The following is a 112,956-nucleotide window of genomic DNA, read 5'->3' as shown; positions in this document are numbered from 1 at the left end:
GCTGGAGGGCAAGATGCTGGCCGGCGCCTTCTTCTCCGCCGCCGTCGCCTCGGCGACGTTGAACCCCTGGCTCGGGCTGCTGGCCGGCATCGCCGCCGGGGTGGCGCTGGCCATGGTCCATGGCTTCGCCTGCGTCACCCACAACGGCAATCAGGTGGTGTCGGGCATGGCGATCAACATCCTGGTCGCCGGGCTGGCGCCGACGCTGGCCTACGCCTGGTTCCACCAGGGCGGCCAGACCCCGCTCCTGCCCAACCAGGCGCGCATTCCGGCGGTCCAGCTGCCGGGCGTCGAGGCGCTGGCCGGCGTGCCGGTGCTGGGGCCGGTCTATCGTGAACTGTTCGACGCCAACAACATCCTGATCTGGGTGACGCTGGTCCTGGTGATCGCCACCCATTGGGTGCTCTACCGCTCGCGCTTCGGCCTGCGGCTGCGGGCGGTGGGCGAGAATCCGGCGGCGGTCGATACCGCCGGCCTGTCGGTGGCGAAACTGCGCTATCAGGCGCTGCTGGTCACCGGCGTGCTGACCGGCATGGCGGGGTCCTACCTGTCCACCGGCCACGGCGCCGGCTTCGTCCGCGACATGACCGCCGGCAAGGGCTATCTGGCGCTGGCGGCGCTGATCTTCGGCAAATGGCGGCCGGGGCCGACCCTATTCGCCTGCCTGCTGTTCGCCTTCACCGACGCGGTGCAGGTGCGGCTCCAGGGCGTGGTCCTGCCGGGCATCGGCGTCATCCCGGTGCAGTTCATCCAGATGCTGCCCTATGTGCTGACCGTCCTGCTGCTGGCCGGCTTCGTCGGCAAGGCCGTCGCCCCCAAGGCGAGCGGCATCCCCTATGTCAAGGAACGCTGACGCCATGCCCGACACGGCAGAGCTGCCCCAATTGATCGAAGCGGCCCGCGCCGCCCGCGAGAACGCCCACGCCCCCTATTCCAGATTCAAGGTGGGTGCGGCCATCCTCGGCGACTCCGGCCGGATCTTCGCCGGCTGCAATGTGGAGAACGCCGCCTATCCGCAGGGTCAGTGCGCGGAATCGAGCGCCATCGGCGCCATGGTGACCGCCGGCGACCGCCGCATCCGCGCCATCGTCGTGATGGGCGGCGAAGCGGGGACGGAGGAGATCTGCACCCCCTGCGGCGGCTGCCGCCAGCGCATCCGCGAATTCGCCACGCCGGAAACCCCGATCCACATCTGCGACCCGGCCGGACTGCGGCGGACCTTCGCGCTTGAAACCCTGTTGCCCGAATCCTTCGGCCCCACCAATTTAGCCTTCTGAGCGGAGTTTCCCGACATGACCGCTGCCCGCGCCGCCGCGGACATCCTTCACCGCGCCCCCGGCCACCGGCCGCGGGTCGGCATCGTGCTGGGCTCCGGCCTGGGCGGCATCGCCGACCGCATCGCCGATGCGGTCTCGATCCCCTACATCGACATCGCCGGCTTCCCGATCCCCAGCGTGTCCGGCCATGCCGGTCGGCTGGTGGTCGGCAGGCTCGGCGGGGTCGAGGTCGCCTGCATGCAGGGCCGCGTCCATGCCTATGAGGGCAACGGCTTCGACGCGCTGAAGACCGCGGTGCGGGCGCTGAAACTGGCCGGCTGCGACACGCTGGTCCTGACCGCCGCCGTCGGCTCCCTGCGGCTGGAGGTCGGCCCCGGCCGGCTGATGGCGATCAGCGACCATCTGAACCTGCTGGGCGCCAACCCGCTGACCGGCCCGAACGACGAGGCCTTCGGCGAGCGCTTCCCCAGCATGACCGACGCCTGGGATCCGGAGCTGCGCGCCCTGCTGAAACAGGTGGCCGCCGGGTTGTCCATCGATCTGGCGGAAGGCGTCTACGCCGCCTATCCCGGCCCGTCCTTCGAGACGCCGGCCGAGGTGCGGATGATGAGGCTGCTCGGCGCCGATGCCGTCGGCATGTCCACCGTGCCGGAATGCATCATCGCGCGCCATTGCGGCCTGCGGGTCGCCGGCTGCGCCGTCGTCACCAATCTGGGCGTCGGGCTCGGCGACGGGCCGGTCGACCATCACCAGACCCTGACCGCCGCATCGGCGGCAGCCGCCGACCTGGAAAGATTGCTGGTCGGCTTCCTGGAACGCCTGCACGAGAAGGACGGGTCCCGGTCATGAAACTGTCTGCCGACCTGCAAAGCGCGCTCGATGCCAGCGCCAACGCCCCGTCCGACGCCGATCTGGCGCGCCGGGCCATCGCCATGCTCGACCTCACCAGCCTGAACGGCGACGACAGCGAGCGGGTGGTCGAGGACCTCTGCGCCCGCGCCGTCACGCCAGCCGGGCCGGTCGCCGCCGTCTGCGTCTGGGCGCGCTTCGTTCCCACCGCGCGCAAGGCGCTGGACGGCACGCCGGTGAAGGTCGCCACCGTGGTGAACTTCCCCACCGGCGAGGCCGACGCCTCGGCGGTGGCGGCGGAAACCCGGCGCGCCATCGCCGACGGGGCCGACGAGATCGACGTGGTCCTGCCCTACAAGGCCTTCATCGATGGCGCCCGCACCCAGCCGATCAATGTGCTGAAGGCCTGCCGCGAAGCCTGCGGCGACAAGGCCCTGATGAAGGTGATCCTGGAATCCGGCGCCTTCCCCGATGCCGAGCTGCTGGCCTGGGCGGCGCGCGACGCCATCGCCGCCGGCGCCGATTTCCTCAAGACCTCCACCGGCAAGACCCAGCCCGCCGCGACCCTGCCGGCGGCGGCGGTGATGCTGGACAGCATCTATGAATCGGGCAAGACCGTCGGCTTCAAGGCGTCCGGCGGCATCCGCGACACGGCGGAGGCGGCGCGCTATCTGGCGCTGGCCGACCATATCCTGGGGGAGGGCTGGGCGACGCCGCAAAGCTTCCGTTTCGGCGCCTCCAGCCTGCTCGACGCGCTGCTGGCCACCGCCGGCCACGGCGCGCCGGACGCCGCCGCCCCGGCCGGAGGGTACTGAACGATGCTTCCGCAGGAGATCGTCCGCGCCAAGCGCGACGGGCAGCCGCTCGACGCCGCCACCATCCAGGATTTCGTCCGCGGCCTCACCGATGGGAGCGTCTCGGAATCCCAGGCGTCGGCCTTCGCCATGGCCGTCTTCTTCCGGGGCATGAGTCTGGATGAGCGGGTGGCGCTGACCCGCGCCATGCGCGATTCGGGCACGGTGATGGAGTGGCGGTCGCTGGGACTGCCGGGCCCGGTGATCGACAAGCATTCCACCGGCGGCGTCGGCGACAAGGTCAGCCTGATCCTGGCGCCGATGCTGGCCGCCTGCGGCGGTTTCGTGCCGATGGTGTCGGGACGCGGGCTGGGCCACACCGGCGGCACGCTCGACAAGTTCGAGAGCATTCCGGGCTATCGGGCCAAGCCCGACAACGATCTGCTGCGCCGGGTGGTGAAGGAGGTCGGTTGCGCGGTGATCGGCGCCACCGACGACATCGCCCCCGCCGACAAGCGGCTCTACGCCATCCGCGACGTGACGGCGACGGTGGAGTCGCTCGACCTCATCACCGCCTCGATCCTGTCGAAGAAGCTGGCCGCCGGGCTCGACGCGCTGGTGATGGACGTGAAGTTCGGCAGCGGCGCCTTCATGCAGCGCTTCGAGGATGCCGAGGCGCTGGCTTCGAGCATCGTCACCGTGTCGAAGGGTGCAGGCCTGCCGGCGGTGGCGCTGCTGACCGACATGAACGAGGTGCTGGGCCGCAGCGCCGGCAACGCGCTGGAGATGCGCGAATGCCTCGCCATCCTGCGCGGCGAGCCGGCCGAACCGCGGCTCTACGAAGTGACGGCGGCGCTGGCGGCGGAACTGCTGGCGCTCGCCGGGCTGGCGCCGGACGCCGCGGCGGGCCGCGCCCTGGCCGACCGCTCCATCGCCGACGGCGGCGCGGCGGAACGCTTCGCCCGCATGGTGACGGCGCTCGGCGGTCCGGCCGACCTGCTGGAGCGGCCCGACCGCCATCTCGACAGCGCACCCATCGTCCGCCCGGTGTTCGCCGGGCGCGCCGGCTTCGTCGGCGCCATCGACACCCGCGGGGTCGGCATGGCGGTGGTGGCGCTGGGCGGCGGCCGGACCAGGACCACCGACGCCATCGACTTCGCCGTCGGTTTCGACGAGGTCGCCGGGCTGGGCGACGCGGTGGGCGGGCCGGGCGAACGCCCGCTCGCCATCCTGCACGCCCGCAGCGAAGCCCAGGCCGAGGAGGCGGAGCGCCGCCTGCGCGCCTCGGTCACGGTGACGGACGAAGCACCGCAACGCGGGCCGTTGATCGCGAAGCGTCTGGGATGAAAGGATGGCGCCCTCTCCCGGAGAGGAAGAGGGCGCATCATTCGCGGCCTACCGCCGGAACAGGAACTCGCGGCCGACCTTCACCCGGCGTTCGCCGTCATACTCGATGATGTCGGCGGTCGCGTAGGTCTCGGTCCAGCGCTCCGGGATGTAGCTGCCGGTGCCGATCACGTCCACCGGGGCATTGGCTTCCGCCATCAGGCGGCATTTGGCCGGACCGAAGCCGCTGCTGGCGACGATCTTCACCGCCGGAAAACCGGCCTCGTCCAGCCTTTCGCGCACATAATGGATCGCCGCCGCCGAGACGCCGGTGCCGATCAGATAACGCAGTTGGGTCTCGTCGCGGTAGCCGCGGATGGCATGGGGCGCATGACGCTCCAGCACGGCGTAGGAACCGGGCGGGTCCAGCCCCTCGACGAAACGGCCGCCGGGGGTGTCGAGCCGCAATGCCAGCTTGCCTTGGGCGGCGAGCTGCGGGAAGCGGCGGCAGACCTCCAGCCCGTCGGTGATCTCGCGGCCGAAATAATCGACCAGAACGGTCAGGGCCAGATTGGGGAAGGTCTCGTGGAACATCTCCGCCGCGCGCACGGTCGATCCGGCATAGCCGATCAGGGCGTGCGGCATGGTGCCCATCCCCTTCTCCTGCCCGAAATAGGGGGCGGTGGCGTCGGTGGCGTTGCCGATGAAGCCCTTGGCGCCGACCTTGCGCTTGGCCCGGTCGGAGCCGACGGAGGCGGCATAGGCCATCATCTCCGCCATCTCGGTCCCGGCGCAGTGGCGGGCGTCCATGGCGAGGAAGGCGACCTTCGGCAGGTCGGCGCACATGGTGAAGGCGTTGTAGGCGGCGACGCAGGCGGGGCCCAGCTTCTGCAGCAGGATCGTCTCGCAATCGACCAGATGGTAGAAGGAGCCGGTCACATACAGGATCGGCTCGCCGGCGCCGACCCATTTGCCCTCGGGATAGTTCAACTCGATCTGGAAGGCCGTGTTGCGCTCGCGCGCGACAGCCTCCAGCCAGTCGACCGCCAGGCGCGGGGCGCAGACCACCGGGCGGCGCATGAAGATGGCGTAGGTGACGGTCTTGTCGCCGAACTTGCCGACGGCTTCCCTGGTGCGACGGAAATAGGTGTCCGTCCAGTCGGGAAGCTCGGACGAGGGCGGGTGGAGGGCGGTCGGCCCCCTGCCAGCCGCTCCGGAGCCGGCCGCTCCGGCGTCTTTGGGCCGGTTGCCAACTGATCGGTTATCGGTGTCGCTCATACCCGTCGCCCCCACCTTCCGTCCCTGTCCCCGCCCGTATCCGCGCCTGTGTCTGCGCATGGCCTTGCGGTGCCTGAGTGTCGATGGCCCGGCCGCCGGACAGGGCAGCCGGCCGGTTGTGTTGGAATCCCAGCAATATACGGCCCGGGCGGGCGGGGGAAGAGGCTTCCCGCCCCGCCACCCCCCGGCGGATGGCTGCGTTGCGTTTTCCGGCGGAGCATCAGCATCCCGGCACCGGTGAACACATCGAATACTCGCGATCGCACCGTCATAATTCCGCAGTGAATCGCGGAGCCTCTGACCGCAATCAGAGAAAAAACCAGATAAAATACCTTTATTTGACCTGCCTCCCCGGGGCTTTTAAAGTTTTTGAACCGGATCGGCGGCAACAACTCGGCAGGGCGGAATGGGCAAGGCATCGATATCCGCCGAACCGGATCACGGCGGTCGCATGTCCTTCGACAGGACCGGAAACCAGATCATTCTCGCCTTGCTGGGGCTGACCCTCGCCTTCGCCGGGGCCAGCGCCGGCAGCCTGCTTCTGTTGCGCCCCGCCCCCGCCCATGGCGCCTATGCGCCGCCCCGGATCGAAGCGCAACAGGCGGCGCCCGCCGTCTACGCCGCCCTGCCCACCCTGACCGTCACGCTGAACGACGGCGGCCGGTTGCAGGAATTGCGGGTCCGCGTGGTGCTGGAATTCGATCCGGCGACGCCGCTGGAGACCGTCACGCCCCATCTGCCGCGCATCGCCGACGCCATCAGCCGCCGCCTGCTGGAGGCCGATCCGGCCGAACTGCGCGGGGCCGAGGGGCCGCTTTACGTCAAGGACGCGCTGCGCTACGTCGCCAACAAGACCATGCGCCCGCTGAAGCTGCGACAAGTGCTGATCCAGGACATGCTGCTGCGCTGACGGTGCGCTTCCCTTCGCCCACCCCGACCCCATATCCTGCCGGACGATATCCACCAGACCCGCCGTCATCCGCGGGTTGAAGGTCCAGTTGCGGAAGGAGACGGCCGTGGCCGAGTTCGATTTCGACCTCTTCACCATCGGGGCGGGGTCCGGGGGGGTCGCCGCCAGCCGGCGCGCCGCATCCTATGGCGCCAAGGTTGCGATCTGCGAAGGCAGCCGCGTCGGCGGCACCTGCGTGATCCGCGGCTGCGTTCCGAAGAAGCTGCTGGTCTACGCCGCCCAGTTCCGTGACGGCTTCGACGATTCGGCCGGCTATGGCTGGACGTCGCATCCGCCGGCCTTCGACTGGGAGACCCTGATCGCGAACAAGGATCGCGAGATCGACCGGCTGAACGGCCTCTACATCTCCATGCTGAAGAACTCCGGCGTCACCCTGTATGAGGGGTTCGGCCGGATCATCGACCGCCACACGGTGGAGGTCGACGGCAAGCGTCACACCGCGCGCAATATCCTGATCGCCACCGGCGGCTGGCCGTCGCTGCCGCCGGTCGAGGGGATCGAGCATGCCGTGACCTCCAACGAGGCGCTGCATCTGGAAAAGCTGCCCCATTCGGTGCTGATCATCGGCGGCGGCTACATCGCCGTGGAGTTCGCCAGCATCTTCCGCGGCCTCGGTGCCGAGGTGACGCTGATGATCCGTGGCGACGACCTGCTGAACGGCTTCGACGACGACATCCGCGTCGCCCTGGCGCAGGAGATGCGCAAGCGCGGCATCACCATCATTTCCCGCTGCAAGCCGACGAAGCTGGAAAAGGGGGCCGGCGGCTATACCCTGACCGACCATATGGGCCGCGAGCATTCGGCCGGTCTGGTGATGGCCGCCACCGGCCGCCGTCCCAACACGAGGAATCTGGGGCTGGAGGAGGTCGGCGTCACCCTGACCGGCGACGGTGCGGTTGCCGTCGATCAGTGGTCGCGCACCAACATCGACAATATCTATGCCATCGGCGACGTCACCGACCGGATGGCGCTCACCCCCATCGCCATCGCCGAGGGCCGGGCGCTCGCCGAGACGCTGTTCAACGACAACCCGATGCATATCGGTTACGACAATGTGCCGACGGCGGTGTTCTCGCTGCCGCCGCTCGGCACCGTCGGCCTGACCGAGACCCAGGCCCGCACCGGATATCCCCAGGTCGACATCTACAAGGCCGGCTTCCGCCCGATGAAGCATACCCTGTCGGGCCGGGACGAGCGTGTGCTGATGAAGCTGGTGGTCGACGGCGAAAGCCAGCGGGTGCTCGGCTGCCACATGATGGGCATGGACGCGCCGGAGATGATGCAGCCGCTGGCCATCGCGCTGAACTGCGGCGCCACCAAGCGCGATTTCGACCGCACCATCGCGCTGCATCCCTCCACCGCCGAGGAATTCGTGCTGATGCGCGAAAAAGCGGAGCCGGAAAAGAAGATCTGAATTGTCCGCCATGGCCCATCCGCGGTCGCCACGGCGCCGATGGGCCATCCTTGCCGTCACCCCACCAAAGGGCTGGACTTCTCTTGAATGCAGAATTTAGGGTAACCCGATAAACAATATTATCGGGAGCTTGTAACGAATGCGTGGAATTTTGGCTGCGGTTGGCGGTATGGCGGTCCTGGCTTCGGTTGCGACGGCCCATGCCGACACGAAGATCGGTGTGTGGACCGTGCAGCTCGACAAGGATTGCGCGATCTCCCAGGAATGGAAGACCGACAGCAAGGACACCGCCGGCATCGGCCTCGCCTACACCAACCAGGGACAGGCCATGGTTCTGGTGTTCCGGGACACCGGCTGGAAGCTGAAGGAGAAGGAGGCGCTGTCCATCTCCCTGTCGGTCGACAAGGCCTGGAGTGAGAAGGTCCAGGGCGTCGCCGTCGACAACACGATGGCCGCCATCGGCCTGCCCGCCTCCGACAAGGCGATCAGCGCGCTGATGAACGGCAAGGAGCTGTACATGGAGATGGACGGCAAGAGCGACGATTACGCCTACACCTATTATCTCGACGACACCCGCAAGGCGATCGCGGCGCTCGACGCCTGCCGCGCCCAGGCGAAGTAACGCCGGCGACAGGGGAACGGGGCGGGAGCCGGCGGGGTGCCGATGCTTCCGTCCCAGCCCGGCCGGCCCAGACCCGACTGGCCCAGACCCGGCTGGCCCGGACCCGACTGGCCCGGACCCAACCGGCATAGTTCGCCAGGACGGGACGATTCTCCGGAACGCTTCCCAAGCCCCCCGGTTGAGGCAGGAAGCGTTCCGGAGCGGCCCATCTCCCAAGATATTTCCCCGATCCCCGACACAGGGCCGCTCCCGGCGCTCCGTTCCTTGGGTCTTTCCCAACGAGCCAACCGACTGAGGAGGAGTCCCACCGCATGTTCATGCATAATAAAAAGCTCATGTACACGGTCCGCGTGTCGGAGCCGAATCCGGTGCTCGCCAGCCTGATGCTTGAGCAGTTCGGCGGCCCGCAGGGCGAACTGGCTGCGGCCATGCGCTATTTCACCCAGGGTCTGGCCGACGAGGATCCGGGCCGCAAGGACATGCTGATCGACATCGCGACGGAGGAGTTGAGCCACCTCGAGATCATCGGCTCCATCGTCGCCATGCTGACCAAGGGCGCCAAGGGCACGCTGGCCGAGGGGGCGGAATCGACCGCGGACCTCTACGCCAACATCACCCAGGGCAATGGCAGCCACACCCTGTCGCTGCTCCATGGCGGCGGCCCGGCCCTGGTGAATTCGGCGGGGCAGCTGTGGAGCGGCGGCTATATCGACAGCATCGGCGAGCCGACGGCCGACCTGCGCTCCAACGTCGCGGCGGAGGCTCGGGCGAAGATCATCTACGAACGCCTGATCAACGTCACCGACGATCCCGGCGTGAAGGACGCGCTGGGCTTCCTGATGACCCGCGAGATCGCCCACCAGAAAAGCTTCGAAAAGGCGCTGTACGCCATCGACAACAACTTCCCGCCGGGCAAGCTGCCGGGCATGGCCGACTACACCGACAAATACTACAACATGAGCCAGGGCGACGGCGACATGCGCGGTCCCTGGAACCAGGGCGCCCAGTGGGAGTTCGTGGACATCAAGCCGACCGACGCCCCGGTCAATGGCGGCGACGGCAACCCGACGGTCAAGCTCGCCGCCTCGGAACTGGCGGCGGTCAACGCCGTGGCCGCCCGCACCATGTCCAAACCGGACGCCGACCCGATCACCGGCGCCGACCTGGGCGCCGGTCCGGGAGCGGGCAAGACCAAGGCGACCACAGGGGGCTGACGACAGCCACGGGCCGCCGCCGTCCCCGTCACTGGGCGGGGACGGCGGCGGCCTCCCGGCGGTGCAGCCCCATCAGCCAGACCAGCAGGCACAGCGCCGGAATGGCGCCCGCCATCGACAGCAGGAAGAAGCCGACCCAATCCATCCGCTCGGCCAGCCAGCCGGAGGAGGCGCCGAACAGGTCGCCGCCCAGCTTGTAGAAGCTCGACAGCAGCGCATATTGGGTCGCGGTGTAGGCGACGTTGCACAGGCCGGACAGATAGGCGACGAAGGCCGAGGTGGCGATCCCGGCGCACACATTCTCGACCGCCACCGTCACCGCCAGCATCGACACGTCATGGCCGCTCCAGGCCAGCACGACATAGCCCATGTTCGACACCATCTGCAGGATGCCGCCGATCATCAGGCCGCGCAGCACCCCGACCTTGCCGACCAGCAGGCCGCCCAGGAGGCCGCCGGCGATGGTCGCCCACAGCCCGAACAGCTTGCTGACCGTGGCGATCTCCGCCTTGGTGAAACCGAGGCTGATATAGAAGGTCGAGGACATCTGGCCGGCCAGCACCTCCCCCAGCTTGTAGCTGGCGATGAAGGCCAGGATCACCAGCCAGCCGCGCCGCTCCATGAACTGGGCGAAGGGCGCCACCACAGCGCCATAGAGCCAGGCAAGCGCCACGGCGCCGCGTCCCGACAGGTGCGGCCTGTGCCTCAGCCATTCGGCGATCAGCCTTTCGCGGGCGCTGGGCGGCGCCTGCTTCGGCTCGCGGCACAGCAGGATCGTCGCCATCCCGACCAGCACCAGCCCGGCCATCACCTCGTACGCGGTGCGCCAGCCGTGGAACTCGGCGACATAGAGGGCGCCCGCCCCCGCCGCCATCATGCCGAAGCGGTAGCCGAGCACCAGCACCGCCGCCCCGGCGGCCTGCTGTTGCTCCTCCAGCACCTCGACGCGATAGGCGTCGACGACGATGTCCTGGCTGGCGGAGCAGAAGGCCACCAGCACGGCGCAGAGGGCCGTCCACCACAGATCCTGTCCTGGGCTGGTGCCGCCCAGCCCCAGCAGGGCCGCCATCAAGGCCGCCTGCGCCGTCAGCGCCCAGCCGCGCCGCCGCCCGAACAGCCGTGTCATCAGCGGCAGGCGCATCCGGTCGATCAGCGGCGCCCACAGGAATTTCAACGCATAGGGCATGGTGACCAGGGCGAACAGCCCGATGTTGGTCCGGCTGACGCCCTGTTCGGTCAGCCAGACATTCAGCGTGCCGCCGGTGAGCGCCAGCGGCAGCCCTTCGGAAAAGCCCAGGAACAGGATCGCCAACACGCGCGGGTCGCGGTAGACCGCCAGGGCCTTCCCCCAGGAGGACAGGCGGCTTTCCCGCCAGGATGTCTCTGTCACCGGGGAGGCTCCTCTCGGCCATGGTCGATCGTCGCCGATGTATAGCCGCCGCCGCCGCCCGCCGCCAGCGGGCCGAATACGGGGCCAAGATAGCGGGGAGGCGGCGCGAAGTCGCTTCGCTTGAAATCACCTGGGGATGGCCAATGTTCCGGGCCCGCGCCACGGCATTGCCGGCGGGCGGGTCGAAACTGTGGAAAAGTTGCCGCGAGTCGCGCTATAGAGTACCCCCCACGGGTTTCGCCGCCGGTCGTTCGCCCGGCCCCCGTTCCGCAATCGTCAAGGAAGAGCAGGCGCGTCATGGTCGAGCGTTGGACACCCGCCAGTTGGAGGACGAAACCGGCGAAGCAGTTGCCGACCTATCCCGACCAGTCCAGGGTCGAGGCGGTCGAACAGCGCCTGGCCTCCTATCCGCCGCTCGTCTTCGCCGGCGAGGCCCGCCGGCTGAAGGCCAAGCTGGCCGAGGCCGCCGCCGGCCGCGCCTTCCTGCTACAGGGCGGCGATTGCGCCGAGAGCTTCGCCGAGTTCCACCCCAACAACATCCGCGACACCTTCCGCGTCCTGCTCCAGATGGCGGTGGTGCTGACCTTCGGCGCCTCGATCCCGGTCATCAAGGTCGGCCGCATGGCCGGCCAGTTCGCCAAGCCGCGCTCCGCCGACATGGAGGCGATCGACGGCGTCGAGCTGCCCTCCTACCGCGGCGACATCATCAACGGCTTCGACTTCACCAGCGACGCCCGCGTTCCCGACCCGGAACGCATGATGCAGGCCTACACCCAGGCCGCCGCCACCCTGAACCTGCTGCGCGCCTTCGCCCAGGGCGGCTATGCCGACCTGCACAAGGTCCATCAGTGGACGCTGAGCTTCGTCGAGAAGTCGCCGGCCGGCGAGCATTTCCAGGAGCTGGCCACCCGCCTGGACGAGACGCTGGCCTTCATGGCCGCCTGCGGCATCACGGCGGAGACGACGCCGCAGATTCGCGAGACCGACTTCTTCACCAGCCATGAGGCGCTGCTGCTGCCGTTCGAGCAGGCGCTGACCCGCGTCGACAGCACCAGCGGCGACTGGTACGACGTGTCGGCCCACATGCTGTGGATCGGCGACCGCACCCGCCAGCCCGACGGCGCCCATGTCGAGTTCCTGCGCGGGGTGAAGAACCCGATCGGCCTGAAATGCGGCCCGACCACCGATCCGGACGAGCTGATCCGCCTGATCGACATCCTGAACCCGACCAATGAGGCTGGGCGCCTGACGCTGATCGTGCGCATGGGCTCCGACAAGGTGGCGGAGAAGTTCCCGCCGCTGCTGCGCAAGGTGCAGCGCGAAGGCCGCACGGTGGTGTGGTCCTGCGACCCGATGCACGGCAACACGATCAAGTCGACCACCGGCTACAAGACCCGCCCGGTCGAGCGGGTCCTGGCCGAAGCGCGCGGCTTCTTCGAGGTGCATCAGGCCGAAGGCACCCATGCCGGCGGCGTGCATTTCGAGTTGACCGGCCAGGATGTGACGGAGTGCACGGGCGGCGCCCAGGCGATCACCGACCACAATCTGGCGCTGCGCTATCACACCGCCTGCGACCCGCGCCTGAACGCCAGCCAGTCGCTGGAACTGGCCTTCCTGCTGTCGGAGAAGCTGAAGGCTGGCCGCCAGTCCCGCGACGCCCAGCGCCGCGCCGCGGCGGCGGCCGAGTAAGCGGCGGTCAAGGCGCCGGAACAAGAGAAGGGGGCGTTTCCGCCCCCTTCTTTGTGCCCCGATTACCGTTCGATTTCCTTGTTCCAGCGCTGGTTCCAGTCCGGGCGCTTCTCGTTGATGACGTCCCAGTCCACCGTGACGGCGCTCTTCATGTAGCCCTGGAACCTGGTCATCTCGTCGGCGACCTCGGCCGGCGGCGTGACCTTGGTGTTGGATGGGATCTGCGCGCCATATCGCAGGGCGGCGAGCTGCGCCTCCGGACCCAGCAGATAGGCGGCGAGCTTCTGCGCCGCCTCGTTGTCCGGGTTCTTGGCGACGACGCATTCGCCGACCATCAGCACGACCGAGCCCTCCTTGGGCTGGGCGTATTCCACCGGGATGCCCTTGGCCTTCAGGCTGCCGACGGCAGTCGGGGTCAGCGGGAAGATGGCCGCCTCGCCGGTCTGCACCATCTCGGCGATCTTGGCGGAGCTGGGGATATATTCCAGCACGTTCGGGCCGATGGTCTTGCGCCAGGTGGTGAAGCCGGGATCGACGTTGGCCTCGGTACCGCCCTTGATCCGGTTGTACATCAGGAAGGCATGCAGGCCGAAGGAGCTACTGGCGGCGGACTGGACGACGATCTTGCCCTTGTATTTGGAGTCGGCCAGATCCATCCAGCTGGTCGGCGGCGCCCAGCCCTTCTCGTCGAACATCGCCTTGTTGTAGGCCAGCCCGGTCATGCCCATGTTGACGCCGACCGCCATGTCGCCCTTCAGCCGCGCCGACGGATAGACGTCGTTCAGCGCCGGCGAGCTGTCCATCTTCTGGCACAGGCCCATGCCGATGGCGCGATACATCAGCCCGTCGTCCAGGAAGACGACATGCATCTGCGGATTGTCCTTCTGCGCCTGGAGCTTGGCCAGAATGTCGGACGAGGTGCCGGGCACCACCACCACCTTGATGCCGGTCGCCTTCTCGAAGGCGGGGAAGACGTTCTCGGTGTAGGTCTTCTCCATCGGGCCGCCATTCATGCCGATATAGACCGTCTTGGTCTGGGCGGCGGCGGGAGTGGAAAGCGCGGCGGCCGCGACGGCGACCGTGGCGAGACCGGTGAGCGACAGGGTACGCAAGCTGGGCATGCACGTCCTCCAATGGGCCAAGGGGAGAAGGCTGGGATGAGGTCTTAAGCGGGCGCCGCGAAGCGATCGATGCGGAACGGCTCCAGCGGCATGGCCGTTTCGCCGGCGGTGACCAGTTCGGCCAGCGTCTGGCCGACGCCGGGGCCTATCTGGAATCCGGCACCGGAGAAGCCGAAGGCGTGGAACAGGCCGGGCGTGGTGCGGCTGGGACCGATGATCGGGTTGCGGTCGGGCGTATAGCCCTCCACCCCGGTCCAGCAGCGGATGACATGGGCATGGCGCAATTGGGGAAACAGCTCCGCCGCGTCGCGCATCAGGGTCAGCACCGCGTCGCGCTGCGGCCGGGCGCGGTCGGCATCGAGCGCGAAGCCACGCCCGCCGCCGACCACCATGTTGCCGCGCGGCACCTGCCGGCCATAGACGCCGCCGCCCTCCACCCCGATGTTGACGTCGAGGAAGCGGGGCAGCGGCTCCGTCACCGCCATGTTGGGATGGAGCGATTCCAGCGGCACCGGCTCGCCGAAGGCTTCCGCCACCCGCCCGGACCACGCCCCGGCGGTGTTCAGCAGGAAGCGGGCACGGACTTCGAGAGCGTCGCCGCTCACCAGGACGAAGCGGTCGCCGTCCCTCTCCACCCGGTCGACCGGCGTCCGTTCGCGCACCACCGCCCCCGCCCTCGCGGCGGCGCGGGCGAAGGCGGGGGAGACGAGGCGCGGGTTGGCGTGGCCGTCCTCCGGACAGAGCGAGCCGCCGATGGCGCGGTCGCCCAGCGCCGGCCAGCGCCGGCGGAACGCCTCGCCGGTGATGATCTCCAGCCCCAGGCCGAAACCCTGGCTGCGCTCGCGGTACTCGATCAGCGAGGCGAGGTCGGGCTCGCTGCGCGCCAGCTTCAGATGGCCGGAGCGGATATATTCGGCGTCGGTGCCCAGCAGCTCCGGCAGGCGGCCCCAGATGGCATGGGCCCGCTGCGACAGCGGCAATTGCTCCAGCGGGCGGCCCTGCCGGCGCACGCCACCGAAATTGACGCCGCTCGCCTTGGCGCCGCAGCAGTCGCGTTCCAGCAGCGTGACCGAGAGACCGGCCTGCCGCAGGAACAGCGCCGCCGAGCCACCGACGATCCCGCCACCGACGATGGCGACGTCGCATTCGATCCGGTCCCGCATCACGCGACCTCCCGTCCGTCAGAGCTCTCTCCCCCCCGGGGAGAGGGAACGACGGTCGCGATGGGAAGCGGTTTGATCGGCGGCTGCGCCCGCAGGCGTCCCACCGCGTCAGGACCGGTGCCGAGCGTCCGCGACAGCAGTTCCGCCGCGGTGGCGCCGCACATGCGGCCCTGGCAGCGGCCCATGCCGGCGCGGGTCAGCGCCTTGGCGCGGTTCATCTCGCCGGCCTGTCCGCTGCGGGCGACCTCGCGCACGGCGCCGGCGGTGACACCCTCGCAGCGGCAGATCATGGTGTCGTCGGCGATGGCGTCGGCCCAGTCCGCCGGAAATGGGAAGGCGGCGTCCAGAACCCGGCGGAAGGCGGCGATGCGGGCGAGCCGGCCGTCCAGCTCCTTCACCCGCGCGGCGTCCACCGGCAGGCCGCGATCCTCCAGCAGGGCCAGCGCCGCCCGCTCTCCCGCCAGCTCCGCCGCATCGGCACCGGCGATGCCGCCGCCGTCACCAGCCAGATAGACGCCGGGAACCGAACCGCGCCCCGCCCCGTCGCGCTCCGGCAGCCACGCCCGGTCGGCCTCGTCGAAACGGAAGCGGCAGCCGGCGAGATCGGCCAACTGCGTCTCCGATCGCAGCCCCAGCCCGAAAGCGACGGCGTCGCAGGGGGCACGGCGCTCCCGCCCGCCCGCATCGCGCCAGACCAGCGCCTCGACCTGTTCCGTTCCCTCGGCACGCACCGGGCGGACTCCATTATGGATCGGCACGCCATGGGCACGCAGCCAGCCGACGAACAGCAGCCCCTTGGCCAGCGTCGCCGGGTCGCGCAGCATGCCGGCGGTGGCGCGGGCCTGGACGGCGAAGGGCGTGGTGTCGAACACCCCCGCCACCTCGACGCCGGCCTTCAGATATTGGTAGGCCACCAGATAGAGCAGCGGCCCGGTGCCGAGGAAGGCGACCCGCCGGCCGATGGCGCAGCCCTGGAACTTCAGCGCCACCTGCGAGCCGCCGAGCGTGAAGACGCCGGGCAGCGTCCAGCCGGGAAAGGGCAGCACGCGGTCGGTGGCCCCGGTCGCCAGGATCAGATGGCTGAAAGGCAGAGGCTCGCTCGCCCCGTCGCACAGCAGGTCGAGCGCGCCGGCCTCGCAGTTCCACACCAGCGTACGCGGGCGGTAATCGACGCGGTCGCGGATCGCCGCCATGGCGCGATGGACAGCGTCGGCCTTGCCGGCCTCGAAGCCATAAAGCGCCGCCTTCGGCCGGGTAAAACCACCGTCGGGGGGCTGGCGGTAGATCTGGCCGCCCCAGCGCGCCGCCTCGTCCACCACCACCGGCCGCAGCCCGGCGGCGACCAGCCGTTCCGCCGCCCGGATGCCGGCCGGACCGGCGCCGACAATCACGGGGGGGGCGATGACGGGAGGGAAAACCTCGCTCACGAATTCCACTCCCCATTGCTCAGCAGACGCATGCCGTCGGCGATGAAGGTGCCGCAGGCGCGCAGCCGCTCGCCCTCCTCCGTGCGCACCCAGCAATCCTGGCAGGCGCCCATCATGCAGAATCCGGCGCGCGGGCTGTCGGCGAACTCCGTCCGGCGCAGGCGCTCGCCATTGGTGAGCATGGCGGTCATGACGGTGTCGCCCTCCAGCGCCTCGACCGGGCGCCCGTCGAGGGTGAAGCGGACCACGCGCCGGCCCTGTTCGGCCACACGCTGCAACAAAGCCATGATGAACGGTCTCCGAAGAGAGGACGGCCGGGAACCAGCTCAGTGCTGGCCGACCAGGATGCGGTCCAACCCATAGACGCGGTCGAGCAGAAGCACGGCGACCGCGGTGATGCCGATGATCAGCGCCGACACCGCCGCCATCATCGGGTCGATGGACTCGGTGGCGTACATGTACATCCGCACCGGCAGCGTCACCGTCGACGGCGAGGTGATGAAGATGGACATGGTCAGCTCGTCGAAGCTGTTGATGAAGGCGATCAGCCAGCCGCCGGTGACGCCGGGCAGGATCATCGGCAGGGTGACGCGGCGGAACACGGTGGCCTCGCTGGCGCCCAGCGAGAGGGCGGCCTGCTCCACGCTGCGGTCAAAGCCGGAGATGGCGGCGATCAGCAGGCGCATCACATAGGGCGTGACGATCACCATGTGCGCCGCCACCAGCCATCCGAAGCTGCCGGCGGCGCCGATGACGGCGAACAGCCGCAGCATGGCGACGCCCAGCACCAGATGCGGGATGATCAGCGGCGACAGGAACAGCGCGTTGAGGAAGCCGCGGCCGGGAAACTCCCAGCGGGTGACGGCGAGCGAGGCCGGAACCGCCAGCCCGACCGCCAGAGTCGCCGACAGGAAGGCCAGCCACAGGCTGTTCCAGAAGGACTGGACGAAATCCGGGTGATGGAACACCGCCTCGAACCAGCGCAGGGAAAAACCCTTGGTCGGCAGCGACAGCGTGTTTCCCGGCGTGAAGGCGACGAGGCAGACGATCACCAGCGGCGCCAGCATGAAGATGACGACCAGCGTGTGGAAGAACAGGGCGACGGGTCCGTTGCGGGTCATGGCGTGCTCACCCCAGCCGGCGGCGGTAATGGCCTTCCACCATGCGGTGGTAGGTCAGCATGATGATCAGGTTGGCGGCCAGCAGGATCACGGCGACCGCCGCCCCCATCGGCCAGTTGAGGTCGCTGAGATACTGGTCGTAGACCACGGTCGCGACCATCTTCAGCCGCCGCCCGCCCAGCAGGCCGGGGATGGCGAAGGCGCTGGCGCTGAGGCCGAAGACGATCAGGCTTCCCGACAGGATGCCGGGCAGGATCTGCGGCGCCACCACCCGGACGATGGCCGTGGCGCGCGAGGCGCCGAAGGACAGCGCCGCCTGCTCCACCGCCGGATCCAGCTTTTGCAGCGAGGTCCAGACCGGGATCACCATGAATGGCAACATCACGTGGACCAGCGCCACGATCACCGTGCCCTCGCTGTAGAGCAGCTTCATCCGGCCGATGCCGAGCGCGATCAGCGCCCCGTTCACCGGCCCCTCGGGGCCCAGCAGCATGCTCCAGCCGAAGGCGCGCACGACGACCGAGACCAGCAGCGGCGCCAGGATCACCAGCAGGAAGACCGAGCGCCAGGGATTGGTCATCCGGCTGAGGATGTAGGCCTCCGGCACGCCGATCACCACGCAGATGGCGGTCGCCAGGGCGGAGATGCGGAAGGTGCGCAGGAAGATTTCCAGATAATACTCGTCGGTCACCACCGACAGGTAATGCTCCAGCGTGAAGCCGCCGGTCCGCCCGGTCGCATAGTCGAACTGGTTGAAGGACAGGAGCGCCGTCAGGAACAGCGGGGTCAGCACCAGCGCCGCGAACAGCAAGGCGGCCGGCGCCGACAGCAGGAACGGGGCGGACCGGACACGGCGCGCGGGTGTCTCGTCACCGGGCGTGACGCCGGAAGCGGCGTCGGAAGTGGCGCCACTCATCCCGTCACCTCCAGCGCCACATCGGGCGCCTCCGCCATGGCGCCGCGATGGACGCGCACGACCGAGGGCGACCACTCCAGCCCGACCGGCGCCCCCTGCTCCGCCGGGGCGGAGCCGTCGTTCGGCGTCACCACCATCAGCGTGCCGAGCGGCCCGTCGATGTGGTAGAGCCATTGGCTGCCCAGGAAGAAGCGGTCGGCGACGCGGCCGGTCAGCAGCCCGTTGGACGGCACGGTCAGGCGCAGCTTCTCCGGCCGGATGCACAGGGTCACCGTGTCCCCCACCGACAGGCCGGCGGTCTCCACCGGCACGGCGATGCCGGCCAGCGACACCGTGGCGCCGGCGCCGGTCGCGCTGGCGACCTTGCCCGGCAGCAGGTTGGTCTTGCCGACGAAGCGGGAGATGAACTCCGTCTCCGGATGCTCGTAGATGCGATAGGGCTGGTCGATCTGGGTGATGCGCCCGGCCTCCATCACCACGACGCGGTCGCTGATCGAGAAGGCTTCCGCCTGATCATGGGTGACCATGACGGTGGTGGTGCCGACCTTGCGCTGGATCTCGCGCAGTTCGAACTGCATCGCCTCGCGCAGCTTGGCGTCCAGGTTCGACAGCGGCTCGTCCAGCAGCAGCACCGGCGGGCGGATCACCAGGGCGCGCGCCAGCGCCACGCGCTGGCGCTGGCCGCCCGACAATTCGCGCGGATAGCGCTTGGCATAGGGGGCGAGATGGACCAGCGACAGCGCCTCCTCCACCCGCGGCCTGCGCTCGCCCTTGGGCACGCGCCGCATCTCCAGGCCGAAGCTGACATTGTCGAAGACGGTCATGTGCGGGAACAGCGCGTAGCTCTGGAACACGATGCCCAGTCCCCGGCTGTTCGCCTTGGCATGCGTGATGTCGCGCCCGTCCAGCCGGATGGTGCCGGCCGACGGCTCGACGAAACCGGCGATCATCTGGAGGGTCGTGGTCTTGCCGCAGCCCGACGGCCCGAGCAGAGAGACGAACTCCCCCTTCTCCACCGACAGCGAGACGTCACCGACCGCGGTCAGCGGGCCGTAACGCTTGGTGATGTTTTTCAATTCGAGGAACGACACGGGGGAATTCTCCCTCTTGCGACAAACGGCTCCGGTCTCCGGGCCCCACCTGTTGCTCCGATGGTTCCGTCTCCCGACCATTCGCGTCAATCCGCTTTTTCCATAGAAAGAAATGATTTTGCAAAAGCTTCCGATATACGGAATAGATGGGGCGGCAGACATCATCAATTTTCGTAGCGAGCCGAATATGACCGCCGATCTCCGCGAAACCGGTTCCAGCGCGGCCGAACCCAGGAACGCTGCGGGCGGCGACGAAGCCGGGGGCAAGTCCAGCCTGCAACGCGGGCTGGCGATCCTGCGGCTGCTGGCCTCCTTCAACGAGACGGGGGCCAGGCTGACCGACATCGCCCGCGGCCTCGACCTGACCCCGCCGACCGTCCACCGCCTGCTGAAAATCCTGGTGGAGGAGGGGATGGTGGAGGCCGACAAGGCGACCAAGCGCTACCGGCTGGGCATCGACCTGTTCGGACTGGCCGCCCAGGCCGGCAACCCGAACAATCTGCGCGACATCTGCCGGCCGATCCTGCTGCGCCTGTCGGCGACCCTGCGCGACACCATCTTCCTGCTGGTGCGCAGCGGCTTCGACGCGGTGTGTCTGGACCGCAGCGAGGGCCCCTTCCCCATCCGCTCCTTCACCGGCGACATCGGCGGCCGGGTGACGCTGGGCGTCGGCCAGGGCAGCCTCGCAATCCTCGCCTTCCTGCACGAGGAGGAACGGGAGGAGGTGATCCGCTTCAACCTGCCGCGCATGCAGGGGGTCGGCATCATCGACGAGGTCTATCTGCGCACCGAGATCGCCCGGGTGCGCGATCTGGGCTATGCCAGCCGCTCCACCGGCCTGCTGCCGGGCATGTCGGGCGTCGCGGTTCCGGTGCTGGACCGCGACGGCCACGCGGTGGCCGCACTCAGCGTCGGCACCATCAGCGAAAGGCTGAACGAGGAAAGGCTGCCGGTGGTGGTCGACATCCTGAAGCGCGAGTCGTCCGCGATCAGCCGCCAGTTGAACCCCTTCGATCCGGTGCTGCGCCGTCCCGCCGCGGTGCTGGGCGGCGGCCCGGCATGAGGGGCGTCAGGAAGGCCGATCTGCCGGCCAAGACCTGCCCGGTCTGCAACCGCCCCTTCACCTGGCGCAAGAAATGGGAACGGGTGTGGGAGGAGGTGAAATACTGCTCCGACCGCTGCCGGAGCGATGCCGGAAAATATACCGGAAAGCGTGCCGGGCAACGGGACACCTCCTGATCAGGCGAGGAGCGGGGCGCCAGAATCTTGACCAAACCGCCAAGAAACGCTGCCCTTTTTTCAGCCATACAGCGGCGTCCTGACCGGCCGGAACGCCACTCCGGCAAGGCGGACGGCGGCTGCGGCCGATGGCATTTCCGTTGCATTTGCAGGCAGGGCCCTTACCGGTTGATGGATTTGGTTCATGGATTTGCAGAGGCATTCGCGGGTATTCATGTACCGGCGGATCGGCCGCCTTGCTGCCGGTATGGACAACCAACGATGCTCAGCGACGAAGGGGACAGGGAAATGTCGGTTCGGAGGATGGGGGATCGGGCGATGACGGTCTTTGGGAAGGCGGACATGACGCGCCGCGCGGTGCTGGGCGGCGTCGCCGCGCTCGCCTTCGCCGCGGTCGCCGGCGGGACGCTGCCGGCGCTGGCCGAAGGCAAGCTGAAGGTCGCCGGCATCTACACCGTGCCGATCGAGCAGCAATGGGTCAGCCGCATCCATGTCGCGCTGAAGGCCGCCGCCGACCGTGGCGAGATCGAGTATGTCTGGGCCGAATCGGTCGCCAACACCGATTATGAGCGCGTGATGCGCCAATATGCCGAAGCCGGCCAGCAGCTCGTGTTCGGCGAGGTGTTCGGGGTGGAACGCGCCGCCCGCGCCGTCGCCAAGGATTATCCGAAGACCGCCTTCGTCATGGGCTCCAGCTTCAAGCCGCAGGAGCCGAACTTCTCGGTCTTCGACAACTACATCCAGGAGCCGGCCTATCTCTCCGGCATGGTCGCCGGCGGCATGACCAAGTCGAACGTCATCGGCATGGTCGGCGGCTATCCGATCCCCGAGGTCAACCGCCTGATGAACGCCTTCATGGAAGGCGCCAAGGAGGTCAACCCGCAGGTCAAGTTCTCGGTCAGCTTCATCGGCTCCTGGTTCGACCCGCCCAAGGCCAAGGAGGCCGCCTTCGCCATGATCGACCGCGGCGCCGACGTGATGTATGCCGAGCGCTTCGGCGTGTCGGATGCCGCCAAGGAGCGCAAGGTGCTCGCCATCGGCAACGTCATCGACACCCAGCCGCAATATCCCGACACCGTCGTCGCCAGCGCGCTCTGGCACATGGAGCCGTCGGTGGAGCGCGCCATCGCCGCGGTGAAGGCCGGCGGCTACAAGGCCGAGGATTACGGCCCCTACAGCATGATGGCGCACAAGGGCTCCAGCCTCGCCCCGCTCGGCACCTTCGAAGCGAAGGTTCCCGACGCCATCAAGGCGAAGGTCAAGGAGCGCGAGCAGCAGATCCGCGACGGCAAGTTCACCGTGAAGGTCAACGACGCCGAACCGAAGTCGACGATGTGACGCCCGGCGCCTCCCCGATGTCGGAAGCCCTGAATGGCGGGCCGGAGGTCGTCCTCCGGCTCGCCGGCATTTCCAAGCGGTTCGGCCCGCTGCTCGCCAATGACGGCATCTCGCTGACGCTGCGCGCCGGCGAGGTGCTGGCTCTGCTGGGCGAGAATGGCGCCGGCAAGACCACCCTGATGAACATCCTCTTCGGCCATTACGTCGCCGACGAGGGAACCATCGAGGCGTTCGGCCGCCCGCTGCCGCCGGGCTCGCCCCGCGCGGCGCTGGGGGCCGGCATCGGCATGGTCCACCAGCATTTCACCCTGGCGGACAATCTGTCGGTGCTGGACAACATCGCCGTCGGCACCGAATCGCTGTGGCGCTGGCGTTCCGACCGGGGTGCGGCCCGCCGCCGGCTGCTCGACCTGTCCCAGCGCTTCGGGCTGGAGGTGCGGCCGGATGCGCTGGTCGGCGACCTGTCGGTCGGCGAGCGCCAGCGGGTGGAGATCCTGAAGGCGCTCTACCGTGACGCCCGCATCCTGATCCTCGACGAGCCGACGGCGGTGCTGACGCCGCAGGAATCGGCCGGGCTGTTCGACACGCTGCGCCGGCTGACCGCCGACGGGCTCGCCGTCGTCTTCATCAGCCACAAGATGAACGAGGTCTTCGCCGCCAGCGACACCGTCGCCGTGCTGCGCGCCGGCAAGCTGGTCGCCACCCACGCCACCGCCTCCACCGACCGCGCCAAGCTCGCCGAACTGATGGTCGGCCGCGGCGTCAAGCCACCGGCCCCCGCCCCGCTCAGCCCCGGCGAGCCGGTGCTGGAGCTGGCGGGCGTCACGGTGGCCTCCGGCCATGGCCGTCCGCTGCTCGACGCGGTCGAGCTGACGGTGCGCCGCCATCAGGTGGTCGGCATCGCCGGCGTGTCGGGCAACGGCCAGACGGCACTGGCGGAGCTGGTCAGCGGCCTGATCCGCCCCGACGCCGGCAGGCTGTCCTTGAAAGGCAGCGTGGTGGAGCATGGCGACCCGGCCGACATGGTCCGGCGCGGCGTCGCCCGCATCCCGGAGGACCGGCACAGCGCCGGTCTGGTCGGCGCCATGGCGGTGTGGGAGAACCTGATCGCCGAGCGCTACCACGACCGCGCCTTCTCCCGCTTCGGCGTGCTGCGGCGGGGCGCGGCAAGGGCCTACGCCCGCAGAGTGATCGAGGAGTTCGACGTCCGCTGCCCCGGCCCCGACGCCCGCACCCAGTTGCTGTCGGGCGGCAACATGCAGAAGCTGATCCTGGGCCGCACGCTGGCCCATGGGCCGGATTTGATCCTGGCGAGCCAGCCGACGCGCGGGCTCGACATCGGTGCCGTGTCCTACGTCCACGGCCGCTTGCTCGACGCCCGCGCCGCCGGGGCCGGGGTGCTGCTGATCTCCGAGGATCTGGACGAGATCCTGGCGCTGGCCGACTGCGTCACCGTCGCCTATCACGGGCGTCTCACCCCGCTGCTGCCGCATGACCGGGTGTCGGTCAGCCAGCTCGGCCTGCTGATGGCCGGGCATTGGGACATTTTGCGCGACATCCTGCCGGAGACCGTTCATGCGGCTTGAACCGCGCACCGATACCCCGCTCGCCCTGCGGCTGCTGGCGCCGGTGGGCGCCGTGGTCGCGGCGCTGGCGCTCTGCGCCCTGCTGGTCGCCTGGACCGGCGCCCCGGTGCTGCGCGCCTACGGCCTGCTGTTCGAAGGCGCCGTCGGCTCGCGCTTCGCCCTGACCGAGACGCTGACCCGCGCCACCCCGCTGATCCTGACCGGGCTGGCCGCCGCCGTCGCCTTCCGCGCCAGGCTGTGGAACATCGGGGCGGAGGGCCAGCTCTACATGGGCGCGCTGGCCGCCGTGGTGGTTGGCGGCGGCATGCTCGACCTGCCGGCCTGGGCGCTGATCCCGGTGGTGATGATCGCCGGCATGGCGGCGGGCGGCGTCACCCTGCTCGGCCCCGCCGTGCTGAAGGTCCGCTTCGGCGTCGACGAGGTGGTGACCACGCTGCTGCTGAACTTCGTCGTCCTGCTGCTGGTCTCGATGCTGCTGGAAGGCGCCCTGAAGGACCCGATGGGCATGGGCTGGCCGCAATCGGCCCCGGTGATCGAGGCGGCGGAGCTGCCCAAGCTGGTGGCGCGCACCCGCCTGCACGCCGGGCTCGCCATCGCGCTCGGCCTGTCGGTTCTGCTGTGGCTGGTCGATACCCGCACCATCTGGGGCTACGAGAACCGGGCGGTCGGCGCCAACCCGCGCGCCGCCGCCTTCGCCGGCATGCCGGTGACGCGGGTCATGCTGCGCACCGCCCTGCTGTCGGGCGGGCTGGCCGGGCTGGCCGGTGCTGCGGAGGTCTGCGGGCTGAAAGGCTATCTGACGCTCGACCTGTCGCCCGGCTTCGGCTACAGCGGCATCGTCGTCGCCATGCTGGCGCAGTTGCACCCCATCGGCGTGGTGGGGGCGGCGCTGTTCATCGCCGGCATCTTCGTCGGCGCCGACGCCATGAGCCGGGCCATGCCGGTTCCCAACTACATCGCCGACGTCCTGGTCGCCACAAGCCTCCTGTGCATGCTGGTGGCCGGGCTGCTGGCGCGCTACCGGCTGCGGCGGGGGTAAGGGGCCATGGATTTCCTGTCGATCATCCTCGACATCCTGCTGTCCGCCGCCTTCTGGACCGCCGTGCTGCGCATCGCCACCCCTTATGTGCTGGGCACGCTGGGCGAGCTGGTGTGCGAACGGGCCGGCGTGCTGAATCTCGGCATCGAAGGCATCATGACGCTGGGCGCCATGGCCGGCTGGATGGCGGTCTATCAGGGGGCTGACCTGTGGACCGGCGTTCTGGCCGCGGCATGCTGCGGCGCGCTGCTCGGCCTGCTGCATGCGGCGCTGACGGTGCCGCTCGGCCTGTCGCAGCATGTGACCGGCATCGGCGTGACCCTGCTGGGCACCAGCCTGTCATACTTCGTCTACCGCCTCGTCCTGCCGCAGGCCAGCACCCCGCCGACCATCGAGCCGTTCCAGCCGCTGGCCCTGCCCGGCGCCCTGGCCCAGACGCCGCTGACCTACCTGGCCTTCCTGCTGGTCGCGGTCGTCGCCTATGTGCTGTACCGCACGCCGGTCGGGCTGGCGGTGCGGATGGTCGGCGAGAATCCGGCCGCCGCCGAGGCGCAGGGGCTGAACGTCACCGCCATCCGCATCGGCGCGGTGGTGGCGGGCAGCGCGCTGATGGCGCTGGCCGGCGCCTTCCTGACGCTGTCGGCCTTCAACGCCTTCTTCTTCAACATGGTCAACGGGCGCGGCTGGATCTGCATCGCGCTGGTGGTCTTCGCCTCCTGGCGGCCGGGCAAGGCTCTGCTGGGCGCCCTGCTGTTCGCGGTGTTCGACGCGCTGCAACTGCGCTTGCAGCAGGCGAGCGGCGGCGTGCTGCCCTATCAGCTGTTCCTGATGATGCCCTATCTGCTGAGCATCCTGGCGCTGGTGCTGGTGGCCCGCCGGGCCTCCTACCCGCGCGCCCTGATGATCCCGTACCGCAAAGGAGAACGCTGATGTTCGACCTGATCCTGCGCCGCGCCACCCTGCCGGATGGCCGCACCGGTATCGACATCGGCATCAAGGACGGCCGGATCGCCGCGGTCGAGACCAATCTCGCCGGAGAGTCGGCCACCGAGATCGACGCCACCGGCCGGCTGGTCAGCCCGCCCTTCGTCGATGCCCATTTCCATATGGACAGCACGCTCAGCTACGGCCTGCCGCGCGTGAACCGGAGCGGCACCCTGCTGGAAGGCATCGCGCTGTGGGGCGAGCTGAAGCCGCAGCTGACCCAGGACGCCATCATCGAGCGAGCGCTCGCTTACTGCGACTGGGCGGTCGGGCGCGGCCTGCTGGCGATCCGCAGCCATGTCGACATCTGCGACCCGCGGCTGCTGGCGGTCGAAGCCCTGCTGGACGTCAGGAAACGGGTCGCCCCCTATCTCGACCTGCAACTGGTCGCCTTCCCGCAGGATGGCGTTCTCCGCTCGGCCGGCGCCAAGGAGCTGCTGATCCGGGCGCTGGACATGGGCGTCGACGTCGTCGGCGGCATCCCGCATTTCGAGCGGACCATGGCCGACGGCGCCGCCTCGGTCCGGCTGCTCTGCGAGATCGCGGCGGAGCGCGGGCTGCTGGTCGACATGCATTGCGACGAGAGCGACGACCCGCTGTCCCGCCATGTCGAGACGCTGGCCTACGAGACGCAGCGGCTCGGTCTGCACGGCCGGGTGACGGGGTCGCACCTGACCTCCATGCACTCGATGGACAATTACCATGTCTCCAAGCTGATCCCGCTGATGGCGGAGGCGCGGCTGGGGGTGGTCGCCAACCCGCTGATCAACATCGTCCTCCAGGGCCGTCACGACAGCTATCCCAAGCGCCGCGGCATGACCCGCGTGCCCGAGCTGATGGCGGCCGGGCTGACCGTCGCCTTCGGCCACGACTGCGTGATGGATCCCTGGTATCCGCTGGGCTCCGGCGACATGCTGGAGGTGGCGCAGATGGGGCTGCATGTCGGTCAGATGACCGGCCAGGACGGCATGACGGCCGCCTTCGACGCGGTGACGGTCAACCCGGCCCGTCTGCTGCATCTGGACGGCTATGGTTTGGAACCCGGCTGCAACGCCGATCTGGTGGTTCTCCAGGCCGGCAGCCCGGTGGAGGCGATCCGCACCCGCGCCGCCCGCCTGTTCGTGCTGCGGCGCGGCCGGATCGTCAGCCGCTGCGAGCCGGTGCGGGCGATGCTGGACCTGCCGGGCCGGCCGGAGACGGTCGATTTCCTGCTGAAGCGGGGGTGAGACACGCAGGCCAGAGTCCCCTCTCCTCAAGGGGAGAGGGGGGGGTTCCCCGGCGGGAAGCCCGTTACGCCTTCAAAAAGTCCCGCAGCGCGTCGGCGACCGCGCGCATCTCCTGCTCGGTGCCGATGGTCACCCGCAGGCAGCTCGGCAGGCCGTAGGAGGGCATCTGGCGGACCAGGATGCCGCGGGCCTTCAGGAATTGGCGGGCGGCCTCGGCGTCGTCCTTGCCGGCGGGCTGGCCCTTGAAATCGACCAGGATGAAGTTGGTGACGCTGGGGTGCACCGTCAGGCCCAGGTCCCGCACGGTGGCGGCGAACCATTCGCGCCACTGCTCATTGTGGCGGCGCGAGCGGTCGAGGAATTCGGCATCCTCCACCGCGGCGATGCCGGCGACATGGGCGGCGTTCGACACGTTGAAGGGACCGCGCACCCGGTTCAACACGTCGACGATCCCGGCCGGGCCATAGCACCAGCCGATGCGCAGCGAGCCCAGCGCGAAGATCTTCGAGAAGGTGCGGGTCATCACCACGTTGGGGAATTTCTCCACCAGCTCCTCGCCGGCGGTGTAGTCGTCCTTGTTCATGTATTCGGCATAGGCCGCGTCGATGACCAGGATGACGTCCGGCGGCAGGCCGGCATGCAGCCGCGCCACCTCCGACGCCGGCAGATAGGTGCCGGTCGGGTTGTTCGGGTTGGCGAGGAAGACCAGCCGGGTGCGCGGGGTGACGCGGGCCAGCAGATTGTCGACGCTGGCGGTCAGCCCGTCCTCCGGCGCCGTCACCGGGGTGGCGCCGACCGACTTGGCGCCGATCGGGTACATCAGGAAGCCATACTGCGAATAGAGCACCTCGTCGCCCGGCCCGGCATAGGAGCGGATCAGCAGGCTGATGATCTCATCCGACCCGGCGCCGCAGACGATTCGGTCGGCGTCCAGGTTGAAGCGCTTGGCGATGGCGCCGCGCAGGCCCGCCGAGCCGCCGTCGGGGTAACGGTGCAGGGTGGAGGCCGCCGCCGCGTAGGCCTCCATCGCCTTCGGGCTCGGCCCCAGCGCCCCCTCGTTGGAGGCGAGCCGGATATGACCCTGATGCTCGCCGCCGACATAGGCGGCGATGTCGAGAATCCCCGGACGCGGCTGCGGGCCGTTCGGCTGGGTCATGGTCTGCTTACCTTCCGACGCTGGTGGATGGGCGGTTTCGGGATGGAATGGAACAGGATGGAACGATCCGGGCGTTGGCTTTCCATCCCGCGGTCAGGGCTGTGGAGGATAAGGCGGGAGCCGCCCCGGCGGCTCGCCCCAATCGCGCAGATCAGCCCAGAGCGAGCGGCACGGCATAGCCGCCGACGACGGTGACCCGCACCGGGATGTCGCCGGTGCGTTCCGTCAGCCGGGCGAGGCGGGGGTCGGCATGCGCGACGAAGTCGGCGACCTCGACCAGATGGACCGACGGTCCGCCGCCGCTCATCCCGATGGCATGTCCGGCGGGATGCCAGGTGCAGAAGCTGACCGGCGGCAGGCCGCAGGCCTCCAGCGAATCCTTCAGCCGGCCGCGGCTGAGATCGCCGCCGATCTCGATGCTCAGCAGGGTGCGGTCGTCGCCGGTCGGCTCGTGCGGGACGGCGGCGATGGCCAGCGCGTCGCGATTCTCGCCACGAGCGTTGCCGCGCCCGCCGAAGGGCAGCCGGGCGACCACCTGTGGGCGGCCGGCATCGGCGGAGACCAGAAAGCGCCACCAGGGGTCAGCATCATCTTCGGCCGGATAGGGCACGACGGCGACGGTCGCCGTCCCCTCCGAAACGGCGCGGAGCGCGGCGGCGGGGGTGTTGACGGCGGTCATCGGCACGAATCCGCCGAAATGGTCGCGGGCGACGTCCCAGAAGCCGCGACGCTCCTCCGGCGCATAGACGGCGACGGCGAAGGGACCCTGCATGCGGGTGAAGGCGGTGATCATCTCCCGCCAGATGCGGACCACGACCTGGGCGGGGAAGGTGCCGGCATGGCGGGCCATCAGGCGCCGCAGGATCGTCGCCTCCCGCGCCGGGCGGAGGAAGATCGGAGCCGCTCCGGCTTCCGCCGCGCCATTGCCCTTGGCCGCGCCGATGCGTTCCACCACCGCGGCGCGGCGCATCAGCAGGTCATGGATCGCGTCGTCGATCTGGTCGATCTCGCGGCGCAAGTCGTCGAGCGGGGTCCGGGCGGGGGCCATGGGTCACGAAACCATTGAATGCAGAGCCGGATAGTAGTAGTCCGCATGCGTCGCGAAATCAAAGAAAACATTGACACTCCAAAGGCCGGCTTCGTAGCTATACGCTCCCGTTACGATCCAGCTCACCGACGGTTTCCGCCCAGGCGCCGCAAGGCCTCACGCAGGCTGGAACCGCTTCCCAAGGCACGAAGCGCCATGTCCGCGTCCCCGACCGCGCCGCAGCCCTTCCCGATCACCCCGGCACCCGACGGCCCGGCCCCCAATGACCAGGTCATGCCGGGCCAGCGCGTGCGTCTGGCGGTGGAGCGGCCGATGCGGCTGGACAGCGGCATCGAGATCGGCGGCTTCCAGATCGCCTACCAGACCTACGGCAGGCTGAACGCCGACAAATCCAACGCCATCTTCATCTGCCACGCCCTGACCGGCGATCATTTCGTCGTGGAGAAGCACCCGGTCACCGGCAAGCCCGGCTGGTGGGAGATGCTGGTCGGCCCCGGCAAGCCGGTGGACACCGACCGCTATTTCGTCATCTGCTCCAACGTGCTGGGCGGCTGCCTGGGCAGCACCGGGCCGAAGGACATCGATCCCGCCACCGGCCAGCCCTATGGCCTGTCCTTCCCGGTGGTGACCATCGGCGACATGGTGCGGGCGCAGAAGCTGCTGGTCGAGCATCTCGGCATCGAGAAGCTGTTCTGCGTCATCGGCGGCTCGATGGGCGGCATGCAGGTGCTGCAATGGGCGGTGGCCTATCCCGAATCGGTGTTCGCCGCGGTGCCGATCGCCACCGCCGCCCGCCATTCGGCGCAGAACATCGCCTTCCACGAGGTCGGGCGCCAGGCGATCATGGCCGACCCGGAATGGCGCGGCGGCAATTATCTGCTGGAGGGCACCCGGCCGGAGGCCGGTCTGGCCGTCGCCCGCATGGCCGCCCATATCACCTACCTGTCGGAAGCGGCGCTGCACCGCAAGTTCGGCCGCAATTTGCAGGACCGCAAGTCGATCACCTACGGGTTCGACGCCGATTTCCAGGTCGAGAGCTATCTGCGCTACCAGGGGGCGGCCTTCGTCGAGCGGTTCGACGCCAATTCCTACCTCTACATCACCCGGGCGATGGATTATTTCGACCTCGCCGCCGATGCGGGCGGATCGCTGGCCAACGCCTTCCGGCCGGGCGGGAAGACCACGCCGGTGCGCTTCTGCCTCGCCAGCTTCTCCAGCGACTGGCTGTTCCCGACCTCCGAATCGCGGGCCATCGTGCATGCGCTGAACGCCGTCGCCGCCAATGTCAGCTTCGTGGAGATCGAGACCGACAAGGGCCATGACGCCTTCCTGCTGGACGAGCCGGAGTTCCATCAGGTCATCCACGGCTTCCTGGAGGGCTGCGCCGAACATCGCGGCCTGTCCGTCCGCCGCCGCGCGCGCTGATTGGGGACGGAACGAAACGCCATGCTGGACATTCGCGACGACCTGAAGCTGATCGCCGAGATGGTGGAGCCGAACAGCCGCGTGCTTGACGTCGGCTGCGGCGACGGCGCCCTGCTGGATTATCTGGCCCACACCAAGAATGTCGACGGGCGCGGCATCGAACTCAGCATGGACGGCGTCCGGCAATGCGTGGCGCACGGCCTGTCGGTGATCCAGGGCGATGCCGAGACCGACCTGAAGGATTACCCGGCCGACGCTTTCGATTACGTCATCCTGGGCCAGACCCTTCAAGCGATGCGGCAGCCGCGCGACGTGCTGGGGATGATGTGCCGCATCGGCCGCCGCGCCATCGTGTCGGTGCCCAATTTCGGCTATTGGCGCGTCCGCACCCAGCTGCTGCTGACCGGCCGGATGCCGGTGACGGAGAAGCTGGGCTACCAGTGGTGGGAAACGCCCAACATCCATTTCTGCACGCTGCGCGACTTCGTCGTCCTGACGGAGGAGATCGGCATCACCATCGAGCAGAGCCGCATCATCGACCGCGCCGGCCGGGTGATCAGCCGCGCCCATTCCGGCTTCGCCAACCTGCTGGGCGAACAGGGCGTCTTCCTGCTGAAACGCGACGGAAGCTGACACCCTTGCGGTGAGGGACGGCAACCCGCGGGTCCTTCGCGCTGTTTACCGGGGCGATACCGAATCCGAATGGAAGGGTCGCCCTCATGCTTCGCTCCCCCTTGCTTGCGCCGGCCGCGGCACTGCTGCTGGTCGGCACCGCCGCCGCCGACGCCCAGACCATGCCGGCGCCGGACAGCGCCGCCGCCCCGCCGCCAATGACGGCGCCGCTGATGACGGCGCCACGGCCGGACGACCAGCCGGCGACCGGAGAGATCACCTCCCCGCCGGGTGTCAGCGGCGAAGCGCCGTCGCGCGAGATGCAGGCCCCGGCCCCCGCCGCCGGACCGGCCGGACCGGCGTCCCCGCCGGTGGCCGCCCTGCCGCCGCCGGCATTCGACCCGGAACAGGCGCGGACAATGGTGGGGACGGAACTGCGCACCCGCGACGGCCGGCCGGCCGGCCGCATCATCGATTTCACCATGGACCGGACCGGCGACCGGGTGGAGCGCATCGTGGTCGCGCCGAACGAGGTGCTCGGGCTGGGCGAGAAGCTGGTGGCATTGCCGGCGGGCATTCTGGGCAGCGGTCCCGACGGACCGACACTGGAGATCGGTCAGGCGGAGTTCGCCAGGGCGCCGACCTTCGCCTATGGCGACGAGCCGACGCTGACCCGCCCCGAAAGCCGGCAGCCCGAGGCCCAACAACCCGACAAGCCGTAGACCATCAGACGGCGGACGGGCGGCGGCGGCGGAGGATGCCGCTCACACAGGCGACGAGACACAGGCCGGCGCCGAGCCAGAGCACCAGGACGCTGCCGTCCGCCTTGCCGATGGCGGTGAAGACCAGCCCGACGGTGGCGGCGCCCAGAGTCTGGCCCAGCAGCCGGGCGGTCGCCTGGATGCCGCTGGCGCCGCCGCTGCGCTCCTTGGGCGCGCTGCTGACCAGCACCTTGTTGTTCGGGGTCTGGAACAGGCCGAAGCCGAAACCGGCCAGCGCCATCCGCCAGACGATGTCCAGCGTCGACGGATCGGGCGGCAGCAGCGCCATCAGGGCGAGGCCGGACGCGAAGGCCAGCAGCCCGAGCGACGCCAGCCGCGTCGGCTCGTAGCGGTCGGCCAGCCGGCCGGAGATCGGCGCGATCAGCGCCACCATCAGCGGCCAGGGCGTCATCAGCAGCCCGGATTCGGCCAGCGAGCGGTTCAGCACATCCTCGAAGAAGAACGGCATGGAGACGAAGACGATGTTCTGCGCGGCGAAGGAGCAGACCGAGGTCACCACCGTCAGGGCGAAGACCGGCCGGCGCAGCAGATCGACCGGCAGCAGCGGCGCCGCCTGCGCCAGTTCGCGCCGAACCAGCGTCGCGCCGAGCGCCAGCGCCGCCGCCAGTTCCAGCGCCACCAGCCAGGGGGACTGGCTGCCGTCCATCCCCTTGAAGCCGACGATCAGCAGGCCGAGCGTGACGGCGTTCAGCGCGGCGCTGCGCCAGTCGAAGCGGTGGCCGGCGGGGTTGGACAGCGGCAACGCCCGCACCGCCACCGCCAGCGCCGCCAGCCCGAGCGGCACATTCACCGCGAACAGCCAGGGCCAGGAGGCGACCGAGAGGATCAGCGCCGCCAGGCTGGGCCCCGCCGCCGAGGAGACGGCGACGATCATCGCGTTGTATCCCACCCCGCGGCCGAGACGGTTGGATGGGTAGATGTGGCGGACCAGCGCCAGATTGACGCTCATGATGCCCGCTCCGCCGATGCCCTGAAGCACGCGGGCGACGGTCAGCACCGGCAGGTTCGGCGACAGCGCGCAGGCCAGCGAGGCGACGACGAAGACCGCCAGACCGACACAGTAGACCTTGCGGTAGCCGATGATGTCGCCCAGCGAGGCCAGCGGGAACAGCGAGACGGTGACCGCCATCTGATAGGCGTTGACCACCCAGATGGCGCTGGCCGCGTCGACGGCGAATTCGCGCTGGATCGTCGGCAGGGCGATGTTGGCGACCACCCCGTCCAGCACCGCCATGATCAGCGCCACGGTCATCGCCGCCATCGCCCAATAGCGTTGCGGAACCGGAAGACCGTCGGCCGCCACGGCCGGCGGCCGACGGGTTGCGGAGGAGGGAGCGGAAGCGAAGGGCGGTGCGGGGGCGTTCGACATGGCCGCCAGCATAAGGGGCGCCGGTCAACTCGCGGTCGAAGCAATTTCGCATGAAAGCATTGCGGAAGCCGGGCGCGCGGGCGGGGAGTTCACGACGCCAGATCCTTCAGGATCGGGCAATCCGGCCGTTCGTCGCCATGGCAGGCGTCGGCGAGCTCGTGCAGCGTGTCGCGCATCGCCTGCAACTCGGCGATCTTGGCGTCCAACTCGCCGATGTGCCGCAAGGCGATCCGCTTGACCTCCGAACTGCATCGCGAACGGTCCTGCCACAGGCCGACCAGCTTCTGGATGCGCTCGATGCCGAAGCCCAAGGTCCGCGCCCGCTTGACGAAGCGCAGCACATTGACGTCACGGTCGCTGTAGACGCGATAGCCCGACGCCGTCCGCGCCGCCTCCGGAATCAGGCCGATCGACTCATAGTAGCGGATCAGCTTGGCGTTCACGCCCGACGCCTTGGCGGCGTCCCCGATGGTCATGCCGTCCCTCATCGCATCCCTCCTCCGGTATCCGGCGGCGTCCAGCCGCGCAGGGTGAGGGCGTTCACCACCACGCTGACCGAACTCAGCGCCATCGCCGCCCCCGCCAGAACCGGGCTGAGATGGCCCGACGCCGCCAGCGGAATGCCGACAATATTGTAGGCGAAGGCCCAGAACAGCCCCTGGCGGATCTTGGCGTAGGTCCGCCGCGACACGTCGATCGCCCCGGCGACCAGCCGGGGATCACCGCGCATCAGGGTGACACCGGCGCTGTGCATCGCCACGTCGGTGCCGGTCGCCATGGCGATGCCGACATCGGCGGCGGCGAGCGCCGGCGCGTCGTTGATGCCGTCGCCGACCATGCCGACCACCCGGCCCTCCCCCTTCAGCGCCGCGACCACGGCGGCCTTGTCGCCCGGCAACACCTCGGCGAACACCCGCCCGATGCCCAGCGCCGCGGCGACGGAGCGCGCCGCACCCCAGCCGTCGCCGGTCACCATCACCGGCTCGACCCCCTGCGCCGTCAGCGCGGCGATGGCGGTGACGGCGCCGTCCTTCACCGTATCGCCGAAGGCGACGAGACCGAGCAGCCGTGGCGTTTCGCCAGCCTCGATCAGCCAGGACAGGGTGCGGCCGGATGCGGCCAGCGCGTCCGCCGGTTCGGCCAGCGGGCCGGCCAGCGGACCGGGCTCCAAGCCGGCCTCCGCCAGCGCGCGGGCGTTGCCGAGTTGCAGGCGGCGCCCCGCCACCGTCCCGGCGACACCCCGCCCGGCCAGCGCGCGGAACCCGCTCAGCGGCTCCATCGCGATGCCCGCCGCCAGGGCGCGGTCACGCAGCGCATGGGCGAGCGGATGCTCGCTGCCGGCCTGAAGCGCGGCGGCGAGGCCCAGCAGGGTTTGCTCATCGACGCCATCGGCCGGGAGAAGGTCGGTCACGCGCGGCTTGCCTTCGGTCAGCGTGCCGGTCTTGTCGAAGGCGACGGCGGTCAGGGCATGGGCGCGTTCCAGCGCCTCGGCATCCTTGATCAGGATGCCATGGCGGGCGGCGACGCCGGTGCCGACCATGATGGCGGTTGGCGTCGCCAGCCCCAGCGCGCAGGGACAGGCGATGACCAGAACCGAGACGGCGGTGACGATGGCCGTCTCCGGATCGCCGCCGAAGATCCACCAGCCGGCGAGCGTCAGCGCCGCGACGGCCAGCACCGCCGGAACGAACAGCGCGCTGACCCGGTCGACCAGCCGCTGGATCGGCGCCTTCGACGCCTGGGCGCCCTCCACCATGCGGACAATCCGCGCCAGCATGGTTTCGGTGCCGACCGCCATGGTCTCGACCACCAGCAGCCCGTCGCCGTTGATCGAGCCGCCGGTGACGCGCGACCCCGGTTCCTTGTCGACCGGCAGGCTCTCGCCGGTCAGCATCGATTCGTCAACGCCGCCGCCACCCTCGACCACCCGGCCATCGACCGGCACCCGCTCGCCGGGACGGACGACCACATGATCGCCGACGCGGACGCGCTCCACCGGCACCTCGGTCTCCACGCCGTCACGGCGCAGCCGGGCGGTGGCGGGACGCAAATCCATCAGCGCGCGGATCGCCGCCGCGGTCTGGCCCTTGGCCCGCGCCTCCAGCCATTTGCCGAACAGCACGAAGGTGATGAGCACCGAGGAGGCTTCGAAATAGAGATGCGGCTGGTGGCCCGGATGCGCGGTCAGCAGCAGATAGAGGCTGAGCCCCCAGGCCGCCGAGGTGCCGAGCGCCACCAGCAGATCCATGTTGCCGGCCCCCGCCCGCAGCGCGTTCCAGCCGGCGCGGTAGAAGCGGGCGCCCAGCCAGACCTGAACGATGCCGGCGAGGATCAACTGCGCCCAACCCGGCAGCATCCAGTCGGCCCCGAACAGGTCGCCGGCCATGCCCACCAGCAACGGCAGCGACAGCGCGGCGGCGATCAGCACATGGCGCAGCTCGCGCCGGCCACGGTCGGCGCGAGCCTCCTCCGCCGCCCGCTCGCCACCCTCGGTGATGGGGGCGGCGCCATAGCCGGCCCTCTCCACCGCCGCGACCAGATCGGCGCCGTCGAGGCTGTCGGCGAAGACGACGACATGGGCGCGCTCGGTCGCCAGATTGACCGTCGCCGACTCCACGCCGGGCAGCCGGTTCAGCGCCTTCTCCACCCGGCCGGCGCACGACGCGCAGGTCATGCCGGTGACCGACAGGTCGAACGCCCGCCGTTCGGCCTGGAAGCCGGCGGCTTCGACGGCCTCCGCCGCGGCCTTGGCGTCGGGCCGGTCGGCGAAGCTCACCCTCGCCCGCTCCGTCGCCAGATTGACCGAGACGGCGGTGACGCCCGGTAGCCGGCCCAAAGCCTTCTCAACCCGGCGGACACAGGAGGCGCAGGTCATGCCCGACACACCGATATCGAGATCGGTGGGCGGACCGGGGGGCGGACCGGCGGGGGCCGTCGCACCACTGCTGGGCTGGGTCGTGGTCATGCCGGTTCTCCTTCGATTCCGCTCGGCATGAGGGGATATGGGGCTTCCAGCCGCTGGAAGGTCAAGGGGCGGATCGCCGCGGGGCGCCCGACAATGGCGGAGGTTTCGCTTGGCGCGGCGGGGCCGGTTGTGCTCAATCGGTGGGCAGATGAAGTCCCACAGAGCCCGCCCCAGAGTCCGACCATGCCGCCGCTTCCCATTCCCATGCCCGCCGACCTGTCCACCTTGCTGACGGTGATGGATTTCATCGGCGTCTTCGTCTTCGGGCTCAGCGGCGGGACGCTGGCGGTGCGCAAGCGGCTGGATCTGTTCGGGGTGCTGGTGCTGTCGCTGGCGGCGGCATTGGCCGGCGGCGTGATGCGCGACCTGCTGATCGGCGCGCTGCCGCCGGCCAGCCTGCGCGACGACCGCTATCTAATGGTGGCGCTCGCCGCCGGGTTCGCCGCCTTCCTGTTCCACAAGCCGATCAACCGGCTGGGCAAGCCGGTGATGGTGCTGGACGCCGCCGGACTGGGGCTGTTCACCGTCGCCGGCTGCGGCAAGGCGCTGGCCTATGGCCTCAGCCCGCTGCCGGCCGCCCTCCTGGGGGTGATGACCGCCTGCGGCGGCGGGGCGATGCGCGACCTGCTGGTCGCCGAGGTGCCGCGGGTGCTGCGCGAGGAGATCTACGCCATGGCCTCGCTGCTGGGGGCGGTGGTGGTGATCGCCGGCCAGCGGCTGGACCTGCCGGCGGTGCCGGTCGCGGTGGTCGGCGCGCTCGCCGTGTTCGTGCTGCGCGTGGTCAGCGTGCTGCGCAACTGGAGCGCGCCGCGGGCGCCGGGGAGCTGAGGGGGGCTGACGCGAGCCCTCTCCCGAGGCGGGAGAGGGAGGTCGGCACGCGTCACGTCACCCCCGCTTGCCCCAGCCCGGCGCCGGGAAGACCGGGTCGGCTTCGGCCGACGCCTTCGGCAGCACCACGGTCGGGCGCAGCTTGTGGTTCTGGATGCAGGCGGAGATCAGGTTGGTGTTCTGCCCCTTGTCGTCGAAGGTGATCGCCGGGCCGACCATCAGCTTGTCCGACAGGTTGGTCTGGCGCAGCGCCGCCAGCATGGCCGACGCCTCGGCGGTGCCGGCGCGCTTGAAGGCGTCGGCGGCGATCAGGATCGCCTCGAAGGTGAAGGCGACGTTGAAGGCGTAGCCCTCGAAACGGTCGTTCGGGAACTGCTTCCTGAAGGCCGCCTCGACCCGCTTGGTCATCGCCGCCTTGGGATCGTACCAGGGCAGGTTGGTGATGGCGTAGTCGGCGTATTTGCCCAGAACCTTGTAGAACTGCTCGTCATAGAGGCCGGGCGAACCGGGGGAGACGATGCCCTTGGGCTCCCAGCGCTGCTTCACCATCTCGCGCACCAGCATGATGGCGTCGTTGGCGCGGGTGGTCACGATGGCGAGTTCGGCCCCGGTGCCCTTGGCCTTGGCCACCTCCACCGCCAGATCCTGCGCCTTGGGATCGTAGGAGATCGACTCCACGATCTGGAACGGCATGTCGAGCTTGGGGAACAGCGCGTCGATGGCGGCCTTGTTCGCCATGCCGAAGGTGTCGTTGGCGTGCAGGAACACCGCCGTCTTCGGCGTGGCGCCGGTGGCGGCGAACAGCTCCTTCATCAGCGACATCCCGTTCGACACCAGCATGGTGGAGGTCGGGAAGTTGCGGAAGACCGTCTTGTAGCCCTGTTCCGTCAGCTTGTCGGCGGCGGCGATGTTCATCACCAGCGGCACGCCGCGTTGTTCGCAGACCTGGGCGGCGGCGGCGGTCTGGCCGCTGTCGAAGGCGCCGACGATGACATGGGCGCCGTCATTGATCAGCTTCTCGGTGCGCGAGCGGGCGACGTCGGCGTTCGATTCGGTGTCGGCCGACAGCACCTCCACCTTGTAGCCGAGATCGGACAGCACCGCCGGCGCGATGTCGGCGCCGCGCTGGCAGGCCTGCCCCGCCTGCGCCAGCAGGCCGGAGCGCGGCAGCAGCACGCCGACCTTCAGCGTGGTGTCCTGGGCAAAAGCCGGGGCGCGGCCGAAGCCGGCCAGCACGCCGCCGGCGATGGCCGCCTGGCCGAGCGTGCGGCGGGAAAGGGCGAGTCCTCCGGCGGAACGGTTCTTATGATCGTTGGTCATGATGCTGCGGGTGCCTTTTGGCTGGACGCACTGCGGATCGGTCCCGATCCGATCGGCCGAAGATTCCACCGCACGCCCCCTCTGTGTCAAAGTGGAATCGCCGAAGTCCTTCGATTCGCAACGGAATCAAACTCCATGCCCAGCAGCGGCCGGACCGTGACCCTCGACGAGGCGCTCGCCATCGCCCTCGACCATCTCAAAGCCGGACGGCTGGCCGAGGGCGAGGAGCTTTACGCCCGCATCCTCGATGCCGATCCCGGCAATGCCGAGGCGCTGCACCGGATGGGCTTCATCGCCGGCCGCCGGGGCGACATGGACCGCGCGTTCGATCTGCTGTCCCGCTCGGTGGAGCGGGCGCCCGACGCCGACGCCCTGTTCAATCTCGGCACCCTGCACCACCGCGCGCTGAGGACGGAGGAGGCGATCGTCGCCTACCGCCGCGCCCTGGCGCTGCGCCCCGACTTTCCCGACTGCGACTATCACCTGAGCGAGGCCTTGCAGGGCGCCGGCCGGCTGGACGAGGCGCTGGCGGCGCTCGACACCCTGCTGGACCGCCACCCCCATTACCCGGCCGGCTGGCGCCAGCATGGCGACATCGAGGCCGATCTCGGGCGGCCCGGCGCCGCGGTGCATTTCTATGAGATGGCGCTGGCGCTGAATCCCGCCGACGAGCTGTCGCGCGAGCGGCTGGCCGTGCAGGAGGCCGCCTTCCGCACCCGGCAGGCGGCGATGGCGGCGCGGCTCCCCGACGGGCGGCACGACCTGCGCGACACCACGATCCTGATCCCCTTCCGGGCCGACAGCGACGACCGCAAGCGCAACCTGCGCTGGATCGTCGGCTTCCTGCTGAAGCATGTCGACGCCACCCTGCTGATCGGCGAGGACAAGGACGGACCGAGCGACGTGGCCGCCGCGCTCGGCCCCGATCTGGCCGCCCGCTGCCGCCATCTGCATCTGCGCGGCAACGACACGCCCTTCACCCACAAGGCCCATCTGATCAACCGCATGGTCGAGGCGGCGGAGACGCCGATCGTCGCCCTGCACGACACCGACATCGTGGTGGATCCGGTGCAATATGCGCTGGCCCGCGACGCAGTGCGCCGCGGCGGCGGGCTGGTCTTCCCCTACAACGGCCTGTTCTTCTGGATCATGGGGCGGGAGGTCCTGCGCTTCGGCCACACGCTGTCGGCGGCGCCGCTGAACGCCGTCTGCCCGCGCTTCCCGATCATGCACCGCAACTCCCCCGGCGGCGGCGCCTTCTTCGACCGCGAAAGGCTGCTGGCCAATGGCGGCTACAACGAGGCCTTCCTGTCCTGGGGCTATGAGGATGACGAGATCGTCGAGCGTTTCCAAAGGCTGGGCCTGGGGGTGGAGCGGGTGCCCGGCCCGCTCTATCACCTGGAGCATGCCCGGCCGGTGAACTCGTCGGAACGGAATCCCTTCTTCGAGGCCAACCGGGCGGAGCTGGAGCGGGTGCGCGCCGCCGACGGCGGGACGCTGCGGGCCGACATCGCCGCCGGACGGCTGCGCCGGCCGCTGCTGTCGTCGCGCGACCTCGTCTCTTGCGGGGTCGCCCCTCCGGTGGTGTGAGTGCGGTGCAACAGGAGAGACCTCTTGAAGAGGTCGCGGCCCCGACACAGGTGAGAAGGCGGGAATGGCGATGGCGGGAACGGCGACGTGTTGAACCTGGCACGGAAACTGTGGACGGAAGCCACGGCGGGCGCCACCTCGTCCGGCCGGACGGGGCCCGCATCGGTGCCGCGCGGCATGCGCGTCTATGCGGTCGGCGACATCCATGGCCGGCTCGACCTGCTCGACCAGATGATGGGCCAGATCGCCCGCGATGCGGCGCAGGCGCCGAACCTGCTGAAATACATCGTCTTCCTCGGTGATTACGTCGATCGCGGCCCGGATTCGCGGCTGGTGATCGAACGGCTGGCCTGCGGTCTGCCACCGGTCTTAGGCGCGGTGTTCCTGCGTGGCAACCACGAGGACACCCTGCTGGGCTTCCTCAGCGATCTGCGCGTCGCCCCCGGCTGGCTGACCTATGGCGGCGACGCGACCCTGGAGAGCTACGGCATCCCCGCACCCGCCGCCGACGCCCCGCCGGAGCATCTGGAGCAGGCGCAAGCGATGCTGAACAGCCTGCTGCCGGCCCATCACCGCGCCTTCCTGACGGGGTTGCGCTGCCATCTGACCATCGGCGACTATCATTTCGTCCATGCCGGCGTCCGTCCCGGCGTGCCGCTCGACCGGCAGGAGGACAAGGACCGGCTGTGGATCCGGGACGCGTTCCTCGCCTCCCGCATCGACCATGGCAAGGTGATCGTCCACGGCCACACCATCGCGCCCGAACCGGAACTGCTGCCGAACCGCATCGGCATCGACACCGGCGCCTACGCCACCAACCGCCTGACCGCCCTGGTGCTGGAGGGGGCGGAGCGGCGGTTCCTGTGCACGGTGTGAAGGGGCTGACACCGTCCTGAAACGACGAAGGGCTCCCGGATTTCTCCGGAAGCCCTTGTCCTTATGGTCGGAGAGAGAGGATTCGAACCTCCGGCCCCTGCCTCCCGAAAGCAGTGCTCTACCAGGCTGAGCTACTCTCCGGTCCTGTCACCGCCGGCCTGTCACTCTGGAGTGCGCCGTCCGTCGGTGGAGGGGGTGTATAAACGGTTCCGGCTGGCAGCGCAATGCAAAGTCACAGCCTGTCATACGCATTTTTGCCATGCCGCCAGAACATGAATTCAGGCCCGTGAATCCAAGCCAGGAAGACAGGCCGAAACGACGAAGGGCTCCCGGATTTCTCCGGAAGCCCTTGTCCTTATGGTCGGAGAGAGAGGATTCGAACCTCCGGCCCCTGCCTCCCGAAAGCAGTGCTCTACCAGGCTGAGCTACTCTCCGGTCCTGTCACCGCCGGCCTGTCACTCTGGAGTGCGCCGTCCGTCGGTGGAGGGGGTGTATAAACGGTCCGGTGCGGGGGCGCAACGCAAAAAACGCGTCATCTCGAAAAAGTCCGGCCCGCCGCCCCGACCTTGCGCCACCCCTCGCGAACGTCCTGTCAGAAATCGCGATCGATCACGAAATCAATGACTTCCAGCAGGGCCTGCTTGATCGGCCCGTCGGCGAACAGGCCCAGGCTGTCGCGCGCGATGGAGCCGTAATGGCGTGCCCGCTCCACCGTGTCCTTCAGCGCGTTGTGGCGGGCCATCAGCGTCTGGGCATGCTCCAGGTCGCCGTCCTTCTGGTCGAGATCCTCCATCACCCGGCGCCAGAAGGCGCGCTCCTCGTCATTGCCGCGGCGGAAGGCCAGCACGACCGGCAGGGTGATCTTGCCCTCGCGGAAATCGTCGCCGACCGTCTTGCCCAGCTTCGCCTGGAGAGCCGAATAGTCGAGCACATCGTCGACCAACTGGAAGGCGATGCCGAGATTCATGCCGTAATCATAAAGCGCCAGCTCCTCCGCCTGCGGGCGGTTGGCGACGACGGCGCCGACGCGGCAGGCGGCGGCGAACAGTTCCGCCGTCTTGCCCTTGATGACCTCGAGATAGGCCTGCTCGCTGGTCTCGGTGTCGTTGGTGGTGCGCAGTTGCAGCACCTCGCCCTCGGCGATGATGGCCGAGGCGCCGGACAGGATGCGCAGCACGTCGAGCGACTGCACCTCCACCATCATCTCGAAGGCGCGGGAGAACAGGAAGTCGCCGACCAGCACGCTGGCCTTGTTGCCGAACACCGCGTTGGCCGACGCCATGCCGCGGCGCAGGTCGCTCTCATCGACGACATCGTCGTGCAGCAGGGTGGCGCTGTGGATGAACTCCACCACCGCCGCCAGCAGCCGGTGATGCTCCCCCTGATAGCCGCACAGGTTGGCGGCGGCGAGCGTCAGCACCGGGCGCAGGCGCTTGCCGCCGGCGGCGATCAGATAGCCGGCAAGCTGGGGAATCATCTCGACCTGCGACTGCATGCGGTCGAGGATGATCTGGTTGACGGCGCTGAGGTCCTCGGCCACCAAAGCGGTCAGGTCGTCGAGCGGGGAAGACTTGCGCCGTTTCGGCTCGAAGTTGGTCACGACCGCCAAGGTCGACTCCACGGATGATTGACGCCAGAATTTGCGCTAGGGAGCATAACGGCCTAGCCTCTTCGGTCAAGTCCGCAGGGCACCGTTCTTTCGAGACGCCCGCTCTTTCGAGACGCCTGTTCCTTCGAGACACCATGACCGAACTGCTGCGCACCACCGATCCCGTCCGCCTGTCCTGGCTGATCGCCCTGCTGGCCGATGCCGGAATCGAGGCGGTGGTTCTCGACACCCATACCAGCATCCTGGAAGGCTCCATCGGCGCCATTCCCCGCCGGCTGATGGTCGATGCCGACGATGCGACCCGCGCCGCCCGCATCCTGCGCGAGGCCGGCGAAGCGTGAGCGACAGGATCATTCCGATTCCGGAACAAAGCCCTGAAGATTCAGTGGATTTCCTGCTGAACGGCAGGGTGAGGCTGATGCAGCCCGAAGGGGGCTATCGCGCCGCCATCGACCCGGTCTTCCTCGCCGCCATCACCGCCGCCAGCGCCGGCGAACGGGTGCTCGATGTCGGCACCGGCACCGGGGCTGCGGCATTGTGCCTCGCCGTGCGGGTGCCGGGGGTGGCGGTGGTCGGGCTGGAACAGCGGGCCGACGCCTGCGCCTTCGCGCGGCGCAATGCCGCCCTCACCGGCGTCGCCGAGCGGGTGACCGTGGTGGAGGGCGACCTGCTGGCCCCGCCCGAGACGGTGGGCGGCGGCGGATTCGACCGGGTGATGATGAACCCGCCCTATCTGAGGGCGGGAACCGCCAGCGTTCCGCCCGACGATTGGAAGGCGGCGGCGAATGTGGAGGGCAAGGCGGGGCTGGCCGATTGGGTCCGCTTCGCCGACCGCATGCTGAAGCCACGCGGGACACTGACCATGGTCCATCGCGCCGATCGCATCGACGACATCCTGCATGCCCTGCGCGGCCGGTTCGGCGGCCTTGTGCTGGTGCCGCTGTGGCCCAAGCCGGGGGTGGAGGCGAAACGGCTGCTGCTGACCGCCCGCAAGGGCGGCAAGGCGCCGACCCGCCTGACCGCCGGGCTGACGGTGCATACCGCCGAGGGCGGCTACGGCCCGGAAGCGGAACGGGTGCTGCGCGGCGCCGAGCCACTGGCTGTCTGACGAATTTCAGCGGAGGCGGAGCCTTCCAATCGGAGGAAGCCGTTCCCATCTCTGCCGGCATGAGCCTGAACTCCCTCCTCGCCAAACTTCCCTTCGGCCCCTGGCGCAAGGCCGGGCCGCTGGTGTCCGTCGTCCGCCTGACCGGGGTCATCGGCCAGGGCGGCCCGCTCCGCTCCGGCCTGACGCTGGCCGGCGTCGCCCCGCTGCTGGACCGCGCCTTCGCGCCCAAGGATCAGAAGGCGGTGGCGCTGGTCGTCAATTCGCCGGGCGGATCGCCGGTGCAATCGGCGCTGATCGCCAAGCGCATCCGTGATCTGGCGGAAGAGAAGAAGGTCCCTGTCTTCGCCTTCTGCGAGGACGCGGCGGCGTCGGGCGGCTATTGGCTGGCCTGTGCCGCCGACGAGATCTGGGCGGACGAAAGCTCCATCCTGGGATCGATCGGCGTGGTGTCCTCGGGCTTCGGCCTGCATGGGCTGATCGAGCGCCATGGCATCGAGCGGCGCCTCTACACCGCCGGCGACAGGAAGGTGCTGCTCGATCCGTTCTCGCCCGAGCGGGAGGACGGCGTCGCCCATCTGAAGGCCCTTCAGGCCGACGTGCATGAGGCGTTCAAGGCGATGGTCCGCAGCCGGCGCGGCGACCGTCTGAAGGGAGCGGAGGAGGACCTGTTCTCCGGCGCCTTCTGGGCCGGGCGCAAGGCGCTGGCCCTCGGGCTGATCGACGGGCTGGGCGACATCCGTTCGGTGATGCGGGGGCGCTTCGGCGAAAAGGTGAGGCTGCGCGTCGTGGAGCGGGAACGCGGCCTGCTGCGGCGGGCGGGGCTGAAGGCCGGATACGGCGACGCCCCGGCGCTGACGGCCGGGGCGTCGGAGGCGTTCGCCGATGCCCTGGTATCGGCCGCCCGCCAGTCGCTGGACGAGTGGGCGGCCAAGGCCAGGCTGGGGCTTTGAAGGAGGCCCGCCGTCAGCGTTCCACGGTGACGGGAGCCGCCTGCACCCCGTAATCATCGGCCTGGATGAAGGCCGCGCGCAGCGGCTTCAGGACGAACAGCGCCAGCACGGCGGCCACCAGGTTGAAGCTGGCGGCGATGTAGAACACGGCGTGCCACCCGAAATGGCTGGCGATGATGCTGCTGAGCGGAACCAGCAGCGCCGCCGTGCCCTTGGCGGTGTAGAGCATGCCGGCGTTGGTCGCCGCGAACTTCGAGCCGAAGGTGTCGCCGGCGGTGGCCGGAAACAGGCTGTAGATCTCTCCGAAGACGCAGAAGAACATCGCGGTGAAGATCACGAACATCACCGGGTTGCGGCCGAGCTGGGTCACCAGCACGATGGCGATGGCGGCGATGCTGAAGGCGATGAACATGGTGTTCTCACGGCCGATGCGGTCGGACACCCAGCCGAAGAAGGGCCGCCCGGCGCCGTCCAGCACCCGGTCGATCGAGATCGCCAGCGTCAGCGCCGGCAGGATCAGGCCGAACATGTTGATCGGCGAATCGGCGACCTGGAAGTCGTGGGCGATCGGCGCGATCTGGGCCGCCGCCATCAGGCCGCCGGAGGCCACCATCACGAACATCACATAGAGCAGCCAGAACACCGGCGTGCGGATGACGCGGCCCGGCGGATGATCGACCTTGGTCTGGGCCAGCCCGCTCCTGCGCACCGGCCCGCTCGACTTCGGCGCCTTGCGCAGGAAGAAGGACAGCACGAAGATCACCACGCCCTGGCCGATGCCGAAGACCAGGAAGGCCTGCTCGTACCCCTGGCTGGCGATCATGTTGGCGATCGGAATGACCGTGGCGCCGGCACCGGCGCCGAAGCCGGCGGCGGTGACGCCCGCGGCCAGACCGCGCTGCTGCGGGAACCATTTCAGCGCGTTGCCGACGCAGGTGCCATAGACGCAGCCGGCGCCGATGCCGGAGATCACCGCCGCGGTGTAGAGCATCGGCAGCGACGAGGCCTGGCTGTCGATCACCCAGGAGCCGCCGACCAGCAGGCTGCCGACCAGCACCACCACCTGGGGGCCGTAGCGGTCGACGAACCAGCCTTCGACCGGGACCAGCCAGGTTTCGGTGAAGACGAAGATGGAAAAGGCGATCTGGATCGCCGCGCGTCCCCAGCCATGCTTGGCATCGATGGGATCGACGAACAGCGTCCAGCCATATTGCAGGTTCGCGATCATCGCCATGCACAGCAGGCCGACGCTGAGCTGGAACCATTTGTTGTTCAGAAGACCGCGGTCTTCGGTCGTCTCTGTGGTCATGCCCCAAAGTCCCGTTGAGCGTGGGGGCGCGGACTCCGCGGGGCGCGACGGTCCATCCGCCTCGCACCCGCCTCACGCGCCGTTCGAACATGACTGTGCTCCTCAACAATCCGTATTCCAAATACCAGATACGGAATGCGTAATTCTTTTCCACATCGTGGAATGCGTTGAAAAGGCTCGTTCTTTTGGATCAGCAGGCATGCGCGGATTGCTTGTCTTGCGAACATTTCTGACAAGGCCGAGCCATGCGGCGCACACATATTTGAAATACGGTATCTGGTATACAGGATATCTTGTTGCGGCGCGGGAGCGGGCGCATGCTCTTCCCATGTCCAGGGCGCCGGCAAGCGGCGCCACAGCCAGGGGAAACCGCATGATGTCCAGCATCCTGACCCGCCTCTTCGCCGGCTCCGCCACCCTGGCGCCGGCCGGCTTCGCCCCGGCCGGGGCGGCACTTGCCCCGGCACTGCCGCAGATCACCCTGCCGGACCTGTTCGCCAGTCTGCGAACCCGCCATGGCGGCGGCGGGCGCGGCAAGCCGGAGTCGGCGGACGTCGCCCTGTCCTGGGCCGAGTTCGGTCGGGGTTTCTAAATCGCCTGGCCGGCCTGGGGAGGCTCAGGCCGCCAGGACATCAAGCGGCGGAGTTCTGTGTCAGCAGGGTGGTCAGCCAGCGGAAATTGGCGCCATTACCATTCTGTATGGCGCTGTCCACCACCTGCATCGCCGTCGCGGGGTCCTGCGGGTCGGGCACCGGAGAGGTCGGGTCCGTGCCGGCCGCGCCCTGCCCCTCGTCCTGCGCGAACAAGGTGACGGCACCGACGCCGAGACGGACCGAGGGCTGGGCGTTCGGCACCACCCCGGCGCCATCGGTGCCCGACGCACCCGCCTCCCCCACCCCGTTGAGGGTTTCCAGCATCGCCGCGAACTGACCGGCCAGCGCACCCGCCTGCCGGGACGCGGGCGCCCCTTTGCGCTCCAGGACGTCTTCCGCCCGGATGCGCATGGCTTGCGTGGCCTCGCTGTTGGCCATCATCGACATGGGGTCGGTCCCTGCGGTTTGTGGCGAACCGTCAGGATACAGGCAAAAATCACGCCATCAGCGCAATCGGCGGATCGCAAGGGCCGGAACCACCCCTGCGACCATTTGACCGGCAAAAAATTCCCAGCCGCCCGGCAGAAGATTCCCAGCCGCCCGGCAAGGCTTGCCCAGCCGGGCTGCCTTCCGCCGGCCGGGCCTGTCCGGTCAGTCGCGGAAATTCTGGTACTGCAACGGCTGCTCGATGCCCATGCGCTTGACCAGGGCGATGGCGTCCTGGAGGTCGTCGCGCTTCTTGCCCGTCACCCGCAGCTCGTCGCCCTGGATCGAGACCTGGACCTTCATCTTGCTGTCCTTGATCCCTTTGACGATGGTCTTCGCCAGATCCTGGGCGATGCCCTGCTTGATGGTGATGGTATGGCGCAGCGCGTCGCCCGCCGCCCGCTCCGGCTTGGCGGAGAAATCGAGGGCGGCGGCATCGAGCTTGCGGCGGGTCACATGGACCCGCAGCAGCTCCTGCATCTGCTCCAGCTTGGTGGCGTCGTCGGCCAGCAGAACCATCTCGTTCTCGGTCCGCTCGACCGTGCATTTCGAGCCCTTGAAGTCGAAACGGGTCTCGATCTCGCGACGGACGCCGGCGATGGCGTTGTCGATCTCGTGGACGTCCGTCTTGGACACGATGTCGAACGACGGCATGGCGGCTCTCTCCCTGATAGGACGGCTGAGGAACGAATCGGGCGCACCGTAAAGAAGACCGCCGCCATACTCAACAGCCGCCTGATCTCCCCTCCCGTCAGCGCGACGCCATGGACGGAGACCAGGGAACCGCGATCTCCCGCAGCTCCTTGCCCGGCAGCAGCAGCGTCACGACCGCCCGCCCGGCTTCGAAGCGCCAGCCGCGCGCCTCCCGCAGATCGGGACCGTCGCACTCCGTCCTCAGATCGGAGTCCGATGCCAGCGCCGTCCGGCACGCGGCGATCGCGGTCTTCAGCCAGGGACCGTCGCCGAACATCTGCGCCAGGGTCGGCACCCGTCCGCGCCGAAGATCGACCGTCAGCCCCGCCGCATAGCGGAAGCCATTGCCCTGCACCCCTTCTCCGTGGAACTGGACCGACAGCAGACCGGGGGCGGCCACATGGACATCCGCCGTCAGCAGCAGTTCGGCCTCCATCCCCTCGGGCAGATCGGTCGAGGATTTCCGGAACGCAGCGGTTTCGTCGTCGACGAAGCGGCGCGCCGCCTCGTTGAAGGCCGCCGCCCCCGGATAGGCGGGGTCTGCGACCTCAGGCCGCTCGGCGCGGATATGGACCTTGCCGCCCGGCTTGCCCTCGGTCGTCACGACGGTCCGCAGGCGCGCGCCGAGCGCCGGATCGGCCCGCAGGGCGGCAAGCTGCCCGGCGCGCCGCTCGGTTTCCGCCCGCAGACAGTCGGCCGGGTTGTCGTATCCGCTCTCCGGCTCCACCCCCGCCGGCAGGCCGAAGCCGCAGGCGCGGTTCCGCCGCTGGCTCCAGGCCCGCTGTTCGGCACGGGCGAAGCCCCGCCCCGCCTCGTCCGCCGCCAGATCGCCGAGCAACGCCTTGTAGGCGCTCCCCATCGCCGCATCGGCGGCGTCGAGCGGCGGGGTCGAGCAGATCAGCTTTTCCTCGGCGCTGCGGGCCTGGGCGCAGTCGAAGCTGGCGGCCTCCGCCGGACCGGCGACGGCGAGCAGGAGCGGCAGGCAGAGGGTTGCGAGGGAAAGGCGGGCCATGCTGCGGACTCCGTCGACAGGGAAGTCGCAGCAGTGGACCAAAGATAGCCCGGCCGCCGCAAGAGCGGCCGTGGCGGAAACCCGCTCAGTTCATCTCTTCGGCGTAATGGCAGGCCACCAGCCGGTCGTCGACCGGGCGCAGCGGCGGAACCTCCGCCGCGCAGCGGTCGGTGGCGAAGGGACAGCGCTTGTGGAAGGCACAGCCCGGCGGCGGGTTGAGCGGCGACGGCAATTCGCCCTTCGGCACCACCCGGTCCACCCGCAGCTCCGGGTTCACCCGCGGCGTCGCCGCCAGCAGGATGCGGGTGTAGGGATGACGCGGCCGGCTGAACACCACGTCCTTGGCGCCATGCTCCACCGGCTTGCCGAGATACATCACCATCAGCGAATCGGCGATGTGCCGCACCACGCTGAGGTCATGGGAGATGAACAGGTAGGCGAGATTCAGCTCCTCCTGCAAATCCATCATCAGGTTCAGCACCTGCGCCTGGATCGACACGTCGAGCGCCGACACCGGCTCGTCCGCCACGACGACGCGCGGGTTCAGCATCAGGGCGCGGGCGATGGCGATGCGCTGGCGCTGGCCGCCGGAGAACATGTGCGGATAGCGATCGACCTGATCGGGCCGCAGGCCGACCTTGCCCATCATGGCGACGGCACGGTCGCGCCGCTCATGCTTGTCCATCGCGGTGTTGATGACCAGCGGCTCGGTCAGGATCGAGCCGACGGTCTTGCGCGGGTTCAGCGAGCCGTAAGGATTCTGGAAGACCATCTGCACCGTGCGGCGCAGTTCCTTCATCTCGGCGGCACTGCGCCCGACGACCTCACGGCAGTCATAGAGCAGCTCGCCGGAGCTCGGCGGTTCGATCATGGTGACGGAGCGGGCGAGCGTCGACTTGCCGCAGCCCGATTCGCCGACCACCGCCAGGGTCTTGCCCGCTTGCAGGCTGAAGGACACGCCGTCCAGCGCCTTCACGGTCGCCAGCGGCTTGAAGGCGCCGCGCTTGACCGCATAGTGCTTGCGCAGGTCGCGGGCCTCCAACACGACTTTTCGTTCGGACGCCGCCTCGAAGACATGGGGCCCGGTGTTGGATTCGGTCTGGGTGCTCATCACAGCGCCTCCCCGGCGGCGGGATGGCCGTCCGGCAGCGGGTAGAAACAGCGCGCCCGCCCGTCATCGACATCGGACAGGGCCGGACGTTCGGCGCGGCAACGGACATCGGCGAACCGGCAACGCGGGCTGAACAGGCAGCCGGCCGGCCGGTCGGCGATGCCCGGCACCATGCCGGGGATGGTCGGCAGCCGGCGCTTGCCCAGCGCCCGTTCCGGCAGGGCGTCGAGCAGGGCGCCGGTATAGGGGTGGCGCGGCCGCTCGAACAGGGAATGGACCGGCCGCGTCTCCGCCACCTGGCCGGCATACATGACGACGACGCGCTGGGCCGTCTCCGCCACCACGCCCATGTCATGAGTGATCAGGATCAGCGCCATGCCGCGCTCGCGCTGCAACTGGACCAGCAAATCGAGGATCTGCTTCTGGATGGTGACGTCGAGCGCCGTTGTCGGCTCGTCCGCCACCAACAGGCGCGGATTGCAGGCGATGGCGATGGCGATCATCACGCGCTGGTTCATGCCGCCCGACAGCTGGTGCGGGAAGGCCGACAGCCGGGTTTCCGGCGCCGGGATGCCGACCTGCTCCAGAAGCGCGATGGCGCGGTTGCGCAGCGCCTTGCCGGACAGCCCCTCATGCACGCGCAGGGTCTCCATGATCTGGAAACCGACGGTGAAGCAGGGGTTGAGGCTGGTCATCGGCTCCTGGAAGACCATGGCGACGTCCTTGCCGGTGATCTTCCGGCGCTGGGCGGCGGGCATGGTCAGCAGGTCCCGGCCGGCGAACATCATCCGGTCGGCGACCACCCGGCCGTTGGAGCCGAGAAGCCCCATCACGGCCAGCGAGGTGACGGACTTGCCGGAGCCGGATTCGCCGACGATGCCGACGACCTCGCCCTCGTCCACGGTCAGGTCGATGCCATCCACCGCGCGGAAGGTGCCGGCGCGGGTGGTGAACTCGACCGACAGGTTCTTGATGTCGAGAAGAGGCATGAGGTCAACGTTTCAGCTTGGGGTCGAGCGCGTCGCGGAGACCGTCGCCCAACAGGTTGAAGGCGAGCACGGTCACCAGGATGGCGATGCCGGGCCAGGTCACGACCCAGGGCGCGCGCTGGAGGAACTGGAGCGAGGAGGCCAGCATGGTGCCCCATTCCGGCGTCGGCGGCTGCGCGCCGAGGCCGAGGAAGCCCAGGGCCGCCGCGTCCAGGATGGCGGTGGAGAAGCCCAACGTCGCCTGCACGATCAGCGGCGCCACGCAGTTCGGCAGCACGACGATCAGCATCAGGCGCAGCGGTCCGGCCCCGGCGACGCGCGAGGCGACGACGTAATCCTTGTTCACCTCCGCCAGCACGGCGGCGCGGGTCAGGCGGGCATAGTGCGGGATCACCACCACCGACACCGCCAGCATGGCGTTCACCAGCCCCGGCCCGAGGATGGCGGCCACCACCACCGCCAGCAGCAGCGAGGGCAGCGCCAGCAGGATGTCCATGGCGCGCATGATCAGGACGTCGGCCATGCCGCCGAAGAATCCGGCGACCAGCCCCAGACCCAGCCCGACGGCCAGCGACAGGGTGACGACGATCAGGCCGATCATCATCGACAGCCGCGCGCCATACATCAGGCGGGACAGCATGTCGCGGCCGATGTCGTCGGTGCCCAGGATGAAGCTCCAGCTTCCGCCCGCCTGCCAGACCGGCGGCGCCAGGATCGCCTCGCGATATTGGATGTCGGGATCATGGGGGGCGATGACGCCGGCGAAGAGGGCGACCAGCGCGATCAGCAGGATCACCACCAGACCGGCCAGCGCGCCCTTGTTCTGCTTGAAGTGATACCAGAACTCGGTCAGCGGGTGCGGCGGACGCGACACCGTGACGGCCGGCTCTGCGTTGGTCGAGAGTTCAGTGGACATGGATTGGCCTCACCGCGCGTGACGGATGCGGGGGTTGAGGACGCCGTAGAGCACGTCCACCAGCAGATTGACCAGGATCACCGAGGTGGCGATCAGCAGGACACCGCCCTGCAGGGCCGGATAGTCGCGGCGGTTGATCGATTCGATCAGCCATTTGCCGACACCCGGCCAGGAGAAGATGGTTTCGGTCAGGATGGCGCCGCCCAGCAGCGTGCCGACCTGGAGGCCGATGACGGTGACCACAGGGATCAGCGCGTTGCGCAGCGCATGCATGCCGATGACCCGGCCGCTGTCCAGCCCCTTGGCGCGGGCGGTGCGGATGTAATCCTCGCCCAGCACCTCCAGCATGGCCGACCGCGTCATGCGCGCCACCACGGCCAACGGCACGGTGCCGAGCACGATGGTCGGCAGCACGAGATGGCCGAGCGCCGAGCGGAAGGCGTCGTAATCGCCGGCCATCAGCGTGTCGATCAGCATGAAGCCGGTCACCGGCTCCACGTAATAGACCAGATCCAGGCGGCCCGACACCGGGGTCCAGCCCAGCGCGACCGAGAAGAACAGGATCAGCAGCAGGCCCCACCAGAAGATCGGCATCGAATAGCCGGTCAGGCTGACCCCCATCACGCCATGGTCGAACAGCGACCCGCGCTTCACCGCCGCCAGGATGCCGGCCGGCAGCCCGATCAGCGTCGCGAACAGCATGGCGCAGAGCGCCAGTTCCAGCGTCGCCGGGAACAGGGTGAGGAATTCGCTCAGCACCGGATTGTGGGTGATCAGCGACAGGCCGAAATCACCATGGATCACGTTGCCGACATAGTCGAGGAACTGCTTCCACAGCGGTTGATCGAGACCGAGTTCGTGGCGGAACGCGGCCAGCCGTTCGGGCGCGATGCCCCGTTCACCGACGCGCACCTCGATGGGGTCGCCGGGAACCAGCCGGATCAGGATGAAGGTCAGAAAGGTGATGCCGAGAAAGGTCGGAATCACCAAGCTCACCCGCGTCAGGATGAAGCGAAGCATCGACGGGCACTCATTTTTTAAAACTGCTGCGAAAACCGGAACGGAGCGCTGGGCCGGCAGCAACACCGGCTTGGCAACGCCCCGTTCAGTCAGGGGCACCCGCCCCCACCAATCCCCCCTCCCCGCTCGCGCGGGAAAGGGGGTGTCATTCTTAATCGGCCGGCTTCATCGGCCGGTTGCGGGATTGTTCGCCAATCCCGCAACCGGCGGCACTGTTCCGCGCTCCCCCGCCCACGCGGAGGGGAGCGTCTCGTCACTTCAGATCGACGCCGTCGAAACGATGGAGACCGAACGGGTCCATCTTGTAGCCGGTCACATTCTTGGCGAGGCCCATGTAGACCACCGAATGGGCGATGGTGTACCAGGGCGCCTCTTCCTTGAAGATGACCTGCGCCTGCTCGTACAGCTTGGTCCGCGCGGCGATGTCGGTGGTGCGCTTGGCCTGGACGACGAGATCGTCGAACTCCTTGTTGCACCATTTGGACAGGTTGTTGCCGCCCGGACGCGCCGCCTCGCAACCCAGCAGGGTGTAGAGGAAGTTGTCAGGATCGCCATTGTCGCCGGTCCAGCCGAGCATGCCCATCTGGTGCTCGCCCTGCTGCATCCGCTTGCGGTATTCACCCCATTCGAACTGAACGATCTTCGCCTTGATCCCGACCTTCGCCAGATCGGCCTGCATCATCTCGGCGATGCGCTTGGCGTTGGGGTTGTAGGGACGCTGCACCGGCATCGCCCACAGATCGGTCTCGAAGCCGTTGGGATATCCGGCATCGGCGAGCAGCTTCTTCGCCCGCTCGCCGTCATACGGATAATCCTCGATCGCGTCGTTGTACGACCACATGGTCGGCGGGATCGGGTTCTTGGCCGGGACGCCGGCGGCCTGATAGACCGCGGAGACGATGGCCTTCTTGTCGATCGCCATGCTGACGGCGCGGCGGACGCGCACGTCGTCGAACGGCTTCTTGGTGACGTTGAAGGAGACATAGCCGACGTTCAGGCCTTCCTGCTCCTGGACGGCGATGCCGGCATCCTTCTTCATCGCGTCGACGTCGGCCGGATTCGGGAACGGCATGACCTGGCATTCGCCGGCCTTCAGCTTGGCCAGACGGACCGCCGCGTCGGGCGTGATCGCGAAGACGAGATTGTCGAGCGGCTGCTTGCCGCCCCAATATTGCTCGAACGCCTTGTAACGGACGACGGCGTCCTTCTGGTAGGCGACGAACTGGAACGGGCCGGTGCCGACCGGAACCTGGTCGAACTTCTCCGGCGTGCCCTTCTTCAGCAGCGCCTGGGCGTATTCGGCGGACATCACCGACATGAAGGGCATGCCAAGGTTGGCCAGGAACGGCGCCTCGACGGCGTTCAGCGTGATCTTGACCGTCAGATCGTCGATCTTCTCGACCGACTTCAACAGCTTGGGCATCGCCATGTCGGCGAAATAGTCATAAGCCCCGCCGGAAACCTTGTGATACGGGTTCTCGGCCTTCCACTGGCGCTCGAACGTGAAGATCACGTCGTCGGCGGTCAGGTCACGCGTCGGCTTGAAGTCATTGCTGGAATGCCACTTGACGCCGGGACGCAGCTTGAAGGTGTAAACCAGCCCGTCGTCGGAAATCGTCCAGGATTCGGCGAGGCCGGGAACCACCTTGGTGCCGCCGCGCTCGAACTCCACGAGGTTGTTGTAGACGGGCATCGCCACGTCCCAGCTGGTGCTGGTGGTGTTCAGCATCGGGCTGAAGTTCTCAGGGCTGCCCTCGGAGCAAAAAACAAGGGTCTTCGCGGCCTGGGCCGGCGCCGACAGCGCCAGCGCCGCGGCCATACCGAGCCCGGCACCCAGCAGGATGCGCTTCATTCGTCTTGCCTCCCGATTCCGGTTGGAGCGTAAGGGAAATTTGCCAGAACGCCTTTGAAAATAGCGCCGACATTTGGCGCGTGCGTAAGCCGCCTGTCAACGCCAACATGCATACGTGGCTATACCGTAGCGCAGAGCACAATTCGAGGCGCCGACATGTCCATATGGATACAATTTCCGCCCCGAAAATGAAACAGTTGCAAAGCCAACCATCCGGTTGACCGAACCGGCAGCTTCCTTCCCCTCGCGACTCAGGTTATCCGGTTGGACAGCATCGTCAGCCTGGCGCGGGCGTCGGGCGTCGGGCGGCTGCCATGCGCACCGGCCGTGAAGCGCGGCGACGGCCCCATGCTAGGCTCGGTTGCAGCCGTCATGGAACCCTTATTTTGGGGACCCTTACTTTGGATACCGCTCCGGCGATGCCCCGTCCGCTCCTGCCCTCGGTCCTGCGAAGCGGTCCACTGGCCGCCTATGGCCTCTATATCGCCGGTTCCGCCCTGCTGGCCTCCAACCCGGTGGTCGGGCGGGCGGTGGCCCATGTGGTTCCGCCGATCGGTCTGGCCTTCTGGCGGTGGCTGATCGCCTTCCTGATCGTGCTGCCCTTCGCCCTGCCGGGCCTGCTGGCCCACCGCCACCGGCTGAGGGCGCAATGGCGCCGCTACCTGCTGCTCGGCGTGCTGGGCCAGGGGATTTCCGGCGCCATCGTCTATTACGGGCTGGAACGGACCAGCGCCACCAACGCCAGCCTGATCTATGCCACCAGTCCGGCGATGATCCTGGCGCTGGCCGCCGTCTGGCTGGGCGACGCGATCCGGCCGAGGCAGATTCTCGGCATCCTGCTGGCGATGGCCGGCGTGGTGGTGATCCTGACCCGCGGCGACCTGGAGGCTTTGCGTCACCTCTCCTTCAATGCCGGCGACCTGCTGGTGCTGACCGGGGCGGTGTCCTGGTCGGTCTACACCATCCTGCTGCGGCAATCGGGCACACCCCTGCCGGTGGTCACCGCCTTCGCCGCGAACGCCTTCGCCGGGGTGCTGGTGCTGGCGCCCTTCTACCTCTGGGAGACGGCGGCGGTGCGGCCGGTCCCCTTCTCGGTCCCCACCATCCTGTCCATCGTCGCGGTGGCGCTGTTCGCCTCGGTGCTGGCCCTGCTGGCGTACCAGAAGACCATCGCGATGATGGGGGCCGCCCGCGCCTCCACCGCGCTGTATGTCTCGCCGCTGTGGGCGGCGCTCGCCTCCTGGTTCCTGTTGGCCGAACCGCTGCAAGGCTTCCATCTGATGGGCGTCCTGCTGGTGTTGCCCGGCGTGATGCTGGCCACCCTGCCCGCCCGCAAGCCGGCGGTGGCCCCGGCGGCCGAAGCCGCTTGATCGGCCGGGTCCGCCCCCCCATCTTGGCCGGACCCCCGTTCCCGCTTGCCGCCGGCCATGTCCAACACAGCCTCCGTCACCGCCCCTGCCCCTGCCCCGCTCCTGCTCTGTGCCGACGATTACGGTCTGGCGCCCGGCGTCAACAGCGCCATCCGCGACCTGATCGTCCAAGGGCGGCTGACCGCGACCTCGGTGATGAGCCTTTGCCCGCATTGGCGCAGTGGGGCCGGTCCCTTGCGCGAATTGAAGGACAAGGCCGATGTCGGGCTGCATTTCACCCTGACCGACCAGCCGCCGCTGGGCGCCATGCCGACGCTGGCGCCCGACGGGCGCCTGCCGCCGTTGGGGCGGCTGATGGGCTGGGCCTATCGCGGGAAGCTGGCGGCCCCCGCGGCGCGAGCGGAGATCCGGGACGAGCTGTCGCGCCAGCTCGCCGCCTTCACCGAAGCCTGGGGGGCGCCGCCCGACTATATCGACGGCCACCAGCACATCCACCAGCTGCCCGGCATCCGCGATGCGGTGACGGAGGCGTTGTCCGGGCTGCCCGGCGCCTATGTCCGCCTGTGCCGGGAGCCGGTCGGCATGGTGTTGCGCCGCGGGGTCGCGGTGCCGAAAACCCTGCTGATCGGCGGGCTGGGCGGCGGGTTGGCCCGCATGGCGCGGGCGCGCGGCATTCCCGCCAACGACCGCTTCGCCGGTGTCTATGATTTCGCCGGCCGCCGCCCCTTCGCCGAGCTGATGCCGCACTTCCTCGACGGGATCGGCGGCCGGACCCTGGTGATGGTCCATCCCGGCCTGCCCGACGAGGAACTGCGCCGCGTCGACACGCTGGTCGAACCACGGCGCGCCGAATATGACTATCTGCGCGGACCGGATTTCGCCGACCTGCTGGAGTCGCGCGACATCCGCCTGACCCGTTTCGCCGGCTTTCCCCGGTAGCGCCGGCCTCCCGGCGCGGCTCCGCCCTACCCGGTCCCTACTCGGTCTCGTCCGGCTGCCAGGCGCGGCGGCGCAGCTTGAAGCGCTGGACCTTGCCGGTCTCCGTCCGCGGCAACGCGTCGAGGAACTCCACCGCGCGCGGGTATTTATAAGGCGCGATGTGGTCCTTGACGAAGCCTTGCAGCTCCTCCGCCAGACGCTCGTCGGGGCGGACGCCGTCGCGCAGCACGATGAAGGCCTTGGGGATGGTGCCGCGCACCGGGTCCGGGGCGGCGATCACCGCGCATTCCTGCACCGCCTCGTGGCTCAGCAGGATGTTCTCGACCTCCAGGCCGGAGATCTTGTAGCCGGCCGAGACGATCAGGTCGTCGGTGCGGGCGTGGTACCAGAAGAAGCCGTCCTCATCGATATGGAAGGCGTCGCCGGTCAGGTTCCAGCCCTGCTGGACATAGCTCTCCTGGCGCGGGTCGTCGAGATAGAGGCAGCCGGTCGCCCCGCGCACGGCCAGCCGGCCGACCTGGCCGGGAGGAAGCGGGCGGAACTGCTCGTCGACCACCATCGCCTCATAGCCCGGCACAGGCTTGCCGGTGGAGCCCGGCCGGACATCGCCGGGCGCGGCATGCAGCACGGCATTCAGAAGCTCGGTGGTGCCCAGGCTGTCGAGGATCTCCAGCCCGGTGGCGTCGCGCCAGCCCTCGAAGGTCTGCCGCGGCAGCGGCTCCCCGGCCGAGACGCAGAGCCGCAGCGACGACACCCCCTTCGCCAGCGTCGGATCGGCGGCCATGCGGCCGATCATGCCGCGATAGACGGTCGGCACGGTGAACATCACCGTCGCCCGGTGGCGGGTGGCGGCCTCCAGCAGCCGGTCGGCGGTTCCGCGCTCCAGCAGGATGACCGAGGCGCCGATGCGCAGCGGGAACAGCAGCAGCCCGCCCAGCCCGTAGGCGAAGGCCAGCGTCGGCGAGCCGCAGAACACGTCGTCGGCCGTGGTCCCCAGCACCGAGCGCGGCGACAGGTCGGCGATCGCCAGCAGATGGCGATGGAGATGGGCCGCGGCCTTCGGCGTCCCGGTGGTGCCGGAGGTGAAGGCGATCAGGGCGACGTCGTCCTGCGCCGTGTCGGCCGCCTCGAAACCGGCCGGCTTGGTGGCGATGCGGTGTTCCAGCTCGCCGTCACGGAAGCCGACGATGCGCAGCGACGGCAGCGCCGCCTCTTCCAGATCGTCGAGGAAATGGGTGTCGCACAGCGCCATGTCGATGGCGGCACGCTTCAGCACATCCGCCAGTTCGGGCGCGCGCAGCAGCGGCATGGTCGGCACCAGCACACCGCCGGCCTTGATCACCGCCAGCCAGCAGGCGGCCAGCATCGGCGTGTTGGGGCCGCGCAGCAGAACGCGGTTTCCGGTGACCAGACCGTAATCCTCGGTCAGGACACGGGCGATGCGGTCGACGGTGTCGCGCATCCGCCCATAGCTCCACACCTCGCCGTCGCCGCCGATCAAGCAGGGGTGTCCATCCCAACCACGCTCGCGCCATCCGTCGATCAGGGCGGAAACGGCGTTGAGGCGCTCGGGATAGCGCAGTTCGGGACGGTCGAGAATCAGATCGGGGCGCTGGGCCGGGGCCGGCAACCGATCGCGGGTGAAGCTGTCCAAATGCCCGGATGGCGACATGTGCCGCGCTGTTCCCTCCCTTGGGACGATGGGAGGACCGGGGTCGGCGTGATCGGTGGGCGGGCCGTTCCGCCGCACACGCGGTTCAGACACGGCCATGCCGTCGGCCGGCGCGAATGCGCAACCCTTCATGGGCAATGCTCCATCTCCCCCCGCAGAGGACGCATGAACACGCCTCCATCTTATCTTTTATGACCAGACTATAGTGCCGGGGGAGGCAACTGAGCCATGCAACGAACGAATGGTGGGAGCACCATCAATCCACATTCGCGCCGGGGCAAATGACTGAAAACAGCGATTTTTGGTTGGTAAGACGCATGATTTGGAACGAAAGTACGGGTTGGCGTATCACCCGTCAGCCATTCCGCCCGTCAGCCATTTTGCAGATATAGGTCGATCTCGCCCTGCTCCATCACATGGGCGGTACCGTGGATGATGCCGTTGGCGACCTGGATGATGCGGTGGATCATCGCCACGGAGGTCTGGCAATCGAGCCGCAGCTTGTCGGGGTCGCCGCTGTCGATGTCGGTGCCGATCCGCTCCAGCGTGTGGGCGATCACCTGATGGGCCTGGGCGATGGTGTCCTCGAAGGGGCGGCGGAATTTCGACGGCACATGGCCGTAGGCCTCGATCGCCAGTTCCTTGTCCGAGAAGCCGCTGTCGCGGAAATGCTCGGCATAGCTCTTGGGCTGCCAGATCCGGCATTCCTCCAGCATGTCCGGCATGTCCGGGATCATCTCGATCAGCATCACGATTTCGTTGAAGTGATTGAGATAGTCCGTCGCCAGCAACGTCTTCTCGGAAATATTCGTGCCGCGCACGCGGTCCCGCCACTGGCTGAAGTCAGCCAGTTCATCCGGCGGAATGCCGTCCATCAGGGACCGATCCAACTCTTGGTCTTCCATGCACAAACCCGGACCCGATACGGCAGCCCACACGATCACCCGGCCGACTGAGTTCGGCCGGACCGCGCCACGGTCGCTGCGGCTCCAGGCGCCCAACTTCAACCGTGTGCCGATGTCCTTAACGTCGGATTAAGCGCAGCGCAAGCACCGGCTTGTGAATGCTCCCAATTGACAGAAAACCGGCGGCGGCGGTCCATTATCCTGAAAGATAAGCATCTGCCGCCAACACCCATCCGGATATGCCACGACCGCGTCCGGCCACCGATGTTTGACAGTCGATATTTGGCAGCCGGCGGGTTCGCAGGCATCGCGCCGGCCTCTTCGATCCGCCCGATCCTGGGGGACCAAAGCCGAAATGCAGGCCCAAGGCGAAGCGAAGAAAAACGCGCCGGCCTGGGGGATGGCCGGCGCGCTCGAGGATCGGGAACACTCGCCTCGCCCTCACGCGGCAAGTGCCGGAGGGCAATGTCAGAGTATGGTTGCAAGTCTTTCCGAACGGTTAAGCCTCCCCCCTCCGCAACCCCCTATGCGTCCACAGTCATACGCTTGTGGAAGGCGTCTTTGAACTGCGCCCGACCGCAACTCATATTACTCACGTTGGGTAATCCTTTTCGGGTATCTCGAATAAATCTTTCGGGTTCACTCCCGTTGGGCCGTGGACCGCGCCATATGAATTCGACAGTCGCGGGCCGTGATGCGGCAGTCTGCCTCTCAAGGCAGCGTCGATGGCACCGCGCTCCGTGACGGGAGGGTACGGCCGGACCGGGGCTCTGGAAACGGCCCGCCGGTTGGACAAACCCATCGGTCGGATAGCAGGAACACGCGCCGCAGAAAGGCACGGGGAGAGAGATGGAGCAGCACACCGGTCACTTCATGCAGCATTTGCCATACCTGCGCCGCTATGCCCGCGCGCTGACCGGGACGAACGGGCGGGGAGACGCCTTGGTGACCCGCACCCTGGAATGGTATCTGGAGGCGGACGAAACCGAAACCGGCCGGGGCGGCGAGCTGTCGCGCGGCATATTCTACCGCCACCTGAACAGGCTGCAGGACGAGGATGGCTCAGCTCCCGCCGTGGCCCCCTACCATCCGGTCGAATCGGCGCTGATGACGCTGGAGGAGACCGACCGCCGGCTCTACCTGCTGGTCAATCTGGAGGACCTGCCGGTCGGCGACGCTGCCGCCGTCCTCGGGCTCGCTCCGGAAAACGCGCTGGAACGCCTGACCCATGCCCGCGAGCGGGTTCGCGCCCGGCTCACCGCCACCATCCTGATCGTCGAGGATGACGCCATCATCGCCTATGATCTGGCGGAGACGGTGCGCGGCATGGGACACATCGTCTGCGGCAATGCCGCGACGATGGACGAGGCGCTGGCGCTGGCCGCCGAACACCGGCCGACGCTGGCCCTGATGGACATCCGGCTGGCCGACGGCGACAACGGGCTGGAGGTGGCGCGCGCGTTGCGGGCCCGCCGCTTCCTGCCGGTGATCTTCGTCACCGCCTTCCCTGACGATCTGGCCAAGCATGGGCTGGAGCATCTGGGGCCGGTGATCCCGAAGCCCTTCACCCGCGACCAGATCGAACAGGCGATCACCCGCGCGGTGTTCATGCCGCAACCCGAAGACGCCCGCGAGACGGCGCAGCCCCATTGACCGGTGGGCCGCGCCGACTGAGGAGCGGTAGGGGCTTAGCGGAAGACCACGGTCTTGTTGCCGTTCAGCAGCACGCGATGCTCCACATGGTAGCGGACGGCGCGGGCCAGAACGATGTTCTCGATGTCACGCCCGATGGCCACCAGGTCGTCGGGCGTCATCGTATGATCGACGCGCTCGGCCTCCTGCTCGATGATCGGTCCTTCATCGAGGTTGGAGGTGACATAATGCGCGGTGGCGCCGATCAGCTTCACACCGCGGGCATGGGCCTGATGATAGGGCTTGGCGCCCTTGAAGCTGGGCAGGAAGCTGTGATGGATGTTGATCACCCGGCCGGCCATCCGCTCGCAGAGCGCCCCCGACAGCACCTGCATGTAACGGGCGAGAACCACGAGATCGACCTTTTCCTCCTCCACGATCTCCAGCAGGCGGGCTTCCTGATGGGCCTTGTTGTCGGAACCGACCGGCAGATGATGGAACGGAATGTTGTGCCAGGCCGCAAGCTGGTAGAAATCCCGGTGGTTGGAAACGATCGCCGGAATTTCGATCGGCAGATAGCCGGTGCGGTAGCGGTACAGCAGGTCGTTCAGGCAATGGCCGAACTTCGACACCATGATCAGCACGCGCGGACGGCGACGGGCGTCATGGATTTTCCAGGTCATCGCGAAACGTTCCGCCACTTGGGCGGCGAATTCCGCCTCCAGCTGCTGCCTCGTCGCCCCGCCGGGATCGCCGTTGAAGCTGACGCGCATGAAGAACAGGCCCGAGATGCGGTCGCCGAACTGCGCGCTGTCGATGATGTTGCAGCTCCGCTCCGCCAGGAAGCCTGACACGGCGAAGACGATGCCGACAGTGTCGGGACAGGAAACGGTGAGGATATAGTCGGAACCGGTCTCGGACATCGCGCGTCACCCATGACGTACAGCCAGAAAAGAGGGAAGCTTCCCTAGCACGAACGCCGTGGCGTTGCACCCGCTTCATGAGTGTTCGCGCACATGGCTGACCGGAGGAGGGCTGAATCCCGGACCGGCGCCGGATCCCGCCCCCCAGGCGGCGCCGTCAAGCGGGATCCTCCCCGACGGCACGGCTATCGCATTTGACACCCTCTCCCGCCCCGGGAGAGGGCACGTAACCGACGGCCAAAGGCCGGACGACCGCAACGCGGTCGTAGGTGAAGTGCGGTCGCGAGACTTGCGAGCGACCTCGGGGCCCAAGCGCAGCTTGGGAAGGGTGAGGGGTGATCCAAGGAACCATGCGGTTCGGGCCTCTTGGTCTACCCCTCACCCTCCCCGCCTTTGGCGGGTCCCCTCCCTCTCCCGGGACGGGAGAGGGCAATTCTTGTCAAATGCGATAACCCTGTCCCCGACGGCCCCCGCTTGACGCCGGTCTGGCGTCCGCAGCCCGGCAATGCAACAATCAGTACGGCAATCGGCCGCAGCCAGGCTGGCCGACGAAGAGAAAGCGGGGTTCCCCATGGCATCCGGCGGCAAGATCATCGGTGAATACACCAAGGGCAAGGTCGACAAGCTGATGACGGCCGACGCCGCCGACAGCAGCCGCAGCCAGCGCATCCGCCACTTCCTCGAAAACATGGACGCCGCGATCCTGGAGGCCAACTGCGAGGTCATCGGGCGCGAATTGCCGAGCCTGAACCGCGACAGCTTCCTGCGCATGGCGGTGCGGGTGGCCGAACTGCGCGCCGATTATATCCGCGCCGGCCTGAAGATGGCGGACAGCCGTCACCCGAGCCCGTCCGCCGTCGGCGAACTGGCCCAACTGCGCGCAGCCTACGAGCAGATGCTGGCCGTCTATGAGGCGGCCGAACGGGTGATCGAACGGGGATACGCCAAGCTGGGATGAGATCGCCACTGCGCAGCGGTTGAAAGCGAAGGCTCCCCTATCAAACAAAAAACCCCTTCCCCGCGCTGTCACGGGGAGAGGGGCGCGACCCAGCGGTCACATCGAATTCAGTGGCGGTCGCATACCTGCGACCGGGTTGCGGAGGCTCACACGTCGTGAAAATGTTCCAGCTCACGACGCAGGCTTGTCGCCTCCTGCCGAAGACCGACGATCCGGCGGACGTCGGGACTCGGCTGCTGTTCCTCGCGTTCGAGCTTGTCCTCGATATCGCGCTGCTCTTGCCGGATGATGTTGAACAAGGCTTTCCTCAACATCGACACCTCCCGAGCTGATCGCTAAAATTTTAGCGCTTTCCCAGCCTTCCATCAAGCAACCAATCACATTTGTCGAATCCTCGGCACGTCAAGTCTGCCCCGGCGACCAGCGGTCCACAAATATTCAGGAATGGTAATCTGCCCGGCCTTGACAATACTTTTGCGCCGCCGCATTGGTTAATGAAACAGGCTAAATCAACGGGCGGAGCCGCCGGACACCGCGGCCCTCCCACCTTGGCGGCACGGTAATTGTGACGATGGATCGACGCGAGCTGCTTGGTCTCGGGCTGAGCAAACTTTGGTTAACGGCATTCGGCGCGGCCGGGATGGCCGTGGCCCAGCCGCTGGGATCGGCGACGGCCCTGGCGGCCGACCGGCGACCGGACCGCAAGCCAGCCAGCGGCATAGCGTCGCAGTCCAGGCTGGTTATGCTCGATCCCGGCCATGGCGGCATCGACCCCGGCGCCATCGGCACCCGCGGCACCTTCGAGAAGGAGGTGACGCTGGACATCGCCCGCGATGTCGCCCGCATCCTGACCGAACGCCACGGCATGGCCGTGAAGCTGACGCGCCGCGACGACCGCTATCTGGCGCTGGACGAGCGGGTCGCCCTGACCCGCAAGGCCGGAGCCGATCTGTTCGTGTCGATCCATGCCGACAGCGCGCCCAACGCCGATGCCCGCGGCCTGTCCGCCTACATCCTGTCGGAAAAGGCGTCCGACTCCTTCGCCTCCCGCCTCGCCCAGCAGGAGAACCAGGCGGACCGCTTCGACCAGCGGGGACCGGCCGGCGGCAGCCGGGTCGTCAAGGACATCCTGATGGACCTGACGGCGCGGCACACCCGGAACGCCTCGCTGGCCGCCCGCCATCTGCTGGTGGAGGGGGCGGGCAAGGAGCTGCGCCTGCTCGAGAACCCGATGCGCGCCGCCAATTTCGCGGTGCTGAAGGCGCCGGACGTCCCGTCGGTGCTGGTGGAAACCGGTTTCCTGTCCAACCCCAAGGACGAGGAAATCCTGCGCGACGCCAGCGCCCGGCGGGTGGTGTCCCGCGTCCTGGCCCGCGAGATCGCCGGGGTCCTCTCCAGCCCAGCTTTCGCCTGATTTTGCCCCGAGACTGCCGGACGCACCGCGGCCAAACTTCCTTCGCAGCCGCAGCGACTGCAACATCCGTGCATCACCTCGGGACAAAGTGACGATGACTGGTGAACGCTCCGAATTTCCCCATTGCAAAGACCGTTCCGCCGTGACTTTTTCCGGCCGCGCGCCGCATCCGCAGGCCGCGCGTCCGGAAGGCGAAGGGAGGCAAGCTGTGACGGGTTTGAGCCGCCTTTGGACACTGACCGCGCTTGCCTGCACCGCCGGCGTTTCGCTGGCCGGCTGCGCGCCTCTCGTGCTGGGCGGTGCCGGCGGTGCCGCCGTGGTCGCGACGCAGGAACGCGGTTTCAGCGGCTTCGTCAGCGACACCGAAATCCGCGCCCGCATCAATTCCTTGTGGCTGCAACAGTCAGTCGACATGACCAACCGCCTCAGCCTGACCGTCGACCAGGGCCGCGTGCTGCTGACCGGCCGCGCCGCCGATTCCCAGATGCGCCTCGACGCGGTCCGCCTCGTCTGGCAGGTGCAGGGTGTCAAGGAGGTCATCAACGAAATCCAGATCGACAACGGGTCCAGCATCATGGACACCGCGCGCGATACCTGGATTTCGACCCAGATCCGCAGCCGGATCACCTTCGATGCGGATATCCATAGCCAGAATTACAGCATCGATACCGTCGATGGCGTTGTCTATCTGATGGGTGTCGCCAGTTCACAGGAGGAGCTGGACCGCGTGCTCCAGCAAGCCCGATCCGTCCCCAACGTCCAGCGCGTCGTCAGCTACGTCCGCCTGCTCTCAAACCTCCAGGGTTGAACCCCGATCGCCATGGCCTCCGCCCTATCCCGCGTCCTCGCCGCTCTCCGCACCGTCACCATTGCCGCCGCCCTGCTTGTCACGGCGGCGCTGGCGGCCGGGCCCGTTCTGGCACAGGACGCGGTGGCGGGAGCCGTGATGGAGGACGGCGGCGGGGCGGACAATCCGGCCGCCGGCACGCCGGGCCCGGCCAACCGCCTGTTCGTGCAGGCCTTGCAGTTGATCCGGCAGGCCGACAACACCTATGACGTCGCGGAGGAGGGCCGCCTGCTGAAGGAGGCGGACAAGCTGTTCAACGACATCGTGACCAAATATCCCGACAGCCCGCTGGCGGTGCAACTCGTCACCAATCAGTTCGTCGGCGACTTCGACTTTTACGAGTTCCGCTCGCGCATTCGCGCGCTGGTCTGCAACGACGCCCTCAGCAGCCTGTGCTTCCTCCACCGCGTCGGCGAGATGCTTCCGCCGGTGGAAACGCCGATCACCGCGGCGCGCTGGGACTGGCTGTCGCTCGCCGTCGCCTACCAGCAGCTCGGCGACCCCGGCCGCGCCAAGGAGATCATGGCACCCTTCGTCAGCGCGGTGCGCCGCGGCGGCGTCGCCGACAGCTCCGGCCAGGATCTGTTCGTCGCCCGCGCCCTGTCGCTGATGGGGCAGACGCCGCTGGCGCTCGACATCACCCGGCAGATCAACGACTGCTCGACCCGCATCTACAACCTCGCCGACATCGCCAAGGCGGCGGCGTGGCGTGGCGACGGCGCCCTGACCAATGCCCTGGCCGACGAGGCCAAGAGCTATGCCGCCAGCCACAATTGCGCCTGGGAGCTGGGGCTGGTCGCCCAGACCCTGCTGCGCGCCGGCAAGGAGGCCCAGGCCCGCACCCTGTTCCTGAACACGGTGGAGACCCAATTCTCCAAGTTCAAGGAAACCCGCGGCGACTGCTGCCCGCCGGAATTGGCGGTGGCGGCCGCCGACATCGGCGAGCCGAAGCTGGCGCTGGGCCTGCTCAGCACGGTGCAGGACGAGAATCCCTGGACGATCCCGGCGGTGCTGGGACGGCTGGCCAAGCGCGGCGAGTCGGGGATGGCCATCGTCTATGCCGAGCAGGTGACCGACATCGACACCCGCGGCGAGGCCTATGCCGACCTGATCGAGGCGACGATGAAGCGTGGCGAGCCGGCGGTGGCGCACGACCTGATGAACCGCCTGAACAAGCTGGTGGATGATGCCGCCGGCCGCCGGCCCGGCCTGCTGGCGCAGCGGGCCAAGGCGGAGAAGGTCTTCTACAATGACGACCGCTGGCGCCGCAGCTTCCAACTGGCGATCAACGCGGCGGAGAAGGCCAGCAACTTCGTCCGCCGCGACATCGGCGCCCCGCTGCTGGCCGCCCTGGTCCGCATCGAGACCGGCCTGCCGATGCTGGACTGAGGAGGCTTACCCCACCGCCAGCACCAGCTTGCCGACATGCTGGTTGCTCTCCATCAGCCGGTGGGCGTCGGCGGCGTTGGCGAGCGGGAACACCTCATGGACGACGGGCCGGACCTTGCCCTCGGCGATCAGCGGCCAGACGCGGGCCTTCAGCTGGTCGGCCACCGCCCGCTTGTAGGCGATGGGACGCGCCCGCAGGGTTGAGCCGGTCAGCACCAGACGCTTGGTCATGACGGGGAAGAAATTCACATTGGCCGTGGCGCCGCGCACGAAGCCGATGCAGACATAGCGGCCCTCGACCGCCAGCGCGTCGATGCTGCGGGCGACGTAATCGCCGCCGACGATGTCCAGCACCACATTGACGCCGGCACCGCCGGTCGCCTCCTTGACCACGGCGACGAAATCATCCTCGGCGTAATCGATGGCGCGCTCGGCGCCGAGCCGAAGGCAGGCGGCGCATTTCTCCGCCCCCCGCGCCGTGGCGAACACCCGCGCCCCGAAGGCGGCGCCCAGTTGGATCGCCGTGGTGCCGATGCCGGACGTGCCGCCATGGACCAGAAGCGCCTCGCCGGGCTGGAGCGCGCCGCGCTCGAACACGTTCGACCAGACGGTGAAGAAAGTTTCCGGCAGGGCCGCCGCCTCGGCCATCGACAGCCCGGCGGGGATCGGCAGGCATTGGGCCGCCGGCACCACGCAGAACTCGGCGTAGCCGCCGCCGGCCAGCAGGGCGCAGACCGCATCGCCGACGCTCCAGCCCTCCACCCCGTCGCCCAGCGCGTCGATCGTGCCGGCGACCTCAAGGCCCGGAATGTCGGTGATGCCCGGCGGCGGGTTGTATTTGCCGAGCCGCTGGAGCACGTCGGGACGGTTGACGCCGGCGGCCTCTACGGCGATGCGGATCTCGCCCGGCGCCGGATCGGGAACCGGGCGGCGCGCCGGGATCAGCACCTCCGGCTTGCCGGGCTGGCTCACCTCGATCGCCATCATGGTTCTGGTTTCGGCCATTCGGAACACTCCCCTGCCCTGGTCTGTCCATAGATTTTGGGCACTGTGTCGCCGGAGCGGGCCGACAGTCCACGCGACCTTGGATCCGATTTCGTCCTGCGGAAAAGGCAAAAAAATGGCCGTGCTGCACACAGCACGGCCAGTCTCCGAGAGAAGCGCGAACATGCAAAACAACACATCCGCCCGATGGAAAAGGAATGCCTTTCCCGAGACAGACAATCGCACGCCCCGCGCCCGATCGCGCGAGAAAAACTTCGCTTTTCCATTCCGTGGAAAGCCGATTTCCGCCAAGAAAAAGGGCCGCGTCCCATGAGGAACGCGGCCCCGAGTTGCGCCAGGGAGGAATGCCGACGTGCACCACCTGCCGTCAGCTCTTGGCGTCTGTTTGTCCGTAGGATGGACAGGTCAGTTGGGAACCGGCACGCGGCCGCCCAGTTCCTGCGTCACCGCGGCGGCGGCGCGCTTGACCATCTCGCCGAGCGCGCGCAACCGCGCGTCCTCGATGCGCCGGCTGGAGCCGGACAGCGACAGGGCGCCCATCACACGGGAATTCTCATCGAAGATCGGGGCGGCGACACAGCGCAGGCCGGACACCCGCTCCTCCTGGTCCAGGGCATAGCCGCGCGAACGGACCAGCGTCAGGTCGCGATAGAGCGCCGGCAGCGACGACAGGGTACTGCGGGTGAACTGGCGCATGCCGCGCTGGGTGACGATGGTCTGCACCTTGGTCTCCGGCATGCCGGCCAGCAGCGCCTTGCCGACGGCGGAGCAGTGCAGCAGCGTGCGGTCGGTCTGCGGCACCGCGACCTGGGCGGCGCGGGGGCCGCCGACGCGGGCCAGATAGATCGCCTCGCCATTCTCCTCGACCGCCAGATTGACGATCTCGCTGCTCTCCTCCATCAGGCGGCGCATGCGGGGACGGGCGACATCGACCAGATTACGGGTCTTCAGGAAATTGGCGCCGGTCATATAGGCCTGGACGCCGACCACCCAGCCGCGGGCGCTCTGGTCGAAGCGGACATAGCGCTCGTACTGCAAGGTCGTCAGCAGGCGGTGGGTGGTGGAGGGCGACAGGTTCGCCGCCTCCGACAGCTCGGTCAGGGTCATCGGCCCGTCGTTGGCGCCGAGGATCGTCAGGATGTTCAGCGCGCGGCACAGCGATTGGACGACTTGGCCGCGCTCGGCCTTGGCGTCCGCCTTGCCGTCGTCGTTCTTGATGCGCGGCGTCTCGATGATCGCGGTCTTGATGATGGCCGCGGCGCCCTCGCTGGGGTCGTCGTGGATGATGCGGCGGGCGAGGATGCTGCTCTGGGCTTGCGCTTTCATGTCCCATCTCCCTCGGAGGTCCGGCGCGTTGGCTGCGCCTGTCTGTTGCGGCTGATGGCGTGGGTGACAGAAGGCTTGGCTAAAACCGCGGGACCGTCGCGGAGGGCGGTCCCGCGGGGGAATGGTCAACCCTTGAAGATCGCCTGCATGGTGGAGCCCAGGCTGGCGGGGCTGTCGGCGACAGCGATGCCGACCGACTTCATGAAGTCGATCTTGAAGTCGGCGGTGTCGTTGCCGCCGGAGATGACGGCACCGGCATGGCCCATGCGGCGGCCCGGAGGCGCCGTGCGGCCGGCGATGAAGCCGACGACCGGCTTCCTCGTGCCCGACGCCTTGATGAACTCCGCGCCCTTGACCTCGGCGTCACCGCCGATCTCGCCGATCATGATGATGCCCTCGGTCTCCGGGTCCTTCACGAACAGCTCCAGGCTGTCGACGAAGTTGGTGCCGTTGACCGGGTCGCCGCCGATGCCGATGCAGGTGGTCTGGCCGAGACCGGCCGCCGTGGTCTGCGCGACGGCCTCATAGGTCAGCGTGCCGGAGCGCGAGACGATGCCGATCTTGCCACGCTTGTGGATGTGGCCCGGCATGATGCCGATCTTGCACTCGTCCGGCGTGATGACGCCGGGGCAGTTCGGGCCGATCAGGCGCGTGGCGGAGCCGTTGAGGGCGCGCTTGACGCGGACCATGTCGAGCACCGGGATGCCTTCGGTGATGCAGACCACCAGCGGGATCTCGGCGTCGATCGCCTCCAGGATCGCGTCGGCCGCGAAGGGCGGCGGCACATAGATCACCGAGGCGTTGGCCCCGGTCTTCTCGACCGCCTCGGCGACGGTGTCGAAGATCGGCAGGTCGAGATGCTTGGCGCCGCCCTTGCCGGGGGTCACGCCGCCGACCATCTTGGTGCCGTAGGCGATGGCCTGCTCGGAGTGGAAGGTGCCCTGGGCTCCGGTGAAGCCCTGGCAGATCACCTTCGTGTTCTTGTCGACGAGAACAGCCATTTCACGCGGCCTCCTTCTTCACGGCGGCGACGATCTTCTTGGCTGCGTCGTCCAGATTGTCGGCGGACAGGATCGGCAGGCCGGAGTCGGCCAGGATCCGCTTGCCGAGCGCCACGTTGGTACCCTCCAGCCGCACCACCAGCGGAACATGCAGCTTCACGTCGCGAGCCGCGGCGACCACGCCCTCGGCGATCACGTCGCAGCGCATGATGCCACCGAAGATGTTGACCAGGATGCCTTCGACCGCGCTGTCGGACAGGATCAGCTTGAAGGCCGCGGTGACGCGCTCCTTGGTGGCGCCGCCGCCGACGTCGAGGAAGTTGGCCGGCTCGGCACCATAGAGCTTGATGATGTCCATGGTCGCCATGGCGAGGCCAGCGCCGTTGACCATGCAGCCGATATTGCCGTCAAGCTTGACGTAATTCAGCTCATGCTTGGCCGCCTCGATCTCCGCCGGGTCCTCTTCGGCCTCGTCGCGCAGGGCCGCCACGTCCTTGTGACGGAACAGCGCGTTGTCGTCGAAGCTCATCTTGGCGTCGAGCGCCAGGATGTCGCCCGAACCGGTGACGATCAGCGGGTTGATCTCGACGATGGCGCAATCGAGCTCGGTGAAGGCCTTGTAGGCGGCCTGGATGAACTTGGCGGCGGATGCCACCTGCTTGCCTTCCAGGCCGAGCGCGAAGGCGACCTTGCGGGTGTGGTGGCCCTGGATGCCGGTGGCCGGGTCGATGGCGACCTTGACGATCTTCTCCGGCGTGTTGTGGGCGACCTCCTCGATCTCCATGCCGCCTTCGGTCGAGGCGATGATGGTGACGCGGCCGGTGGCGCGGTCGGTGAGCAGGCCGAGATAGAGCTCGCGCTTGATGTCGGCGCCTTCCTCGACATAGAGGCGCTTGACCTCTTTGCCGGCCGGGCCGGTCTGCTTGGTCACCAGCACGTGGTTCAGCATCTCGGCGGCGTTGGAGGAAACCTCTTCGACCGACTTGACGACACGGACGCCGCCCTTGCCGCCCGGATTGTCCTGGAAACGGCCGGCACCGCGGCCGCCGGCATGGATCTGCGATTTCACCACCCAGACCGGACCGCCCAGCTCGCGGGCGACCGATGCAGCCTCTTCCGGGGTGAAGGCCACGCCGCCACGCGGAACGGCGACGCCGTACCCCCGCAGCAGGTTCTTGGCCTGATATTCGTGAATGTTCATGGTTTTCGTCTCTGTCCCAGTCGGGAATGGTCTTTTGGATGCCGCGGGAAACCGGAAATTCTTCGGCTGACGGGCGGCGGATTTTTAAAAGTCCGGGCTTCGGCTCCCACTTCGGCTCTCTGGCGACCGGGAAGGGGACGGTCGGGGAGAGGGGAAGCTGGGTCGATTATTCTCTTGGGCATTATTGTGGCGGGGTTGGCCCCCACCTAACCTTCCCCGCTCCCGCGGGGGAGGGACTGCCGCCACTCTCCCACTTCAGTCCCTGCTCCCTCCCCCGCGAGAGCGGGGGAGGGTTGGGATGGGGACATCAAAGCGTGACCCTTACTCCGCCGCCAACCGCTCCACGGCGCCGATGGCGCCGCTGTCGCGGATGTCGACGATCTCACGCTCGCTGAAACCCAGAACGTCGCGCAGGATCTCGTCGGTGTGCTCGCCCAGCAGCGGCGACCGGGTGACCTCGGTCGGGCTGTCGGACAGCTTGATCGGGTTGCCGACCGTCAGGTAGCTGCCGCGGGTCGGATGCTCCACCTCGACCAGCGTGCCGGTCTCGTAGAGCGACTTGTCCTCGGCGATCTCCTTCATCGACAGGATCGGGCCGCAGGGGATGTCGTACTTGTTGAGGATGTCCATGACCTCGAACTTGCTCAGGGTCTTGGTCCACTCCTCGACGGTGGCGAAGATGCTCATCAGGCGCGGCAGGCGGGCCACCGGGGTGGCGTAGTCGGGATCGGTGATCCACTCCTCCTTGCCGATGACCTTGCAGATCGCCTTCCAAACCGGGGCCTGGGCGATGAAGTAGATGTAGGCGTTGGGGTCATGCTCCCAGCCCTTGCACTTCAGGATCCAGCCCGGCTGGCCGCCGCCCGACGCGTTGCCGGCACGCGGCACGGTGTCGCCGAACTCGCCGTTCGGGTATTGCGGGTATTCCTTCATCGGCCCATGGGCCAGACGCTGCTGGTCGCGCAGCTTGACGCGGCACAGATTCAGAACCGCGTCCTGCATGGCGGCCAGCACCTTCTGGCCGCGGCCGGTCTCGCGGCGCTGGTAGAGCGCCGTGACGATGCCGAGCGCCAGATGCAGGCCGGTGCCGCTGTCGCCGATCTGGGCGCCGGTGACCATCGGCGGGCCGTCGTCGAAACCGGTGGTCGAGGCCGCACCGCCCGCACACTGGGCGACATTCTCGTACACCTTGCAATTCTCGAACGGCCCCGGCCCGAAGCCCTTGACCGACGCGACGATCATCGCGGGGTTCAGCTCCTGGATGCGTTCCCAGGTGAACCCCATGCGATCGAGCACGCCGGGGGCGAAGTTTTCGACCATCACGTCGCAGGTCTTGATCAGAGCCTCCAGCACCTCCTTGCCCTTGGGCGTCTTGGTGTCGAGGGTGATGGACCGCTTGTTGTGGTTCAGCATGGTGAAATACAGGCTGTCGGCGTCCGGCAGGTCGCGCAGCTGGCTGCGGGTGATGTCACCCTCGCCCGGCCGCTCCACCTTGATGACGTCGGCGCCGAACCAGGCGAGCAACTGGGTGCAGGTCGGTCCCGACTGCACATGCGTGAAGTCGAGAATCCGCACGCCCTGAAGTGCCTTGCCCATGTATCTCTCCCCCTGCTTTCTAAAAGTCGTGTTGGTCGGCGTTTTTGGTTAGGACGGCATCTTGCGGACCGAGCTGGTCGGGTTCAGGCTGCCGATGTTGCCGCTTTCGGTGCCGGCGGCCGGGTCGATGACGGCGTTGATCAAGGTCGGACGGCCGCTGTCCATCGCCTCGCTGACCGCGCGATACAGCTCGTCCGGGTTGGTGACATGGACGCCGACGCCGCCGAAGGCCTCCATCATCTTGTCGTAGCGCGAACCGGGGACGAAGACCATCGGCGACGGGTCGGCCCCGCCGGTCGGGTTGGTGTCGGTCCCGCGATAGATGCCGTTGTTGTTGAAGATGACGATGCAGACCGGCAGGTTGTAGCGGCAGATCGTCTCCACCTCCATGCCGGAGAAGCCGAAGGCGCTGTCGCCCTCGACCGCCAGCACCGGCTTGCCGCTCTCCACCGCGGCGGCGACGGCATAGCCCATGCCCACACCCATGACGCCCCAGGTGCCGACATCCAGGCGCTTGCGCGGCTCGTACATGTCGATGATGCCGCGGGCGAGGTCGAGGGTGTTGGCGCCCTCATTGACCAGCATGGCGTCCGGCCGCTCCTTGATGACGCGGCGCAGAGCGCCCAGCGCACCGTGGAAGTTCATCGGCGAGGCGTTGCTCATCAGCTTCGGCGCCATCTTGGCGACGTTCTGCTCACGCTTGGCCGCGACGGTGGCCATCCAGTCGGCCGGCGGCGTCAGTCCACCTTCGATGCCCTTCAGCAGGACTTCCATCACCGAGGCGATGTCGCCGACCAGCGGCGCGTGGATTTCGACGTTGCTGTCCATCTCCCGCGGCTCGATGTCGACCTGGATGAACTTCTTGGAGCCGGGCTTGCCCCAGGTCTTGCCCTTGCCGTGCGACAGCAGCCAGTTCAGCCGCGCGCCGACCAGCATGACCACGTCGGCCTCCTGCAACACCAGCGAGCGGGCGGCACCGGCCGACTGCGGATGGGTGTCGGGCAGCAGGCCCTTGGCCATGCTCATTTGCAGGAAGGGGATGCCGCTCTTCTCGACGAAGGACCGGATCGTCTCGTCGGCCTGGGCATAGGCGGCCCCCTTGCCGAAGATCACCAGCGGACGCTTGGCTCCCTTCAGCAGGTCGAGCGCGCGGTTGACCGCGTCGGCCGACGGGTATTGCGCCGGGGTCGGATCGACCACCTTGACCAGCGACTTGGCGCCCTCGGCCGCATCCATCACCTGCGAGAACAGCTTGGCCGGCAGATCGAGATAGACGCCGCCCGGACGACCCGACACGGCGGCGCGGATGGCGCGCGCCACGCCGATGCCGATGTCCTGAGCGTGCAGGATGCGGAAGGCGGCCTTGCACAGCGGCTTGGCGATGGCCAGCTGGTCCATCTCCTCATAGTCGCCCTGCTGGAGATCGACGATCTCGCGCTCCGACGAGCCGCTGATCAGGATCATCGGGAAACAGTTGGTGGTGGCGTTCGCCAGCGCGGTCAGGCCGTTCAGGAAGCCCGGCGCCGACACCGTCATGCACACGCCCGGCTTCTTGGTCATGAAGCCGGCGATGGCGGCGGCGTTGCCGGCATTCTGTTCGTGGCGGAACGAGACGACGCGCATGCCCTCGGCCTGCGCCATGCGCAGCAGGTCGGAGATCGGAATACCGGGGACGACATACAGGTTGTTGATGTCGTTGAGCTTGAGCGCGTCGATGACGAGCTGGAAGCCGTCGGTCAGCGCCGGCGCGTCTTCGACAACAGATGCTTCCGTGGCCTGGTTCTTAGTGATCGTTGCAGCCGCAGTAGACATATGGGTGACTCCTCCCCGAGGCTCCGAAAAAGGTTCAAAGTTGTTTAGTCGAGGAAGGCGCAATGCCGTTCCACGTACTGTGCGAGACCGAGCGTGTGTTCGCGCACGCGGCGTTCCGCGAGATCGGCATCGCGGGCGGCGAGCGCCTCGATGATGTCCCGATGCTCGTGGATGGACTGGTCGGCACGATCACCGATGCCCATCGTCGCGCGACGGATCGCACGCATATGGATGAAGAAGCGGTCGGTCAGGTCCGAGATCAGGGTGGAGCCCGAAGCCTGGACGATGCTTTGATGGAAGACGATGTTGGCGTCCGAATATTCGGCGACATGCTCCGCCAACTCGGCCTTCGTGTATTTGTCGAACGCGGTGTGCAGGAGCTCCAGCTTGTCCGTGGTGGCGTTTTCGACGAACAGGCGTGCCGCCATGCCTTCCAGGGCGGCACACACCGTGATCATCTCCACCAGTTCGGCCTTCGTCTTGCGCACCACGAAGATCCCGCGCCGCGGTTGGGAACGGATGAACCCCTCCTGTTCCAGCAGCGCCATCGCTTCCCGCACCGGGGTGCGGCTGACACCCAACGCTTCGCACAGACGGCGTTCGTCCAACCTGATCTCGCTGCTCTGGCCGTAGATGTTCATCTGCGTGATCGCCTGTCGCAGCGCCTGATAGGCTTTCGCCTTGAAACTCATGCCCTGTTCGAGCGGTTCGACACTGAATCTTTCTCGGTTCATCACGGTTCCGACCCTTTGCGCGCCGACGCCATCGGCGCCGCTTGTTGTCGTGAGCGTTGCTTGTGCGAGCGTTCGGATGATCGCCCTGGCCCTTGGTACTGAGTGGCGCGTCGTTTTTGAATTATCGATACGGTATACCAGATGCCAGACACCCGCAACAGCAATTGCGGGCACATCGAACTATTTCCGTCGCCGACGGAGTTGCGGGCGGTTTTGTTCGATTTTTCTAGCTATTGCGCGGTAATCGCCCTAATTTGACCCTCCAGGATCGCTTTTCGGGAGGGGGACCCGCGCATGGCCGACACCCAGACTCTGGCCGGGACCGCAGACAAGCCATCGTCCGGCGCGGCGGAGGAGGCCTCCGACCCCAATTTCATGACCTCGCTGGCCCGTGGCCTGTCGGTGATTCGCGCCTTCACCGAGCGCGAGCCGAACCTGACCATCGCCGACATCGCCAAGATCACCGGCCTGCCGCGGGCGGCGGCGCGGCGTTGCCTGCTGACGCTGATGCAACTGGGCTATGCCGGGTCGGACGGCCGGACCTTCCATCTGAAGCCGAAGATCCTGGCGCTCGGCTATTCCTTCCTGTCGTCGGCGCCGCTGGCGACGATCCTCGATCCGCTGATCGAGCAGGTCAGCGGGGTGGTGCAGGAATCCTGCTCCGCCGCCGTGCTGGACGAGGATGACGTGGTCTATATCGCCCGGGCGGCGACCAAGCGGATCATGTCGGTCGGACTGAATGTCGGCAGCCGGCTGCCGGCCTATTGCACCTCGATGGGCCGCATCCTGCTGGCGGCGCTGCCGGAGGCGGAGCTGGACGCCTATCTGGCGCGGGTGCCGCTGAAGCCCTTCACCGAACGCACCATCACCGCCGCCGACGCCCTGAAACGCGAGTTGGAGCGGGTGCGCGAGCGCGGCTTCTCGCTGGTCGACCAGGAGCTGGAACTTGGCCTGCGCTCCATCGCCGTGCCGATCCGCACCGCCACCGGCGGGGTGGTGGCCGCGATGAACATCAGCGCCCAGGCCGCACGCGTCACCTGCCCGGAGATGGAGGTGCAGTTCCTGCCCCGGCTGCACCGCGCGTCGGAAGAGGCGCGGGTGCTGCTGGTGCGGTCGCGCGGAATCTGAGGAGCGGGCCCAGTCAACGCGCCAGGATCAACGTGTCAGGATCAGCGCTCCCGGATCAGCATGTCCTCCAGGTTGCTGCTGATCGACTCGACGCCGCTCTGGGCCTGGCGCATGCTGGACACGACGCCGGCGGTCAAAGCCATCTGGTCCTGCGCCCCGGTGGTGACGCCATGGACGGTCGATTTCACGCTTTCGACCGATCTGGCGATTCCGCCCAGCGCCTCGACAACCTGCCGAACGACCTCCTGCATGGCGAGGATCTCGACGCCGATCCGTTCGGTGGCATCGGTGGTCTGTTCGGCCAGCGACTTCACCTCCGTCGCCACCACCGCGAAGCCGCGCCCGGCCTCGCCCGCGCGTGCTGCCTCGATGGTGGCGTTCAACGACAGCAGCTTGATCTGGGAGGCGATGGCGTCGATGAATTTGGCGACACCGTCCATCGCCGCCGCCGCCTCGTTCAGCCGGCCGGTGGCGGCGTCGGCCGCGGCGGTGCGGCGGTCGATCTCGTCCACCACATCGCGTGATTTCAAGATATCGGCGGAAATCTGTGCCGCGGAGTTGCACATCCGCTCGACCGACAGGCTCACGTCGGTGACTTTCTGGGCCGTCTCCCTGGCGAAGTCGATGGACCTCAACCGCTTCCGGATCATGCCCGTCACATCCGACGCGAATTTCACCACCTTCAGCACCTCGCCGCCGTCGGACAGGACGGGGTTGTAGCTGGCGCTGATCCACACCTCCGATCCGTCCTTGGCCCGGCGCGGGTAGACGGAGCTGTGGAATTTCCCGCCACGCAGGATCTGCCAGAATTCCCGATATTCGGCGGTGTCGCGCTGGTCGGGAAAGATGAACATGCTGTGGTTCCGCCCGACCACCTCGTCGAGCCGATAGCCGACGGCCTTCAGGAAATTCTCGTTGGCATCCAGGATCGTACCGTCGGTCTTGAACTGGATCACCGCCTGCGACCGGTCGATCGCCTCGATCTGGGCCCGGAAATCGGCCGTGCGGCGACGTTGTTCCGTCACGTCGGTGGCGAACTTCACCACCTTCCAAACCCTGCCGGCGGGATCGAGGATCGGCGTGTAGGTCGCCTGGATCCAGACCTCCCGCCCGTCCTTGGCGATCCGCCGGAACTCCCCGCTCTGATGCTCGCCACGGCTCAGCGCGTCCCAGAAGGCGGCATAGCGGGTCTCCCCGGTCTCCGCCTGATCGAGGAACATGCTGTGATGCCGGCCTCGGACATCTTCCAGACGATAGTTCATCAGACCGAGAAAAAGCCGGTTCGCCGTCGTGATGGTGCCGTCCAGCGCGAATTCGATCACGGCCTGCGACAGGTCGATGGCGGCGAGCTTGCCGTTCGCATCGGCCTCCTTCAGCTTCGCCTCCGTGATGTCGGTGGCGAACTTCACCACGCCGACCGGTCGGCCGCCGGGCCCGAGAACCGGATTGTAGGTGGCGCGCAACCAGATTTCCCGACCCGAACGGGCGATGCGCCGGAACTCGGCCGACTGGAAACGGCCGGCGCGCAATTCATCCCAGAAATGCCGGTACGCCGCACTCCCGGCGAAGTCCGGATCGACGAACATGCGATGATGACGGCCTCTCACCTCTTCGAGGCCATAGCCCATGGCATCCAGGAAATTCCTGTTCGCGTCCACCACCGTGCCGTCCATCGTGAATTCGATCACGGCCTGCGAACGGTCGAGGGCGTCCAGCTTGGCCCTCTCATGGCCCGCGCTCTTGGTGAACAGAAACATGGCCCCTCCCCATCCTTTCGTCAGGCCGGGCGGGTGCATGACCGTCACGCATCATAGCTGAACAAATTCATTTCCCTTATGCGACAGAATCGATATCGGGAGATGAAACGAAGCAACATGACGACGGGACACCGGCATTCGGCAACGCCTCAATTCTTAAATCAGGCAGCCGAGTGCGACAGTTGGGAGTTTCCCTGAGGAAACACACGGTGATTCACATCATCGTCTCCGGGGAGATGGCCGTCAGCGCCGATTTTATCTTGGGCACCATATGGTCGGCAAAGGCTCTTACCTTGGCAGGCACCAGCGCGCGGTGGGGATAGAGCACCGCCAATGTCACCGGCTCCGGCGGAAAATCCGGCAGGACCGGCGCCAGCGCGCCGCTGGCCAGATGGTCGGCCACCTCCCACAGCGGCTTCATGGCGATGCCGCGGCCATCCAGCGCCCAGCCGGTCAGCACGTCGCCGTCGTCGGCGTCGAAGCGGCCCGACACCGGCAGCTTCACCGGCTCGCCACCCTCCAGCACGCTCCACTGATATTGCTGGGTGCCGGGAAAACGGAGCAGCAGACAATTATGCCCGGACAGGTCCGCCGGCGTCGACGGCCGACCGCGCTCCGACAGGTAGGCGGGAGCGGCGACCAGAACACGGCGCACATCGGCGATCTTGCGCACGACGAAGCTGGAATCCTTCAACACCGCCATGCGCACCGCCACGTCCACCGCCTCGCGCAGCAGGTCGAGCAGATGGTCGGACAGGCGCAGCCGCACTTCCACCAGCGGGTGCGCGGCACAGAAATCAGGCACCAGCGGCGCCAGGATGCGGCGGCCGAAGCCGAGCGGCGCCGTCACCCGCACACTGCCCGACGGCACGCCGGAGCCGGCGGCGATGCTGCTCTGCGCCCGCTCCACCGCCTCCAGCACCTCCAGGCAGCTCTGGTAGAAATCCATGCCGGTCTCGGTCGCCTGCAACTGCCGCGTCGTGCGGTTCAGCAGCCGGACGCCGAGATGGGTTTCCAACTGCTGGATGCGGTGGCTGACCATCGCCGGCGACATGCGCAGATTCCGCCCGGCCGCCGACAGGCTGCCCAGTTCGACGACGCGGACGAAAATGCGCATGTTCTCAAGCAACGCCATGCTTGCGCGGGCTCCCTGCCGGACCGGTTGGTTCTGGTGCGGCGGAGACGCTAGCACGCCCCCCACAAGGGGGGGAATTGCGCATCGCAACAAATTCGTCAGGCGCAGGGGACCGCGATGGCGATCAGGCGGCCGCCATCTTCCGCATCAAATCACCCGTGGCCTGCTCCAACTCCTCCGTCCGGGCGGCGACGTCGCCGGCCGCTCCCTTGGTCACGCCGGACGCCTCGCCGATCACCTTGGCGGTTTCCGACAGGCTGGCGACATTGCGGGCCACCTCGTCCGATCCGACGGCCACCTGCTGGACATTCTGCGCGATCTCCCGGGTCGCGGCCTCCTGTTCCTCGACGGCGGCGGCGATGGTGGCACCGAAGCCGCTCATCTCGGAAATCGTCCGGGAGATCCGGGCCGTCGCCTCCACCGTCTCGGCGGAGACCTGCTGGATCACGGCGATCTGGGAGGCGATCTCCTCGGTCGCCTTGGCGGTCTGGGTGGCGAGCGCCTTGACCTCGCTGGCGACGACGGCGAAGCCCTTGCCCGCTTCCCCGGCGCGCGCCGCCTCGATGGTGGCGTTCAGCGCCAGCAGATTGGTCTGGCCGGCGATGCTCTGGATCAGTCCGGTCACCTCCCCGATCCGGCGGGAGCTGTCGGCCAGCCGCTCGACGGTCGCGCCGGTGGCGGCGATCTCCTTTTCGGCCTCGCGGGCGATGGCGATCGAGCGGCCGACCAGCCGGGCGATCTCCGCCACCGACGCCGCCAGCTCTTCGGCGGCGGAGGCTACGGCCTGGACATTGGCGCTGGATCGGGAGGTGGCGTCGGACGCCGCGGCGGTGCGGCTCTGACCATCGGTGGCGAGACCATGCAGGGTCCCGGATTCGGAGCGCAGCCGCATGGACGCCTCCGCCAGCGCCGCCACCACGCCGCGCACGGTCCGCTCGAATTCGCCGGCGACCTCCAGGACGCCCTCGCGGCGGCGCCGTTCGGCCTCCTCCTCCAGGCGCTTTTGCTCGGCTTCCAGCCGCCGGGCCTCCAGCGAATTCCTCTTGAGGATCTCCACGGCGCGGGCCATCGCCCCGACCTCGTCGCCGCGCTCGGCGCCTTCGACGGTCGGCGTCAGGTCACCCTCGGCCAGCCGGGTCATGGTGCCGGTCAGCCGGCCGACCGGGCGGGCGACGGAACGGGCGGCCATCCAAAGCCCGCCGCACAACAGCAAAAGCCCGGCACCGGACGCGACGAACATGACCAGCCGCACCCGATCGGCCGCGGCCATCACCGCGTCCCGCGGCACTTCGATCACGACGGTCCAGCTCTCCTTCATGCCGGGGAACCGAACCGGCGCGGCGCTCAGCAGCAGGTCGCGGCCATCCGCCCCGGTGGAGCGGAACGACAGGGTTCCCTCCGCCCCGATCCGCCCGATGGCATCCAGCAGGCGACGATCCTCCACCGGCTTGCCAAGCTTGGCCGCATCGGGGTTGACCACCCAAAGCCCGTCGCCGATGAGCGAAACCCGGCCGACGCCGAACGGCCGCAGGCCGGCGGCCTCCTCGCCGAGCGCGGCGAGCGACTGGTCGACGGTGTAGATGCCGATCGGCTTGCCGCTGCGGCGCAGGACGACGCTGGCCGTCGTCATCAGCACATCCTTGCCGTTCACCGGATAGGTATAGGGCGGCGTCATCAGGCTGCGGTTCTCACGGATCGGCTTGTCGTACCATTCCTCGGTGCCCGCCTCCTTGGTCATGACGAGCTTCTCGACCTCCACGCCCGCCGGGCCGTGGAAGAAATAGGGCAGCATGCGGCCGCCTTCTCCGGAATAGGGATGGTCCTTGAACGCGGCGTCGCGCCCCTCCAGCCCGTTCGGCTCGAAGGCCAGCGCCATGCCGACCACATCCTTGCGGGCGCGGAGCGCCCCTTTCGCCAGATCCCCGAGCAGGTCGCGGTCGGTATGGCCGGTGTCCAGCAGCCCCTGGACGGCCGACGCGGCGCCCTGGGCGGCGGCGACCGGCGCGCCGATCCGCGCGCCCGCGCGCTGCGCGATGCCTTCGGCCAGCGCCGTCATCCGACCCGTGGCGCTTTCCTCCGCCTCCGTCACCATGGCGCTGGAGCCGATCCACGATACCCCGGCCAAGGCGGCAAGCGCGATCGGACCGGCGACCGCCAGCAGCTTGGCCCCTATCGACAAATCCTTGAACCTCATGACGCGCCCTCCGCAAGCCAAGGCGCTCATGATAAAAGGGTGATGTTATACTACCGTTGCGTTTTCATGACGGATATCAACGGTTTGATCTTTCTCCGGAGGCGGGCGGCGTTCCCAGCCCCGCGTCGCAAAAGAAAAGCCGCCGGAACGCGCGGGCGTCCCGACGGCTTTGGTCGGCCAAAAGCGGATGATCAGACCAGAACGGTCTCGCTCTCCTCCACCGGCAGGTCCAGCGTCTCCTCGAACTCGGTGACGTTGTCGATGTCGGTGCCCATGGAAATGTTGGTCACCCGCTCCAGCACCAGCTCGACGACGACCGGCACCTGATACTGGTCCATCCAGGCCTGGGCCTGGGTGAAGGCCTCCTGGATGCGGTCGGGCTCGGTGACGCGGATCGCCTTGCAGCCCAGCCCCTCGGCCACCGCGACATGGTCGACGCCATAGACGCCGATCTCCGGCGCGTTGATGTTCTCGAAGGACAGCTGCACCTGGAAATCCATCTGGAAGGCGCGCTGCGCCTGGCGGATCAGGCCGAGATAGGCGTTGTTCACCAGCACATGGATGTAGGGCAGCTTGTGCTGGGCGCCGACCGCCAGCTCCTCGATCATGAACTGGAAGTCGTAATCGCCGGACAGCGCGACGATGCGCCGCTTCGGATCGGCCACCCGGACGCCGAGTGCCGCCGGCAGGGTCCAGCCCAGCGGACCGGCCTGACCGCAATTGATCCAGTGGCGCGGCTTGTAGACGTGCAGGAACTGGGCGCCGGCGATCTGCGACAGGCCGATGGTGGTGACATAGGTTGTGTCCTGGCCGAAGGCGCTGTTCATCTCCTGATAGACGCGCTGCGGCTTCATCGGCACCTGATCGAAGTCGCTGCGGCGGTGCATCGACCGCTTGCGGCCCTGGCAATCCTTGACCCAGCCGCCGAGATCCTTGAAGCGGCCTTCCGCCTTCCACTCCCTGGCGACCTCGATGAACAGGTCGAGCGCCGCCCCGGCATCCGACACGATGCCGAGGTCGGGCATGAAGACGCGGCCGATCTGGGTCGGTTCGATGTCGACATGCACGAATTTGCGGCCCTTGGTGTAGACCTCGACCGAGCCGGTGTGGCGGTTGGCCCAGCGGTTGCCGATGCCCAGCACGAAGTCGGACTTCAGCATCGTCGCGTTGCCGTAGCGATGGGCGGTCTGCAAGCCGACCATGCCGGCCATCAGCGGATGGTCGTCGGGGATGGTGCCCCAGCCCATCAGCGTCGGGATGACCGGAACGCCGAGCAGTTCGGCGAACTCCACCAGCTTGTCGGAGGCGTCGGCGTTGATGATGCCGCCGCCGGCGACCACCAGCGGACGTTCCGCCGCCGCGAACATCGCCAGCGCCTTCTCGACCTGGGCGCGGGTGGCGGCCGGCTTGTAGACCGGCAGCGGCTCATAGGTCTCGTCGTCGAACTCGATCTCCGCCATCTGGACGTCGATCGGCAGGTCGATCAGCACCGGGCCGGGACGGCCGCTGCGCATCAGGTGGAAGGCCTGCTGGAAGACATAGGGCACCTGCGCCGGCTCCAGCACGGTCAGCGCCCATTTGGTCACCGGCTTGGCGATGTCCGGCACGTTGATGGCCTGGAAATCCTCCTTGTGCAGGCGGGCGCGCGGCGCCTGCCCGGTGATGCACAGGATCGGGATCGAATCCGCGATCGCCGAATAGAGGCCGGTGATCATATCGGTGCCGGCCGGGCCGGAGGTGCCGATGCACACGCCGATGTTGCCGGCCTCGGCCCGCGTGTAGCCCTCGGCCATGTGCGAGGCGCCCTCGACATGGCGGGCCAGGACATGGCGCATCGTGCCGCGCCGCTGCATCGCCGCATAGAAGGGGTTGATCGCGGCGCCGGGGACGCCGAAGCAGACGTCGATGCCCTCCCGCTCCAGCACCCGCACCGCCGCTTCCGCCGCCGTCATTCTCGCCATCGCTCGACTCCTCACCAAACGCGATTGTTCGTGAGGACAGCTAAGCGCCTGGAGGACGGCTTCGGCAAATCAACGGGTTGCCTTTTCCACAGGCTGGAAAGCGGCGCCGAAAGGGGAAGGGCTCAGCTGCCGCGATAGGTGGAATAGGCCCAGGGCGAAACCAGCAGCGGCACATGGTAATGCTGGGACGCGTCCCTGATGCCGAAGCGCAGGGGAACCTCATCGATGAAGTCTGGGCCATCGCCGGAAATGACGCCGATGCGGCGGAAATAGTCGCCGGCCAGGAACAGCAGCTCGTAGCGGCCGGGCCTGAAGTCGTCGCCCTGGAGCGCCGGGGCGTCGAGGCGGCCGTCGGCGTTGGTGGTGAACTCGCCGAGGACGGTGCCGGCACCGTTATCAAGAGCGGTCAATCGGATGCGCATGCCGGCCGCCGGACGCCCGGCGGCGATGTCGAGGACGTGGGTGGTCAGGCGGCCCATGGCTGAGCGGTCTCCCTCGGGTTTGGGGCGGAGTTGGGGGGGCATTCGAAGCCGACGCCATTTCGCAACCGCCAGCTTATGCCCAACCGCCCTCCCCCGCCCACCCGCGAAAATCCGGAAACTGTCTTCACCCCCACCCCCATTCAACCGATTGAACCCCCCGCCACCAATGGCTTAGCGTAGGTCCCGCTTCGACCGCAGCGTTAAGAGCGAGACGACGATGACCGACACGGCTTATCCCCGCGACATGATCGGCTATGGCGCCACCCCGCCGCAGGCCAACTGGCCGGGCGGCGCCCGGATCGCCGTGCAGTTCGTCATCAATTACGAGGAGGGCGGCGAGAATTGCGTCCTCCATGGCGATGCCGCGTCGGAGGCCTTCCTGTCGGAGATCGTCGGCGCCCAGCCGATCCCCGGCGCCCGCCACATGAACATGGAGTCGATCTACGAATACGGCTCCCGCGCCGGATTCTGGCGTCTGCACCGGATGTTCGCCGAGCGCGGCCTGCCGGTCACGGTCTATGGCGTCGCCATGGCGCTGGAGCGCAATCCCGAGGTGGTCGCCGCCATGAAGGACGCCGGCTGGGAGATCGCCACCCATGGCTGGCGCTGGATCGACTATCAGCATCTCCCCGCCGAGGTCGAGCGCGAGCACATGCTGCGCGCCATCGAGCTCCACACCCGCGTCACCGGTGAACGCCCGCTCGGCTGGTATCTCGGGCGGTGCAGCCCCAACACCTGGCGGCTGGTCGCCGAGGAGGGCGGCTTCGTCTACAATGCCGATTCCTACGCCGACGACCTGCCCTATTGGGACGACAGCCACGGCCGGCCCCAGTTGATCGTGCCCTACACGCTGGACGCCAACGACATGCGCTTCGCCACCAACCAGGGCTTCAACAGCGGCGACCAGTTCTTCGCCTATCTCAAGGACAGTTTCGACACGCTCCATGCCGAGGGGGGGACGGCGCCGAAGATGCTGTCGGTCGGGCTGCATTGCCGTCTGGTCGGCCGCCCCGGCCGCGCCGCGTCGCTGGCGCGCTTCCTCGATTATGTACGGTCCCATGACAAGGTGTGGGTGGCGACCCGGCTCGACATCGCCCGCCACTGGATCGCCGAACATCCCTACGTCGCGAAGTGAGAGCGCGGATGCCCCACAGTTTGGACGATGTGAACCGGATGGACCGCGCCGCCTTCGTCGCGGCGCTGGGCGCGGTGTTCGAGGACAGCCCCTGGGTCGCGGAGGCCGCCTGGGACAAGCGCCCCTTCGCCGATGCCGCCGCCCTGCGCGCGGCGATGACCGACATCGTGCGCAATGCCGGGACGGAGCGGCAGCGCGCCCTGATCCTCGCCCATCCCGATCTGGCCGACCGCGCCACCCGCGCCGCCAACCTGACCGACTTTTCGCAGACCGAACAGGCCAAGGCCGGGTTGAACGAGCTGACGGATGCGGAAGCGCGGGAGCAGCGCGACCTGAACCGCGCCTATCGCGCGCGCTTCGGCTTCCCCTTCATCATGGCGGTGCGCTTCAGCGGCAAGCGGGAGATCCTGGCGGCGATGCGCGCGCGCGTGGCGAACGAACCGGAGGTGGAGTTCGGCCGGGCGCTGGAGGAGATCTACAAGATCGCCGGCTTCCGGCTGGACGATCTGGTGGTGGGATAGCGTAGGCTGACGATGCCCCCAAAAACAAAGCGCGCCGCCCCAACCGGAACGGCGCGCCTTTCCTGCGAAACTATCCGTTACGCTTCCATCGCCTTGACGACCTCTTCGGTGACCTTCTTGGCGTCGCCGAAGAGCATCATGGTGTTGGGACGGAAGAACAGCTCGTTCTCGACGCCGGCATAGCCGGCGGCCATGCCGCGCTTGATGAAGAACACCGTCTTGGCCTTCTCCACGTCGAGGATCGGCATGCCATAGATCGGGCTGGCCGGATCGGTCTTGGCCGCCGGGTTGGTCACGTCGTTGGCGCCGATGACGAAGGCCACATCCGCCGTGCCGAAGTCGCGGTTGATGTCCTCCAGTTCGAACACCTCGTCGTAAGGCACGTTGGCTTCGGCCAGCAGCACGTTCATGTGACCGGGCATGCGGCCCGCCACCGGATGGATGGCGTATTTCACGTCCACACCCTCATGCTTGAGCACATCGGCCATCTCGCGCAGGGCGTGCTGGGCCTGGGCCACCGCCATGCCGTAACCGGGGACGATGATCACCGACTGGGCGTTCTTCATGATGTAGGCGGCATCCTCGGCCGAGCCGGCCTTGACCGAGCCCTGCGGCCCCTTGGCCGGACCGCCGGCGGCGGCGGCCTCGCCACCGAAGCCGCCGAGGATGACGTTGAAGATCGAGCGGTTCATGCCCTTGCACATGATGTAGGACAGGATCGCACCCGAGGACCCGACCAGCGCGCCGGTGATGATCAGCAGATTGTTCTGCAACGTGAAGCCGATGCCGCAGGCCGCCCAGCCCGAATAGCTGTTCAGCATCGAGATGACGACCGGCATGTCGGCGCCGCCGATCGGCAGGATCAGCAGGAAGCCGAGCGCCAGCGCCACCAGGACGATCAGCCACATGGCGGCGGTCGAGTTGGACTGCACCAGCCAGATGATCAGGAGGATGGTCAGCACGCCGAGCGCCGCGTTGAGCGGATGCTGCATCGGGAAGACCAGCGGCTTGCCGGTGACCAGGCCCTGGAGCTTGGCGAAGGCGACGATGGAGCCGGTGAAGGTGATGGCGCCGACCGCCGTGCCCAGCGCCATCTCGACCAGCGAGCCCTTGGCGATGGCGCCGGGCAGGCCGATGCCGTAGGCCTCCGGCGAGTAGAAGGCGGCGAGCGCCACGAAGACGGCGGCCAGACCGACCAGCGAGTGGAAGGCGGCGACCAGCTGGGGCAGCGCCGTCATCTCGATCTTCTTGGCGACGACATAGCCGATGGCGCCGCCGATGGCGATGCCGAGCACGATCATCCAATAGGACTGGACGATGGGAGAGGCCAGCGTGGTCAGGATGGCGATGGTCATGCCGACCATGCCGTAGATGTTGCCCTGGCGCGAGGTCTCCGGGCTGCTGAGCCCGCGCAGCGCCATGATGAAGCAGATGGAGGCGACGAGATAGAGAAGGGCCGACACGGTTTCCATGGTCTTACTTGCCCTTCTTCTTGAACATGGAGAGCATGCGCTGGGTCACCAGGAAGCCGCCGAAGATGTTGACGGAGGCCAGGATGACGGCGAGGAAGCCCAGGAGCTTGGAGAAGCCGAACCCGGCCGGGCCGGCGGCGACCAGGGCGCCGACGATGATCACCGACGACACCGCGTTGGTGACGGCCATCAGCGGCGAATGCAGGGCCGGGGTGACGCGCCAGACGACGTAATAGCCCACGAAGCAGGCGAGCACGAGCACCGTCAGGCCGGTGACGAAGAAGCTGCCATGGCTGGCCGCTTCAGCAACCGGGACCGGCGACAGCTGTGCCACCTGCACGGCCAGCGCGTCGGCCTGATTGGTCAGGGCGGCCAGGGTCTGGCGGAATGCGGCGATGTTGCTTGCGGGATCCGGGTGTTCCATGGGATCCGCCTCCTCACGCGGGTTGCGCTTCGCGGGCGTCCGCGAAGGCGGGATGGACGACGGCGCCGTCGCGGGTCAGCGCGATGGCCTTGACGATCTCGTCGTCCCAGTTCACGGCGATGCCCGTTTCCTTGCCGTGCAGCGACGTCAGCAGCGCCAGCAGGTTCTTGGCGTAGAGCAGCGAGGCGCTCTCGGCGATGCGGCTGGCGTAGTTGGCGTGGCCGACGATCTTCACGCCGTTGGCCGTGGTCACCACCTCGTCCAGCTTGGCGCCCTCGACGTTGCCGCCCTGCTCCACAGCCAGATCGACGATGACCGAGCCCGGCTTCATCGACGCCACATGCTCCGCCGTCACCAGGATCGGCGCCTTGCGGCCGGGGATCAGCGCCGTGGTGATGACGATGTCCTGCTTCCGGATATGCTCGGCCACCAGCGCCGCCTGCTGGCGCTTGTAGTCGTCGGACATCTCCTTGGCGTAGCCGCCGGCGGTTTCCGCCTGCTTGAACTCGTCATTCTCGACGGCGACGAAGCTGCCGCCCAGCGACTGCACCTGTTCCTTCACCGCCGGGCGCACGTCGGTGGCCGAGACGATGGCGCCGAGGCGCTTGGCGGTGGCGATCGCCTGGAGACCGGCGACGCCGACACCCATGATGAAGGCGCGCGCCGGCGGCACGGTGCCGGCGGCGGTCATCATCATCGGGAAGGCGCGGCCATACTCGCTGGCCGCATCGACCACGGCCTTGTAGCCAGCGAGATTGGCCTGGGAGGACAGCACGTCCATGACCTGGGCGCGGGTGATGCGCGGCATGAACTCCATGGCGAAGGCGTTCACGCCGGCGTCGGCATAGGCCTTCACATGGTCGCGGCTGTTGTAGGGGTTGAGGATGGCGAACAGCAAGGCGCCCTTGCGGATCAGCGCCAGCTCGTCCGCGCCGCCTTCCGCGGCAGTCAATGGCCGCTGCACCTTCAGCACGATGTCGGCATCGGCGAGTGCCGCCGCGGCGTCGGCGGCGATGACGGCCCCCGCCGCCTCATAGGCCGCGTCGGGAAGGCTGGAGCCGAGACCGGCCCCGCTCTCCACAACCACGTCCAATCCGAGAGTTTTAAATTTCTTGATGGTTTCGGGAGACGCGGCGACGCGGCGCTCGCCCGGGCGGCGCTCCCTGGGGATAGCGATCTTCATGTCGTTTGCTTTCGAAGGCCGGCCATGGCGGCAGGCGGAAGTCAGCCCGCGTCCGGATCGGGGCCGCCCGTCAGTCCGATGGGCAGGCGGCGAAACGGCAAAGGCGGGCGGGCCGGCGGCGAAGCTGCACCGGCCCCACCGGCGATACTCACTGGTTGGCGACGACCGGGAAGTCCCAGTTCTCGGCGGCGGGCGCCACCGCCGGCGCACCGTCGGCCTGCAACTCGTCCAACTGGCGGCGGATCAGGTCGCGGACGCTGACGACGCCGACCAGGGTCGATCCCTCCAGCACCGGGACATGGCGGATGCCATGCTGGTCCATCAGGCTCAGCACATGGCGCACCGTGTCGGATGGGTTGCAGCAATAGGGATCGCGCGTCATCAACGCCGATACCGGCTGATCCAGGATGCCAGGCCCGCGGTCGACCAGCGCGCGGACCACGTCGCGTTCGGAAATCACGCCGACCACCGTGTTTCCCTCGGTCCGGCAGACGTCCTTGACCACCAGGGCTCCGGTGTTCTCCGCCTTCATCAGGCGCAGCGCGGTGGTCACCGTTTCATTGATGCGCACCATGCCGATGCGCGTGCCCTTCTTACGGAGAATGTCTTCGACCTTCATGACGCTCCTCCCCCCGTTCGATGCGGCCGGACCGGACCTTTATGGAACGGTGCCGGCCGCCTCAGTGACATTGTACGATCACCTTTTTACTGGGCCGCCACCGCTTCCGGAGCGCGGGCGGGAATCGCCGGCTGCGGCCGGCTGTAGCAGCCGGCGATCTCGCCCCGCTGCTTGACCAGCGCCAGCACCACGTCGATGGTCGGCGTCGGCGCGCCGACCATGCGGCCCATCTCCTGCACCACCGACAGCAGCGGATCGATCTCCATCGGCCGGCCGCGCTCCAGATCCTGGAGCATCGAGGTCTTGTGCGCCCCAACGGCGGCGGCGCCGTTGATGCGGCGTTCGACATCGACGCGGAAATGGACACCCAGCCGGTCACCGATCTCCTTGGCCTCCAGCATCATCGCCTTGGCGACGGCGCGGGTTTCGGCATCGCCACAGATCACCTCCAGCGTGCCATGGGTCAGCGCGCTGATCGGGTTGAAGCACAGGTTGCCCCACAGCTTCAGCCAGATCTCGTCGCGGATGCGGTCGAGCACCGGAGCGCGCAGGCCGCCGGCCTCCATCGCCTTGGACAGGGCGACGACGCGGTCCGACTTGGAGCCGTCCGGTTCGCCGAGCGAGAATTTGTCGCCATAGACATGCTGGATGACGCCGGGCTCCACCACCTCGGTCGCCGGATAGACGACACAGCCGATGGCGCGCTGCGGCCCCAGCCCGTTCCATTGCACAGCACCGGGGTCGACCGTCTCCAGCGTACGGCCGTCGAAGGCACCGCCGGTGCCGTGGAAATACCAATAGGGGATGCCGTTGACGGCGGTGACGACGGCGGTGTCGTCCCCCAGCAGCGGTTGCATCGCGGGCACGACACCGGGGACGGAGTGGGCCTTCAGCGCGATGATGACATAGTCTTGCGGACCGAGCTCGGCCGGGTTGTCGGTGCAGCGGGGGTGGACGACGGTCTTCTCCTCCCCCATCAGCAAGGTGACGCCGTTCTCGCGCATCGCCGCCAGATGCGCACCACGCGCCACCAAGCTGACCTCGGCGCCCGCCTGGTGCAGGCGCACGCCGAGATAGCCGCCGATGGCCCCGGATCCGTAAATGCAGATCTTCATGCCGGATTCCCCTCTCCCCCGATTTCACTTTTTGAATGCTGTGGGGCTGGACGACGCCAGCCTGCCCACACCGGCCGCATCCATCGGCTGACCGGTTGCTTTGCAGCGGCATCCAACAGTCTGTTGCGCAAACTGTGTCTGGAGTTTGGTATACCACATACCGTATGTCAATGCGGAATGTGGGGGCACCGAAGAGATTGCGGAGCCGGCTTCGGCCTTAATCGCTCAAGCCCCATCGCAAGAATGGCCGCCATCCGGACAGCGGATGTCCACCATGATCGACCCACCCCTTTCGATCCCTGTTGACGGCCTCAGCCGTATTCTGTATACAGAATATCAGTCTCCGACGCGTTCTCTGCCGGGACGAATTGGACGAGCGGGACAGGCCATGGCGCCAATCACGATCACGCTCCCCAAAACGCGACAAACCGACACCGGGACCAATGCGGTGGTCCCGATGCCGGTTTGTGGCGTCATTCGGCGATAGGAAAACCGCCGCTGTTTGGCACCCTCATCCGAGTTCCCCGCCGGCCCCCCGGTCGGCGGGAAATCCCCGGTTCTCCAGAGCCCCTTCCCTTCAGTCGGCGCCTTCGGTCACCAGCTTGCCGATCGGCTGGCGGGTGTCCTCGGCGATCTGACGGGCGCGCATCGGCTTCAGGACGAACAGGGCCATGAAGGCGGCGATGGCGTTGACGGCGGCGGCGAAGAAGAACACCGCCTGCCAGCTGCCGGTGGAGCTCACGATCACATTGGCGAAGGGAACGACCAAGGACGCGGTGCCCTTGGCGGTGTAGAGCAAGCCGGCGTTGGTGGTGGCGAACTTCGACCCGAAACTGTCGGCGCAGCAGGACGGGAACAGGCTGTAGATTTCACCCCAGGCAAAGAACACCAAGCCGGTCAGGATGACGAAGGCGACGGGATTATGGCCCCACTGGTTCAGCGCCAGGATGCCGACCGCCTCGATGGCGAAGGCGACGAACATCGTGTTCTCGCGGCCGATATGATCAGACACCCAGCCGAAGAAGGGACGGGTCACGCCATTCAGCACGCGGTCGATGGTAAGCGCGAAGGTCAGCGCCGGCAGGGTCAGGCCCATGATGCTGACGGGCGAGCCTTCGAGGTGGAAGTCCTTGGCGATCGGGCCGAGCTGGGCGGTGGCCATCAGACCGCCGGCGGCGACCATGACGAACATCAGATACATCACCCAGAAGACCGGCGACTTCAGCGTCTCCTGCGGGGTGTAGTTGCGGCGGCTCTGGGAGATGTTGGCCTTGTTCTTCGGCAGCAGGGCCGGGTCGGCTTCCTTCAGGAACCAGGCCAGCGCGAAGACGACCAGGCCCTGGCCGAGACCGAAGACCAGGAAGGTCTGCTCGAAGCCCGACGCCTGGATCATGTTGGCGATCGGCACCACCGTCAGGGCGGAACCGGCGCCGAAGCCGGCGGCGGTCAGGCCGGCGGCCAGACCACGACGGTCGGGGAACCATTTCAGCGCGTTGCCGACGCAGGTGCCGTACACGCCGCCGGCGCCGATACCGCCGATGGCGGCACCCAGATAGAGCAGCGCCAGCGAGTCGGCGAACGAGTTGATGACCCAGGCCAGCGCGCACAGCACGCCGCCGATCAGAACGACGATGCGGGGACCGAACTTGTCGACGAACCAGCCTTCGACCGGCACCAGCCAGGTTTCGGTCACGACGAAAATGGTGAAGGCGATCTGAATGGCGGCACGACCCCAATGATACTTCTCATCGATGGGGTTGACGAACAGCGTCCAGCCATATTGCAGGTTGGCGATCATCGACATGCAGATCACGCCGATGACCAACTGCATCCAGCGGCCGCCGAGCGGTGCTCCCTGCGCCTCCGAATTCGTATGCTGCATCTTCTATCTCCTCCTAGGAAGCGGTTCTCTGCCGATTTGGGCGTTGCTTCTGTTTTGATGCCTGGGCGATTTCTGGACGTTCTCTTGGTTCGTCTTCTGGAATGCTTGAAAAGGTCGATGCGCTTGTTCGCTGGGGGTGGCGGCGCGGCGAGGATGCGGCCTCGGGGCGCTCCACCATTCGGGGACGGGTTCACGCCCCCTGCCAGACCGGTGCGGTCCTGGCCGGTCTGGAATTATCAATATGGTATACCAGATGCCGAGCTCCTGGCAAGCGATTAGTGGGATGAGCGAACTGTTTCCCTAGGCTGCATTCCTCACGACGCGGCACGCCACATGGACCCGGTGATTTTCCGGTACGCGGAAAGCGGGATAAGCCAGCTTTGGCGAAGGGAAGGCGTTGGCATATGGTATGCCAGTTGCGGCGGCACACCGCCGCCCATGCCCGTCCGGGCAGGATCCATATAGATAAGGAGTCGACCGCCATGGAGCAGCAGCAGAACATCGAGATCGCCGTGGCGCGTGACGATGCCGACATCGCCGCCAGCTACCCGGTCATGAAGGAGTTGCGGACCCACATGACCGATCCCGAGGCCTATCGCGCGCAGATCCGCCGCCAGATGGACGACGGCTACAACCTCGCCCTTCTGCGGATCGATGGCGAGATCGCCGGCTGCGGCGGCTTCCGCGTCCACGAGACGCTGTCGCGCGGCCGTTACATGTATGTGGAGGATCTGGTCACCAGCTCGGCCAAGCGCTCCTACGGGTTGGGCGACAAGCTGTTCGACTGGCTGGCGGGCGAGGCGCGCGAACGCGGCTGCGCCCAGATGGAGATCATCTCCGGCATCCAGCGCGGCGAGGCCCACCGCTTCTATCACCGCAAGCGGATGACCATCAAAAGCTTCCAGCTGGTCCTGCCGCTCACCTGATTCTGTCGCTCACCACCGGGCGAAGCCGGGAGCCGAAACGAAAAGACGGCCTGAACAGGCCGTCTTTCTCTGAAACGCTGACGTATGGGCGCGCGGATCAGAAGGCGCGTGGGAAGCTCGCCCAGGCGGGACCCGGCGGCAGTTCGTCTTCCTGTTCCTTCAGGTCGGCGTCGGTCGGGTTGGCGAGGCGAAGGGGCGCGGAGGAGAAATCGCGCTGCGACTTGCCGGCATTGGCGACCTGCATCGCCAGGATGTAATGGACCGTGCCGCCGAAGACGGACAGCACAAGCGCCAGAACCAGAATTTCCAACATGTTCATCGCTCCAGTGTCTCGGTGGGGTGCTTTTTTTGTTTGGTCGGCTTCGGCGTGACAATCCTGTTATGCCGCGCCGCAGCAAAAGCTGCAAGTTTTTTGGTATACAAGGTACACGATGCCGGTCATGCGCATGCCGCATGCCTCCGTGATTTTGTATGCGTCCAAAACATACAGCATCTCCGACATTCCGGCTCTTGTGCCTTTGTATTAGGAATCCAACAATACAAGGATCGATGGTGCTCCATGATTCAATGGGTCGCCGCGGAAATTGTTTGATTGGCGTACTGTATTTGGCATACCATATTCGCAGCACGACGCCCGGCCGGGCGCCTTGCCGCCCAACCGACGGTTCTACCGCCAGCCGCAGCCGATCAGGAGCCACGCCATGAAGGTCGAACATATCCTGCGCACCAAGGAAGCCCGCGTCGTCGCCGTGCGGACCAGCGCCACGGTCGCCGATGCCATCCGCCTGATGAAGGCGGAGAACATCAGCGCCCTGATCGTGAAGGATGTCTGCCGCACCGAAGGCAACACCCTGGCCGGCGTCCTGTCGGAGCGCGACATCGTCCACGCCCTGCTGGAACGCGGCGCCCCGCTGCTGGCCATGCCGGTGTCACAACTGATGACCCGCCAGCCGGTGACCTGCGCGCCCTCCGACAGCGTCCGGGAGGCGCTGCATCTGATGGACAAGCACCATATCCGCCATCTTCCGGTGCTGGAGGACGGCCATCTGGTCGGCGTCGTCAGCGCCCGCGACTTCACCCGGTTGCAGTTGCAGGAGCTTGACGGCACCGTCGCCACGACGGCGGAACCACCGGCCACCGCCGCCTACGCCCACTGACCTCCCACCTTACCGTTTCCCACCCCACCGCGCCGCCGCCGGCACATCCCGTGCCGCGGCGGCTTCGCCATGGGAGAGGCCGCCCGTGACCACCCTGATCTTCACCCATCACGACTGCTTCGCGCACGACACCGGCCCCGGCCATCCGGAAGCACCCGAACGTCTGGCCGTGGTATGGCAGGTGCTCGACCGGCCGGAGTTCCGCGGGCTGGAGCGCCGCTCCGCCCCGGAGGCCGATGTCGAGCAGTTGTCGCGCGTGCATGAGCGCAGCTATGTCGAGGCCGTGCTCGCCGCGGTGCCGACCGACGGCTATCAGCGGCTGGACGGCGGCGATACGCTGCTGTCGCCGGGATCACGCGGGGCGATCCTGCGGGCGGCCGGGTCGGTCTGCGCCGCGGTGGACGCGGTGCTGGGCGGCGAGGCCGCCAACGCCTTCTGCGCGGTGCGCCCCTGCGGTCATCATGCCGAACCGGCCCGCGCCATGGGCTTCTGCGTCTTCAACAACATCGCCGTCGGGGCGGAACATGCCCGCAAGGTCCATGGGCTGACCCGCGTCGCCGTGGTCGATTTCGACGTGCATCACGGCAACGGCACCCAGGCGATGTTCGCCGACGATCCCGACCTGTTCTTCGCCTCCACCCACCAGTCGCCACTCTATCCCGGCACCGGCAATTCCTGGGAGCGCGGGGTGGACGGCAACATCCTGAACCTGCCGCTGGAGCCCTACAGCGGCTCCGTCGAGTTCCGCCAGGCGGTGGAGCGCGTCATCCTGCCGGCTTTGGAGGCGTTCCAGCCGGAACTGCTGCTGATCTCCGCCGGCTTCGACGCCCACAAGCGCGATCCGCTGGCCCAGCTCGGCCTCACCGCCGAGGATTTCGAATGGGTCACCCGCAAGCTGGTCGAGCTTGCCGACCGGCTGTGCGGCGGCCGGGTGGTGTCGGCGCTGGAGGGCGGCTATGACGCGACCGGTCTGGCGGAGGGCTGCGCCGCGCATCTCACGGCGTTGATGCGGGCCTGATCGGGTTGGGGGTCTATCCGCCCACCCGACATACGCCCGCCCATTCCAGCAGCCGCGCGGTGGCACCGTCGGGCTCCTGCTGTCGAAGGGGCGCCGCTCCCAACAGCAGGACGCCGAGGCCGCCGTCGATGGTCAGCAGATCGCCGGTGCGGACCGTCACGTCGCCAATCCGCATCATTCCCGCCTCCGCGTCGATGCGCAGGTCGCGGGCGCCGCAGATGCAGGCGCGGCCCAGGCCACGGGCGACGGTGGCGGCGTGGCTGGTGAAGCCGCCGCGCGCGGTGACGATGCCGGCGGCGGCCTGCATGCCGTGAATATCCTCCGGCGAGGTTTCCGGCCGGCACAGGATCACCGGCGCGCCGGTGCCGGACAGCCGGACCGCGTCCTCGGTGGTGAAGGCGGCACGGCCGGTCACCGCGCCCGGCGAAGCGGGAAGTCCGGCGGCGATGGCGGCGGACAGGGCCTCCGGCGCCAGGACCGGGCGCAGCAGCTCCTCCAAAAGCTGGGGATCGACGCGGCGCACCGCCTCGTCACGGCTGATCAGCCCCTCCTCCGCCATGTCGACGGCGATACGGACCGCCGCTTCGGTGGACCGCTTGCCGCTGCGCGATTGCAGGATGAACAGACGGCCACCCTCGACGGTGAATTCGATGTCCTGCATGTCGGCGAAGGCACGCTCCAACCGGGTGGACACCGCGCGCAGCTCGGCATAGACCGCCGGCAGGCGCCGCTCCATCGATCGGTCGGGATTGGGCTGGGCGGCGCTCAGCGGGTCGGGGTCGCAGGTGCCGGACACCACATCCTCGCCCTGGGCGTCGGCCAGGAACTCGCCGCACAGGCCGGGAGAGCCGGTGGAGGGATCGCGGGTGAACAGCACGCCGGTGCCGGACTCCGGACCGCGGTTGCCGAACACCATCGCCTGAACCGTCACCGCCGTCCCCAAATCCTCCGGAACATCGTGCAGGGCACGGAAAGCGACGGCCCGCGGGTTCATCCAGGAGCGGAAGACCGCCGCCACCGCCAAACGCAGCTGTTCCGCCGGGTCCTGCGGAAAGGGAAGGCCACAGCGCGTCTCCACCAGCCGCAGGAACTTCGGCAGCAGGACGCGCCAATCGTCCGCCGTCAGCTCGCCGTCGCGCTGGATGCCCAACTCCTGCTTATGCTCGTCCAGCAACGCCTCGAATCGGTGGCCGGGCACGCCCATCACCACGCTGCCGAAGCACTGCACCAGCCGGCGGTAGCAGTCATAGGCGAAGCGCGCGTCGCCCGAGGACGACGCCAATCCCGCGACGGTCCGGTCGTTGAGGCCGAGATTGAGGATGCTGTCCATCATGCCCGGCATCGACACCGCCGCCCCCGAACGGACCGACAGCAGCAGCGGCCGGTCACAATCGCCGAACCGCGCATCCGCCCGCCGCTCCAGCGCCCGAACCGCCTCGTCGATGCGCGTCCGCAGAGCAGCCGGCAGCCCCTCCCCCGCCTCGAGCCCGCGCCCGGCATCGGCGGCGATGACGAATCCCGGCGGCACCGGGATGCCGAGGGCGGCCATCTCGACCAGACGCGCGCCCTTGTTGCCCAGCCGCCCGACATCGGCCCGGCCATGGACCAGCCCGGCCCCGAAGGGAACGATCATGTCCGGTCCGACCGCCTGGACGGGGGCGGAGAAGACGGCGGCGGGACGGCGCGGCGGGGCGGTCTCGGCAATGGCGGCGCTGATCATGACGGACTCAACACAGGTTCGGCCAATAGGGATTCGATTGCACGGGGTGGTTGGCCCATCGCGGGTCTTCGATCGCATCGGCCATCTTTCCCCCCCTGATGAACCCGACATCCATAGCGCCCCTCCCGCTCCGCACGGCGGACCGGCATCCGGTCCAGATCGTCAGCGTGAAGCTTGATTGCGCATTCCGTGTCGCACAATAGGACCATAGAGCAATTTTCACATCGCGGAAACCCGGTAAATCTTTCGTATTCTTACCCAAGCCTAACATCTTCAGCAGCGGTCTCCAGCGGCAAAAAGCCGCAGCCCCTTGGAATCCGGAACACCGGTCCGGCCGCGGTTTCCACCAGACGCGGCAGAATCGGCGGCGGCAATCCCCTGCCGAGGGATGGGGCGCAGGCCAGCGCCGCCGCCATGTCGGCGCATTCCGCCAACCGCAACAGCGTCATCCGCGTCGCGAAGACCAGCCGCCGCCGTCCGGCCCGCTCCTCCGCCAGCAGGCGGCGCGGGGTCGCCCACAGCACCTCGACCGCCTCGCCGCCATCGCAGAGCGGCCGCTGCCCCGCCGGCGCGGGAGCCAGGAAGAACAGGGTATCGAAGCGGCGCGGCAGCCCCTCCGGCGTCACCCAGCGCGCCAGCACCGTCAAGCGATCGAGGGCGGGCTCGATTCCGAGCCGGGTCAGCACCGCGACGAACCCTTCCCCCGCCGCCAGCGCCCGGCGGCACTCCGCCAGGGCCGATGGCGGCGGCCGATCGCGGGACGGCAGCAGGCCGCACTCCTCCACGCATTCCCGCAAGGCGGCGACCCGGTGCGCGAGATCGTCCGGGGCCTCCCCATCGGGCCAGAGGCCGCGCCACGGAGACCCATGATCCGCCGCCTCCAGCCGCCCACCGGGGAAGACCGTGGCGCCGGGGGCGAAGCGCAAGCCGGCATGGCGCTCCATCACCAGCAGTTCCAACCCCTGCGGCCCGTCGCGCAGCAGGATCAGCGTGGCGGCCGGCAGGGGCGGAACGGGGCTTGGAGGGGGCGTCTCGGGCATGGGCCCAGTGTCGCCGACGGCGCCTCCCGCTGTCCATGCGCGGCGGGACGAACCACTCTCACGATGCGGAATAAGGACCGGGCGCCGTTTGACCGTCCGGCTCAAGACTTCCAGCATCCCGCCAACACCGAACCCGCCCACCATCACGCGCCAGTCCCGCCCCTTTTTCGCAAAGGGCCGGGCGGAGGAAGGCTGTCGTCATGCCGTTTCACCGCAGCACAAAGATCGTCGCCACGCTGGGTCCCGCCAGCTCGTCGGAAAGCCAGATCACGGCCCTGGCCCGGGCCGGCGTGAATGTCTTCCGCCTGAACGCCAGCCACGGCACCCAGGCCGAGCATGCGGAGCGCTACGCCCGCATCCGCGCCGCCGAGCGGGCGCTGGGCCGGCCGATCGGCGTCCTGCTCGACCTTCAGGGGCCGAAGCTGCGGGTCGGGACCTTCGAGGCCGGGCCGGTGACCCTCGCCATCGGCGACCGCTTCCGCCTCGACCTCGACCGCCGGCCCGGTGACGGCAACCGCGTCTGCCTGCCCCACCCGGAGGTGTTCGCCAGCCTGGAAGCCGGCCTGGACCTGCTGCTGAACGACGGGCGCATCCGGCTGCGCGTTCTCGACTGCGGCGCCGATTTCGCCGAGACGGAGGTGGTGGCCGGCGGCACCCTGTCCGACCGCAAGGGCGTGAATGTTCCCGGCGCGGCGCTGGCGCTCAGCGCGCTGTCGGAGAAGGACCGCAGCGACCTCGCCTTCGGACTGGAGCTGGGGGTGGACTGGATCGGCCTCAGCTTCGTCCAGCGGCCGGAGGACATCCTGGAAGCGCGCGAGCTGATCGGCGACCGGGCGCATGTGATGACCAAGATCGAGAAGCCGGCGGCGCTGCCGACGCTCGACCGGATCATCGAGCTGTCCGACGCGGTGATGGTGGCGCGCGGCGATCTGGGCGTCGAGCTGCCGCCGGAGGATGTGCCGGGTCTGCAAAAGAAGATGATCCGGCTGAGCCGCGCCATGGGCAAGCCGGTGATCGTCGCCACCCAGATGCTGGAATCGATGGTGTCGGAACCGACCCCGACCCGCGCCGAGGCGTCCGACGTCGCCAACGCCGTCTATGACGGGGCCGACGCGGTAATGCTGAGCGCCGAATCCGCGTCGGGCCGCTATCCGGTGGAGGCGGTGGCGATGATGGACCGCATCGTCCGCCGGGTCGAGCGCGACCCGCTCTACCGCCGCATCATGGACGCCGACCACCCGAGCCCGGAGGCCACCGCCCCCGACGCGCTGACCGCCGCCGCCCGCCAGGTGGCCGAGACCATCAGCGCCGCCGCCATCGTCACCTACACCACCACCGGCTCGACCACGCTGCGCGCCTCGCGCGAGCGGCCGGGCGTGCCGATCCTCGGGCTCAGCGCCAACGACGCGACGGCGCGGCGGCTGTCGCTGGCCTGGGGCGTCCATGCCGTGCTGACCGACGATGTGGCGAATTTCGCCGAGATGGTCGGACGGGCCCTGGCCGCAGCCGCCGATGCCGGCATCGGCCGGTCGGGCGAGACGCTGGTGGTCACCGCCGGCGTGCCGTTCGGAACGCCGGGCAAGACCAACGCCCTGCGGGTGGTGACCATCGACGGCGACGACGTGCCGAAGCTGGAAACCGTTAGGGAAACGGCGACCGCCTGAGGCGTCGGCCTCGGTCCGGGCGGGGCGGCGCTCAGGCCTGCCGTGGTGTCGTCGCCCCGCTCACTCCAGGAAATCGCAATGCTTCTCCACATGGGCGGCCAGCCCCATCGTGTGCTCGCGCACCAGCCGCTCGGCGAGGTTGGCGTCACGCGCCTCCAGCGCCTTGATGATGGCGCGGTGGTCATGGATGGAGCGTTCGGCCCGGTCCTCCTGGCCGATGGTCAGCTTGCGGATCGCCCGCATGTGGATGAACAGGTTGTCGGTGACATCCTGGATCAGCTTCGACCCGCTCAACTGAATGATGCTCTTGTGGAAGGCGATGTTGGCGTCGGAATATTCGCTGACATGGTCCTTCGGGCTGCGCTGCTCGAAATTGCCGAACAGGTCCCACAGCTTGTGGATCTCCTCGGCCGGGGCATGCTCGGCGGCCATGCGGGCGGCCATGCTTTCCAGGGCGGCCCAGACCTGGATCATCTCGACGATCTCGGTCTTGGTCTTGCGGATGACGAAGATGCCGCGGCGCGGTTGCAGGCGGATGAAGCCCTCCTGCTCCAGCAGGGTCAGCGCCTCGCGGATCGGGGTGCGGCTGACGCCGAGCTTGTCGCTGAGCTGCCGTTCGTCCAGCCGGATCTCGCGGTCATGGTCATAGATGTCCATCTCCGTGATCGCCTGCTTCAGCGCATGATAGACCTGACTGCGGAAGGTGGTTCCGGTGTCGAGGGGCTGGACGTTGAGAGCGGGAACGGTCATGGAGTCGATGTCCTCTTGTCTCGCCGGATGTTGGGGGGCGCACCCGGTCGGATCCCGGCCTGGGACCTGCGGCGTTTTCGTATCCTACATACCAGATGCATGCAAGGCGGTGAAATGTCCAGGCCGGCCGGCATGATGCGCGCCTGACGCCGCCGTTCGGGCGTCGCTCCGCTTCGGCCATCACTCCGCTCCCAGGGCACCCAGCAGCGGCGCCAGCGCCGGCACGTCGCGCATCGCCAGCCCCATCACCGCCACCCCCGCCGCCCCGGCGGCCCGACAGGCGACGACGGACTCGGCATTGTCGATGCCGCCCAGCCCGATCACCGGCACGCCCGTCCCCGTCCAGCGCCGCAAACCCGCTTCGCCCAGGCACGGGCCATAGCCGGGCTTGCTGCCCGACGGGAAAACCGGCGAAAGGGTCACGTAATCGGCCTGTCCGGCCACCCGCTCCAGCGCCGCCGGCCCGTCCGAGTCGTGAAGCGACAGGCCGATCAATGCCCCCGCCCCCAGCAGCGCACGCGCCGCCGCCGGATCACCGCCGGAGGTCAGATGCACGCCGTCGGCTCCCGCCGCCACCGCCAGAGCGGGATCGCCATGCAGGGTGACGCACGCGCCCCAGAGCCGGGCAAGCACCATCAATGCGCGTGCCAACTCCACCCGCTCCGCATCCGGCAAGTCCTTGTCGCGCAGCGACAGCCAGCGCACGCCAGCCAGAAACAAGCGTTCCACCAACTCGGGCAGCGGCTGGTCGGCCTGCCGCCGGTCGGTGATGACCAGCAGCGGCGGGTAAGGCACTGGCATTGGCCACGATCTCCGGTTCAGCCCGTTCGACATTGCAAAATCAACGCTCTCCAGCCAGCGGTCCACCCCACATTTTTCCAACATGCGGAAATCATGGGGATCCCGCTGGACATTCCGCATGCGTATCGACGTGACGCCGATAGTTCGTATTGACACAGTCCGTCAAACTGATGATCGTGAAGACCGGCATGGGGCATTTGGCATGCCAGCAACCCCAAGTTGGTGGCAGGAGCCGCCATCCCACGGTTTTTCCGGACCGGACGCCAGAAGCAAAAGCATAAGGACCGCACGCAAACAATCGGTCCGGACGTCCGGGCGGACCATGTCGGTGGCAATCGGGGAGGAAAAAACATGGTGCGTGACACGCACGGCAACACGGCCCAGGTCGCACCCTGGGGGGGACGTTGGATGCAGCTCGCCATCGGCATCGTCTGCATGTCGATGATCGCCAATCTGCAATATGGCTGGACCCTGTTCGTCGAACCGATCGACGACAAGCATGGCTGGGGCCGCACCGCGATCCAGGTGGCCTTTACCATCTTCATCGTCACCGAAACCTGGCTGGTGCCGGTGGAGGGCTGGTTCGTCGACAAGTTCGGGCCGCGCATCGTCGTGCTGGTGGGCGGCGCGCTGTGCGCCCTGTCCTGGGCGTTGAACGCGGTGGCGGATTCGCTGACCCTCCTTTATCTCGCCGCGGTGATCGGCGGCATCGGCGCCGGCGGCGTCTATGGCACCTGCGTCGGCAACGCGCTGAAATGGTTCCCCGACCGCCGCGGCCTGGCCGCCGGCCTGACCGCCGCCGGCTTCGGCGCCGGTTCCGCCCTGACGGTGGTGCCGATCGCCACCATGATCGAGACCTCCGGCTTCGAGACCACCTTCATGACCTTCGGCCTGGGCCAGGGGCTGGTCATCCTGGTGCTGGCCTGGTTCCTGGCCGACCCGCCCAAGCTGGGATATGGCCAGACACGCGGCGCCAGCGCCCCGCAGCGCCGCCACTACACCCCGCAGGAGATGCTGCGCACGCCGGTCTTCTGGCTGATGTACGGCATGTTCACCATCGTCGCCGCCGGCGGCCTGATGGTGACGGCGCAGCTCGGCCCCATCGCCACCGACATGAAGCTGATCGATACCCCGGTCAGCATCCTGGGGCTGACGCTGCCGGCCCTGACCTTCGCCCTGTCGATCGACCGGGTGATGAACGGCATCACCCGTCCCTTCTTCGGCTGGGTGTCCGACCATATCGGCCGCGAGAACACGATGTTCATCGCCTTCACCATCGAGGCGGTGGGCGTGATGGCGCTGAGCGCCTATGGCGCCGATCCGGTGGCCTTCGTCATCCTCACCGGTCTGGTGTTCTTCGCCTGGGGCGAGATCTTCAGCCTGTTCCCGGCCTGCTGCGGCGACACCTTCGGCTCGCGCTTCGCCGCCACCAACGCCGGCCTGCTCTACACCGCCAAGGGCGTCGCCGCCCTGCTGGTGCCCGTCGGCAATCTGATGGTGGATGCGACCGGCAGCTGGCAGACCGTCTTCTACAGCGTCGCCATCGTCAACGCGCTGGCCGCCTTCCTCGCCCTGTTCGTGCTGAAGCCGTTGCGCGGCCGTTACGTCGCCGCGGCCACCGGCGCCGCTCCGCGCCTGACCACCCGCCTGGCCGACTGAGCCCGCTCGACAGGCGGACCACTCCCCCGGACGTCCGACAAGGGTGACGTCCGGGACCTTCGTCCGTTCCCTTCCTATCTGACCACCATCCGGTCCAGCAGGATCTCCCGCACCCGCACGCCGCGCAATTCGCGGTCGAGCACCCCGGCGATGGTGCTTTTCATCAGCTTGGCGCCGTCGGCGCCGGTCAGCTGCTGCGGGTCGAGCTGGCGCATCTGGTCGGACAGGCGGTCGGTGATGCGGGGAACATAAGGCTCGGCCACCTTGCCGTCGACCGTCGGGTCGATCTCCAGCAGGACCTTGACATCCACCAGCCGGGCATCGCTGCCGCCCAAGGTGAAGGTCATCATCGGCAATGCCGCGTATTTCTTGTCGGGGCCCTGGGCCTGCGACGCCGGCGAACGGCCACGGCTGGCGATCACCGCGCCGCCGGCGCCCAACGCCGCCAGCGCCAGCAGAAGGCCGGTCAGAACCAACGGCATCAGGGAAATCGTTTCCCCCTGCCGGTTTCGACGAACAAGCCGCAAGTCCGCCTTTCCGCCCCCGAAACGGGGGTCTGCATACCCGTGGCAATCATGCTAGGCACGCAACAAATGCCGGTCAAATGCCGAACGGGGCGGCCATCGGCATTCCGCCCATGCTCAGGGTGCGGGGATCACCGGCACATTGTCGATCAGCCGGGCCTTGCCCATCCAGGCCGCCGCCAGCAGCCGCGCGGGGCGGACGACACTGGTCACCGGTTCCAGCGTTTCGGCGTCGCGCAGCTCGACATAATCGATGGTGCCGAACCCGGCTTCGGCGATCCGGCCGCGGATGCCGGTCAAGGCGCCATCGACCTCCGCCCCTTCGGCCAGCGCCGCCGCCGCCGCGGTCAGCGCCCGGTTCAGTTCCGGCGCGCGGGCGCGCTCGTCGGCGCTGAGATAGGCGTTGCGTGACGACATGGCCAGCCCGTCGGCCTCGCGCACCGTCGGCAGCCCCTCGACACGGACGGGAATGTCGAGGTCGCGGGTGAAGCGGCGGATCACCATCAGTTGCTGGTAATCCTTCTCGCCGAACACCGCGACGTCGGGCAGGGCCTGAAGGAACAGCTTGGTCACCACCAGCGCCACGCCACCGAACATGTGCGGCCGGAAGCTGCCGCACAGCCCCTCCGCCGGGCCGCCGACCGAAATGGCGGTGGCGAACCCCTCCGGATACATGGCGCGCACCGTCGGGGCATAGAGCGCATGGCAGCCGGCCGAGGCCAGCTTGGCGGAATCGCCGGCCTCGTCGCGCGGGTAACGGTCGAAATCCTCGTGGGGGGCGAACTGGGTCGGATTGACGAAGACGCTGGCGACCACCCGGTCGGCCAGCTCGCGGGCGCGGCGGACGAGGCCGAGATGCCCGTCATGCAACGCCCCCATGGTCGGCACCAGGGCGACGGTCAGCCCGTCCCGCCGCCAGGCGGAGACCTGGGCCCGCAGGTCGTCCACGCTTCTCAGCACCGGCAGCGGACTGTGGATCGGCATACTGGAGAACTGGACGGTGGGCGGCGTCATGGCGTCGGTCCTTACGCTGCGGAAACGGGCGCTGGATAACGCGCCGGACCGTTCCTGTCCAGAAAAGCTTTCAGCACGACAGACTGTTGCCCATACTTCCTGTCCGGCTTCCGCGACGGAGACGGCCGCCCCGTTTCCGCCGCGGGCACCTCTCAGCGCTTGAGGGTGATGCCGATCAGATAGGCCAGATTGGCCCAGGCCAGCAGCGTGGCGAGCAGCGCGGTGAAGGAAGGGACGAGGATCACGGAGCCGATGATGACGGCGAGGACCGCGACCAGCAGGCCGAGGGAGAGCAAAGCGATACGGGTATCGTCCATCTGGTTGGGCTTTCCGAAGCGGGTGACAAGGATGCCCGCCTGTCTACCGCATCGCAGCGCGAAGAGGGCTGATCTGCGTCAATCGACCGCGGATTCCCCGATCATTCAGGCCCCGAATATTGCATGTTTCTTGTGTGGTTCATGCGGGCGACGAGCGAGGCCGGATAACGAAAAAGGCTCCGGGCGATTGCCTGGAGCCTTTTTGTGATGGTGGGCGCGACAGGGATTGAACCTGTGACCCTTCGCGTGTGAAGCGAATGCTCTCCCGCTGAGCTACGCGCCCGAACCCTGAAACTCTTGCCCCGGATCGGCTCACCGGATCATTCCGATCCACCGTTCCGGGAGCGTCGCGACCGTCTTTCGTCGGCCCCGCCGCTGCGGTGGGCGGGTTTCTACGGCCTTACCCGCCGGGTGTCAAGCATCAGATTCATCCCTATCTTAAAAAACTCGCCGATCGCAGGAGCCCCGGACCCGTGCCCCAGCCAAGCCCCCGCCGCCTCCCCCACCGCGTCCGGACAGCCCTGGTTGCGGCCGGACTGTCCCTTCCCCTGCTTCCCACCGCCACGGCCAGCGCGATCGCGGAGCCGGTCAGGGCGACCTACCGGGTCTTCGTCGGCGGCGTGACCGCGCTGGATGTCGTCGCGACGCTGGATGTCGCCGGCGACCGCTACCGCATCGCGGTGTCGGCGGTGACCGGCGGCACCATCGGCCGGCTGTTCGACTGGCGCACGGACTCCCAGAGCGACGGCCATATTCAGGGTGGTGATCTGCGGCCGACCAGCCATAGCCAGACCAGCCAGCTGCGCGGCGAGCCGCGCAACGTCACCCTGACCTACGGGACGCAAGGCGACGTCACCGCCACCGTCACGCCACCGCCCGAAGCCGACGACCGCGAGCCGGTACCTCCGGCCCTGCAACGCGACACGCTGGACCCGCTGACGGCGGTGCTCGACCTGCTGTTCACGGTCGGGACCCGCCAGAGCTGCACCCAGTCGCTGCCGGTGTTCGATGGCCGCCGCCGCTATGACATGGTGTTCGCCGATGTCGGGCCGCGGATCGTCAACCCGTCGCGCAACTCGATCTTCTCGGGAATAGCCCAGCAATGCCGGGTGACCTACAAGCCGGTGGCCGGCTATGCCCGCTCATCGTCCGGCCGCTTCATGCAGCGCGGCAATCCGGCGGATCGACCGCCGGTCGAGCTGTGGCTGGCGCCGGTCGCCACCGGCTATCCGCCTTTGCCGGTGCGGCTGGAAACCGACAGCGATCTCGGCAGCGTGGTGGTTCACCTGACGGGGATCACGCCGCCAGCGGCCGAGCGTCGGACCGGAACCGCGCCGCAGGCTCCCTGACCGTACCGCCAACGACACCACCGAACCCCGCCCCGGCGGGAGACCGGGTGTCGATGATCAGGCTGGACGACGCGATGCCGGCGCGCACCAGCGCCTCGGTCAATCCCGAGGCCGAGGACCAGAGGATCCGGCCCTCGAGTTCCAGCAGCGCGCCCCCCAGAAGCGCCGCATGGCCGCCAAGTTTGCCCATATGAACGACCCGAGCCATGCTGGAATCCATGGTGGAGTTCCTTCCCATCGGGGACCGCCGTGATGCTGGAGGGGCTGCGGCAGGGCGCGCCGCCGCCCGATCCTCACCCGGCAGGTTCTTGATTGTCGGTGGTGCCGGTCGGCCACGGCCAGCGTCAGCAGCAGAATGATGGCGATGAAGGCCGGAAAACCAACCATCGGAGCCAAATCCCGCATCATGGCGCGTCCTCCCCGGACCGGCGTCTTCGTCGCCCGGCAACACCCGATCGACCCCAGAAGCTTAGGGGTTTTAACCCGCCGGCACGCGGGTCCCGAGGGATAGCGTCCGCTGGTCAAAAGGATAGTACCGGCGTATGCGACCGCCGGCGCCCGCTATCCCGGCGGCCCCTGTTCAGCCGCCGGCCGCCAGCCGCCGCAGCCCGTCCGGAAGATCGGCGAAGCGGTCCAGGATGAGGTCGGCGCCCAACTCCTCCACCGGCATGCGGGGATAGCCATAGCTCATCGCCACCACCGGAACGCCGGCCGACCGCGCCGCCTTCACGTCGTTGCCGTTGTCGCCGATCATCGCCGCCCGCATCGGCGCGGCGGGGGCGCCCAGCTGGTCCAGCACCCAGGTCAGATGGCGGCCGTCCGGCTTCTTCACCGGCAGCGTGTCGCCGCCGGCCACGGCGCCGAACAGCCGCTCCAGCCCGAGGATGCCGAGCAGCTTGCGGGTGATCCGCTCCGGCTTGTTGGTGCACAGCCCCAGCCGCACCCCGCGATCCGCCAGCGCGGCCAGCGTCTCCGCCACATCGGCGTAGAGCACCGGCGGCTCGGAATCGTCATAATAGCTGTCGAGATAATGATGCAGCACGGGCTGTATCGCCTCGTCGTCCAACGGCGCGCCGGTGGCGGCGAAGGCCTGGCGCACCAGCATCGCCGACCCGTCGCCGACCATGGTCCGCACCTGCGCCTCGGTCAGGGCGGGCCGGCCGAATTCGGCCAGGGTGCGGTTCAGCACGCGGGTCATGTCGGGCGCGCTGTCGATCAGCGTTCCATCGAGATCGAAGACGAGCGCCTGGAAAGGAAACGGCATGGAAAGCCCCACGGTTTTCTGGTCGGTCTGACGAAGTCCCGTGGATAGCACGGCGCCACGCCGGCCAACCATCGGCATGGCAGCAACCCAGGGCCGACCAAGGACCATCCGGGAGGGACCATCCGGGAAGCCCTGCCTTGCCGCCAGGGGAATCGCATTTGGAAAAATTGAGTAGCGTGTGTGAGAGAAAAGGATTCTGTAAGGGGCTTTATCGCCGATTTTGGAGCCCCCGATGCAATCGTGGTTTGAGAAAGCGTTCGATGCGTTGCCGGACCCACGCACGGGCAACGCCAAGCGGCACGACCTGCTGGAGATCCTGACGATCGCGCTGACGGCAACGGTGTGCGGGGCGGAGAGCTGTGCCGACTTTGCCGACTTCGCGGTGGATCGCGAGGGGCTGTTTCGGTCGTTTTTGCGTCTGGAGAACGGGGTGCCGAGCCACGACACCTTCTCGCGCATCTTCCGGCTGTTGGACCCGGTGGCCTTTGCCGCCTGCTTTGGCCGTTTCCTGGAGGGGCTTGGAACGGCCGGGGCTGGGGTGATCGCCATCGACGGCAAGACGCTGCGCCGCTCCTTCGATGACGCGGCCCGGTCCAACCCGCTGGCTGTGGTGACGGCGTTCGCCTCGGCGACACGGCTGGTGGTGGGCCAGCACAGCTACCGAGTGGCCGAGGGCGACAGCGAGATCCTGGCCGCCCGTGCCCTGCTGGAGTGCCTGGACCTCCAGGGCCATCTGGTCACCGCCGACGCCATCCATTGTCAGGAGGAGACCGCCCGCCTCATCCGGGAGCGCGGCGGCGACTACCTGCTGCGGCTGAAGGGCAACCATCCCGCCCTGCTCGCCATGGTCGAGGAGTACTTCACCGACCCGGAACTGTGCGCCGGGCTGGCGAGTGCCACGACCACCGACGCCGATCACGGCCGGATCGAGACCCGGCGGGCCTGGGTCTGTCACGAACTGGATTGGCTGCGCGGGCCCAAATCGGCCAGCAGCGAACCGGTCCTGCCGCCCGGCATGGCCTGTCTGGGCTTGATCGAGGCTAAAGTCGAGCATCGCGGCAAGACCACCGTGACCCGGCACTACCACATCGCCTCGCGCGCGCTCAGCGCGGCCGACTATCTGGCGGCCGCCCGCGCCCATTGGTCGATCGAAAACGGATTGCACTGGGTGCTCGACGTCGTCTTCGACGAGGATCGCGCCCGCAACCGCAAGGAGCACGGGCCGGAAAACCTCGCCACCCTCCGCAAGCTCGCGCTCAACATCCTGAACCGGGCCCGGCGCGATATCTCCGTCCGCCGAAAGCGAAAACGCTCAGGATGGTCCGACGACTTCGCAAGATCCATCCTCGGCCAAATGCGATGACCCTGGCCTTGCCGCCGCCGCGGCTTGACGGTGCGTGGAGGGCGGGGCCAAAGTCTACCCCTTCCGTTTCACGAGCAACCGTTGAGACACGCCCCATGACCTCCGTTCGCATGCCCTCCTCGCGGCCGCCGTCGCGCTGGGCGAACCTGTTCACCGACCAGCCCGTCACCTGCATCGAGGATCTGCGGCGACTGGCGGAGTGGCGCGTGCCGCGGATGTTCTATGATTACGCGGATTCGGGCTCCTATACGGAGTCGACCTACCGCGCCAACGAATCGGACTTCGGCCGGATCAAGCTGCGCCAGCGCGTGGCGGTGGACATGACCAACCGGACGCTGGCCAGCAGCATGGTCGGCCAGCCGGTGGCGATGCCGGTGGCGCTGGCTCCGACCGGATTGACCGGCATGCAGCATGCCGACGGCGAGATCCTGGCCGCCCGCGCGGCGGCCAAGGCCGGCGTCCCCTTCACCCTGTCGACGATGAGCATCTGTTCGATCGAGGATGTGGCGGAGAACACCGACAGGCCCTTCTGGTTCCAGCTCTACGTCATGCGCGACCGCGCCTTCATCGACAAGCTGATCGACCGGGCCAAGGCGGCGGGATGCTCGGCGCTGGTGCTGACTTTGGACCTCCAGATCCTCGGCCAGCGCCACAAGGACATCAGGAACGGGCTGTCCACCCCGCCGAAGCTGACCATCGGCAACATCCTGGACATGGCGACCAAGCCGCGCTGGTCGATCAACATGCTGCGCACCCATCGCCGCACCTTCCGCAACATCGTCGGACATGCCAGCGGCGTCAGCAACCTGTCGTCGCTGTCCTCCTGGACGGCGGAACAGTTCGACCCGACGCTGAACTGGGATGACGTGCGCCGCATCCGCGACCGCTGGGGCGGCAAGCTGATCCTCAAGGGCATCCTCGATCCGGAGGATGCGGTGATGGCGGCGGACACCGGGGCCGACGCGCTGATCGTCTCCAACCATGGCGGGCGGCAGCTCGATGGCGCCATCTCCTCCATCTCCGCCCTGCCGGCCATCGTCGAGGCGGTCGGCGACCGCATCGAGGTGCTGATGGACGGCGGCATCCGCTCCGGCCAGGACGTGGTGAAGGCGCTGGCGCTGGGCGCCAAGGGTACCTTCATCGGCCGCGCCTTCCTCTATGGGCTGGGGGCCGGCGGCGAGGCCGGCGTGTCCCAGTGCCTGGAGATCATCCGCAAGGAGATGGACGTGACCATGGCGATGTGCGGCCTGCGCGACATCAGGACGGTCACCGCCAACATCCTGGCCGGGAAGCCGAATTTCGCAGCTTGATCGGATCGGAGGGGGCGGCCGTGGATCGGTGGGATATCCCACCGAAGCCCGGTGCCGTGCCAAGGCCTCCCCAACATGGCCGCCGCAAGCTTGCGCCTTGCCAACCACCGTGAAACTCCCGACGATGCGGTCTGACATCGGCGACAGGCGGGAATGGCGGACGGGCATGAGCGCGAGGCAACGGATCGTCCGTGAACGCCGGCAATACAACCAGCTCGCCGCCGACCAGACACTGGAGGACTATGCGCTCCGCTACACGGCGGAGCGGGCACGGCGCTGGAGCGCCTGGCGCGTCGCCAACACAGCACTCGGCGCCATCTCCTTCCTCGCCTGCGAGGCGATCGGAGCGGCGGTCACCCTGACCTACGGCTTCGAGAACGCCATGGCCGCCATCCTGGCGGTGGCGGTCCTCAGCATCCTGGTCGGGCTGCCGATCACCTATCATGCGGCCAAGGCCGGGGTGGACATCGACCTGCTGGCCCGTGGCGCCGGCTTCGGCTATCTCGGTTCCACCATCACTTCGCTGGTCTACGCCTCCTTCACCTTCATCCTGTTCTCGATCGAGGCGAGCATCATGTCAGCCGGGCTGACCATGGTGCTGGGGATTCCGGCCGCCGCCGCCCATGTCGTCAGCTCGCTGGCGGTCATCCCCATCGCCGTCTACGGCATCCGTTTCATCAGCCGCATGCAATGGGCGACGCAGCCGGTCTGGATCCTGCTGCAATGCGTGCCGTTGGCCTATCTCGTCCTGCTCGACCGTGAAACGCTGGACCAGTGGATGTCGCTGCCCGGTGTCTATGCCGCGGACGGCGGGCTGTCGCTGCTGCCCTTCGGCATGGCCGCCTCGGTCCTGCTGTCGCTGCTGCCGCAGATCGGCGAGCAGGTGGATTATCTCCGCTTCCTGCCTTCCCAGTCCCGCATCGGACGCCTGCGCTGGTGGGCGGCGATGCTGGCCGGCGGGCCGGGCTGGGTGCTGATCGGCAGCCTGAAGCTGGCGGCGGGGTCGCTGCTCGCCTTCCTGGCGCTCAGGCACGGGATGCCGGGGGACGACGCGGTCCAGCCCAACATCATGTACCACATGGCCTTTCTCGACGTGTTCGACTCGCCCGCCGCGGCGCTGGCGCTGACCGGCGTCTTCGTCGTCGTCTGCCAGATGAAGATCAACGTCACAAACGCCTATGCCGGCTCCATCGCCTGGTCGAACTTCTTCTCCCGCCTGACCCGCAGCCACCCCGGCCGCGTCGTCTGGCTGGTGTTCAATGTGCTGCTGGCGCTGCTGCTGATGGAGATCGGCATCCTCGGCGTGATCGAGAGCATCCTCGGCCTCTACGCCAACGTCGCGGTCGGCTGGCTGGGGGCGGTCGCCGCCGATCTGGCGGTCAACAAGCCTCTCGGTTTCAGCCCGCCGGGGATCGAGTTCAAGCGCGCCCATCTCTACGACATCAACCCGGTCGGCACCGGCGCCATGGGGCTGTCGGTGCTGTGTTCCACCACCGCCTTCTTCGGATTGCTGGGGCCGGTGGCCCAGGCGCTGGCCCCCTTCATCGGGCTGGTGGTGGCCTTTGCCGCCGCCCCGCTGATCGCCTGGAGGACCAAGGGCCGCTATTACATCGCGCGCAAATCGGACCGGCTGCCCGGCGACGCCGCGACGATCCGCTGCTCGATCTGCGAGAATCATTTCGAGCGGCAGGACATGGCCTTCTGCCCGGCCTACGACGCGCCGATCTGCTCGCTCTGCTGCACGCTGGAGGCGCGCTGCCACGATCTGTGCAAGACCGACAGCCGCTTCGCCGACCAGATCGCCCACAGCCTGCAACGGGTGCTGCCCAAACGGATGGCCGCCGGGGTCCACACCCGCACCGGCCATTTCATCGGGGTGATGACGCTGTTCTCGCTGGTGCTGGGCGGGGTGCTGCTGGTCATCGACTTCCAATACGCCAATGCCGAGGCGGCGGAGCGGGCGGCGATCCACGCGGCGCTGGTCTCCGTCTTCGTCTGCCTGTTCATCCTGTCCGGCGTCGCCGCCTGGCTCCTGGTGCTGGCCCAGGAGAGCCGCCGCAAGGCGGAGGAGGAGACCGGCCGCCAGACCGCCATGCTGATGGACGAGATCGCCGCCCACGAGCGCACCGACGCCGCCCTGCAAAAGGCCAAGGAGGTGGCGGAGGCCGCCAACGCCGCCAAGAGCCGCTACATCATCGGCGTCAGCCACGAGATCCGGGCGCCGCTGAACGCCATCTCCGGCTACGCCCAGCTGCTGGAGAGCAACAGCACCCAGCGGCCCCAGGACGCCGTCCGCGTCATCCGCCGCAGCGCCGAGCATCTGTCCAACCTGATCGACGGGCTGCTCGACATCTCCAAGATCGAATCGGGCCTGCGCCGGCTCAGCCGCGACAAGGTGCAGCTGATCGATTTCCTCGACCAGCTGGCCGACATGTTCCGCATCCAGGCCGCCGCCAAGGGGCTGGAGTTCCGCTATGCCCGCGTGCCGCACCTGCCGGCCTGGGTCCATACCGACAGCAAGATCCTGCGCCAGATCCTTATCAACCTGCTGTCCAACGCGGTGAAATACACCGAGAGCGGCCATGTAGCCCTGACCGTGCGCTATCGCAGCCAGATCGCCGAATTCGAGATCGCCGACAGCGGCATCGGCATCCG

General features: G+C 68.0%; 103 protein-coding genes and 3 tRNA genes (2 of these 106 cut by a window edge). 46 read left to right on the top strand and 60 right to left on the bottom strand.

Annotated features, from left to right (window positions below; all coding sequences use genetic code 11):
* The 5 genes from AZL_RS17595 to deoA form a co-directional block, all read left to right on the top strand.
* On the top strand, nt 1–853 hold the 3' portion of the coding sequence (locus AZL_RS17595; protein WP_012975845.1) for an ABC transporter permease. Its footprint begins 122 nt before the window's first position; the window shows 853 of its 975 coding nt (coding positions 123–975); its start codon lies beyond the left edge, outside the window; its stop codon occupies nt 851–853.
* 4 nt (nt 854–857) lie between these two features.
* Entirely contained in the window at nt 858–1,277 is a 420-nt protein-coding gene (gene cdd, locus AZL_RS17590; protein ID WP_042444159.1) for a cytidine deaminase, read from the top strand.
* A 15-nt stretch (nt 1,278–1,292) separates the two neighbouring features.
* The gene (locus AZL_RS17585) at nt 1,293–2,126 is read left to right on the top strand and encodes a purine-nucleoside phosphorylase (RefSeq protein WP_012975843.1); all 834 of its coding nucleotides are present in this window, start codon (nt 1,293–1,295) and stop codon (nt 2,124–2,126) included.
* Nucleotides 2,127–2,209: 83 nt separating this feature from the next.
* Entirely contained in the window at nt 2,210–2,941 is a 732-nt protein-coding gene (gene deoC / locus AZL_RS17580; RefSeq protein ID WP_371304241.1) for a deoxyribose-phosphate aldolase, read from the top strand.
* Nucleotides 2,942–2,944: 3 nt separating this feature from the next.
* The gene (gene deoA / locus AZL_RS17575; protein WP_012975841.1) at nt 2,945–4,267 is read left to right on the top strand and encodes a thymidine phosphorylase; all 1,323 of its coding nucleotides are present in this window, start codon (nt 2,945–2,947) and stop codon (nt 4,265–4,267) included.
* Between the two features lie 48 nt (nt 4,268–4,315).
* Here deoA and AZL_RS17570 read toward each other — a convergent pair whose 3' ends face one another.
* Nucleotides 4,316–5,524: a nicotinate phosphoribosyltransferase gene (locus AZL_RS17570; RefSeq protein WP_247894405.1), complete on the bottom strand. Its 1,209-nt coding sequence runs from the start codon at nt 5,522–5,524 to the stop codon at nt 4,316–4,318.
* Nucleotides 5,525–5,975: 451 nt separating this feature from the next.
* Between AZL_RS17570 and fliL the strand changes: the two genes are divergently transcribed.
* From fliL to AZL_RS17550, 4 genes are all read left to right on the top strand, one after another.
* Nucleotides 5,976–6,434, top strand: coding sequence for a flagellar basal body-associated FliL family protein (gene fliL / locus AZL_RS17565; RefSeq protein WP_247894404.1), 459 nt, complete (start codon nt 5,976–5,978; stop codon nt 6,432–6,434).
* Nucleotides 6,435–6,540: 106 nt separating this feature from the next.
* Complete coding sequence (gene gor / locus AZL_RS17560; protein WP_012975838.1) at nt 6,541–7,908, top strand: glutathione-disulfide reductase; 1,368 nt, start codon at nt 6,541–6,543, stop codon at nt 7,906–7,908.
* A 169-nt stretch (nt 7,909–8,077) separates the two neighbouring features.
* Nucleotides 8,078–8,530 (top strand): hypothetical protein, encoded by a 453-nt coding sequence (locus tag AZL_RS17555; protein WP_247894403.1) that lies wholly within the window; start codon nt 8,078–8,080, stop codon nt 8,528–8,530.
* A 311-nt stretch (nt 8,531–8,841) separates the two neighbouring features.
* Nucleotides 8,842–9,744, top strand: a complete 903-nt coding sequence (locus AZL_RS17550) for a manganese catalase family protein (RefSeq protein WP_012975836.1) — start codon at nt 8,842–8,844, stop codon at nt 9,742–9,744.
* Nucleotides 9,745–9,772: 28 nt separating this feature from the next.
* Here the strand turns inward: AZL_RS17550 and AZL_RS17545 are convergent, their stop codons facing one another.
* On the bottom strand, nt 9,773–11,134 hold the full coding sequence (locus tag AZL_RS17545) for an AmpG family muropeptide MFS transporter (RefSeq protein WP_012975835.1): 1,362 nt from the start codon (nt 11,132–11,134) through the stop codon (nt 9,773–9,775).
* Nucleotides 11,135–11,431: 297 nt separating this feature from the next.
* Between AZL_RS17545 and AZL_RS17540 the strand changes: the two genes are divergently transcribed.
* Complete coding sequence (locus AZL_RS17540) at nt 11,432–12,823, top strand: class II 3-deoxy-7-phosphoheptulonate synthase (RefSeq protein WP_012975834.1); 1,392 nt, start codon at nt 11,432–11,434, stop codon at nt 12,821–12,823.
* A gap of 62 nt (nt 12,824–12,885) precedes the next feature.
* Here AZL_RS17540 and AZL_RS17535 read toward each other — a convergent pair whose 3' ends face one another.
* From AZL_RS17535 to AZL_RS17505, 7 genes are read right to left on the bottom strand one after another with little or no spacing between them, the layout of a single operon-like run.
* On the bottom strand, nt 12,886–13,944 hold the full coding sequence (locus AZL_RS17535; RefSeq protein WP_012975833.1) for an ABC transporter substrate-binding protein: 1,059 nt from the start codon (nt 13,942–13,944) through the stop codon (nt 12,886–12,888).
* A gap of 44 nt (nt 13,945–13,988) precedes the next feature.
* Entirely contained in the window at nt 13,989–15,107 is a 1,119-nt protein-coding gene (locus AZL_RS17530; protein ID WP_042444156.1) for an NAD(P)/FAD-dependent oxidoreductase, read from the bottom strand.
* Complete coding sequence (locus AZL_RS17525; RefSeq protein WP_012975831.1) at nt 15,107–16,543, bottom strand: NAD(P)/FAD-dependent oxidoreductase; 1,437 nt, start codon at nt 16,541–16,543, stop codon at nt 15,107–15,109. The genes AZL_RS17530 and AZL_RS17525 overlap by 1 nt, the downstream gene beginning before the upstream one ends.
* Nucleotides 16,531–16,821, bottom strand: a complete 291-nt coding sequence (locus AZL_RS17520; protein ID WP_012975830.1) for a (2Fe-2S)-binding protein — start codon at nt 16,819–16,821, stop codon at nt 16,531–16,533. Before AZL_RS17520 ends, AZL_RS17525 begins: the two co-directional genes overlap by 13 nt.
* A 39-nt stretch (nt 16,822–16,860) precedes the next feature.
* Nucleotides 16,861–17,655 carry an ABC transporter permease gene (locus tag AZL_RS17515; RefSeq protein ID WP_012975829.1) on the bottom strand — a complete coding sequence of 265 codons (795 nt, stop codon included), beginning with the start codon at nt 17,653–17,655 and terminating at the stop codon, nt 16,861–16,863.
* A 7-nt stretch (nt 17,656–17,662) separates the two neighbouring features.
* The gene (locus tag AZL_RS17510; RefSeq protein ID WP_012975828.1) at nt 17,663–18,571 is read right to left on the bottom strand and encodes an ABC transporter permease; all 909 of its coding nucleotides are present in this window, start codon (nt 18,569–18,571) and stop codon (nt 17,663–17,665) included.
* Complete coding sequence (locus AZL_RS17505) at nt 18,568–19,662, bottom strand: ABC transporter ATP-binding protein (protein ID WP_012975827.1); 1,095 nt, start codon at nt 19,660–19,662, stop codon at nt 18,568–18,570. Before AZL_RS17505 ends, AZL_RS17510 begins: the two co-directional genes overlap by 4 nt.
* Before the next feature lie 187 nt (nt 19,663–19,849).
* On the opposite strand from AZL_RS17505, the gene AZL_RS17500 reads away from it, so the two are divergent.
* From AZL_RS17500 to AZL_RS17470, 7 genes are all read left to right on the top strand, one after another.
* Entirely contained in the window at nt 19,850–20,725 is an 876-nt protein-coding gene (locus AZL_RS17500) for an IclR family transcriptional regulator (RefSeq protein WP_247894401.1), read from the top strand.
* Nucleotides 20,722–20,901, top strand: a complete 180-nt coding sequence (locus AZL_RS17495) for a DUF2256 domain-containing protein (protein ID WP_012975825.1) — start codon at nt 20,722–20,724, stop codon at nt 20,899–20,901. Before AZL_RS17500 ends, AZL_RS17495 begins: the two co-directional genes overlap by 4 nt.
* Before the next feature lie 342 nt (nt 20,902–21,243).
* A complete protein-coding gene (locus tag AZL_RS17490; protein ID WP_042444555.1) occupies nt 21,244–22,239 on the top strand; it encodes a BMP family protein in 996 nt (331 codons plus the stop codon).
* 17 nt (nt 22,240–22,256) lie between these two features.
* Nucleotides 22,257–23,825: an ABC transporter ATP-binding protein gene (locus tag AZL_RS17485; RefSeq protein ID WP_042444154.1), complete on the top strand. Its 1,569-nt coding sequence runs from the start codon at nt 22,257–22,259 to the stop codon at nt 23,823–23,825.
* Nucleotides 23,815–24,864, top strand: a complete 1,050-nt coding sequence (locus tag AZL_RS17480; protein ID WP_012975822.1) for an ABC transporter permease — start codon at nt 23,815–23,817, stop codon at nt 24,862–24,864. The genes AZL_RS17485 and AZL_RS17480 overlap by 11 nt, the downstream gene beginning before the upstream one ends.
* A 6-nt stretch (nt 24,865–24,870) precedes the next feature.
* Nucleotides 24,871–25,794 carry an ABC transporter permease gene (locus AZL_RS17475; protein ID WP_012975821.1) on the top strand — a complete coding sequence of 308 codons (924 nt, stop codon included), beginning with the start codon at nt 24,871–24,873 and terminating at the stop codon, nt 25,792–25,794.
* Nucleotides 25,794–27,074, top strand: coding sequence for an amidohydrolase family protein (locus tag AZL_RS17470; protein ID WP_012975820.1), 1,281 nt, complete (start codon nt 25,794–25,796; stop codon nt 27,072–27,074). The genes AZL_RS17475 and AZL_RS17470 overlap by 1 nt, the downstream gene beginning before the upstream one ends.
* Before the next feature lie 64 nt (nt 27,075–27,138).
* On the opposite strand, the gene hisC is transcribed toward AZL_RS17470, so the two are convergent.
* The gene (hisC, locus tag AZL_RS17465) at nt 27,139–28,230 is read right to left on the bottom strand and encodes a histidinol-phosphate transaminase (RefSeq protein WP_012975819.1); all 1,092 of its coding nucleotides are present in this window, start codon (nt 28,228–28,230) and stop codon (nt 27,139–27,141) included.
* 151 nt (nt 28,231–28,381) lie between these two features.
* Entirely contained in the window at nt 28,382–29,278 is an 897-nt protein-coding gene (gene pheA / locus AZL_RS17460) for a chorismate mutase (RefSeq protein WP_012975818.1), read from the bottom strand.
* 195 nt (nt 29,279–29,473) lie between these two features.
* On the opposite strand from pheA, the gene AZL_RS17455 reads away from it, so the two are divergent.
* The 3 genes from AZL_RS17455 to AZL_RS17445 all read left to right on the top strand — a co-directional run bounded on the left by AZL_RS17455 (nt 29,474) and on the right by AZL_RS17445 (nt 32,037).
* Entirely contained in the window at nt 29,474–30,703 is a 1,230-nt protein-coding gene (locus AZL_RS17455) for a homoserine O-acetyltransferase MetX (protein ID WP_042444152.1), read from the top strand.
* Between the two features lie 21 nt (nt 30,704–30,724).
* Nucleotides 30,725–31,336: a methionine biosynthesis protein MetW gene (gene metW / locus AZL_RS17450; RefSeq protein ID WP_012975816.1), complete on the top strand. Its 612-nt coding sequence runs from the start codon at nt 30,725–30,727 to the stop codon at nt 31,334–31,336.
* A gap of 86 nt (nt 31,337–31,422) precedes the next feature.
* Complete coding sequence (locus AZL_RS17445) at nt 31,423–32,037, top strand: PRC-barrel domain-containing protein (RefSeq protein WP_012975815.1); 615 nt, start codon at nt 31,423–31,425, stop codon at nt 32,035–32,037.
* Nucleotides 32,038–32,041: 4 nt separating this feature from the next.
* Here AZL_RS17445 and AZL_RS17440 read toward each other — a convergent pair whose 3' ends face one another.
* The 3 genes from AZL_RS17440 to AZL_RS17430 all read right to left on the bottom strand — a co-directional run bounded on the left by AZL_RS17440 (nt 32,042) and on the right by AZL_RS17430 (nt 36,431).
* A complete protein-coding gene (locus AZL_RS17440; protein WP_247894400.1) occupies nt 32,042–33,466 on the bottom strand; it encodes an MFS transporter in 1,425 nt (474 codons plus the stop codon).
* An 89-nt stretch (nt 33,467–33,555) separates the two neighbouring features.
* Nucleotides 33,556–33,942 carry a Cu(I)-responsive transcriptional regulator gene (gene cueR / locus AZL_RS17435; RefSeq protein ID WP_042444551.1) on the bottom strand — a complete coding sequence of 129 codons (387 nt, stop codon included), beginning with the start codon at nt 33,940–33,942 and terminating at the stop codon, nt 33,556–33,558.
* An 8-nt stretch (nt 33,943–33,950) separates the two neighbouring features.
* Nucleotides 33,951–36,431 (bottom strand): heavy metal translocating P-type ATPase, encoded by a 2,481-nt coding sequence (locus tag AZL_RS17430; RefSeq protein ID WP_012975812.1) that lies wholly within the window; start codon nt 36,429–36,431, stop codon nt 33,951–33,953.
* Nucleotides 36,432–36,614: 183 nt separating this feature from the next.
* On the opposite strand from AZL_RS17430, the gene AZL_RS17425 reads away from it, so the two are divergent.
* Entirely contained in the window at nt 36,615–37,259 is a 645-nt protein-coding gene (locus AZL_RS17425; RefSeq protein ID WP_042444150.1) for a trimeric intracellular cation channel family protein, read from the top strand.
* A 57-nt stretch (nt 37,260–37,316) separates the two neighbouring features.
* Here the strand turns inward: AZL_RS17425 and AZL_RS17420 are convergent, their stop codons facing one another.
* Nucleotides 37,317–38,579 (bottom strand): ABC transporter substrate-binding protein, encoded by a 1,263-nt coding sequence (locus AZL_RS17420; protein WP_012975810.1) that lies wholly within the window; start codon nt 38,577–38,579, stop codon nt 37,317–37,319.
* Between the two features lie 135 nt (nt 38,580–38,714).
* On the opposite strand from AZL_RS17420, the gene AZL_RS17415 reads away from it, so the two are divergent.
* Entirely contained in the window at nt 38,715–40,169 is a 1,455-nt protein-coding gene (locus AZL_RS17415) for a tetratricopeptide repeat protein (protein WP_012975809.1), read from the top strand.
* A gap of 87 nt (nt 40,170–40,256) precedes the next feature.
* Nucleotides 40,257–41,045 (top strand): metallophosphoesterase family protein, encoded by a 789-nt coding sequence (locus tag AZL_RS17410; RefSeq protein ID WP_012975808.1) that lies wholly within the window; start codon nt 40,257–40,259, stop codon nt 41,043–41,045.
* Between the two features lie 64 nt (nt 41,046–41,109).
* Here AZL_RS17410 and AZL_RS17405 read toward each other — a convergent pair.
* From AZL_RS17405 to AZL_RS17395, 3 genes are all read right to left on the bottom strand, one after another.
* Nucleotides 41,110–41,186 (bottom strand) — tRNA-Pro (locus AZL_RS17405).
* 217 nt (nt 41,187–41,403) lie between these two features.
* Nucleotides 41,404–41,480 (bottom strand) — tRNA-Pro (locus tag AZL_RS17400).
* Nucleotides 41,481–41,637: 157 nt separating this feature from the next.
* The gene (locus tag AZL_RS17395) at nt 41,638–42,654 is read right to left on the bottom strand and encodes a polyprenyl synthetase family protein (RefSeq protein WP_042444148.1); all 1,017 of its coding nucleotides are present in this window, start codon (nt 42,652–42,654) and stop codon (nt 41,638–41,640) included.
* Nucleotides 42,655–42,788: 134 nt separating this feature from the next.
* On the opposite strand from AZL_RS17395, the gene AZL_RS17390 reads away from it, so the two are divergent.
* The 3 genes from AZL_RS17390 to AZL_RS17380 are packed head-to-tail and all read left to right on the top strand — an operon-like array spanning nt 42,789 to nt 44,712.
* Nucleotides 42,789–42,995 (top strand): DUF2007 domain-containing protein, encoded by a 207-nt coding sequence (locus AZL_RS17390; RefSeq protein ID WP_012975806.1) that lies wholly within the window; start codon nt 42,789–42,791, stop codon nt 42,993–42,995.
* Entirely contained in the window at nt 42,992–43,762 is a 771-nt protein-coding gene (locus AZL_RS17385; protein WP_012975805.1) for a tRNA1(Val) (adenine(37)-N6)-methyltransferase, read from the top strand. Before AZL_RS17390 ends, AZL_RS17385 begins: the two co-directional genes overlap by 4 nt.
* Nucleotides 43,763–43,821: 59 nt before the next feature.
* Nucleotides 43,822–44,712, top strand: coding sequence for a S49 family peptidase (locus AZL_RS17380; RefSeq protein WP_012975804.1), 891 nt, complete (start codon nt 43,822–43,824; stop codon nt 44,710–44,712).
* Nucleotides 44,713–44,725: 13 nt separating this feature from the next.
* Here the strand turns inward: AZL_RS17380 and oxlT (AZL_RS17375) are convergent, their stop codons facing one another.
* Nucleotides 44,726–46,021 (bottom strand): oxalate/formate MFS antiporter, encoded by a 1,296-nt coding sequence (oxlT, locus tag AZL_RS17375; RefSeq protein ID WP_012975803.1) that lies wholly within the window; start codon nt 46,019–46,021, stop codon nt 44,726–44,728.
* 373 nt (nt 46,022–46,394) lie between these two features.
* Between oxlT (AZL_RS17375) and AZL_RS17370 the strand changes: the two genes are divergently transcribed.
* Nucleotides 46,395–46,613: a hypothetical protein gene (locus AZL_RS17370; protein ID WP_042444145.1), complete on the top strand. Its 219-nt coding sequence runs from the start codon at nt 46,395–46,397 to the stop codon at nt 46,611–46,613.
* Between the two features lie 40 nt (nt 46,614–46,653).
* Here AZL_RS17370 and AZL_RS17365 read toward each other — a convergent pair whose 3' ends face one another.
* From AZL_RS17365 to AZL_RS17330, 8 genes are all read right to left on the bottom strand, one after another.
* Nucleotides 46,654–47,061 carry a hypothetical protein gene (locus tag AZL_RS17365; protein WP_012975802.1) on the bottom strand — a complete coding sequence of 136 codons (408 nt, stop codon included), beginning with the start codon at nt 47,059–47,061 and terminating at the stop codon, nt 46,654–46,656.
* Nucleotides 47,062–47,265: 204 nt separating this feature from the next.
* Nucleotides 47,266–47,754: a YajQ family cyclic di-GMP-binding protein gene (locus tag AZL_RS17360; RefSeq protein WP_012975801.1), complete on the bottom strand. Its 489-nt coding sequence runs from the start codon at nt 47,752–47,754 to the stop codon at nt 47,266–47,268.
* Nucleotides 47,755–47,851: 97 nt separating this feature from the next.
* Nucleotides 47,852–48,805 carry a lysozyme inhibitor LprI family protein gene (locus AZL_RS17355; protein WP_012975800.1) on the bottom strand — a complete coding sequence of 318 codons (954 nt, stop codon included), beginning with the start codon at nt 48,803–48,805 and terminating at the stop codon, nt 47,852–47,854.
* Nucleotides 48,806–48,890: 85 nt separating this feature from the next.
* Nucleotides 48,891–49,916: a peptide ABC transporter ATP-binding protein gene (locus tag AZL_RS17350; RefSeq protein WP_086935417.1), complete on the bottom strand. Its 1,026-nt coding sequence runs from the start codon at nt 49,914–49,916 to the stop codon at nt 48,891–48,893.
* Nucleotides 49,916–50,905 carry an ABC transporter ATP-binding protein gene (locus AZL_RS17345; protein WP_012975798.1) on the bottom strand — a complete coding sequence of 330 codons (990 nt, stop codon included), beginning with the start codon at nt 50,903–50,905 and terminating at the stop codon, nt 49,916–49,918. The genes AZL_RS17350 and AZL_RS17345 overlap by 1 nt, the downstream gene beginning before the upstream one ends.
* A 4-nt stretch (nt 50,906–50,909) precedes the next feature.
* Complete coding sequence (locus AZL_RS17340; protein ID WP_012975797.1) at nt 50,910–51,821, bottom strand: ABC transporter permease subunit; 912 nt, start codon at nt 51,819–51,821, stop codon at nt 50,910–50,912.
* A 9-nt stretch (nt 51,822–51,830) separates the two neighbouring features.
* Nucleotides 51,831–52,841, bottom strand: a complete 1,011-nt coding sequence (locus AZL_RS17335; protein ID WP_012975796.1) for an ABC transporter permease subunit — start codon at nt 52,839–52,841, stop codon at nt 51,831–51,833.
* A 253-nt stretch (nt 52,842–53,094) separates the two neighbouring features.
* Nucleotides 53,095–54,693: an ABC transporter substrate-binding protein gene (locus AZL_RS17330; protein WP_012975795.1), complete on the bottom strand. Its 1,599-nt coding sequence runs from the start codon at nt 54,691–54,693 to the stop codon at nt 53,095–53,097.
* Between the two features lie 419 nt (nt 54,694–55,112).
* On the opposite strand from AZL_RS17330, the gene AZL_RS17325 reads away from it, so the two are divergent.
* Together AZL_RS17325 and AZL_RS17320 are read left to right on the top strand one after the other, a co-directional pair.
* On the top strand, nt 55,113–56,063 hold the full coding sequence (locus tag AZL_RS17325) for a DMT family transporter (protein ID WP_247894398.1): 951 nt from the start codon (nt 55,113–55,115) through the stop codon (nt 56,061–56,063).
* Nucleotides 56,064–56,120: 57 nt separating this feature from the next.
* The gene (locus AZL_RS17320; RefSeq protein ID WP_012975793.1) at nt 56,121–57,002 is read left to right on the top strand and encodes a ChbG/HpnK family deacetylase; all 882 of its coding nucleotides are present in this window, start codon (nt 56,121–56,123) and stop codon (nt 57,000–57,002) included.
* A gap of 37 nt (nt 57,003–57,039) precedes the next feature.
* Here AZL_RS17320 and AZL_RS17315 read toward each other — a convergent pair whose 3' ends face one another.
* Together AZL_RS17315 and AZL_RS17310 are read right to left on the bottom strand one after the other, a co-directional pair.
* Nucleotides 57,040–58,674, bottom strand: a complete 1,635-nt coding sequence (locus AZL_RS17315; protein ID WP_012975792.1) for an AMP-binding protein — start codon at nt 58,672–58,674, stop codon at nt 57,040–57,042.
* A gap of 371 nt (nt 58,675–59,045) precedes the next feature.
* Complete coding sequence (locus AZL_RS17310; RefSeq protein WP_012975791.1) at nt 59,046–59,549, bottom strand: hypothetical protein; 504 nt, start codon at nt 59,547–59,549, stop codon at nt 59,046–59,048.
* Nucleotides 59,550–60,428: 879 nt separating this feature from the next.
* Here AZL_RS17310 and AZL_RS17305 point away from each other — a divergent pair.
* The gene (locus AZL_RS17305) at nt 60,429–61,232 is read left to right on the top strand and encodes a response regulator (protein WP_012975790.1); all 804 of its coding nucleotides are present in this window, start codon (nt 60,429–60,431) and stop codon (nt 61,230–61,232) included.
* 35 nt (nt 61,233–61,267) lie between these two features.
* On the opposite strand, the gene purU is transcribed toward AZL_RS17305, so the two are convergent.
* Nucleotides 61,268–62,134 carry a formyltetrahydrofolate deformylase gene (gene purU, locus AZL_RS17300; RefSeq protein WP_012975789.1) on the bottom strand — a complete coding sequence of 289 codons (867 nt, stop codon included), beginning with the start codon at nt 62,132–62,134 and terminating at the stop codon, nt 61,268–61,270.
* A gap of 571 nt (nt 62,135–62,705) precedes the next feature.
* Here purU and AZL_RS17295 point away from each other — a divergent pair.
* Nucleotides 62,706–63,092, top strand: a complete 387-nt coding sequence (locus AZL_RS17295; protein ID WP_052293702.1) for a hypothetical protein — start codon at nt 62,706–62,708, stop codon at nt 63,090–63,092.
* A 146-nt stretch (nt 63,093–63,238) separates the two neighbouring features.
* Here the strand turns inward: AZL_RS17295 and AZL_RS36520 are convergent, their stop codons facing one another.
* Complete coding sequence (locus AZL_RS36520) at nt 63,239–63,406, bottom strand: hypothetical protein (protein ID WP_167393191.1); 168 nt, start codon at nt 63,404–63,406, stop codon at nt 63,239–63,241.
* A gap of 326 nt (nt 63,407–63,732) precedes the next feature.
* Between AZL_RS36520 and AZL_RS17290 the strand changes: the two genes are divergently transcribed.
* From AZL_RS17290 to AZL_RS17280, 3 genes are all read left to right on the top strand, one after another.
* Nucleotides 63,733–64,506, top strand: coding sequence for an N-acetylmuramoyl-L-alanine amidase family protein (locus AZL_RS17290; RefSeq protein ID WP_247894397.1), 774 nt, complete (start codon nt 63,733–63,735; stop codon nt 64,504–64,506).
* A gap of 208 nt (nt 64,507–64,714) precedes the next feature.
* On the top strand, nt 64,715–65,314 hold the full coding sequence (locus AZL_RS17285) for a BON domain-containing protein (protein WP_042444140.1): 600 nt from the start codon (nt 64,715–64,717) through the stop codon (nt 65,312–65,314).
* A gap of 12 nt (nt 65,315–65,326) precedes the next feature.
* Nucleotides 65,327–66,742, top strand: coding sequence for a hypothetical protein (locus tag AZL_RS17280; RefSeq protein WP_012975785.1), 1,416 nt, complete (start codon nt 65,327–65,329; stop codon nt 66,740–66,742).
* Between the two features lie 6 nt (nt 66,743–66,748).
* Here the strand turns inward: AZL_RS17280 and AZL_RS17275 are convergent, their stop codons facing one another.
* The 7 genes from AZL_RS17275 to AZL_RS17245 all read right to left on the bottom strand — a co-directional run bounded on the left by AZL_RS17275 (nt 66,749) and on the right by AZL_RS17245 (nt 75,417).
* Nucleotides 66,749–67,747 carry an NAD(P)H-quinone oxidoreductase gene (locus AZL_RS17275; RefSeq protein WP_012975784.1) on the bottom strand — a complete coding sequence of 333 codons (999 nt, stop codon included), beginning with the start codon at nt 67,745–67,747 and terminating at the stop codon, nt 66,749–66,751.
* A gap of 405 nt (nt 67,748–68,152) precedes the next feature.
* Nucleotides 68,153–69,073, bottom strand: a complete 921-nt coding sequence (locus AZL_RS17270; protein WP_012975783.1) for an IclR family transcriptional regulator — start codon at nt 69,071–69,073, stop codon at nt 68,153–68,155.
* 125 nt (nt 69,074–69,198) lie between these two features.
* Entirely contained in the window at nt 69,199–70,074 is an 876-nt protein-coding gene (sucD, locus tag AZL_RS17265; RefSeq protein WP_012975782.1) for a succinate--CoA ligase subunit alpha, read from the bottom strand.
* 1 nt (nt 70,075) lies between these two features.
* Nucleotides 70,076–71,275 (bottom strand): ADP-forming succinate--CoA ligase subunit beta, encoded by a 1,200-nt coding sequence (gene sucC / locus AZL_RS17260; RefSeq protein WP_012975781.1) that lies wholly within the window; start codon nt 71,273–71,275, stop codon nt 70,076–70,078.
* A 321-nt stretch (nt 71,276–71,596) separates the two neighbouring features.
* Nucleotides 71,597–72,871, bottom strand: a complete 1,275-nt coding sequence (gene frc, locus AZL_RS17255) for a formyl-CoA transferase (RefSeq protein WP_012975780.1) — start codon at nt 72,869–72,871, stop codon at nt 71,597–71,599.
* A 48-nt stretch (nt 72,872–72,919) separates the two neighbouring features.
* Nucleotides 72,920–74,683, bottom strand: a complete 1,764-nt coding sequence (gene oxc, locus AZL_RS17250; protein WP_012975779.1) for an oxalyl-CoA decarboxylase — start codon at nt 74,681–74,683, stop codon at nt 72,920–72,922.
* Between the two features lie 44 nt (nt 74,684–74,727).
* The gene (locus AZL_RS17245) at nt 74,728–75,417 is read right to left on the bottom strand and encodes a GntR family transcriptional regulator (protein WP_042444138.1); all 690 of its coding nucleotides are present in this window, start codon (nt 75,415–75,417) and stop codon (nt 74,728–74,730) included.
* 294 nt (nt 75,418–75,711) lie between these two features.
* Here AZL_RS17245 and AZL_RS17240 point away from each other — a divergent pair, with 294 nt between their 5' ends.
* A complete protein-coding gene (locus AZL_RS17240) occupies nt 75,712–76,545 on the top strand; it encodes an IclR family transcriptional regulator (RefSeq protein WP_012975777.1) in 834 nt (277 codons plus the stop codon).
* A gap of 41 nt (nt 76,546–76,586) precedes the next feature.
* On the opposite strand, the gene AZL_RS17235 is transcribed toward AZL_RS17240, so the two are convergent.
* The 5 genes from AZL_RS17235 to uraH all read right to left on the bottom strand — a co-directional run bounded on the left by AZL_RS17235 (nt 76,587) and on the right by uraH (nt 84,071).
* Nucleotides 76,587–78,302 carry a methyl-accepting chemotaxis protein gene (locus tag AZL_RS17235; RefSeq protein ID WP_012975776.1) on the bottom strand — a complete coding sequence of 572 codons (1,716 nt, stop codon included), beginning with the start codon at nt 78,300–78,302 and terminating at the stop codon, nt 76,587–76,589.
* Between the two features lie 214 nt (nt 78,303–78,516).
* A complete protein-coding gene (locus tag AZL_RS17230) occupies nt 78,517–79,437 on the bottom strand; it encodes a LysR family transcriptional regulator (RefSeq protein WP_012975775.1) in 921 nt (306 codons plus the stop codon).
* 124 nt (nt 79,438–79,561) lie between these two features.
* Nucleotides 79,562–81,631, bottom strand: coding sequence for a methyl-accepting chemotaxis protein (locus tag AZL_RS17225; RefSeq protein ID WP_148219462.1), 2,070 nt, complete (start codon nt 81,629–81,631; stop codon nt 79,562–79,564).
* A 191-nt stretch (nt 81,632–81,822) separates the two neighbouring features.
* Nucleotides 81,823–83,592, bottom strand: coding sequence for a glyoxylate carboligase (gene gcl, locus AZL_RS17220; protein WP_012975773.1), 1,770 nt, complete (start codon nt 83,590–83,592; stop codon nt 81,823–81,825).
* 122 nt (nt 83,593–83,714) lie between these two features.
* Nucleotides 83,715–84,071 carry a hydroxyisourate hydrolase gene (uraH, locus tag AZL_RS17215; protein ID WP_012975772.1) on the bottom strand — a complete coding sequence of 119 codons (357 nt, stop codon included), beginning with the start codon at nt 84,069–84,071 and terminating at the stop codon, nt 83,715–83,717.
* 220 nt (nt 84,072–84,291) lie between these two features.
* Between uraH and puuE the strand changes: the two genes are divergently transcribed.
* Together puuE and uraD are read left to right on the top strand one after the other, a co-directional pair.
* Complete coding sequence (gene puuE, locus AZL_RS17210; RefSeq protein ID WP_012975771.1) at nt 84,292–85,209, top strand: allantoinase PuuE; 918 nt, start codon at nt 84,292–84,294, stop codon at nt 85,207–85,209.
* 8 nt (nt 85,210–85,217) lie between these two features.
* Nucleotides 85,218–85,730 carry a 2-oxo-4-hydroxy-4-carboxy-5-ureidoimidazoline decarboxylase gene (gene uraD, locus AZL_RS17205; protein ID WP_012975770.1) on the top strand — a complete coding sequence of 171 codons (513 nt, stop codon included), beginning with the start codon at nt 85,218–85,220 and terminating at the stop codon, nt 85,728–85,730.
* Between the two features lie 77 nt (nt 85,731–85,807).
* Here the strand turns inward: uraD and AZL_RS17200 are convergent, their stop codons facing one another.
* The 6 genes from AZL_RS17200 to oxlT (AZL_RS17175) all read right to left on the bottom strand — a co-directional run bounded on the left by AZL_RS17200 (nt 85,808) and on the right by oxlT (AZL_RS17175) (nt 92,425).
* The gene (locus AZL_RS17200; protein WP_012975769.1) at nt 85,808–87,202 is read right to left on the bottom strand and encodes an NAD(P)(+) transhydrogenase (Re/Si-specific) subunit beta; all 1,395 of its coding nucleotides are present in this window, start codon (nt 87,200–87,202) and stop codon (nt 85,808–85,810) included.
* Nucleotides 87,203–87,206: 4 nt separating this feature from the next.
* Complete coding sequence (locus AZL_RS17195; RefSeq protein WP_012975768.1) at nt 87,207–87,626, bottom strand: NAD(P) transhydrogenase subunit alpha; 420 nt, start codon at nt 87,624–87,626, stop codon at nt 87,207–87,209.
* Between the two features lie 13 nt (nt 87,627–87,639).
* On the bottom strand, nt 87,640–88,809 hold the full coding sequence (locus AZL_RS17190) for a Re/Si-specific NAD(P)(+) transhydrogenase subunit alpha (protein ID WP_012975767.1): 1,170 nt from the start codon (nt 88,807–88,809) through the stop codon (nt 87,640–87,642).
* A gap of 148 nt (nt 88,810–88,957) precedes the next feature.
* Nucleotides 88,958–89,428, bottom strand: coding sequence for a CBS domain-containing protein (locus AZL_RS17185; RefSeq protein WP_012975766.1), 471 nt, complete (start codon nt 89,426–89,428; stop codon nt 88,958–88,960).
* Nucleotides 89,429–89,514: 86 nt separating this feature from the next.
* Complete coding sequence (locus AZL_RS17180; RefSeq protein ID WP_012975765.1) at nt 89,515–90,543, bottom strand: 2-dehydropantoate 2-reductase; 1,029 nt, start codon at nt 90,541–90,543, stop codon at nt 89,515–89,517.
* 577 nt (nt 90,544–91,120) lie between these two features.
* Nucleotides 91,121–92,425, bottom strand: a complete 1,305-nt coding sequence (gene oxlT / locus AZL_RS17175) for an oxalate/formate MFS antiporter (RefSeq protein WP_012975764.1) — start codon at nt 92,423–92,425, stop codon at nt 91,121–91,123.
* 482 nt (nt 92,426–92,907) lie between these two features.
* Between oxlT (AZL_RS17175) and AZL_RS17170 the strand changes: the two genes are divergently transcribed.
* Entirely contained in the window at nt 92,908–93,351 is a 444-nt protein-coding gene (locus AZL_RS17170; protein ID WP_012975763.1) for a GNAT family N-acetyltransferase, read from the top strand.
* Between the two features lie 97 nt (nt 93,352–93,448).
* Here AZL_RS17170 and AZL_RS17165 read toward each other — a convergent pair whose 3' ends face one another.
* Entirely contained in the window at nt 93,449–93,664 is a 216-nt protein-coding gene (locus AZL_RS17165) for a hypothetical protein (protein WP_128083337.1), read from the bottom strand.
* Between the two features lie 388 nt (nt 93,665–94,052).
* Between AZL_RS17165 and AZL_RS17160 the strand changes: the two genes are divergently transcribed.
* Both AZL_RS17160 and AZL_RS17155 read left to right on the top strand, forming a co-directional pair.
* On the top strand, nt 94,053–94,508 hold the full coding sequence (locus AZL_RS17160; protein WP_012975761.1) for a CBS domain-containing protein: 456 nt from the start codon (nt 94,053–94,055) through the stop codon (nt 94,506–94,508).
* A gap of 85 nt (nt 94,509–94,593) precedes the next feature.
* A complete protein-coding gene (locus tag AZL_RS17155) occupies nt 94,594–95,526 on the top strand; it encodes a histone deacetylase family protein (RefSeq protein ID WP_012975760.1) in 933 nt (310 codons plus the stop codon).
* Between the two features lie 13 nt (nt 95,527–95,539).
* Here AZL_RS17155 and AZL_RS17150 read toward each other — a convergent pair whose 3' ends face one another.
* A complete protein-coding gene (locus AZL_RS17150) occupies nt 95,540–97,246 on the bottom strand; it encodes a pyruvate, phosphate dikinase (RefSeq protein WP_158305989.1) in 1,707 nt (568 codons plus the stop codon).
* Between the two features lie 254 nt (nt 97,247–97,500).
* The gene (locus AZL_RS17145) at nt 97,501–98,286 is read right to left on the bottom strand and encodes an NUDIX hydrolase (protein WP_052293701.1); all 786 of its coding nucleotides are present in this window, start codon (nt 98,284–98,286) and stop codon (nt 97,501–97,503) included.
* 200 nt (nt 98,287–98,486) lie between these two features.
* Between AZL_RS17145 and pyk the strand changes: the two genes are divergently transcribed.
* On the top strand, nt 98,487–99,950 hold the full coding sequence (gene pyk / locus AZL_RS17140) for a pyruvate kinase (RefSeq protein WP_012975757.1): 1,464 nt from the start codon (nt 98,487–98,489) through the stop codon (nt 99,948–99,950).
* A gap of 60 nt (nt 99,951–100,010) precedes the next feature.
* Here the strand turns inward: pyk and AZL_RS17135 are convergent, their stop codons facing one another.
* Nucleotides 100,011–100,700 carry a GntR family transcriptional regulator gene (locus AZL_RS17135; RefSeq protein WP_012975756.1) on the bottom strand — a complete coding sequence of 230 codons (690 nt, stop codon included), beginning with the start codon at nt 100,698–100,700 and terminating at the stop codon, nt 100,011–100,013.
* A 180-nt stretch (nt 100,701–100,880) separates the two neighbouring features.
* The gene (locus AZL_RS17130; RefSeq protein ID WP_012975755.1) at nt 100,881–101,501 is read right to left on the bottom strand and encodes a thiamine phosphate synthase; all 621 of its coding nucleotides are present in this window, start codon (nt 101,499–101,501) and stop codon (nt 100,881–100,883) included.
* A 351-nt stretch (nt 101,502–101,852) separates the two neighbouring features.
* Between AZL_RS17130 and oxlT (AZL_RS17125) the strand changes: the two genes are divergently transcribed.
* Nucleotides 101,853–103,160: an oxalate/formate MFS antiporter gene (gene oxlT, locus AZL_RS17125; protein ID WP_012975754.1), complete on the top strand. Its 1,308-nt coding sequence runs from the start codon at nt 101,853–101,855 to the stop codon at nt 103,158–103,160.
* Between the two features lie 74 nt (nt 103,161–103,234).
* Here oxlT (AZL_RS17125) and AZL_RS17120 read toward each other — a convergent pair whose 3' ends face one another.
* The 4 genes from AZL_RS17120 to AZL_RS17105 all read right to left on the bottom strand — a co-directional run bounded on the left by AZL_RS17120 (nt 103,235) and on the right by AZL_RS17105 (nt 105,298).
* Nucleotides 103,235–103,642 (bottom strand): flagellar basal body-associated FliL family protein, encoded by a 408-nt coding sequence (locus AZL_RS17120; protein ID WP_012975753.1) that lies wholly within the window; start codon nt 103,640–103,642, stop codon nt 103,235–103,237.
* 159 nt (nt 103,643–103,801) lie between these two features.
* Nucleotides 103,802–104,698, bottom strand: a complete 897-nt coding sequence (gene panC, locus AZL_RS17115) for a pantoate--beta-alanine ligase (protein ID WP_247894396.1) — start codon at nt 104,696–104,698, stop codon at nt 103,802–103,804.
* Nucleotides 104,699–104,850: 152 nt separating this feature from the next.
* Nucleotides 104,851–105,015, bottom strand: a complete 165-nt coding sequence (locus AZL_RS17110) for a hypothetical protein (protein WP_042444134.1) — start codon at nt 105,013–105,015, stop codon at nt 104,851–104,853.
* Nucleotides 105,016–105,223: 208 nt separating this feature from the next.
* Nucleotides 105,224–105,298: transfer RNA gene (locus AZL_RS17105), tRNA-Val, on the bottom strand.
* Between the two features lie 190 nt (nt 105,299–105,488).
* On the opposite strand from AZL_RS17105, the gene AZL_RS17100 reads away from it, so the two are divergent.
* A complete protein-coding gene (locus AZL_RS17100) occupies nt 105,489–106,364 on the top strand; it encodes a DUF3108 domain-containing protein (protein WP_148219460.1) in 876 nt (291 codons plus the stop codon).
* Here AZL_RS17100 and AZL_RS17095 read toward each other — a convergent pair.
* Both AZL_RS17095 and AZL_RS17090 read right to left on the bottom strand, forming a co-directional pair.
* Entirely contained in the window at nt 106,312–106,572 is a 261-nt protein-coding gene (locus AZL_RS17095; protein ID WP_148219459.1) for a hypothetical protein, read from the bottom strand. The two genes, AZL_RS17100 and AZL_RS17095, sit on opposite strands and share 53 nt — an antisense overlap.
* Before the next feature lie 372 nt (nt 106,573–106,944).
* Nucleotides 106,945–107,628, bottom strand: coding sequence for an HAD-IA family hydrolase (locus AZL_RS17090; protein ID WP_012975750.1), 684 nt, complete (start codon nt 107,626–107,628; stop codon nt 106,945–106,947).
* A 232-nt stretch (nt 107,629–107,860) separates the two neighbouring features.
* Between AZL_RS17090 and AZL_RS17085 the strand changes: the two genes are divergently transcribed.
* From AZL_RS17085 to AZL_RS17075, 3 genes are all read left to right on the top strand, one after another.
* The gene (locus AZL_RS17085) at nt 107,861–108,991 is read left to right on the top strand and encodes an ISAs1 family transposase (RefSeq protein ID WP_012975749.1); all 1,131 of its coding nucleotides are present in this window, start codon (nt 107,861–107,863) and stop codon (nt 108,989–108,991) included.
* A gap of 110 nt (nt 108,992–109,101) precedes the next feature.
* The gene (locus tag AZL_RS17080; protein ID WP_042444535.1) at nt 109,102–110,301 is read left to right on the top strand and encodes an alpha-hydroxy acid oxidase; all 1,200 of its coding nucleotides are present in this window, start codon (nt 109,102–109,104) and stop codon (nt 110,299–110,301) included.
* 166 nt (nt 110,302–110,467) lie between these two features.
* Nucleotides 110,468–112,956 carry the 5' portion of a hybrid sensor histidine kinase/response regulator gene (locus AZL_RS17075; RefSeq protein WP_012975747.1) on the top strand. 997 nt of this gene lie beyond the right edge of the window, so only the first 2,489 of its 3,486 coding nucleotides appear in the window; its start codon is at nt 110,468–110,470; its stop codon lies beyond the right edge, outside the window.

Origin of the sequence: Azospirillum sp. B510 (assembly GCF_000010725.1) — a bacterium.
GTDB classification, from domain to species: domain Bacteria; phylum Pseudomonadota; class Alphaproteobacteria; order Azospirillales; family Azospirillaceae; genus Azospirillum; species Azospirillum lipoferum_B.
This window is presented reverse-complemented; position numbering and strand designations above follow the sequence as displayed.

What these genes read in the sequence shown, in the direction of transcription:
- cdd (WP_042444159.1), top strand. Translation starts at nt 858, where the DNA reads ATGCCCGACACGGCAGAGCTGCCCCAATTGATCGAAGCGGCCCGCGCC.
- AZL_RS17585 (WP_012975843.1), top strand. Translation starts at nt 1,293, where the DNA reads ATGACCGCTGCCCGCGCCGCCGCGGACATCCTTCACCGCGCCCCCGGC.
- deoC (WP_371304241.1), top strand. Translation starts at nt 2,210, where the DNA reads ATGCTCGACCTCACCAGCCTGAACGGCGACGACAGCGAGCGGGTGGTC.
- deoA (WP_012975841.1), top strand. Translation starts at nt 2,945, where the DNA reads ATGCTTCCGCAGGAGATCGTCCGCGCCAAGCGCGACGGGCAGCCGCTC.
- AZL_RS17570 (WP_247894405.1), bottom strand. Translation starts at nt 5,524, where the DNA reads ATGAGCGACACCGATAACCGATCAGTTGGCAACCGGCCCAAAGACGCC.
- fliL (WP_247894404.1), top strand. Translation starts at nt 5,976, where the DNA reads ATGTCCTTCGACAGGACCGGAAACCAGATCATTCTCGCCTTGCTGGGG.
- AZL_RS17555 (WP_247894403.1), top strand. Translation starts at nt 8,078, where the DNA reads ATGGCGGTCCTGGCTTCGGTTGCGACGGCCCATGCCGACACGAAGATC.
- AZL_RS17550 (WP_012975836.1), top strand. Translation starts at nt 8,842, where the DNA reads ATGTTCATGCATAATAAAAAGCTCATGTACACGGTCCGCGTGTCGGAG.
- AZL_RS17540 (WP_012975834.1), top strand. Translation starts at nt 11,432, where the DNA reads ATGGTCGAGCGTTGGACACCCGCCAGTTGGAGGACGAAACCGGCGAAG.
- AZL_RS17535 (WP_012975833.1), bottom strand. Translation starts at nt 13,944, where the DNA reads ATGCCCAGCTTGCGTACCCTGTCGCTCACCGGTCTCGCCACGGTCGCC.
- AZL_RS17530 (WP_042444156.1), bottom strand. Translation starts at nt 15,107, where the DNA reads ATGCGGGACCGGATCGAATGCGACGTCGCCATCGTCGGTGGCGGGATC.
- AZL_RS17520 (WP_012975830.1), bottom strand. Translation starts at nt 16,821, where the DNA reads ATGGCTTTGTTGCAGCGTGTGGCCGAACAGGGCCGGCGCGTGGTCCGC.
- AZL_RS17515 (WP_012975829.1), bottom strand. Translation starts at nt 17,655, where the DNA reads ATGACCCGCAACGGACCCGTCGCCCTGTTCTTCCACACGCTGGTCGTC.
- AZL_RS17510 (WP_012975828.1), bottom strand. Translation starts at nt 18,571, where the DNA reads ATGAGTGGCGCCACTTCCGACGCCGCTTCCGGCGTCACGCCCGGTGAC.
- AZL_RS17500 (WP_247894401.1), top strand. Translation starts at nt 19,850, where the DNA reads ATGACCGCCGATCTCCGCGAAACCGGTTCCAGCGCGGCCGAACCCAGG.
- AZL_RS17495 (WP_012975825.1), top strand. Translation starts at nt 20,722, where the DNA reads ATGAGGGGCGTCAGGAAGGCCGATCTGCCGGCCAAGACCTGCCCGGTC.
- AZL_RS17490 (WP_042444555.1), top strand. Translation starts at nt 21,244, where the DNA reads ATGACGCGCCGCGCGGTGCTGGGCGGCGTCGCCGCGCTCGCCTTCGCC.
- AZL_RS17485 (WP_042444154.1), top strand. Translation starts at nt 22,257, where the DNA reads ATGTCGGAAGCCCTGAATGGCGGGCCGGAGGTCGTCCTCCGGCTCGCC.
- AZL_RS17480 (WP_012975822.1), top strand. Translation starts at nt 23,815, where the DNA reads ATGCGGCTTGAACCGCGCACCGATACCCCGCTCGCCCTGCGGCTGCTG.
- AZL_RS17475 (WP_012975821.1), top strand. Translation starts at nt 24,871, where the DNA reads ATGGATTTCCTGTCGATCATCCTCGACATCCTGCTGTCCGCCGCCTTC.
- AZL_RS17470 (WP_012975820.1), top strand. Translation starts at nt 25,794, where the DNA reads ATGTTCGACCTGATCCTGCGCCGCGCCACCCTGCCGGATGGCCGCACC.
- hisC (WP_012975819.1), bottom strand. Translation starts at nt 28,230, where the DNA reads ATGACCCAGCCGAACGGCCCGCAGCCGCGTCCGGGGATTCTCGACATC.
- pheA (WP_012975818.1), bottom strand. Translation starts at nt 29,278, where the DNA reads ATGGCCCCCGCCCGGACCCCGCTCGACGACTTGCGCCGCGAGATCGAC.
- AZL_RS17455 (WP_042444152.1), top strand. Translation starts at nt 29,474, where the DNA reads ATGTCCGCGTCCCCGACCGCGCCGCAGCCCTTCCCGATCACCCCGGCA.
- metW (WP_012975816.1), top strand. Translation starts at nt 30,725, where the DNA reads ATGCTGGACATTCGCGACGACCTGAAGCTGATCGCCGAGATGGTGGAG.
- AZL_RS17445 (WP_012975815.1), top strand. Translation starts at nt 31,423, where the DNA reads ATGCTTCGCTCCCCCTTGCTTGCGCCGGCCGCGGCACTGCTGCTGGTC.
- AZL_RS17440 (WP_247894400.1), bottom strand. Translation starts at nt 33,466, where the DNA reads ATGTCGAACGCCCCCGCACCGCCCTTCGCTTCCGCTCCCTCCTCCGCA.
- cueR (WP_042444551.1), bottom strand. Translation starts at nt 33,942, where the DNA reads ATGACCATCGGGGACGCCGCCAAGGCGTCGGGCGTGAACGCCAAGCTG.
- AZL_RS17430 (WP_012975812.1), bottom strand. Translation starts at nt 36,431, where the DNA reads ATGACCACGACCCAGCCCAGCAGTGGTGCGACGGCCCCCGCCGGTCCG.
- AZL_RS17425 (WP_042444150.1), top strand. Translation starts at nt 36,615, where the DNA reads ATGCCGCCGCTTCCCATTCCCATGCCCGCCGACCTGTCCACCTTGCTG.
- AZL_RS17420 (WP_012975810.1), bottom strand. Translation starts at nt 38,579, where the DNA reads ATGACCAACGATCATAAGAACCGTTCCGCCGGAGGACTCGCCCTTTCC.
- AZL_RS17415 (WP_012975809.1), top strand. Translation starts at nt 38,715, where the DNA reads ATGCCCAGCAGCGGCCGGACCGTGACCCTCGACGAGGCGCTCGCCATC.
- AZL_RS17390 (WP_012975806.1), top strand. Translation starts at nt 42,789, where the DNA reads ATGACCGAACTGCTGCGCACCACCGATCCCGTCCGCCTGTCCTGGCTG.
- AZL_RS17380 (WP_012975804.1), top strand. Translation starts at nt 43,822, where the DNA reads ATGAGCCTGAACTCCCTCCTCGCCAAACTTCCCTTCGGCCCCTGGCGC.
- oxlT (WP_012975803.1), bottom strand. Translation starts at nt 46,021, where the DNA reads ATGACCACAGAGACGACCGAAGACCGCGGTCTTCTGAACAACAAATGG.
- AZL_RS17370 (WP_042444145.1), top strand. Translation starts at nt 46,395, where the DNA reads ATGATGTCCAGCATCCTGACCCGCCTCTTCGCCGGCTCCGCCACCCTG.
- AZL_RS17365 (WP_012975802.1), bottom strand. Translation starts at nt 47,061, where the DNA reads ATGTCGATGATGGCCAACAGCGAGGCCACGCAAGCCATGCGCATCCGG.
- AZL_RS17360 (WP_012975801.1), bottom strand. Translation starts at nt 47,754, where the DNA reads ATGCCGTCGTTCGACATCGTGTCCAAGACGGACGTCCACGAGATCGAC.
- AZL_RS17355 (WP_012975800.1), bottom strand. Translation starts at nt 48,805, where the DNA reads ATGGCCCGCCTTTCCCTCGCAACCCTCTGCCTGCCGCTCCTGCTCGCC.
- AZL_RS17350 (WP_086935417.1), bottom strand. Translation starts at nt 49,916, where the DNA reads ATGAGCACCCAGACCGAATCCAACACCGGGCCCCATGTCTTCGAGGCG.
- AZL_RS17345 (WP_012975798.1), bottom strand. Translation starts at nt 50,905, where the DNA reads ATGCCTCTTCTCGACATCAAGAACCTGTCGGTCGAGTTCACCACCCGC.
- AZL_RS17340 (WP_012975797.1), bottom strand. Translation starts at nt 51,821, where the DNA reads ATGTCCACTGAACTCTCGACCAACGCAGAGCCGGCCGTCACGGTGTCG.
- AZL_RS17335 (WP_012975796.1), bottom strand. Translation starts at nt 52,841, where the DNA reads ATGCTTCGCTTCATCCTGACGCGGGTGAGCTTGGTGATTCCGACCTTT.
- AZL_RS17330 (WP_012975795.1), bottom strand. Translation starts at nt 54,693, where the DNA reads ATGAAGCGCATCCTGCTGGGTGCCGGGCTCGGTATGGCCGCGGCGCTG.
- AZL_RS17325 (WP_247894398.1), top strand. Translation starts at nt 55,113, where the DNA reads ATGCCCCGTCCGCTCCTGCCCTCGGTCCTGCGAAGCGGTCCACTGGCC.
- AZL_RS17320 (WP_012975793.1), top strand. Translation starts at nt 56,121, where the DNA reads ATGTCCAACACAGCCTCCGTCACCGCCCCTGCCCCTGCCCCGCTCCTG.
- AZL_RS17315 (WP_012975792.1), bottom strand. Translation starts at nt 58,674, where the DNA reads ATGTCGCCATCCGGGCATTTGGACAGCTTCACCCGCGATCGGTTGCCG.
- AZL_RS17310 (WP_012975791.1), bottom strand. Translation starts at nt 59,549, where the DNA reads ATGGACGGCATTCCGCCGGATGAACTGGCTGACTTCAGCCAGTGGCGG.
- AZL_RS17305 (WP_012975790.1), top strand. Translation starts at nt 60,429, where the DNA reads ATGGAGCAGCACACCGGTCACTTCATGCAGCATTTGCCATACCTGCGC.
- purU (WP_012975789.1), bottom strand. Translation starts at nt 62,134, where the DNA reads ATGTCCGAGACCGGTTCCGACTATATCCTCACCGTTTCCTGTCCCGAC.
- AZL_RS17295 (WP_052293702.1), top strand. Translation starts at nt 62,706, where the DNA reads ATGGCATCCGGCGGCAAGATCATCGGTGAATACACCAAGGGCAAGGTC.
- AZL_RS36520 (WP_167393191.1), bottom strand. Translation starts at nt 63,406, where the DNA reads ATGTTGAGGAAAGCCTTGTTCAACATCATCCGGCAAGAGCAGCGCGAT.
- AZL_RS17290 (WP_247894397.1), top strand. Translation starts at nt 63,733, where the DNA reads ATGGCCGTGGCCCAGCCGCTGGGATCGGCGACGGCCCTGGCGGCCGAC.
- AZL_RS17280 (WP_012975785.1), top strand. Translation starts at nt 65,327, where the DNA reads ATGGCCTCCGCCCTATCCCGCGTCCTCGCCGCTCTCCGCACCGTCACC.
- AZL_RS17275 (WP_012975784.1), bottom strand. Translation starts at nt 67,747, where the DNA reads ATGGCCGAAACCAGAACCATGATGGCGATCGAGGTGAGCCAGCCCGGC.
- AZL_RS17270 (WP_012975783.1), bottom strand. Translation starts at nt 69,073, where the DNA reads ATGAAAGCGCAAGCCCAGAGCAGCATCCTCGCCCGCCGCATCATCCAC.
- sucD (WP_012975782.1), bottom strand. Translation starts at nt 70,074, where the DNA reads ATGGCTGTTCTCGTCGACAAGAACACGAAGGTGATCTGCCAGGGCTTC.
- sucC (WP_012975781.1), bottom strand. Translation starts at nt 71,275, where the DNA reads ATGAACATTCACGAATATCAGGCCAAGAACCTGCTGCGGGGGTACGGC.
- frc (WP_012975780.1), bottom strand. Translation starts at nt 72,871, where the DNA reads ATGGGCAAGGCACTTCAGGGCGTGCGGATTCTCGACTTCACGCATGTG.
- oxc (WP_012975779.1), bottom strand. Translation starts at nt 74,683, where the DNA reads ATGTCTACTGCGGCTGCAACGATCACTAAGAACCAGGCCACGGAAGCA.
- AZL_RS17245 (WP_042444138.1), bottom strand. Translation starts at nt 75,417, where the DNA reads ATGAACCGAGAAAGATTCAGTGTCGAACCGCTCGAACAGGGCATGAGT.
- AZL_RS17240 (WP_012975777.1), top strand. Translation starts at nt 75,712, where the DNA reads ATGGCCGACACCCAGACTCTGGCCGGGACCGCAGACAAGCCATCGTCC.
- AZL_RS17235 (WP_012975776.1), bottom strand. Translation starts at nt 78,302, where the DNA reads ATGTTTCTGTTCACCAAGAGCGCGGGCCATGAGAGGGCCAAGCTGGAC.
- AZL_RS17230 (WP_012975775.1), bottom strand. Translation starts at nt 79,437, where the DNA reads ATGGCGTTGCTTGAGAACATGCGCATTTTCGTCCGCGTCGTCGAACTG.
- AZL_RS17225 (WP_148219462.1), bottom strand. Translation starts at nt 81,631, where the DNA reads ATGAGGTTCAAGGATTTGTCGATAGGGGCCAAGCTGCTGGCGGTCGCC.
- gcl (WP_012975773.1), bottom strand. Translation starts at nt 83,592, where the DNA reads ATGGCGAGAATGACGGCGGCGGAAGCGGCGGTGCGGGTGCTGGAGCGG.
- uraH (WP_012975772.1), bottom strand. Translation starts at nt 84,071, where the DNA reads ATGGGCCGCCTGACCACCCACGTCCTCGACATCGCCGCCGGGCGTCCG.
- puuE (WP_012975771.1), top strand. Translation starts at nt 84,292, where the DNA reads ATGACCGACACGGCTTATCCCCGCGACATGATCGGCTATGGCGCCACC.
- uraD (WP_012975770.1), top strand. Translation starts at nt 85,218, where the DNA reads ATGCCCCACAGTTTGGACGATGTGAACCGGATGGACCGCGCCGCCTTC.
- AZL_RS17200 (WP_012975769.1), bottom strand. Translation starts at nt 87,202, where the DNA reads ATGGAAACCGTGTCGGCCCTTCTCTATCTCGTCGCCTCCATCTGCTTC.
- AZL_RS17195 (WP_012975768.1), bottom strand. Translation starts at nt 87,626, where the DNA reads ATGGAACACCCGGATCCCGCAAGCAACATCGCCGCATTCCGCCAGACC.
- AZL_RS17190 (WP_012975767.1), bottom strand. Translation starts at nt 88,809, where the DNA reads ATGAAGATCGCTATCCCCAGGGAGCGCCGCCCGGGCGAGCGCCGCGTC.
- AZL_RS17185 (WP_012975766.1), bottom strand. Translation starts at nt 89,428, where the DNA reads ATGAAGGTCGAAGACATTCTCCGTAAGAAGGGCACGCGCATCGGCATG.
- AZL_RS17180 (WP_012975765.1), bottom strand. Translation starts at nt 90,543, where the DNA reads ATGAAGATCTGCATTTACGGATCCGGGGCCATCGGCGGCTATCTCGGC.
- oxlT (WP_012975764.1), bottom strand. Translation starts at nt 92,425, where the DNA reads ATGCAGCATACGAATTCGGAGGCGCAGGGAGCACCGCTCGGCGGCCGC.
- AZL_RS17170 (WP_012975763.1), top strand. Translation starts at nt 92,908, where the DNA reads ATGGAGCAGCAGCAGAACATCGAGATCGCCGTGGCGCGTGACGATGCC.
- AZL_RS17165 (WP_128083337.1), bottom strand. Translation starts at nt 93,664, where the DNA reads ATGTTGGAAATTCTGGTTCTGGCGCTTGTGCTGTCCGTCTTCGGCGGC.
- AZL_RS17160 (WP_012975761.1), top strand. Translation starts at nt 94,053, where the DNA reads ATGAAGGTCGAACATATCCTGCGCACCAAGGAAGCCCGCGTCGTCGCC.
- AZL_RS17150 (WP_158305989.1), bottom strand. Translation starts at nt 97,246, where the DNA reads ATGATCAGCGCCGCCATTGCCGAGACCGCCCCGCCGCGCCGTCCCGCC.
- AZL_RS17145 (WP_052293701.1), bottom strand. Translation starts at nt 98,286, where the DNA reads ATGCCCGAGACGCCCCCTCCAAGCCCCGTTCCGCCCCTGCCGGCCGCC.
- pyk (WP_012975757.1), top strand. Translation starts at nt 98,487, where the DNA reads ATGCCGTTTCACCGCAGCACAAAGATCGTCGCCACGCTGGGTCCCGCC.
- AZL_RS17135 (WP_012975756.1), bottom strand. Translation starts at nt 100,700, where the DNA reads ATGACCGTTCCCGCTCTCAACGTCCAGCCCCTCGACACCGGAACCACC.
- AZL_RS17130 (WP_012975755.1), bottom strand. Translation starts at nt 101,501, where the DNA reads ATGCCAGTGCCTTACCCGCCGCTGCTGGTCATCACCGACCGGCGGCAG.
- oxlT (WP_012975754.1), top strand. Translation starts at nt 101,853, where the DNA reads ATGGTGCGTGACACGCACGGCAACACGGCCCAGGTCGCACCCTGGGGG.
- AZL_RS17120 (WP_012975753.1), bottom strand. Translation starts at nt 103,642, where the DNA reads ATGCCGTTGGTTCTGACCGGCCTTCTGCTGGCGCTGGCGGCGTTGGGC.
- panC (WP_247894396.1), bottom strand. Translation starts at nt 104,698, where the DNA reads ATGACGCCGCCCACCGTCCAGTTCTCCAGTATGCCGATCCACAGTCCG.
- AZL_RS17110 (WP_042444134.1), bottom strand. Translation starts at nt 105,015, where the DNA reads ATGGACGATACCCGTATCGCTTTGCTCTCCCTCGGCCTGCTGGTCGCG.
- AZL_RS17095 (WP_148219459.1), bottom strand. Translation starts at nt 106,572, where the DNA reads ATGGCTCGGGTCGTTCATATGGGCAAACTTGGCGGCCATGCGGCGCTT.
- AZL_RS17090 (WP_012975750.1), bottom strand. Translation starts at nt 107,628, where the DNA reads ATGCCGTTTCCTTTCCAGGCGCTCGTCTTCGATCTCGATGGAACGCTG.
- AZL_RS17085 (WP_012975749.1), top strand. Translation starts at nt 107,861, where the DNA reads ATGCAATCGTGGTTTGAGAAAGCGTTCGATGCGTTGCCGGACCCACGC.
- AZL_RS17080 (WP_042444535.1), top strand. Translation starts at nt 109,102, where the DNA reads ATGCCCTCCTCGCGGCCGCCGTCGCGCTGGGCGAACCTGTTCACCGAC.